This window comes from Devosia sp. (genome assembly GCF_039927955.1).
Taxonomy (GTDB): domain Bacteria; phylum Pseudomonadota; class Alphaproteobacteria; order Rhizobiales; family Devosiaceae; genus Devosia.
The window spans coordinates 1-91990 of sequence record NZ_JBDSUA010000032.1 but is presented as its reverse complement, the minus strand read 5'-3'; the positions used below and the strand labels follow the sequence as shown (position 1 = coordinate 91990).

Annotated in this window: 90 protein-coding genes, 4 tRNA genes and 3 pseudogenes; 50 read left to right on the top strand and 47 right to left on the bottom strand. The window is 60.1% G+C overall.

Features of this window, described 5'->3' with window-relative positions:
* Window positions 1–151 precede the first annotated feature (151 nt).
* The 6 genes from ABIT12_RS09790 to ABIT12_RS09765 form a co-directional block, all read right to left on the bottom strand.
* The gene (locus ABIT12_RS09790) at window positions 152–967 is read right to left on the bottom strand and encodes a tetratricopeptide repeat protein (RefSeq protein WP_348045183.1); all 816 of its coding nucleotides are present in this window, start codon (window positions 965–967) and stop codon (window positions 152–154) included.
* A gap of 410 nt (window positions 968–1377) precedes the next feature.
* Window positions 1378–2385, bottom strand: coding sequence for a CorA family divalent cation transporter (locus ABIT12_RS09785; protein ID WP_348045181.1), 1008 nt, complete (start codon window positions 2383–2385; stop codon window positions 1378–1380).
* Window positions 2386–2459: 74 nt separating this feature from the next.
* Window positions 2460–5213 (bottom strand): valine--tRNA ligase, encoded by a 2754-nt coding sequence (locus tag ABIT12_RS09780; protein WP_348045179.1) that lies wholly within the window; start codon window positions 5211–5213, stop codon window positions 2460–2462.
* A gap of 141 nt (window positions 5214–5354) precedes the next feature.
* Complete coding sequence (locus tag ABIT12_RS09775; RefSeq protein WP_348045177.1) at window positions 5355–6086, bottom strand: DUF2497 domain-containing protein; 732 nt, start codon at window positions 6084–6086, stop codon at window positions 5355–5357.
* Between the two features lie 199 nt (window positions 6087–6285).
* Window positions 6286–7647: a TolC family outer membrane protein gene (locus ABIT12_RS09770; protein WP_348045175.1), complete on the bottom strand. Its 1362-nt coding sequence runs from the start codon at window positions 7645–7647 to the stop codon at window positions 6286–6288.
* Window positions 7648–7773: 126 nt separating this feature from the next.
* A complete protein-coding gene (locus ABIT12_RS09765) occupies window positions 7774–8421 on the bottom strand; it encodes a protein-L-isoaspartate O-methyltransferase (RefSeq protein ID WP_348045173.1) in 648 nt (215 codons plus the stop codon).
* 301 nt (window positions 8422–8722) lie between these two features.
* Here ABIT12_RS09765 and ABIT12_RS09760 point away from each other — a divergent pair, with 301 nt between their 5' ends.
* Window positions 8723–9103: a hypothetical protein gene (locus tag ABIT12_RS09760; RefSeq protein WP_348045169.1), complete on the top strand. Its 381-nt coding sequence runs from the start codon at window positions 8723–8725 to the stop codon at window positions 9101–9103.
* Between the two features lie 585 nt (window positions 9104–9688).
* On the opposite strand, the gene ABIT12_RS09755 is transcribed toward ABIT12_RS09760, so the two are convergent.
* The 4 genes from ABIT12_RS09755 to ABIT12_RS09740 form a co-directional block, all read right to left on the bottom strand.
* Entirely contained in the window at window positions 9689–10882 is a 1194-nt protein-coding gene (locus ABIT12_RS09755; protein WP_348045163.1) for a site-specific integrase, read from the bottom strand.
* Window positions 10882–11364 carry a hypothetical protein gene (locus ABIT12_RS09750; protein WP_348045161.1) on the bottom strand — a complete coding sequence of 161 codons (483 nt, stop codon included), beginning with the start codon at window positions 11362–11364 and terminating at the stop codon, window positions 10882–10884. The genes ABIT12_RS09755 and ABIT12_RS09750 overlap by 1 nt, the downstream gene beginning before the upstream one ends.
* A gap of 177 nt (window positions 11365–11541) precedes the next feature.
* Window positions 11542–11829 carry a hypothetical protein gene (locus tag ABIT12_RS09745; RefSeq protein ID WP_348045159.1) on the bottom strand — a complete coding sequence of 96 codons (288 nt, stop codon included), beginning with the start codon at window positions 11827–11829 and terminating at the stop codon, window positions 11542–11544.
* Complete coding sequence (locus ABIT12_RS09740) at window positions 11826–12293, bottom strand: Arc family DNA-binding protein (protein ID WP_348045157.1); 468 nt, start codon at window positions 12291–12293, stop codon at window positions 11826–11828. The genes ABIT12_RS09745 and ABIT12_RS09740 overlap by 4 nt, the downstream gene beginning before the upstream one ends.
* A 109-nt stretch (window positions 12294–12402) precedes the next feature.
* On the opposite strand from ABIT12_RS09740, the gene ABIT12_RS09735 reads away from it, so the two are divergent.
* The 7 genes from ABIT12_RS09735 to ABIT12_RS09705 all read left to right on the top strand — a co-directional run bounded on the left by ABIT12_RS09735 (window position 12403) and on the right by ABIT12_RS09705 (window position 15250).
* Entirely contained in the window at window positions 12403–12579 is a 177-nt protein-coding gene (locus ABIT12_RS09735) for an Arc family DNA-binding protein (protein ID WP_348045155.1), read from the top strand.
* A gap of 53 nt (window positions 12580–12632) precedes the next feature.
* The gene (locus tag ABIT12_RS09730) at window positions 12633–13094 is read left to right on the top strand and encodes a hypothetical protein (protein ID WP_348045153.1); all 462 of its coding nucleotides are present in this window, start codon (window positions 12633–12635) and stop codon (window positions 13092–13094) included.
* Window positions 13091–13354, top strand: a complete 264-nt coding sequence (locus ABIT12_RS09725) for a hypothetical protein (protein WP_348045151.1) — start codon at window positions 13091–13093, stop codon at window positions 13352–13354. The genes ABIT12_RS09730 and ABIT12_RS09725 overlap by 4 nt, the downstream gene beginning before the upstream one ends.
* Window positions 13351–13548: a DNA-binding protein gene (locus ABIT12_RS09720; RefSeq protein ID WP_348045149.1), complete on the top strand. Its 198-nt coding sequence runs from the start codon at window positions 13351–13353 to the stop codon at window positions 13546–13548. The genes ABIT12_RS09725 and ABIT12_RS09720 overlap by 4 nt, the downstream gene beginning before the upstream one ends.
* Window positions 13545–13820: a hypothetical protein gene (locus tag ABIT12_RS09715; RefSeq protein WP_348045147.1), complete on the top strand. Its 276-nt coding sequence runs from the start codon at window positions 13545–13547 to the stop codon at window positions 13818–13820. Before ABIT12_RS09720 ends, ABIT12_RS09715 begins: the two co-directional genes overlap by 4 nt.
* Before the next feature lie 273 nt (window positions 13821–14093).
* The gene (locus tag ABIT12_RS09710) at window positions 14094–14948 is read left to right on the top strand and encodes a hypothetical protein (RefSeq protein WP_348045145.1); all 855 of its coding nucleotides are present in this window, start codon (window positions 14094–14096) and stop codon (window positions 14946–14948) included.
* A complete protein-coding gene (locus ABIT12_RS09705; protein ID WP_348045143.1) occupies window positions 14945–15250 on the top strand; it encodes a DUF6074 family protein in 306 nt (101 codons plus the stop codon). The genes ABIT12_RS09710 and ABIT12_RS09705 overlap by 4 nt, the downstream gene beginning before the upstream one ends.
* A 5-nt stretch (window positions 15251–15255) precedes the next feature.
* Here the strand turns inward: ABIT12_RS09705 and ABIT12_RS09700 are convergent, their stop codons facing one another.
* Window positions 15256–15618, bottom strand: a complete 363-nt coding sequence (locus tag ABIT12_RS09700; RefSeq protein WP_348063334.1) for a hypothetical protein — start codon at window positions 15616–15618, stop codon at window positions 15256–15258.
* A 134-nt stretch (window positions 15619–15752) separates the two neighbouring features.
* Between ABIT12_RS09700 and ABIT12_RS09695 the strand changes: the two genes are divergently transcribed.
* From ABIT12_RS09695 to ABIT12_RS09655, 9 genes are all read left to right on the top strand, one after another.
* Window positions 15753–15995, top strand: coding sequence for a hypothetical protein (locus tag ABIT12_RS09695; protein WP_348045141.1), 243 nt, complete (start codon window positions 15753–15755; stop codon window positions 15993–15995).
* Between the two features lie 15 nt (window positions 15996–16010).
* Complete coding sequence (locus ABIT12_RS09690; protein WP_348045139.1) at window positions 16011–16355, top strand: plasmid mobilization protein; 345 nt, start codon at window positions 16011–16013, stop codon at window positions 16353–16355.
* 591 nt (window positions 16356–16946) lie between these two features.
* Window positions 16947–17798: a hypothetical protein gene (locus ABIT12_RS09685; protein WP_348045135.1), complete on the top strand. Its 852-nt coding sequence runs from the start codon at window positions 16947–16949 to the stop codon at window positions 17796–17798.
* A 40-nt stretch (window positions 17799–17838) separates the two neighbouring features.
* Complete coding sequence (locus ABIT12_RS09680) at window positions 17839–21114, top strand: DUF4815 domain-containing protein (protein ID WP_348045133.1); 3276 nt, start codon at window positions 17839–17841, stop codon at window positions 21112–21114.
* A gap of 47 nt (window positions 21115–21161) precedes the next feature.
* Window positions 21162–21509, top strand: coding sequence for a phage tail assembly protein (locus ABIT12_RS09675; RefSeq protein ID WP_348045131.1), 348 nt, complete (start codon window positions 21162–21164; stop codon window positions 21507–21509).
* The gene (locus tag ABIT12_RS09670; RefSeq protein ID WP_348045129.1) at window positions 21506–21664 is read left to right on the top strand and encodes a hypothetical protein; all 159 of its coding nucleotides are present in this window, start codon (window positions 21506–21508) and stop codon (window positions 21662–21664) included. Before ABIT12_RS09675 ends, ABIT12_RS09670 begins: the two co-directional genes overlap by 4 nt.
* Before the next feature lie 3 nt (window positions 21665–21667).
* The gene (locus ABIT12_RS09665) at window positions 21668–23041 is read left to right on the top strand and encodes a hypothetical protein (RefSeq protein ID WP_348045127.1); all 1374 of its coding nucleotides are present in this window, start codon (window positions 21668–21670) and stop codon (window positions 23039–23041) included.
* A gap of 137 nt (window positions 23042–23178) precedes the next feature.
* A complete protein-coding gene (locus ABIT12_RS09660; RefSeq protein ID WP_348045125.1) occupies window positions 23179–23808 on the top strand; it encodes a hypothetical protein in 630 nt (209 codons plus the stop codon).
* The gene (locus ABIT12_RS09655; RefSeq protein ID WP_348045123.1) at window positions 23805–24830 is read left to right on the top strand and encodes a hypothetical protein; all 1026 of its coding nucleotides are present in this window, start codon (window positions 23805–23807) and stop codon (window positions 24828–24830) included. Before ABIT12_RS09660 ends, ABIT12_RS09655 begins: the two co-directional genes overlap by 4 nt.
* Window positions 24831–26131: 1301 nt before the next feature.
* Here the strand turns inward: ABIT12_RS09655 and ABIT12_RS09650 are convergent.
* A complete protein-coding gene (locus tag ABIT12_RS09650; protein ID WP_348045121.1) occupies window positions 26132–28126 on the bottom strand; it encodes an alginate lyase family protein in 1995 nt (664 codons plus the stop codon).
* Window positions 28127–28360: 234 nt separating this feature from the next.
* Between ABIT12_RS09650 and ABIT12_RS09645 the strand changes: the two genes are divergently transcribed.
* Window positions 28361–28492: a hypothetical protein gene (locus ABIT12_RS09645; RefSeq protein WP_348045119.1), complete on the top strand. Its 132-nt coding sequence runs from the start codon at window positions 28361–28363 to the stop codon at window positions 28490–28492.
* Here the strand turns inward: ABIT12_RS09645 and ABIT12_RS09640 are convergent.
* Both ABIT12_RS09640 and ABIT12_RS09635 read right to left on the bottom strand, forming a co-directional pair.
* Entirely contained in the window at window positions 28489–29901 is a 1413-nt protein-coding gene (locus ABIT12_RS09640) for a helicase HerA-like domain-containing protein (RefSeq protein WP_348045117.1), read from the bottom strand. The genes ABIT12_RS09645 and ABIT12_RS09640 overlap by 4 nt on opposite strands.
* 384 nt (window positions 29902–30285) lie before the next feature.
* Complete coding sequence (locus tag ABIT12_RS09635; RefSeq protein ID WP_348045112.1) at window positions 30286–30618, bottom strand: hypothetical protein; 333 nt, start codon at window positions 30616–30618, stop codon at window positions 30286–30288.
* Between the two features lie 548 nt (window positions 30619–31166).
* Here ABIT12_RS09635 and ABIT12_RS09630 point away from each other — a divergent pair.
* The 3 genes from ABIT12_RS09630 to ABIT12_RS09620 all read left to right on the top strand — a co-directional run bounded on the left by ABIT12_RS09630 (window position 31167) and on the right by ABIT12_RS09620 (window position 32429).
* Window positions 31167–31325 carry a hypothetical protein gene (locus ABIT12_RS09630; protein ID WP_348045110.1) on the top strand — a complete coding sequence of 53 codons (159 nt, stop codon included), beginning with the start codon at window positions 31167–31169 and terminating at the stop codon, window positions 31323–31325.
* A gap of 5 nt (window positions 31326–31330) precedes the next feature.
* The gene (locus ABIT12_RS09625; protein WP_348045108.1) at window positions 31331–31741 is read left to right on the top strand and encodes a hypothetical protein; all 411 of its coding nucleotides are present in this window, start codon (window positions 31331–31333) and stop codon (window positions 31739–31741) included.
* A gap of 175 nt (window positions 31742–31916) precedes the next feature.
* Complete coding sequence (locus tag ABIT12_RS09620) at window positions 31917–32429, top strand: hypothetical protein (RefSeq protein ID WP_348045106.1); 513 nt, start codon at window positions 31917–31919, stop codon at window positions 32427–32429.
* 827 nt (window positions 32430–33256) lie between these two features.
* Here the strand turns inward: ABIT12_RS09620 and ABIT12_RS09615 are convergent.
* Together ABIT12_RS09615 and ABIT12_RS09610 are read right to left on the bottom strand one after the other, a co-directional pair.
* Window positions 33257–33330, bottom strand: a tRNA-Cys gene (locus ABIT12_RS09615).
* Between the two features lie 137 nt (window positions 33331–33467).
* Complete coding sequence (locus ABIT12_RS09610) at window positions 33468–33899, bottom strand: VOC family protein (RefSeq protein WP_348045104.1); 432 nt, start codon at window positions 33897–33899, stop codon at window positions 33468–33470.
* A 38-nt stretch (window positions 33900–33937) separates the two neighbouring features.
* On the opposite strand from ABIT12_RS09610, the gene ABIT12_RS09605 reads away from it, so the two are divergent.
* Window positions 33938–34780: a helix-turn-helix transcriptional regulator gene (locus tag ABIT12_RS09605; protein WP_348045102.1), complete on the top strand. Its 843-nt coding sequence runs from the start codon at window positions 33938–33940 to the stop codon at window positions 34778–34780.
* Between the two features lie 76 nt (window positions 34781–34856).
* Here the strand turns inward: ABIT12_RS09605 and ABIT12_RS09600 are convergent, their stop codons facing one another.
* From ABIT12_RS09600 to ABIT12_RS09580, 5 genes are all read right to left on the bottom strand, one after another.
* Entirely contained in the window at window positions 34857–36179 is a 1323-nt protein-coding gene (locus tag ABIT12_RS09600) for an extracellular solute-binding protein (protein WP_348045100.1), read from the bottom strand.
* A gap of 52 nt (window positions 36180–36231) precedes the next feature.
* Complete coding sequence (locus tag ABIT12_RS09595; RefSeq protein WP_348045098.1) at window positions 36232–37083, bottom strand: carbohydrate ABC transporter permease; 852 nt, start codon at window positions 37081–37083, stop codon at window positions 36232–36234.
* Complete coding sequence (locus ABIT12_RS09590) at window positions 37083–37922, bottom strand: sugar ABC transporter permease (protein ID WP_348045187.1); 840 nt, start codon at window positions 37920–37922, stop codon at window positions 37083–37085. Before ABIT12_RS09590 ends, ABIT12_RS09595 begins: the two co-directional genes overlap by 1 nt.
* Before the next feature lie 103 nt (window positions 37923–38025).
* Window positions 38026–39111, bottom strand: a complete 1086-nt coding sequence (locus ABIT12_RS09585; RefSeq protein ID WP_348045096.1) for a sn-glycerol-3-phosphate ABC transporter ATP-binding protein UgpC — start codon at window positions 39109–39111, stop codon at window positions 38026–38028.
* A 200-nt stretch (window positions 39112–39311) separates the two neighbouring features.
* Window positions 39312–42086 (bottom strand): sugar-binding domain-containing protein, encoded by a 2775-nt coding sequence (locus ABIT12_RS09580; RefSeq protein ID WP_348045094.1) that lies wholly within the window; start codon window positions 42084–42086, stop codon window positions 39312–39314.
* 162 nt (window positions 42087–42248) lie between these two features.
* Between ABIT12_RS09580 and ABIT12_RS09575 the strand changes: the two genes are divergently transcribed.
* The 3 genes from ABIT12_RS09575 (at window position 42249) to ABIT12_RS09565 (ending at window position 45165) form a co-directional block, all read left to right on the top strand.
* Entirely contained in the window at window positions 42249–43274 is a 1026-nt protein-coding gene (locus ABIT12_RS09575; RefSeq protein WP_348045092.1) for a LacI family DNA-binding transcriptional regulator, read from the top strand.
* 83 nt (window positions 43275–43357) lie between these two features.
* The gene (locus tag ABIT12_RS09570) at window positions 43358–44572 is read left to right on the top strand and encodes a benzoate/H(+) symporter BenE family transporter (protein WP_348045090.1); all 1215 of its coding nucleotides are present in this window, start codon (window positions 43358–43360) and stop codon (window positions 44570–44572) included.
* Window positions 44569–45165 (top strand): NTP transferase domain-containing protein, encoded by a 597-nt coding sequence (locus ABIT12_RS09565; protein ID WP_348045088.1) that lies wholly within the window; start codon window positions 44569–44571, stop codon window positions 45163–45165. The genes ABIT12_RS09570 and ABIT12_RS09565 overlap by 4 nt, the downstream gene beginning before the upstream one ends.
* A 179-nt stretch (window positions 45166–45344) precedes the next feature.
* Here ABIT12_RS09565 and ABIT12_RS09560 read toward each other — a convergent pair.
* A tRNA-Asn gene (locus ABIT12_RS09560) sits at window positions 45345–45419 on the bottom strand.
* Window positions 45420–45546: 127 nt separating this feature from the next.
* On the bottom strand, window positions 45547–47220 hold the full coding sequence (locus ABIT12_RS09555; RefSeq protein WP_348045086.1) for a Na/Pi cotransporter family protein: 1674 nt from the start codon (window positions 47218–47220) through the stop codon (window positions 45547–45549).
* 148 nt (window positions 47221–47368) lie between these two features.
* On the opposite strand from ABIT12_RS09555, the gene ABIT12_RS09550 reads away from it, so the two are divergent.
* The 9 genes from ABIT12_RS09550 (at window position 47369) to cls (ending at window position 59360) form a co-directional block, all read left to right on the top strand.
* Window positions 47369–48181: a hypothetical protein gene (locus ABIT12_RS09550; RefSeq protein ID WP_348045084.1), complete on the top strand. Its 813-nt coding sequence runs from the start codon at window positions 47369–47371 to the stop codon at window positions 48179–48181.
* Window positions 48066–49754, top strand: coding sequence for a DNA polymerase Y family protein (locus ABIT12_RS09545; protein ID WP_348045082.1), 1689 nt, complete (start codon window positions 48066–48068; stop codon window positions 49752–49754). Before ABIT12_RS09550 ends, ABIT12_RS09545 begins: the two co-directional genes overlap by 116 nt.
* Window positions 49755–49801: 47 nt before the next feature.
* Complete coding sequence (locus tag ABIT12_RS09540; protein WP_407065611.1) at window positions 49802–53143, top strand: error-prone DNA polymerase; 3342 nt, start codon at window positions 49802–49804, stop codon at window positions 53141–53143.
* Between the two features lie 89 nt (window positions 53144–53232).
* Window positions 53233–54450, top strand: coding sequence for an MFS transporter (locus ABIT12_RS09535; RefSeq protein WP_348045078.1), 1218 nt, complete (start codon window positions 53233–53235; stop codon window positions 54448–54450).
* Window positions 54447–54899 carry an SRPBCC domain-containing protein gene (locus tag ABIT12_RS09530; protein ID WP_348045076.1) on the top strand — a complete coding sequence of 151 codons (453 nt, stop codon included), beginning with the start codon at window positions 54447–54449 and terminating at the stop codon, window positions 54897–54899. Before ABIT12_RS09535 ends, ABIT12_RS09530 begins: the two co-directional genes overlap by 4 nt.
* 51 nt (window positions 54900–54950) lie before the next feature.
* Window positions 54951–56360, top strand: a complete 1410-nt coding sequence (locus tag ABIT12_RS09525) for a deoxyribodipyrimidine photo-lyase (protein WP_348045074.1) — start codon at window positions 54951–54953, stop codon at window positions 56358–56360.
* 142 nt (window positions 56361–56502) lie between these two features.
* A complete protein-coding gene (locus ABIT12_RS09520; protein ID WP_348045072.1) occupies window positions 56503–57552 on the top strand; it encodes a cysteine synthase A in 1050 nt (349 codons plus the stop codon).
* Window positions 57553–57659: 107 nt separating this feature from the next.
* Window positions 57660–57809, top strand: coding sequence for a hypothetical protein (locus tag ABIT12_RS09515; RefSeq protein WP_348045070.1), 150 nt, complete (start codon window positions 57660–57662; stop codon window positions 57807–57809).
* A gap of 99 nt (window positions 57810–57908) precedes the next feature.
* Entirely contained in the window at window positions 57909–59360 is a 1452-nt protein-coding gene (cls, locus tag ABIT12_RS09510; protein ID WP_348045068.1) for a cardiolipin synthase, read from the top strand.
* Here cls and ABIT12_RS09505 read toward each other — a convergent pair whose 3' ends face one another.
* The 5 genes from ABIT12_RS09505 to ABIT12_RS09485 form a co-directional block, all read right to left on the bottom strand.
* Window positions 59361–60395: a transporter substrate-binding domain-containing protein gene (locus ABIT12_RS09505; RefSeq protein WP_348045066.1), complete on the bottom strand. Its 1035-nt coding sequence runs from the start codon at window positions 60393–60395 to the stop codon at window positions 59361–59363.
* A gap of 158 nt (window positions 60396–60553) precedes the next feature.
* Entirely contained in the window at window positions 60554–61354 is an 801-nt protein-coding gene (locus tag ABIT12_RS09500; RefSeq protein ID WP_348045064.1) for an amino acid ABC transporter ATP-binding protein, read from the bottom strand.
* 5 nt (window positions 61355–61359) lie between these two features.
* Entirely contained in the window at window positions 61360–62487 is a 1128-nt protein-coding gene (locus ABIT12_RS09495) for an amino acid ABC transporter permease (RefSeq protein WP_348045062.1), read from the bottom strand.
* A 7-nt stretch (window positions 62488–62494) separates the two neighbouring features.
* On the bottom strand, window positions 62495–63685 hold the full coding sequence (locus ABIT12_RS09490; protein ID WP_348045060.1) for an amino acid ABC transporter permease: 1191 nt from the start codon (window positions 63683–63685) through the stop codon (window positions 62495–62497).
* 101 nt (window positions 63686–63786) lie between these two features.
* Complete coding sequence (locus ABIT12_RS09485; RefSeq protein ID WP_348045058.1) at window positions 63787–64803, bottom strand: amino acid ABC transporter substrate-binding protein; 1017 nt, start codon at window positions 64801–64803, stop codon at window positions 63787–63789.
* 226 nt (window positions 64804–65029) lie between these two features.
* Between ABIT12_RS09485 and metC the strand changes: the two genes are divergently transcribed.
* Complete coding sequence (metC, locus tag ABIT12_RS09480; RefSeq protein ID WP_348045056.1) at window positions 65030–66214, top strand: cystathionine beta-lyase; 1185 nt, start codon at window positions 65030–65032, stop codon at window positions 66212–66214.
* Here the strand turns inward: metC and ABIT12_RS09475 are convergent.
* Window positions 66193–66930 (bottom strand): phosphatase PAP2 family protein, encoded by a 738-nt coding sequence (locus ABIT12_RS09475; RefSeq protein WP_348045054.1) that lies wholly within the window; start codon window positions 66928–66930, stop codon window positions 66193–66195. The genes metC and ABIT12_RS09475 overlap by 22 nt on opposite strands.
* Before the next feature lie 94 nt (window positions 66931–67024).
* Here ABIT12_RS09475 and ABIT12_RS09470 point away from each other — a divergent pair.
* The 4 genes from ABIT12_RS09470 (at window position 67025) to ABIT12_RS09455 (ending at window position 69182) form a co-directional block, all read left to right on the top strand.
* Window positions 67025–67101 (top strand) — tRNA-Pro (locus ABIT12_RS09470).
* A 122-nt stretch (window positions 67102–67223) separates the two neighbouring features.
* Window positions 67224–67529: an ETC complex I subunit gene (locus tag ABIT12_RS09465; RefSeq protein ID WP_348045052.1), complete on the top strand. Its 306-nt coding sequence runs from the start codon at window positions 67224–67226 to the stop codon at window positions 67527–67529.
* Between the two features lie 35 nt (window positions 67530–67564).
* The gene (locus ABIT12_RS09460) at window positions 67565–68497 is read left to right on the top strand and encodes a TraB/GumN family protein (protein WP_348045050.1); all 933 of its coding nucleotides are present in this window, start codon (window positions 67565–67567) and stop codon (window positions 68495–68497) included.
* A 64-nt stretch (window positions 68498–68561) separates the two neighbouring features.
* The gene (locus tag ABIT12_RS09455; RefSeq protein WP_348045048.1) at window positions 68562–69182 is read left to right on the top strand and encodes a YitT family protein; all 621 of its coding nucleotides are present in this window, start codon (window positions 68562–68564) and stop codon (window positions 69180–69182) included.
* Between the two features lies 1 nt (window position 69183).
* On the opposite strand, the gene ABIT12_RS09450 is transcribed toward ABIT12_RS09455, so the two are convergent.
* The 10 genes from ABIT12_RS09450 to ABIT12_RS09405 form a co-directional block, all read right to left on the bottom strand.
* Window positions 69184–69570, bottom strand: coding sequence for a tautomerase family protein (locus ABIT12_RS09450; RefSeq protein WP_348045046.1), 387 nt, complete (start codon window positions 69568–69570; stop codon window positions 69184–69186).
* A 70-nt stretch (window positions 69571–69640) separates the two neighbouring features.
* Complete coding sequence (locus ABIT12_RS09445; RefSeq protein ID WP_348045045.1) at window positions 69641–70792, bottom strand: Gfo/Idh/MocA family oxidoreductase; 1152 nt, start codon at window positions 70790–70792, stop codon at window positions 69641–69643.
* Between the two features lie 11 nt (window positions 70793–70803).
* The gene (locus ABIT12_RS09440; RefSeq protein ID WP_348045043.1) at window positions 70804–71856 is read right to left on the bottom strand and encodes a sugar phosphate isomerase/epimerase; all 1053 of its coding nucleotides are present in this window, start codon (window positions 71854–71856) and stop codon (window positions 70804–70806) included.
* Between the two features lie 201 nt (window positions 71857–72057).
* A complete protein-coding gene (locus tag ABIT12_RS09435; RefSeq protein WP_348045041.1) occupies window positions 72058–73197 on the bottom strand; it encodes a Gfo/Idh/MocA family oxidoreductase in 1140 nt (379 codons plus the stop codon).
* Between the two features lies 1 nt (window position 73198).
* Complete coding sequence (locus ABIT12_RS09430; protein WP_348045039.1) at window positions 73199–73978, bottom strand: sugar phosphate isomerase/epimerase; 780 nt, start codon at window positions 73976–73978, stop codon at window positions 73199–73201.
* 45 nt (window positions 73979–74023) lie between these two features.
* Complete coding sequence (locus ABIT12_RS09425; RefSeq protein ID WP_348045037.1) at window positions 74024–74773, bottom strand: sugar phosphate isomerase/epimerase; 750 nt, start codon at window positions 74771–74773, stop codon at window positions 74024–74026.
* A 174-nt stretch (window positions 74774–74947) separates the two neighbouring features.
* Window positions 74948–76042, bottom strand: coding sequence for an ABC transporter ATP-binding protein (locus ABIT12_RS09420; RefSeq protein ID WP_348045035.1), 1095 nt, complete (start codon window positions 76040–76042; stop codon window positions 74948–74950).
* 6 nt (window positions 76043–76048) lie between these two features.
* Window positions 76049–76960 carry a carbohydrate ABC transporter permease gene (locus tag ABIT12_RS09415; protein ID WP_348045033.1) on the bottom strand — a complete coding sequence of 304 codons (912 nt, stop codon included), beginning with the start codon at window positions 76958–76960 and terminating at the stop codon, window positions 76049–76051.
* Window positions 76957–77919, bottom strand: a complete 963-nt coding sequence (locus ABIT12_RS09410) for a sugar ABC transporter permease (protein ID WP_348045031.1) — start codon at window positions 77917–77919, stop codon at window positions 76957–76959. The genes ABIT12_RS09415 and ABIT12_RS09410 overlap by 4 nt, the downstream gene beginning before the upstream one ends.
* Before the next feature lie 92 nt (window positions 77920–78011).
* Entirely contained in the window at window positions 78012–79253 is a 1242-nt protein-coding gene (locus ABIT12_RS09405; RefSeq protein WP_348045029.1) for an ABC transporter substrate-binding protein, read from the bottom strand.
* 226 nt (window positions 79254–79479) lie between these two features.
* On the opposite strand from ABIT12_RS09405, the pseudogene ABIT12_RS18335 reads away from it, so the two are divergent.
* The 3 genes and pseudogenes from ABIT12_RS18335 to ABIT12_RS09395 form a co-directional block, all read left to right on the top strand.
* Window positions 79480–79623 (top strand): annotated as a pseudogene (locus ABIT12_RS18335) (LacI family DNA-binding transcriptional regulator); the annotation flags it as partial.
* Between the two features lie 12 nt (window positions 79624–79635).
* Complete coding sequence (locus ABIT12_RS09400; RefSeq protein ID WP_348045027.1) at window positions 79636–80517, top strand: substrate-binding domain-containing protein; 882 nt, start codon at window positions 79636–79638, stop codon at window positions 80515–80517.
* A 71-nt stretch (window positions 80518–80588) separates the two neighbouring features.
* Window positions 80589–80665 (top strand) — tRNA-Arg (locus ABIT12_RS09395).
* A 587-nt stretch (window positions 80666–81252) separates the two neighbouring features.
* On the opposite strand, the gene ABIT12_RS09390 is transcribed toward ABIT12_RS09395, so the two are convergent.
* Window positions 81253–82059 (bottom strand): universal stress protein, encoded by an 807-nt coding sequence (locus ABIT12_RS09390; RefSeq protein ID WP_348045025.1) that lies wholly within the window; start codon window positions 82057–82059, stop codon window positions 81253–81255.
* A 190-nt stretch (window positions 82060–82249) separates the two neighbouring features.
* Between ABIT12_RS09390 and ABIT12_RS09385 the strand changes: the two genes are divergently transcribed.
* The 4 genes and pseudogenes from ABIT12_RS09385 (at window position 82250) to ABIT12_RS09370 (ending at window position 83374) form a co-directional block, all read left to right on the top strand.
* Window positions 82250–82417, top strand: a complete 168-nt coding sequence (locus tag ABIT12_RS09385; protein ID WP_348045023.1) for a hypothetical protein — start codon at window positions 82250–82252, stop codon at window positions 82415–82417.
* A 1-nt stretch (window position 82418) separates the two neighbouring features.
* Window positions 82419–82541 (top strand): annotated as a pseudogene (locus ABIT12_RS09380) (SDR family oxidoreductase); the annotation flags it as partial.
* Between the two features lie 16 nt (window positions 82542–82557).
* Entirely contained in the window at window positions 82558–82935 is a 378-nt protein-coding gene (locus ABIT12_RS09375; protein WP_348045021.1) for a hypothetical protein, read from the top strand.
* Window positions 82886–83374 (top strand): OsmC family protein, encoded by a 489-nt coding sequence (locus ABIT12_RS09370; protein ID WP_348045019.1) that lies wholly within the window; start codon window positions 82886–82888, stop codon window positions 83372–83374. The genes ABIT12_RS09375 and ABIT12_RS09370 overlap by 50 nt, the downstream gene beginning before the upstream one ends.
* A gap of 38 nt (window positions 83375–83412) precedes the next feature.
* On the opposite strand, the pseudogene ABIT12_RS09365 reads toward ABIT12_RS09370, so the two are convergent.
* From ABIT12_RS09365 to ABIT12_RS09350, 4 genes and pseudogenes are all read right to left on the bottom strand, one after another.
* A pseudogene (locus ABIT12_RS09365) lies at window positions 83413–83985 on the bottom strand (acetyl-CoA hydrolase/transferase C-terminal domain-containing protein); the annotation flags it as partial.
* Between the two features lie 123 nt (window positions 83986–84108).
* Complete coding sequence (locus ABIT12_RS09360) at window positions 84109–84291, bottom strand: hypothetical protein (RefSeq protein ID WP_348045017.1); 183 nt, start codon at window positions 84289–84291, stop codon at window positions 84109–84111.
* 18 nt (window positions 84292–84309) lie between these two features.
* Window positions 84310–84690 carry a translational machinery protein gene (locus ABIT12_RS09355; protein ID WP_348045015.1) on the bottom strand — a complete coding sequence of 127 codons (381 nt, stop codon included), beginning with the start codon at window positions 84688–84690 and terminating at the stop codon, window positions 84310–84312.
* A gap of 113 nt (window positions 84691–84803) precedes the next feature.
* Window positions 84804–84947, bottom strand: a complete 144-nt coding sequence (locus ABIT12_RS09350) for a hypothetical protein (protein ID WP_407065610.1) — start codon at window positions 84945–84947, stop codon at window positions 84804–84806.
* Between the two features lie 113 nt (window positions 84948–85060).
* On the opposite strand from ABIT12_RS09350, the gene ABIT12_RS09345 reads away from it, so the two are divergent.
* Window positions 85061–85393 (top strand): DUF4342 domain-containing protein, encoded by a 333-nt coding sequence (locus tag ABIT12_RS09345; RefSeq protein ID WP_348045013.1) that lies wholly within the window; start codon window positions 85061–85063, stop codon window positions 85391–85393.
* A gap of 208 nt (window positions 85394–85601) precedes the next feature.
* Here ABIT12_RS09345 and ABIT12_RS09340 read toward each other — a convergent pair whose 3' ends face one another.
* Together ABIT12_RS09340 and ABIT12_RS09335 are read right to left on the bottom strand one after the other, a co-directional pair.
* Complete coding sequence (locus ABIT12_RS09340; protein ID WP_348045011.1) at window positions 85602–86264, bottom strand: CBS domain-containing protein; 663 nt, start codon at window positions 86262–86264, stop codon at window positions 85602–85604.
* Window positions 86265–86324: 60 nt separating this feature from the next.
* A complete protein-coding gene (locus ABIT12_RS09335) occupies window positions 86325–86795 on the bottom strand; it encodes a flavodoxin domain-containing protein (RefSeq protein WP_348045009.1) in 471 nt (156 codons plus the stop codon).
* Between the two features lie 304 nt (window positions 86796–87099).
* Here ABIT12_RS09335 and ABIT12_RS09330 point away from each other — a divergent pair, with 304 nt between their 5' ends.
* The 3 genes from ABIT12_RS09330 (at window position 87100) to ABIT12_RS09320 (ending at window position 91481) form a co-directional block, all read left to right on the top strand.
* Complete coding sequence (locus tag ABIT12_RS09330) at window positions 87100–88293, top strand: acetate/propionate family kinase (protein WP_348045007.1); 1194 nt, start codon at window positions 87100–87102, stop codon at window positions 88291–88293.
* Complete coding sequence (locus ABIT12_RS09325) at window positions 88290–90677, top strand: phosphoketolase family protein (protein WP_348045005.1); 2388 nt, start codon at window positions 88290–88292, stop codon at window positions 90675–90677. Before ABIT12_RS09330 ends, ABIT12_RS09325 begins: the two co-directional genes overlap by 4 nt.
* Window positions 90678–90830: 153 nt before the next feature.
* Complete coding sequence (locus ABIT12_RS09320; RefSeq protein WP_348045003.1) at window positions 90831–91481, top strand: BON domain-containing protein; 651 nt, start codon at window positions 90831–90833, stop codon at window positions 91479–91481.
* A 279-nt stretch (window positions 91482–91760) separates the two neighbouring features.
* Here the strand turns inward: ABIT12_RS09320 and ABIT12_RS09315 are convergent.
* Window positions 91761–91990: metalloregulator ArsR/SmtB family transcription factor (locus ABIT12_RS09315; RefSeq protein WP_348045002.1), on the bottom strand; the 230-nt coding region annotated here is incomplete at its 5' end.

Here is a 91990-nt window from a genome sequence, read left to right as displayed (position 1 = left end):
AGATGCGCACCACCACACCGGGGACAATCCATCCCATCCTCCTGAGCAAATCACTTGCACAGCACAAGAATCCAAAAAGGATCGTAGGTAAACAGTTCCCCCTTGTGGGGAGGGAAGGGAGGGGGTTCTGGTCGCTAGCGCTAAGCCAACCCTACTTCGGGATGCCGCCGAACTTGCTGCCCAGCGAGTCAGCCAGCGCCACCGCATCGGCGCGTTCCTTGGGCGTTGCTACCGAAACATCGCGGTTGAGCAGTTCTTCCACCCAGGCCTGATCGGCCGTGCCGACGGCGCGCTGATGCGACACCGTCAGCCACATCAGGCCTTCGGTCGGCTGGCGTTCGACGCCCTCCATGCCGTTGAACAGCAGATCGCCCAACTGGGCCTGGGCCTTGACGTGGCCCTTGCGCGCGGCCAGCGACAGCCAGCGGGCGCTTTGCAGCGGATTGACGCCGAAGCCGTCATCTTCCAGGTACAGCTCGCCAACGCGGTATTGCGCATCGGCGTCGCCAAAATACGACGCGGCGTGCAGCAAGAGCGCGTGGGAACGTTCGGCGTCCGCCTTGATACCGGCGCTGGGCAGGCCATCACGATAGTAATCGCCAACCTTGACGAAAGACTGGGCCACGATATCAGCCTCAAGCCCCTTGGGCGCGGCATCGGCGTGATCATTGGCGATCTGGGAAAAGTATTCAAAGGCCTTGGCAGGGTCCTTGTCGACGCCTTCGCCATTTTCATACATGGTGCCGAGCTGCCACATGGCCATGGGCTGGCCGGCATCGGCCGCGCCCTGCAGCGCCGAAATCAGATCGTCGCCGGAAATACCGCCGCCGGCGCCGTCCATCATATTGGCCATGTTGAGCGCTGCATCGGCAGCGGTCTGCGCTTGCACCGGCATGGAAGCGACCGAAAAAACGATCGCCGCCGCCGTCGCAACGGAGATCAGGGATGTATCCCTAAATATCCGCATAATACTCCTTTTGCCCGCACCAGCGCGGACATCCAAACACATCCCAGAACCGAACTGGGCCTCGTGCAGCCTGCGCCCCGCCGCTGCAACTTTTGTCCCGACGGGAAGCGCCGTCGACCGAAGCCCGAAATTCCAGTTCCAACCTTGCATCACGCCATGCTGACTCTGCTCTGTGGCCACAATGGTGGCGGCCACATCACATGCCTGCGAGCATGGCAAATCTGCTCGATATTGCGAGAATTCAATGGAAATTCGGCGCATCGCCAGATCCGCCTTCCATCATATGCTCGCCCAAACCAAGGTCTTCACCCCGGTTTTGGGTTACATTGTGGCGGCAAGTCTCGCCAAATCGTTGACGGAAAGGCTGGCAGCGTGAATCATAAATCGCTGTTGCGGATTCAACACAGAAACTAGAGCCAATGGCGCTTGCGCATCCACCAGACCAGCCCGCCGGCGATGATCAGCATTGTCAGACAGACCACCCAGAAGGCGTGGAAATTGTCTGAGAACGGAATGCCCGAGACGTTCATCCCCAAAACGCCGGTCAGCAGCGTCAGCGGCATGAACACGACCGTGACCGCCGCCAGCAGCAACATGGTCTGGTTCATCTCTTCGGAACGGCTGTCGATAATCTGTTCATGCACCAGCACGGCGCGTTCGGAAAGCGCCTGCAATTCGTCGCCCAGCCGCGCTGCCCGCCCGGATGCTTCGCGCAGTTTCAACCGGTCCCGCGCCGTCAGGAACGACAGTTCTTCGATTTCCAGCGTGTTGAGCACATCACGCAGCGGCCAGACCAGCCGGCGGAAATTGATCAGCGTGCGGCGCAAATGCGCCAGCCTATCCGAGGTCTTGTTGGCGCCCCGGACGATCAGCCCCTCTTCGATATCGTCCAGCCGATCCCCCAGCATCTCCACCAATGGCTCCAGGCGGTCTGCCGAGCGCAGCCCCAGCCGGGTCACCAGATCGGCTGGCGATACCGGGGCATGACGGGATTGCTCCCACTGGGTGATGCCCAGAAAATCGGGCACATTGAGTTCCGAAGCAATGATGACGCGGCCCTTTTCGATCCACATCGTCATCAGCTGGCGGCCGATGTCATCGGGCTCTGCACCGGGCCGCGCCACCCGCATCACCACCAAGGCCTTGTCATCGAGCACCGTGCAGCGCGAGCGGCTGCTGGGCACGGTCAGCAGGTCGGCATTGAAAATGCCCACTTCCTGCTTGAGCCAAACCTTGAATTCGGGCGCCCGTGAATTGCCGCTGACCACATAAAAGCCGCGCGCCGGAACATGCGGCTTTTCCTCGCCGGTGGCATGGCGGGTCACGCCGCCCTTGCCGTCGAACACCAGCACGATCCCTGCCCCAACGGTGCCGTTGCGCGCTGCCTTTTCCGATATCGATGCCGCACCGTCGTCCATGGCAACCCTTCTGGCTGGCCGCTGCCCTATACCGTTTTGATGTCATCCCCGCGAACGCGGGAATGACCTTTGCGTCAGCTCAGGCGCTGCAGAGCCTCGGCGATGCGGTCGCGGCGGTCGGCGGCAGCCTGGCGACGGGCCTTCTGTTCCTCGATCACCTCTTCAGGCGCCTTGGAGACGAATTGCTCATTGCCCAGTTTCTTGTCGATGCCCTCGACTTCACCAGCCAGCTTGGCGACTTCCTTGCCGAGACGCGCCTTTTCGACGTCGAGATCGATAAATCCGGCCAGCGGCAAGGCCCAGGTGGCCTCACCAACCACGAACTGCGCCGAGCCAGCCGGGATCGTCGCCTGCGGCGCAATCTCTTCCAGCCGGGCCAGACGGGTGATCAGCGAAGTATTGGCGACCAGACGCCGCATCGTGGTTTCATCGGCCCCAACCACCACCAGCGGCAACTTGGCCGAGGCCGGCACATTCATTTCGGTGCGCACGGAGCGAACCGAGGTAATGACGTCGAGCAGCCAGCCCAGATCGGCATCGGCGGCGGCATCTTCGAGGCCGTCGAGCTGCGGCCATTGTTCAAGGATCAGCAAACTGGTGCGGGCCGGACCGTGCTGGCCGGTTTCCGCCCACAGCTCTTCGGTGATGAAGGGCATGAACGGATGCAGCAGCTTGAGGATTTGGTCGAGCGCCCATGCGGCAGTGGCGCGGGTTTCGGCCTTGGCGGCCTCGTTCTCGCCCATGAACACCGGTTTGGCGAACTCGACATACCAGTCGCAAAAGCTGCCCCAGACGAAATCATAGGCGGCGTTAGCGGCTTCGTTGAACTTGTAGTCGGTAATGCCCTTGGTGATCGCCGTAGCGGCACGGGCGGTGGCGCCGACGATCCAGCGATTGAGCGGCAGCGTATTGGCCCTGGGATCATAGCCTGCGACGCGGCGGCACTCGTTCATTTCGAGGAAGCGCGCGGCATTCCACAGCTTGGTGACGAAGTTGCGATAGCCCTCGACGCGGTTGATGGCCAGACGGATATCGCGGCCCTGCGCCGCCATGGCGGCCAGCGTGAAGCGGGTGGCGTCGGCGCCGTACTGGTCGATGAGTTCGAGGGGATCGATAACGTTCCCCTTGGTTTTGCTCATCTTCTGGCCCTTTTCGTCGCGGACCAGCGCGTGCATGTAAACGGTATGGAACGGCTCTCCCTCAAGGAATTCGAGGCCCATCATCATCATCCGGGCCACCCAGAAGAAGATGATATCAAAGCCGGTGACCAGCACATCGGTGGGGTAATAGCGACGCAGTTCGGCGGTGTCGTCGGGCCAGCCCAGGGTCGAGAACGGCCACAGGGCGGACGAGAACCAGGTGTCGAGCACGTCTTCGTCACGGCGCAGCTCGACGGGCTTGCCATAGTGCGTAGCGGCCAGTTCCTTGGCCTCGGCTTCGTTGTAAGCAACGAAAGCCGCGTTATCCGGGCCGTACCACGCCGGAATCTGATGACCCCACCACAGCTGACGCGAAATGCACCATGGCTTGATGTCCTTCAGCCAGGCGAAATAGGTGTTTTCGTATTGCTGCGGCACGAACTTAGTGCGGCCTTCGCGCACCGACGCCATTGCAGGCTCGGCCAGCACATCGGCCTTGACCCACCACTGGTCGGTCAGGAATGGCTCGATCACCACCAGCTTGGACTTTTCATCATGGGGAACCATGATTTTCTTGTCTTCGATATGGTCGAGGCCGCGCGTCGGCTGCTCTTCGGCCAGCGCCGTCAGATCGGCAACGATCTTCTTGCGCGCAACGAAGCGGTCCAGGCCGCGATAGGCTTCCGGCGCGCTGTCGACGATCTCGCCGCGCGTGGTAAAGATGTTGATCTGTTCCAGATTATTGCGGACGCCGACCTCGAAGTCGTTGAAATCGTGGGCCGGGGTGATCTTGACCGCGCCTGTGCCCAGCGTCGGATCGGCATATTCGTCGCCGACGATCGGAATGCGGCGGCCCACCAGCGGCAGATCGACAAACTTGCCGATCAGGCTTTTATAGCGCTCGTCCTCGGGGTGAACGGCAACGCCGCTATCGCCCAGCATGGTTTCGGGGCGCGTGGTGGCCACCACGATATAGTCGCGGGTTTCCCATTCCGTCGGCTTGCCCGCTTCGTCATGGGCAATCGGGAATTGATAGGTGACGCCATCGGCCAGTGGATAGCGCAGGTGCCACATATGGCCCTTGATCTCGACATTCTCCACTTCGAGATCGGAGATCGCGGTTTCCAGGCCCGGGTGCCAGTTGACCAGCCGCTTGGCGCGATAGATCAGGCCGCGCTTGTGCAGCTCGACGAAAACCTTGGTGACGGCGCGCACCATCTGGTCGTCGGCAGCGCCGTTTTCACCCATGGTGAAACGTTCGCGTGAAAAATCAGCAGAAGCGCCCAATCGCTTCAATTGATTCATGATCACGCCGCCGCTCTCGCCTTTCCATTCCCACACGCGTTCGAGGAATTTCTCGCGGCCCATCTCGCGACGGCCTGGCTGCTGGCGCTCCATCAACTGCCGCTCGACAATCATCTGGGTGGCAATGCCGGCATGGTCCGTGCCCGGCTGCCACAGCACATCCTTTTTCAGCATGCGGTTGAACCGCACCAGAATGTCCTGAATGGTGTTGTTGAGCGCGTGCCCGATATGCAGCGAACCGGTGACGTTGGGCGGCGGAATGACGATGGTGAAGGTTTCCGCGCCTGGCGCCGCCCCTGCTCCGGCAGCGAAGGCATCGGCCTTGAGCCACTGCTCATAGATGCGGCCTTCAACAGCGGCAGACTCGTAGGTCTTTTCGATCATAACGTCACTCACAACAGCAACAGCCCGCCAAAATCCTTGTTCGGATCTGGACGGGCCGGATAGAAGAATTGCATGTCTTCAAGCAAATGCGGGCCGCAGGGTCAACTGCGATCGCCCGCAATGTGTCGGATGCGGCCGGGATTACTCCCCGCCGCGCGAAATCCGCGAGATTTCCTTTTCCACCATGCGTTCGACGACGCTTGGCAGGTTTTCGTCCAGCCACTCCTTGAGCATCGGACGCAGCATGTCGCGCATCATCGATTCGATGGTGATGCCATGCGTGCCCAGACCCAGATTGTTGAGCTTGGCAAAGGTGCTGCGCACTGCCGCATTGGTGGCCGGTTCGATCAACTGCTCGGCCATATCGCGGCTGAGCGTTGGATCAGGCAGCGGCGAAACCTGCTCTACACTGCGCTGCTGCTTGGGTGGCGGCGCAAACGCCGGCTCCGGCTCCGGTTCCGGCTCAGGCGGCGAAAACGCGCTGAGCAGGGATTCCGTATCGTCCTCGGCGTCAAAGGCAATGTCATCAGGAACAACGAGCTTGCTCATGTCCAAGGCCACATCGCCGGCCTCTTCTTCGTCGGCACCCGCCAGCAGCGCGTCAAAGCTCAGCGGCCCCGCATCATCGCTGTCGTCGCCCATGTCGGAAAGGATCTGCGAGGACGAGAGCGCCAGCGGCTCCATGTCCTCAAGCATATCGCTGAGACCGCCACCGATGGCCGTTGGGCGCGCCGGGGTCGCCTGCATCGGCGGGGGTGCGGCCTGCAATGCCGGCCTGCGAGGCACACCAGCCGCGTCGTCGTCGGCAATGATCTGCCGGATCGACGAGAGAATCTCGTCCATCGAGGGCTCTTTGGTCGCAGGCTTGTTCATCGGTGCCTCATACTCAAGCGTACTGTTCAGGAGCAGCGCCATCCGCCGAGGCGTGTGTCCTGATTCGTAAGACTACCTTAAACCTCGCCACATCGTTAAGGAATCATCACAAGGGCCCGGAATCCGGTCTTCCACTAAAACTTGTGGCCGGGAATGACCCGGCCACCACTTATTGCGTCGATTTGGCGTCAGAGGAGGCTCACTTGTCCTCGACCGAGCGCAATTCCTGCCACACGTCTTCGACGGTGGCGTTGTAGGCGGCGGCGCTTTTAACCTGAACCGGCAGCCCCAGCGAACCAGCCGTCAACTGCCCGGTCGCGGCCAGCAGCGAGAATGTCGCCACCACTTTCTGCGTCGAGGCATTGATCAGCCCTTCACGGGCCGTTTCCAGTTCGGCCTGGGAATTGAGCACGTCGAGAGTGGTTCTTGTGCCCAGATCACGTTCCTGGATGACGCCATCCAGCACTTCGCGGCCCGAGGCAACGGCAGCGTCAGCCGCCTGGATCTGTGCGTCGGCGCTCTGAATGCCCGACCAGGCTGAAATCACCGCCTGACGCACCTGATCGTAAGCCGACATCGCGTCAACTTCCGACTTGATCTGCTCCAGATTGGCCTTGCGGACACCAGCGCCGATAGCGCCACCCGCATAGATCGGCACCGAAAGACCCAGCTTGAACTGGCCGCTGATGCCCTGCGAACCGCCTGGTTCGGAAAGGCCGGTGCCCACGCTGCTGGTAAACGTCATCGTCGGGCCAAACGCTGCACCCGCGCCATCGGCGCCAGCTTGGGCAGCGCGGATCGCCGCCTTGGCCATGCGCAGGGCCGGATGATTGGCCTCGGCCGAGGCAATAGCCTTCTCCAGCGTATTGGGAAGCAGATGACCGAAATTGTGGCTCGCCGACAAGTTCTGCGGCGAAGCGCCAACATAGCGCTGGAACGTCGCCTTGCTGATTTCGAGGCTGCTCTGGGCGGCGCGGTAGGCGGCAAGGCCCTGGGCCTGGCGCGCCCGAGCCTGCGCCACGTCGATCTTGGTGCCTTCACCAACACCCAGGCGATCCCGCGCCGATTTCAACTGCGCATCGAAAAAGCTGACATTGTCCTGCCGCAAGGCAACGAGCTCACGGTCATTGAGCACATTCATGTAAGCCTGAACTACGGCCAGCAGCACGTTCTGCTCGGTGTTCTGAATTTGATATTCAGCCGCTTCAGCGCCGGCCCGGGCGGCTTCGATTTGCGCCTCGGTCTGGAAATTGTCGAACAAGGTCTGGTTGTAGGCCAGGCCCGCCGTCAGCGACTTGGAGTCGTTTAAATTGCCGTTATTGACCTGCCAGCTATCGGTCGCGGTAATCGAACCGCCGATGGTGGGCAACTTGCGTGACTTGGCCAGGGCCACATTTTCCGCCGAAACCTTGGCGTTCAGCAGGGCGGACTGCAAATCCGGTGCATACTGATATGCAGCGGCCAGCGCCTGGCTGATAGACTGCGCCTGAGCGCCCCCGACGGTCAGCGCGGCCAGGCTCAGCGCCACAATGCTTGCAGCCAAATTCACACGAAACGACATCGACGGTCTCCGATCCCCAAAACACTATGCCCGGCACATGGGGTACACAACCGGCCGCGGCAATCTCTGCAGGATATTAATGAAAGATTAATGCACGCCGTGATTCAGGAGCAACACTTGGTACGTTCAGAATACAAAATGCTCTTCGCGCTTGGCGAATTGCAACGGTGGCAGATTGGCATTGAACTCGGCGCGGCCCGCAGTGTCCTTGCCTGAACGCACATAAATGTGGGCTACGGCAGGGCCTTTGTCCTGCAACAGCGCCACCAGACGCCCGCCATCGGCCAACTGACCCAGCAGCGCCTGCGGCACGGCGGCGATGGCGCCTTCCACGACGATGACGCTGAACTGGCCTTTGACGCCGGCTTCCGGCGCACCCTGAACGACCTTGGCATTGGTGATGCCCAGCGCGCTCAGATTGACCGCAGCGGCAGCAGCCAGACCAGCATCGGATTCAACGCCGGTGACGCTGGCGGCAAGGCCTGCCAATACGGCAGTGGAATAGCCGCTACCGGCACCGATATCGAGCACGGTATCGGTTGGACCGATTTCGGCCAATTGGACCAGCTTGGCGAACGGCGCGGCGGCCGACAGATACCGGCTGGAACCGAGCGGCTGGTCGACGTCGCCATAGGCAACCGCACGGCGCGCTTCGGGCACGAACATCTCGCGCGGCACATCGCTCATTACCGCCAGAATGCGCCAGTCGGTGATGCCGCTGGTGCGGAGCTGATTATCGACCATGAATTTGCGCGCGCGCTCGAAATCGCTCATCGGACCCTGTCCCTAAAATCGCCTTCATATGCTGGACGTGCATATCCTCCCGCCCGTCTGCGCGCAAGCCGATGCACACAACCGCGACACCATGCGACGGACTGACGCGGGGAAATGGAGGACTTGCCCGGCCTTGCTGACCAGATATCCGACAATGGCCCGGCCGCAAAGCACGACATTTTCCCGATCAACCAAAACTGGCGCAGAAAACCAGCCTTAGCAGGGCTATCGAACCATGGCTTAACATGGACTCGGCATTTGGTTTCATGATTGACTGGGCGTTAACGCAGGGGGGCGCGTCGTGAAAAAACTGATCCAGCTTATTTGTCTGCTGACCATGGCCGTGGGCATGGCCTTTATGGTCGCGCCGGCGAAGGCCGACACGCTGACCTTCCCGATCAAGAGTAGCTACGACTACGAGATCCGGCTCGAATTCTATTCGCCCTCGCGAAACCTGTATTGGCCGGGCAACAACCGGTCGTGGCTGCTGGATGACTACCAGGCCCACAACTACAAACTGAATTGCCGGCGCGGCGAGAAAATCTGCTACGGCGCCTGGGAGGTCGAAGGCGACCTACAATGGGGCGTCGGCCACGGCTACTCGCAGACCTGCACCAACTGCTGCTACACCTGCAAGGCAGGCAACACCTCGACCAAGCTGATCAATCTGACAGGAAATTAGCGACGCGGAAGCTTCCGCAAACAGCGGAAATTCGAGCGCAAAACTGTCGGAAAAGCTGGAGGCCACGTCCGGAATTGAACCGGAGTACGCGGATTTGCAATCTGACGCCGAAGCTGGTTTTGCTGGAGTTTCCAGAGTTATGTCGCGTCTATGTCGCACACAGCGCGCGGTGTGGCGTTCAATACCTTCTAAATTGGTCCACTGCCATATGCACTAGGTCTACATCAGCCTCTAAGTTTGGCCCATAAAAAGACAATCCGCAGCCATTTCCCTCAAAGCCAAAGCCCTTCTGTTCACCGTGGCTGTCGACCGAAACTCCCCCGTTGAAAGACGGCCAATCCTCCTGATCATGCCGTTTGAAATCAAAAACTGCCGTTTTTGGGTCAGGAAGCTGCATCTTTTGGGAGATCAACACTCGAAAGGCCTTATCGACGAGTTCCACATTTAGATTTGTGGGGTCGCAGTCTAAACCTGGATACCAGTTCCTGCGGTATTGGAATTCACCCCAGGCAGTTACTCCTCCCCAGTACAAACCGCCGAGCAGAAGCAGGGAAAGCGAGCCTCTAATGAGGAATTTACCCACCCTCACAGCAGAAGGGCCCGCTCGGCGGCAGCCATCTCTTCACCGTCGTCCCCGCGCGGGAACAAGTGCCCATATGTGTCCATGGTCATTGTGATAGACGAGTGTCCAAGGCGCTCCTGCACGACCTTGCCCGGCAACTCGAGGCCACCATCTGCCCGGCGGTTGATGCACCAGGAGGCATAAAAGTGCCTAATGGAGTGCAGGCCAGTGTATTTAGCTAGGGTGAGTGGCTTGCCAGCGGCATCAAGCTTGCCTGAGGCCACCACAACGCCTCCCCGCATTTGCGCAGCCTGGTACCCATCCCGCACGATCGGCTGCAGGGCCTCCGGCTTGCCCTTCAAATTGGGGAACACTAGGCCCGTGTCGCTCTTCGTGCCTGCTAGCTTCCACTGCCGCAGCGTGTTGACGACCATCGGCGTTAGGGGAACCTCTCGATCGCCTGCGCCAGTCTTGGGACGGCCGATTTCCTTGTACCTGTCCGCTCGCTGCCGGACGTGCAGCACCTTCTTCGTCAGGTCGACGTCTGGCCAGGTCAACCCAGTCAACTCAGACGCCCGTAGGCCGGTGAAGATTGCAGTCAGCAGCAAGGGGCGCCAGCGGCCCTCAAGGGCGCCCACGATGGCTTTGATCTCGCTAGGTGCGGGTATGTCAACGCCAACGCGCAACTTCGCCTTTGCACGCAGTGCAGCGCGTCCGTCGCTTGCGCCGAGACGGCCGCGCATCTCGTGCACGACGTTCCTTGAAACAAGTCCGCGATCCTGCGCGTCGGCAATCAGAGATCCCAGACTGACCATCACCTTCTTGACCATCGCCTGAGAACGGCCTTCGTCCTGCAATCTCTCGCGGAAAGCGTGCAGCGTCGACGCGTTGAGCGTCGTCAGCTTGCTGCCACCAATGAACGGCACGATGTGCAGGTCCAGGTGTTGCCTGTATTGATCGATAGTCGTTCGTTCCCGCCCTGCCCGCTCCCGGGCCGCCAGCCATAGTTTGCCGGCGACCTCCACAGTAACGCTTGCGGAATCGGCCACATGGTTTCCATCGCGGACCTCGAGATGGGCGGTGGCGGCAAAGGTGTCGGCTTCCTTCTTGGTCTTGAAGGTCTTTAGGCGGCGGGTGTCGGATCCATCGACGTAATCGACGATCCACGCCGTCTTCTCGACGCCCTTGGTCGTCCATGTGCGCTTGCGAACGGACATCAGTCGCCACGCAAGTGTTTTTTGCCGTGTTCCAGCAACTTGTCGTTTATAATCGTCAGGGCTTTGTCAGTATCCTTCAATCGTGTGCTCCACTCTTTGCCTTCTGAGCGGAGCGCCGCGCTGAGTAAGATGATGTCGTTCTGCGCCCTCTTTGGCAGTATCATCGCTGCCAGGCTCGCGACTGCATCCAACTTGGCCTTGGCGATACGCCACCGAGTCTCTCTGGCGGCATCTGCAGCTTCGCCGCTGTGAACACCGGTTTCAAGCTCGCGCAGCCATTCCGAGTTGATTGCTCGAAGCTCTCCAATCGCGAGTAAAACGTCAGTTAGAGCGGTGACCTCCCGGTCCCACAGCTTCTCTTTTTTATATCGGTCAAGCGCCCAGCGTACGGCCAGTTTCGCGACCAAGAGAGCTCCGCCCACCGACGCTGCCAATTTTATGGCTTCGCCACCAACTTGAGGCGTCATCAGAGAATCTAACATAACGGTCTCATATGTAAGACTACGGCCCCGTCGAAGTGCTTCCTAGTGCCGCCTTCAATCCAACTGCGATACCCAGGGGACAGCTCCGCGCCAAAAACACCAGCCAGCACGGCGCTAGAAACCACCGGCGCCCAGAAGGCCCCCGAACTCAGCATCTCGGGGATCATGGCAGCACCCTCACAGCCGCGGCTCCTGCCGTACCAACGGCGACGGCATCCCGCCAGCGCCACCACCCCGATACTCAGCAATCGTCCGCAGATGCCCCTCAATGAGCGCCAGGTAGGCGATCGTGCCGCAGAAAAACGCCGCGACGATCAAGCCCACTGTTCCGCCAATCATCAGGCCGGTGCTCTCGCGTCCGGTGAAGACCTGTGAGCCGTACCCGACTAAGGCGCCGGCGGCGATTATCGCCGAGGCGACAACGATGTTGAGGAAGCCGAGCATGTCGGCAAGGAAGCGGTTCATTGGCCATCCTTTGGCATCTGGCGATGCAGAGCGGAGACCTCTTCCCGAAGGAACTTGTTTTCCTCAAGCAGAGTGCTCAGCGTTCCGGTGATTTCTTCGAGCTTTGCGGCAAGATCCGGAGACAATGGCCGGGGCTGCCAATTTGGTGAGCGCCCTATGGTGACCGTCGAACCATAGTTGTCCGGACTTTCAACATCAGGTGCGCCGGAGTTCTTCGACATGTCTGGGACCGCATCTGCACTCAATGTGCCGTCCGATACCTGCTCAAGCAGTCGATGGTGGGCTTGCGCCCTTTCGTTGGCCTGATCTTCATCGACAGACCACTGAAGACGCCAAATGATTTCAGCATTCATCGATCTGCCGCTCTTTTGTGCGGCGTCCCGAATGGTGTCGCGCATCCCCTCCGGGAGGCGGATCTGAAAACGCTCGGCTAGTTGACTCGGGTATTTCGGTTCAGTGCTCATCAGCTCATGAATGCTACTTGCACCCAAAAAGTCTATGGATGCTACTTGCACCCACGTCTTTACCGTGTCATTGCTATGGATGCAAGTCGCACCCAAAGGAGCATCCCGCTTGGACCAGAAAGACCCTCAGTTCAAACTTCGTATACCTAGAGAAATTCGCGACCGCCTGCAGATTTCGGCGTTGCGGGAGCGACGTTCGATGAACTCCCAGATCGTCAAAATGCTCGAACAGGCATTGTCTTCCGAAAACGAAAAGGCCGAAACGGCAGCAACCGCTTCGGCCTAAAAGCCCCGCCGGGCAAGGCGGAACCGATCAATCCCACATCAATGGAAATGAACATGACCACCAATACACCTTCGCCCGCTCTGGGCGCAACGGCGAAACACACCCTGCTGATCGCCGAAGATCGCTCCCGCTCGCTGAACCCCGGTGAGGCTCAAAAGTTCTCCACCACCCTGGACGGCCAACCCGTGGTCACTAGGTCGGCCGTGCCGATGTATGACTCGTGCCGGGTTCTGCAGACCTGGGGTTATTGCGGCAAGGTCGAGTTCGTTCGTGCCGATGGCGTTATCGGCATGACCATGAGTATCGCCGACGGAGCAAAGCTAACAGTCCAAGAAGGTCCTTCTGGCCCCAAAGTCCGGAAATATCGCGCAATGGACCGTGGTGGAGAGCCGATGGGCGGCAGCAACACGCCTGAGGCTACCCAAGTAGCCATTGCCGGTCTGGAAACCGTCATTCGTGACATTGACGCCATGTCCGATGCCGACCGCGCTCTATTCGACGAGGTGCTGGCATGACCGCCTCGCCCAAGCCCCAGGTTTCTCTGCTTGTCCATCTGCTCAACGAGGCCATGGCGATGGAGCGCATTGCCTCGATTGCCAGCAACCAACTCGAAGGCGACTTCAGCATTTCGCGCGCAGCGAAGGTGGACGGGTCAATGCTTACCTTTCATTTCCAGGAAGAAGGCGTACTCGACACGTTGTTTCTGATTGAGGAACTGCGCACCCGCTCGATCGCTATCCGCGAGCGGATCGCCGAACTGGAGAGTGCGCAATGAGCGTCTCCCCCGAACCGGAAAATCTCGATCTGCTATGGGGCTGCAAAATTATCGCCCAGGTCATCGGCTGCACCGAGCGCAAAACCTTCCATCTTCTCGAATCCGGCGCATTGCCGGCGCGTCGGGTCGGCGGTACCCGTTGGGTCGCTTCCCGAAAGGCGCTCGAGGCGTTCTTTGCTGAGGTGGCGGCATGACAATTCCAAATGAAGACCTTCGCGCGCAGGTGAAAGCGGCGATGATTGATGCTGCGCTCAAAGCCATCACCGAGGGGCTAGATGGCCAGCAGGCCATACTCAAGGCGTTCCCTGGCACTCCTCAAAGCCTTGCCTTGAGCTTGTCTTGGGAGGCGTCTTGGGCCGCTGACGAGCTCACCGAGGAAACTTGGTGGCAACAACTCGAGCGAACGATCGATGTGGAGCTGATCAAGACGTCGGCGAAACTTGTCGACGGAGGCTCATCCGATTGACCCACCCCCTAGAACACATCCTACGCGGCGCCCTCACGGGTGCCGCCCTGGCCGCGTCCCTGATGCTGTTGGTGGCGGGGTGGCCGCTATGAAACTCACACCGAGAACTGAAACAGTAACTTCTGGGACTGTTACCATCGGAACGATCCGCGTGACCGATCGCGGGTGCGAGACCTTTGGGCCGCGGGACGAATACCTAGCAACGCACCCAAAAATTGAGGACGCACGGCGGGCGTTATTCCAGCTACACAAAGCTGGCCAGGATGGGTTGAAATGACCCGGAACTTGCCCGCCGCTATCTACCGACACGACGATCCTCGGGCCGACGAAACGGTGGCCCGGGTTGTTCCCAAAAGTGCGGTGATAGTCGCCGTGGGAGACTGCGTCATTGGCTATGATTTGCCACCGGTTAGCGGCGGCTCGATCGATTACCGCACCCCGCAGCGCTTCACTCTCCTGGAAATGCTTGGCCGAGGTCGCCGCAAGGCACTCAGGGAGTTGGTTCGCTATCGACGCAGCGATGGCCTTGTAATCGAAGACATGGTCGCTTGGGCGACAATCGCGGCGGATATCGCCGGCGCGGTGTTCGGCCCGTCGATGACCGTTCGGAATGTTGAGGGGCAGTGCGAATACCTAGGCATCGGCATTGATAAATCAACTTTGGTACCGATTGCAGCGCGGGCAACGCAGTGGCGCCGCGCCGCCCAATATGCGCCGCTCAGCGGCGATGAGGTAGGCAGGCTTGTCAAACTGACATGGCAGGAGCGAGACGCCCTAATTGAGCTTGATGCCGCCAAAAAGATTGACGCTGGGGCAATCGACAAAATCGGCAGTTTTGACGAAACGGCAAGAGATCGTCGTAAGCGAAAGGACAGGGCACGCAAGGCGGGTCAGCGGGCCTTGGCCCGCAGCCCCCAACCACTTAGTCCATGGGAGGCGGCCGGGATGTCTCGATCTGTATACTACCGCAAAATGCATACTGGGACGATTCCTGTCCGCTGCTCCATAGAAGAGGGAGATGCGGACAGAAATCGTCCCATTCCAGACGGCAACTCGGTTGTCCACTCGATCCCCATGGGAGATGCGGACAAAAACCGTCCCAGTTCAGCGGCGGGAGGGAAGAGATGAGTCAGCTAGACCTTTTTTCAGAAGCCCAATCAGTTGTTTTGCCTTCCGCCCTAATCGTTCCGTTCCCGCTGGCAAAACGCTGCAGGACCATCAGGAAGACGGCGGCAACGCTGATCGCCAGGAAGACGATCCAGGGTCAGGAAGGATATTGGCGCAGAACCATAGAAGATCTGAAGAAAGAGCTTCGCCGACATGGGGTCAGCCCGAGCGAGATCGACCGTCAGCTGTCAGACTTCCACCTCGCGGTCGGACAACATATCGCCGCCGATGACGGCCGGCAGCGGCCGGGCGGTGCGGCATGACCTCTCTACAGTTGGGGCCGAAAGTACGTCCGGCTCCCGATTGGCTCTCCGTCCTTTTCGAAACGACCGGAGTACCAACGCTCAGGGCGATCCATGAATACCTCCCATACCATGAGCCCGAAGCATTTCGCGGCTGTGGTGGTGTTTTGGCGAGCGGCTTTCCTATAGATCGGTTCGTAGGCCGTCCCGATCCAGTTAGCGCCCGGCATCCATCCTGCGGTGTTAATTTCGGTGCCGTCTATCAGCTCGTTCAACGCCGCTCGGATGGCGGATATTTCTTCAGCATTCATTCGAGCGAGATACTGCCTGTACTGCGAAGCATAAGGCACCTCAGTAACCTGCTTGTCGGTCATCATCTCAAACAACACATCACGTCTCCACCTGAATTGCCGCTCCGAGCTATACCGCAATGATGACGGCCCGTACTGTCGATGCGGAGAGAATTTGCGTTACAGAACTCCCTGACAATGCTCCCATGGCATGGCTCCCGGGGGACATTGTTGTGACCCGCGGCCAAGCAGCATTCGCCGCCAATGTGACGCGCGACACCATATCGAATTGGTGCATTCGATATGCCATCGGACGCCAAATGGAAGCCGGTTCGCCCTGGCGCGTCGCGCTGGCCGCTGCGCTGATGGTGTCTGCGGCCAACCGGCCTGCGCTTGATGCATTCAAATCCGGCGATCGCACTAGCGAACTCGTGATGGAGTACATCGGTGCGGCAGCGTTTGAAGTCGCCGCATAGTTCGAACTGCGCCAAGTGCTTTTCGTACTTTTCGCCATCCCGCGCGTGGGCGATTTGCGTCAGATTCCAGTTATGAAAAATCGCCCAAAACCACCGGTGATGACTGACGACATTCGTGTTCGTCTTCTCGCCGACGACAAAGATCGGATCCGGGACCGCGCGGACGCCGTCGGCGTGTCAATGGCCGAATTCATCCGCCGCCGCGCCCTGTCGCCGGAGTGCCAGCAGTTGGCAACGCAGATCCGCCTGGAACTTGCCCAAGGCACACCCGAAATCGCCCTAGCCCGCATCCTGCGCGAAGTCGCTGACGAGCTTTCCGCTGATCCCGTCCGAGTTCGCATCGTCGGGTACGAAAATTGAATTCCCATCGCCCGTTGCACGTGTCGCGCCGGTGCGGGCGCGGGGTCGGAGGCGATTTCTCCGGCCCCACCTTTCCAAAGGAATTCAAATGTCCGGCCGTTTGACCAGTTTTCAGATCTCCCGAAAGAGAGCGGAGCTTTTCTCCAACTCGCTACGCGCATTGCTAAAAACCGAGCAGTTTGAAGATGACATTTACGGCGCCCATGCTGAGGCAAACCGACTAGCCGACTTGAAAATGGCGGAAGTAGCGACCGGCGCGCCGACGACAGATGACGCCGCCCGCAGTCCAGCCGCTCAAGCCGTAACTCGTCAGGTAGCGGTGCCTACCCCCCCAAGCGTGCCACCGCTTGCTTCTCGTCCGGCTTTGAGCGCCATCGGGCCAAGGGTGGTGCCGCCAGCTGTTGCAGGCAACGTCGACCGATACGGATGGGGCAAGGTTGTGGCCGCCCTCAATGATCGCCGCGGTGGATTGCCTTCAGGGGACCGTATTGAGGGTTTGCAGGCGGAAGCGGCAACGCCTCCGAGAGGCGGCTGGGCGGAAGCGCTTGCCAAAACTAACGCTGCCCGCCGTGGGCGCTGATGAGGTCAAAAATGAAGCCATCGCCTACCACCAACGCCGAGATCACCGCCGAACAGGCACTCATTGCTGCCTTCGCATCAGATCCCAAAATCGACACCGCCCTGACCGCGCTGCAAACAGCCACCGATCGATACAACGCGGTGAAAGCCAAGCTCAACGATGCAGGCATTGAGGCAGCTGCCGTCACTCGCGAAAGCGATGCCCGGCAGGCTCTGGTCCGCGCGCAGGCGCTCAGCGAAATTGACCAGGCCGCTCCCGCGGACGTCGAGGCCGCCCGCTCTGAACACATTGCTGCACGCAATGCGCTCGATTCATTCGGCGGCAGAAACGAAGTGCTTGCCGGCGAACTGCGAAAAATCCAGACGCAGGTCGCGGAGGCAAAAGACACGCTCACCGAAGCTCTCAGCACTTGGAAAAGTGAAGCGCTGGCTACAGTGAGAATGACAGCTACCGAAGGCGCCCGGCTGATCCAAACCGCTGCTGTTGCCATGCACGCCCTTGGCTTTGGCCATATCGGCGTACCTCGGCACGCTACAGAATTCGCTGATTGGCTCACGGTCAACGATGTGCGCGCGGGCGTCGATATTGTCGCTCCTTATGTTGCCCCCACGGTGTCGCAGGGGCTTCAACTGCTACGGCGTGCGAGCAATCTCGTTGATGAAGAAATTCAGACGCCAAAAGCGCCGTCGCCCTCTCTTGCGCCTGCCTCAGCGCCCCGCCCTGCGCCTAGTTTCTCCGCGCCCGGTATTCCCCACGGCCTCACCCATGACGCACTGGGCAACCCCCTGCCCGGCGCCCGGCCAAAGCTGGTCGCCGCGGCACCGTATGAGGATCCCCGTGGTGATGCGCAGGAAATCCACTGACCAAGACCGGCGTACCCGATGACCAGAATGGAGGCCTCTAATGGCTTTCGAAGTACCCGGCGTTCCTGCGGCCTATGACCGTGGGCCGTCCCGGCCCGGCACGTCCGCAGTGGTGTTCCGGGAAGGCGCGGAGTTCTATGCCCAGGCCGCCGACCTGAACGAAGCCCACACCATTGCCCGCCTGCGTGGCCAGCGGATCTCCGACCGGGTGATGAAGGACGGCGACCGCGCGGACGGCGCTGAAGCCAATGTCGATACCGAGGCCGGCACCGTTCATTGCTTTGCCGGCCGCATTTATATCGGTGGCGATATCTACCCGATCGAGGAAGCGGTTCTCGCCGACGTGCCTATGGATGGCGAGGTGAGTATCGGCGTGCGCGTCATTCGCACTATCGTCACCGAGATCGAGGATCCGACGCTCTATGGCCTGCACCCCGGAACGGCTGGGGAAGGTGAGCCAGGTGCTGCGCGTCAGGAGATTGCCCTTGCGTGGGGGTTTACCGGCGACGGGCAGGAAGGCGAGCTTCATTCGGTCTATCGCCTGCTGGGCGGGACTATCATCACTCAGCTGCCGCCACCGTCACTGTCGGGCGTACTCGAACAGATTTCGATCTATGACGACGATCTGAACGGCAACTACATCGTGGACGGCTGTGAAGTCACCGCCTTGGGCCTGACCGGCGAAAACCAGCGCTTTTCCATCGGCGCGGGCACTGCCAACATCAAGGGCTATAAGCGCATCCGCGAAGCCGCCTTCACGCTGCTTGCCGAGGAAGATCCTGCGCTGGAACTGGTGTCCGGTGAAACCCATACCTTCACGGGAAGCACTGGCGGCAGCACAACCATTCCGGTTTCCCGGGCACCAATCGACAGTCTGACAATTGCGATTGTCGTCAAGCGCGCCGTCGAATCGGTGGTGCGTGGCGGCGTGCCTGGCGGCACCGATGCGCTGACCTTTGCTGGCGCTTTCGAGATCGAATCCATCGTCCAGGGCGCGACCACCTTCGATCCGGCGACCTATGCCATGGCTGGCAATGCAGTGAACTGGGGTCCGGTCGGCGCCGAGCCGGTGGCGGCATCGACCTATGATGTCACCTACCTTTACAACGTGTCGGTGCTCGATACGGCGACCCACACCGAAACCACTGTGACGGTTCATGGCGGGGTCAACAGCAAGCCGGTCATCCTTGGCTATACCTCGAAAGTGCCGCGTATTGACCTGGTGTGTCTCGATATCACGGGGCGCCCGGTGTACGTGAAGGGCCTGTCAGCCCGCCGCGGCGCTCTGCCGCCGATTGCGCCGGATAATCTTTTGAAGCTGGCCGAAGTCCGAAATGACTGGCTCAATGTGCCGGTGGTGACGAACAACGGCACGCGCAACTATACGCAGGACAGCCTACGGCGGCTGTTCAATCGCCTGATCACCATGCTCGATCAGTTCGACCGGACCCGCCTTGAAAGCGACGTGCGCGTGCCCGGCACGCCCGTTTCCAAACGCGGGATCTTTACTGACACCTTCGTCGATGATTTCTACCGCGACCCGGGCGAGGCCCAGACCGCCGCCGTCAACCGCGGCGTGCTGCAGCTGGCGATCGACAATGTGCTGATGCAGGTGGTTCTGGGTGAGGTGCTGACCCTGCCGTTCACCGAAGAGGTGGTGGTCTCGCAGCCACAGCGGACGTCGTTCTCGGTCATTAATCCATTCGACAACTTCACGCCGTTCCCGGCTGGTATGCGGCTGGAACCCGCCGCCGACTTCTGGACGGAACAGCAGGTTACGTGGACATCGCCTGTCACGCAGGAATTTACCGCAGCGCCCAATGTGCCGCCGGGGCAGACCAGCTTTGACGAGGTGGCGGCCAATCAGCAGACCGCTGCACTGACGCTTCGCCAGATCCCAATCGACGTGACCCTTTCGGGCTTCGGGGTTGGCGAAACTCTCGCGGTGCTCACCTTCGACGGCATCGACGTGAAGCCGGCGGGCACGCAAACGGCGGACGCCGACGGCGAGATCGCGCTGACCTTCGACATTCCTGCCGGCGTGCCGGTGGGTCGCCGCCTGGTCTACGCCGAAGGCGCAGCAGACAGCTTTGCCGAAGCGATCTTCGTTGGCGCCGGACAGATCGATGTCGCCACCATGCGCCGCGTTACCTTGGTGACGCGGGCCGCTCCGCCGCCGGTGGTGATCGTCAACAACACGATTGTGCAGCAGACGTTCGTAACGCTGAACCAGTTGGCCAATCCGATCGCACCTCGTTTTGCCGATCCAAGTCTCCCCGATTGGGCACAAAAGAGCACCGACCCGCTGGCGCAATCCTTCCGCGTTCCGGCACCCCGCTTCGTGACGGGCGTCAATTTCTGGATGGAGGCCGTTGGCGACCCGCAAAACGGCATCCGCATCCAGCTTGCCGCGATGGAGAACGGTTTTCCCACAACCAACGTGCTGGCCGAGGCATTCGTCTCCATGGCCACGGTCGATGCCGGCGACAAGATCTTGGCCAGGTTCGATGCGCCGGTCTTCCTAGACCCGACCCGGCTCTACTGCTTCGTGATCCTGACGGCGGACGGCGAACATGCGGTGTCGACCTCCCGCCTGGGCGATGTGCTGGGCACCGGCTTGATGCAAGAGCGGGTCTCCGCCCAGCCTTACACGATTGGCGACATGTTCAGCTCGTCCAACCGGGTGAGCTGGCAGGTGCATCCCGACGAAGACATTTCCTTCGAAATCGTCGGGGCGGTTTTTACTTCGAACACGCGGACGCAGAACCTCTGGACTGGCGCGCTGTCATCGGTGAGCGACCTTCTGGTGCGCGGGGCAATCGAAATCCCGACGCAGGATGCCGGGTTCCGGTTCGAAATCGTCCGAGCCGATGCGTCCGTCATCAAACTGACCTCGGGCCAAACCCACGAGTTTTCTGAGTTCGTTTCGGAGACGGTGACCTTGCGTGCCGTGCTCACCGGCACGGAGTCGATCAGCCCCGTGCTCTATCCCGGAACGCTGCTCGCCGGCGGACGCATCCGCACCACAGGCACCTATGTGTCGCGCGTGTTCGAGATCGGCACCACCAAGGAAATCGATGCGCTGTTTGCCGCTTATCTGCCCTCCGGCTCGTCGGTGACGGCCGACGTCGACGACACCACCGACGCCTGGCAGGCGCTGACTTTGGACAGCACCTATACGCTGGGCGATGGCTGGGTTGAGCCAAAATATAAAAAAGCCAGCTACACGGCCAGCGAAGGCCGGTTGCGCATCACGTTGAACGGCGGGCCTGACAAGCGCCTGTCGATTGCCGCCCTGCGCGGCTATTCGATCTAACCCGGGCGGGGTCAGATCGACCCCTCGCCATCGCAATAGGAAAGAAAATGTCCGATCTCACCCCAGCGGCCACCGATGCACCCCGAGCCGTCCGCTATCTCAACCCGCAACCGCGTGAAGTCTCAATCGTGCTGCAGCACCCCTTCGCGATCGGCGACGTCGAATATCGCACAGTTACCGTTCGCCGCGTCACTGGGCTTGAAGTCCAGGCTTACACCGAAGAGCTCGTCACCTCCGGCAAGCGGCCCCAGTTCCCCGGCGTCGCCATTCCAGCAGAGGCATATGCGGCATTGGACGATGACGATCTGCTCAAACTCGACGAGGTAATTCTTGATTTTTTGCCCCAACGCTTCCGCAAGGCGGACGGGCCGACCCCCGGCGCTGGCGAGGAATGACCAGCAGGATCGGCGCGACACTTCATCAGCCGATCGACGCCGTGATGGCATGGGACTGGAACGAAATCTGCGACCGCTATGCGGACGCCATGGAAATCGAAACCGACCGAGCCCGCTTCGAAGCTCGCCTCGCCGGCGCCAAAATGAAAGTTTGATCAATGGCCCGCACTCTCGTCGGCATTCTGCAAATCTTGCTGCGGCAGGACGTGACCGAAAAGGCTCCGGCGATCAGCCGGGCGCTCCAAGGGATTGAGCGCAGCGCGGAACACCTGGGTCGGGCGCCGTGGGGCGCCGGCTTCCAGCGACAGCTCAATTCGCTCAAGGTGTCGCCTAGCGAGACCGCTGCTATTCTTGAAAGCTATTCCCGCCTCGCCAAAGGGATCACCGGGCGCGTGGAGCGCGCTGACCTCGCCACCTGGCGCCATGGCGTCCTTGGCCACCTCACCAGCGTCCGCGCCGGAATGGACGAAACCGCGCGCAGTGCAAAGGCGCTGGGTTCTACCCTTGGCAAACTGACACGGCTTGGCATGATCACAGTCGGCGGCGCTGCGGGGCTTTACCTGGGCGGTCAGGTGCTCCGCGGCGGAATCAACGCGGCGTTCGAACAGCAACGGGTAGAAGCTGAAGGTCATTTTGCGGGTCTGTCGCCGGATGAACAGGGCTCGTTGAAAACGGCAGCTGAGAAGCTGGCCGCGCAGTACGGCCTGGCCATGTCCAACGTTTTGCAGGCGCTGCAAGAAGCTAGTCTTTCAATGCCCGATACCGCCAGCGCCATTGCCGCCGGTGACGACATTGCGAAACTGCTGACCGGGCTGGAGAACCGGTATGGGCCGGATGGCGCCGTGAGCGGTACCTATTCCATCTTGAAGGCGCTCGACAACGCCGGCTGGAACCAGTCCCCAGAGGCGATCCATCAGGCGCTGGACGCTTTCATGCGGCTGCAGCAAGTACTTGGCGCCGACTTCTCACCCGATGCCTTCCGCCAGATGCTGCAGTATGCGCGGCTGGCCGGCAAAACACTTGATCCGAAATTCCTCCAGACCTGGCTGCCCATGATGGCCAGCGAGACCGCCGGTGCCGACGCCGGCACGAAGGTCCGGGCCGTTTTCGACCAGCTCATTGTCGGTCGGGCCAGCAAAAAGGCCGAAGCGGCGCAGGTGAAGTATGGCGTCCGGACTGATGACAGCGGCCTGATCGGCCAAGACCAGTTCGCCGAAAACCCGATATTGTGGGCCAACAACGTGCTGGTGCCTGCGCTTAAGGCGCACGGCGTGAACACCGATGACAAGATCGAGCTTGGCCGCGTGCTGGGGAGATCACCGGCAATCGGCAATCGTCCGATTTCCTCGCATCGAGCATCATCTCGTTTCAGCAATATGTCCGCACCGTCACGGAGCGCCTGCCGAACGCTGCGGGCCTCGATTCTGCAAAAGAGGTCCGCCAGCTTGACCCGTTTGCGTCGGTACAGGGCGTCAGCAACTCCTTCAGCAATCTGGCGGGCGCCATTGGCGAACACGTCGTTCCAACGATAATTCCCGGGCTCAACGCCATTGCCAGCACCATCGAGGCCATCTCGGCCAAGGTCCGCGAGTCATCCGATCTGCAACTCGGTCTTGGTGTCGCCGGGGTTGGCCTTGGCGGGGTTGGCGCGTGGTTCGCCGGCAAGAGCATGCTGGGCCTCGTAACAGCCGGTCCGTCGCTCCAGACCGCCGCAGTGATGCTTCAGGAGGCCGCCGTCGGCCTTGGCAGCGGTGCGGCTGGTGCTGGCGGCATAGGGGGCAAGAAGCCGCCAGGCGGCAGGATCGGTGGCATTGCCAATACTGTTTCCAGCTTGCTCGGTTTGGGTTTCCTAGCCCAGCTGGCGCAGGACCAGGGCGCGCTTAAAATGCCCGACCCATCTAAGTCGTGGGACCGCAATCTTGTCGATTTCCTCGACCCTGGACTCGGACGAACTATATACGGCGATGGTCAACCTGCCGCGCCTCACGCCCAGTTGTCGTCCCCCTACGACAACCTTCGTGCCGGCGGCGTTCAAAGCACACTGAACCCTGACATAACCACCGTAGATACGTCGCATATGCAGCAGGCCGGCACGGAAGCGGATGCGACCAAGGCGAAACTGGAAGCGCTGAACACCACTCTGAAGCCGCTGGTGGATATGACCAATTTGAGGGCGTTCATCGCCCTCCTTCAGCACGCCCTCGCGCTCCAAAGCAAATTGGCCGGCCCTGTTGGTAATGGGGGAAGCAAAACCATCGGCAGCCTGAACAGTTTTAGCGATGGAGCCTTCCAGCCATGATCGAAAGCGCCTTCAAAGTGGTGGTTGCGGGCCAAGACGTGACGAGCCGGTGGCAACCCACCCTGCTCAGCGTCTCGGTGTCTCGCCATGCGAGGCAGGAGGCCGACGAAGCGCAGATGACCCTGGCCGATCCAGATGGATCAACTTTGATGCCAGCGACTGGGGCGGTCGTCGTCATTGAACTTGGCCACACAGGCAACGGCATGGGGCAAGTCTTCGAGGGGTTCGTCGACACGGTTCGGTCTCAAGGCGAAAAGTCTTCCGGTCACACGCTAACGATCGCCGCCTCGTCCGTGGACAACAAATCCAAAGTGAAGGCCCCAGGGCTTCGCACTGCCCACGACAAGACGTTCGGCGACGTGGCGCAGGACTGGGGTCAGAAGGCTGGGCTCTCAGTCACTGTTGCCGGCGACGTCGGCGATCTGCATCGGCCATTCTGGATCATGCAGCACGAGAGCTTCATGTCGTGGGGTCAGAGAATGGCCCGGGAACTGGGCGCGTCGTTCAAGATCATTGGCAATCGGGGCTTCTTTGCGCCACTCAACGCCGGCATATCGGCCACCGGTCAGCAGCTTTCGCCGGTGTATGGGGCCTACGGAAGCAATCTGCTGAAGTGGGACATTTCACCGGTGCGCGGTCGGCCGCAATTCAGTGCGGTGCGTGGCCGTCACTACGACATAAATTCTGCCAAATGGCGGGAGGTCGAGCAATTGGTCGAAGGGGCCAACATCGATGTGGACTTCCGCTCTCTTCTCGGCAGCGCCAATCAGGCCAACGCCGAGCAACGATCAAATGCCGCTTCTCGTCACGTTCAGCGAGACCGGGGCGACGGCAGCGCCACGATCATCGGCGACTATGCGGCCGAGCCTGAGGCACAATTCATTCTCAGCGGCGCGCGGCCCGGCATTGATGGATCCTATGCGATCGACAGCGTGACCCACTCGCTGGGCAAGGGATCGGGTTTTACGACTGCGCTCGATCTTTCGCTTCCAGCAGCCGGCGCCGGCCGGGATGATCGGTAGCCTCGCTGGCAAAGTTGCGGTTGCTGGACACTGAGATCATCGACGGCGGTCCAAACTATTCCCTCACCGAAGCGGGTCGCGCTAAACCGCTTTGATGAAGATTCTCACAATTGACCGAAAAATTCCGGTAAGAGCTCTGCGCGATCAGAGTAAATTTCCAATTGTTTCAATCATTTTGTGAGCCAAACTATGAACCGGATAGTCGCCGTTCTGCCGCTTGTTACCCTACTGCTTACTGGTTGTGCGTCCACCAGTCAGTCTAGTTCTTCCGGCAGTTCAGCCGCTTTGAGCGGCCCAGCCATTTGCTCCCCCGCGGCAAGGAAAACGTCGGAGGACAAAGATTTTCAGGTGTTGTTGAGCGGATTGCGGAACGATCCGGACCCCTACAGACCTTGGCTCAACTATCGAACCGGAAATGTTCGAAAGATCGAAACTTCACTCCGAAACTGCTCAAAGTCGCCGTATAGCCAAACAGATCTGGTCGACCATCGCAAAGCCTTGGCAGACGTAAATAGTAAATACAAAGCCTGGAAACAAAAACAGGCGGAAGACAACCGTGACCGTAGCTCTGGGCCGAAGATAGACTCAGCAGACGCCATAAACATTTTGGCGAGTGTCGTTGGTGGCTTTGCAGCTGGCCAAGCGTCGTATCCCTCAACGGGCAGCTCATCGGGCTCCAATTCGGGCTCAGGCTCAGGCGCGAAGTGCTATCCGCACGAAGTGGTCAATCGTGTCCATAACTGGCCGGATTGCTGATCAGAAAATCGAAGCCCAAAAGCCTCCAACTTCGCAGGGACAAATGCTTCGACATTACCGTTGGACAACCGGCCATGGCGAGGTTGCGGCCGACGCGGTCACAGTTCGGATTGGCAGTGATTATCATATCCTCGAGGCGGCCGGTCTGTCCCGACAACCACCAACGGCCTCGGTCTGTTGGCCGGAGCGCATGTTTCAGGCCGGCAGGTTCCATGCACGCTCTGAAGGCCCATTCGACCCCGCCGTCGCTCTTGACCATGCTGCGGTCATCGCGGAGCGCTATGGCTTCAGTCGCGTTGTGGTCTCGTTGCAGCATCGATCTTTATGGAATGATGCGTGGGGTAAGCTGGCTTCCCAACCGGGGCTTGATTGAAGGAGCTGACACTCCACCAACCAACCGACTTGGGGGCCGAATCTACGTCCGCATGCCGACAGTCCGGTGGGGTTGCGTACGACGCCGGCTGCCGCGCGAGCCTCTGGGCGACGACGCCAAGCCTTCTGCTAGACGCCTGGGTCTATGGCAAGATGTGGCTTTGTCGCGTGGACTATCTTAGCACAATATCCCCGTCAGCGACTTTCTGCATCCACACTTGTAATCCAGTATGTCCAAGGAGACTGACGGACCCGTCGCCGATCATGCTAATAGCGATATCGCGGAAAGAACCCTTAAGAAACCTGGCCATGAACTTGACGTCTGGCGTTAAGTACGGTTCGACGCAGGATAGATCGGGAAAAACAAACTCCCCTTTATCCAGCGCAGGTTTAAGTTGCAGGTTGGGCTTGCCATCTTCATATCGCTTAATGTCGAACCCCGCGCCGCAAGCCACTATCGGCTTGGCTGAGGCTTCGGGCAGATTACCCCGAACTACGAACTGAAGCCCGTAGAACGTCTTTTTAAAGATGTTGAAAGGCCCTTTAAGGTTATAGCGGACGACGTTCTGTCCGTTGGGTGCGCCCTCAATACGAGTAGTGAACAATGAGTCCACCTGACCCGTCATCCCTTTTTCCTCGGCAATTTCTTCACGGGTCACCAGCGCAAGTTTCGGTGCCGGTGTCACTGCCACCGGTGCGATTTCAATAGATGGTCCGGAGAAGGCAACTTGCGTAGGCGTTGCGAATTGACAGGCAGGGGCGCCTCCGGCTCGTTCAGTGATACTGGCCGTTTTCATACTTTCAGCAAAGAATTGCCGGATCCATGGGGCGTTCTCGTCCTCTGGAAAGAGGTCCGCGTAGACAAGCAGGCCACTGACATGTTGGAAAAAGTCTGTAGACGGCGCTTCGATCGTTCCCCAACGGTCGCCGCTCTCCGGACAAGAAATTGCGTAAATCCTGTTGGTTTGACCAGGCTCTTGGATCGACCTGATCAAGAAATCTATGGCCGTGTGAACTGAGCGCCCATCGACTGAATAGTTGAAAAGATCGAGGCCAAAGGTCTTCTTCATCTCTATGGCAATCAACAACAAACTGTTTGCTGCCATACCGTTGTACTGAACGCCCATTCCTCCACGTTGGCTATCGATCGGGAAGCTCCCGTCAGGTCGCATGTCATGGATAGCGCGTTTGTAAACCTCAATACCATCGCGCACTGGTTTATCGTCACCGACGATTACACCCCATAGCATTCCTAAATAGGTCCGCATGTAATCTTTGTTGTCAGTTCGGTCTTTCCACCGACTGTCGGCTGCATTCTTGATCAATCCGTTTAGCCAAGTGCCGACAATGACCCGCTCCTGAGGTGACAAATCCTGGGCAACCTCTGAAGTCGCTGTCAACAGTCCGAGGACAGTCGCGAGCATTTGGTAGTCAATCGGTTTGCTACCCCAACTGACATTTATTCCCTTGGTCAGAGAGTTGGTTTCGGCCCATTTAATAATGGCGGCCTTGAGCGCCGTTCTTGCCACAGGATCGCCAGAATAACGGACATAGGTTGCCGCTCGCTCAAACCATACTAGCGCATTATCAACTGTTGCCTGTCGCTCGCCATAACGCTCGTCAAGCTTAACTACCGGGATTGGAGGCGGCGGATACGAGAAGTTGGGAACATCAATCTTGCAGGCCGGCGCCCCAATCACCTGGTTGGAAAAGGGGGTGTGCCAAGATGCTGAAATCAGCTCCTGCGGGCGAAGGACGGTCATCGGGAATGAAACGGCCTTCCCGCCCGGGACGGTATCGAAAATCAGGCACTCAGAAATATGCTTATACAGAGACCACAGCTTCTCGGTGGCTGCTGGGGAGAGCACACCAGACGGTTCTGATGTGACGTCAAAACGTTTGGAAATGCCATCGGCCGATTGTGCAGCGGTGTTAAGGGCGTCGCACCACGCCCCACTGCTGCTGGCGTCGAGGACGGGTAAATCTACCTTGAAATCTGCTAGAAAACTCGCCGCTGCGCTTAACGTTTTGCTGCCAATCGCGCCGTCAACTGTACCCGGCTGATACCCCAGATTGGCAAGTTGCCGCTGGACACAAAGCATATCTGCAAATGCAGGCGCGGCCATCAGCATAAAAACCAAAGATACGATTGCAAAAAGTAACTTCATTTTCGACCCCATCAATGACGCAGGCTGACCGGGCGGCGAACGCTAAGTCAATACACATTGTGCACTTGAGAGCACGCGACGATTTTAGCACGCTAGAAGTCCTGCTGAGCTGGCACTACTCGGACGGAGGGACGCCAGGGGCGTTGCGCAACCGACATAGTTGACGGCTAACTTCCCGCCTCCGGATGCACGCGCGAAGCCCTAGTCGCTTGGGTGATGTGCAAGCACCACGGCGTGACGGAGAAGGCCTTATGCCAGCGCACCGGATGGGCGCTTGCCACCTTCAAGCGTCACAAGGACTATGCCGCTGGCAAGGTCGCCGTTCGGCTGAACGAGATCGGTATTGAGCCGTGGTTCGTCAGCTAGCCGAGCGAAGTAGCGACCATCAGCATGACGCCGGCGGCGGCCATCAGGACCGTCCCGACAAACAACTCCCGCCCATAATTTCGCGCCGGCCGCTGGTGCATCCGCGTGAGCGGCGCCAGCACCTCGTCCATCGTCATTGCCTGCTGGGGCCGGTATTCCAGCGGCGGCAGGGCATCCAGCCCACGCGCTGCGCGCTGGCGCTGCTGGAACTCCCACACATGCCGGGCACCCTCCACCATTGCGGGATAGGTCACGCGCAGGGCTGACTTCTCGATGATCACCGAGCGCTCAAGATCCGATATCGGCCCGACCTGGCCGGCGGGCATTGTCACCCTGATCCGCTCCACCGGCATCGGCACGCCATCGTCCACCAATGTGGATATCAGCGCTTCGCCCACGCCCATTTCCAGAACGGCCTTTTCGACGTCCACATCCTTGTTGGGACGGAACGCGCGAGCTGCCGCTTTCACGAACCGCTGTTCCTTGGGCGTATAGGCGCGCAGGGCGTGCTGGATACGGTTGCCCAACTGGGCCAGCACGCCGTCCGGCACGTCGGACGGTGACTGGGTGACGAAGTAGACGCCGATCCCTTTGGACCGCACAAGCCGAACGATGCGCTCGATGGAGTCGACCAGGTGCTTGGGCGCATCCTTGAACAGCAAATGCGCCTCGTCGAAGAAGAACACCATGCGCGGCTTTTCCAGATCGCCCATTTCGGGCAGCTTGCGGAATAGCTCGGTCAGCATCCAGTAGAGCAGTGTGCCATAGAGCTGCGGGGCTTCCATCAGCTGATCAGCGTGCAGCAGGTTCACCACGCCCTTCGACTGGCCTTCACTACCGTTCACTACCCGCATCAGGTCGCGGATATCGAACGGCGGTTCGCCGAACAGGTGAGCGCCGCCCTGTTGCTCCAGCGTCAGGATATTGCGCTGGATGGTGGCAATGGATGCAGCGGTAATGTTCCCATAGACTTGGCAGACCGTCTCCCGGTCCTCGTACATGTCCTGCAGCTGCCAACGCAGGTCATCCAGCGTGAGCAGGAAGTCGGCCTGGTCCTCGGCGCGCTTAAGCGCGATGGCCAGCGTACCGGCTTGCGCCTCGTTCAAATTGAGCATCCGGGCCAGCAGCACCGGCCCCATGTCCTGAACTGAAGTCCGGATGGGATGGCCCTTGCGGCCAAACACATCCCAAAACGTCACCGGGGCCACAGTAGCAATGCCGGACAGGTCACCTTTGATATCGGCGGCGAACACCGGGACACCGGCCGCTGAGAATTCCTCGGCTAGGCGCTGGAGCGAACACGACTTCCCGGTTCCCGTGGCTCCCGTGATCAGCCCGTGCCGGTTCGCAAACTTAAGCGGGAGACCGATGGAACGACCGTCGCCTGTCTTGCCGATCTCGATGTTCATGAGGCTGTCCATATCGCTTGAAAGTACACACAAAAAGTGTAATTCATGCATGTCCATAGTCAACATAAAACGTGCAATTTTGGCGGAAAAGAACGCTATTTCACCGGCTCAATGTCGCGCTGCCAGAGGCCTTCTGGACTGGTCTCGAGACGAGCTATCAAAGGCGTCGAAAGTGGCGCTGCGCACCATCGTGGATTTCGAGCGAGAGGCCCGAGCGCCTCGGGCCGCCACGTTAAGCTCACTGCGGTCTGCTTTTGAAATTGCGGGGGTGGTCTTTATCGATGCTGGCCGACTGGGAGCCGGTGTTAGATCGATTGGGGTTGGCCGGTAAGCCTCACCTAGGCCTTGCTGGCTGTTAGAAGCCTAGGGGCAATGACCGCCCAACTACCGCTCGTCCTTTTGCTGGACGACGGGATCAACCGGCGGTGCATCCTTGGGTACCCAAACCCGGCGCGGGCGCAACCACGCGTCATAGGCAAGCCCAATAATGATCAGCAGCAGCAACAAGACAAAGGCTGTCGCGATCGTTGCAATGGCAATCCACCAGGCCACCGCCATGTTGAACAGGATCGGGTCCCCCGCGGCACTGACTATATTCCCATGCCTGGTCCGGATTTGCCCCGATGAAAGGGCCAGCCAGACTTCGAACCATGCCACTATGACGCCTGCCGACGACAGAACAACAACGAAAGGAAATCCGCTTAATCGTCGCCGCATGCTGCCCCCTTTAGTCCGAACGCCTGTGGCCGAACGAGCTTTACGTTCAGTTGCGGCATCAGCGGCTCCGCCGTGCACATGCGCTGCGTCACGCCTATGCTGTCGAGCCTCTGGCGCCATCCTATACCACTCCTCCTAGCTCAACGACGCGCTTCCCCCAACTGCGTGATGAAGAGGCCCATCTGCGTAATGCAAAGTTCCTGTCCATAGGCATATCCGCCGTAGACCAGCGCCGCCGGCGCGACGGGCCAGCAGCTTGAGCGGTAGAAGGCGGCACACCGATGCTCGACCCACTCGACCAAGCCACTGGCCAGCACTTCGGCACCTCATCTGCACAAGCCCCGTGCCCACAAGCGCGCCACGCCAGCCGTCGTCAAGCAAACGACAAGACACCAACGCCCGCCAGTGGCCTCCGCAGACCGCTTTGCGAGGGGTTTAGGGACCGTACGAGGGGCGGTGGGACAGGGGGCGGCACCCGACCCCCCTTTCGCGCTCAATTTTTGTTTCATAGGGGGTTCAGCCCCGAGGGTTCAGCGGAGGATGAAGCGATGGGCGTGAAACTGGTCTCAACGCTCGACAGAACCTCGGAATTCTCGGCCTTCGTGATGAAGCTGCAATCGCCAGCGATGTGCCTGCTCACTGCAACCGGGGATTCCAGACGGGTGCCAATCGCGCTATTTTCCGACATCGGCAGTTTGTTGGAGTAGCCCGGGTGAAAAGCATCAATGTCAGAGGCGTCGAGTTCCAAGTTGACGAACGCGGGAAATTTGCCCCTCGGCGACCAAATCTGTGGGCAATCCAGATTGGTTACTGGCTTGGCAGGGGCTACTCGGCCAAAGCCGTGGCGGCCATTGTGGGTGATGGCACGACCGAAGGAACTGTGAAGGGCCAGGCCCGTCGGGCGCAGGTTCTGCCCGCCAGGGCCCGGGAGACGATTGTTCCAGTTCATCTGCCCTCATGGCAACGGGACATGATCCAGCGCTGCGCAGATGAACGCGACCTCACGCTCGACCAGATCATTTGCCATGTGCTGGAAAGCGCACTCGTTTTCGACGACCTCTATGATGCCGTAACCGATGGTCGTTATGACCGTAAGGCACAGAAGTCCCAGCGAGCGGCATAGCCATGCTCTCACGACCCCGTGCCGAACGCCGAAAACGGCCCTATCGACGCCGCAGGTCGGAACAACACAGGATCATTCTGGATGGGGATTTCAACAAAACTAGCGCGCGCCGGCCGCGGTTACGCTGAATTGTATGTTACATGCTTGGGTTGTGGCTTGCGACTTGGGGAATCAATTGACCGCTTTTGAAGTAATTCGAGACCTAGTATTGCTTGCGCTTGGCGTGTTCGGAGCTGCGCTTTCCATTTTCAACTACGTTCAGGCAGACCGGCGCGAGCGGCGCACCATGCGGGTCGCAATGAATACGGTCATGCCAACCTACTTCGACGGAACCATCGGTAACCCATACGTGCAAATTGAGGCGACAAACACGGGACATCGTCCGATCGCCGTCACGACCATGTACATTTTGGTTCCGGGAGGCGGGAAACTGGTTTCGATGGCCGGAAGCACATTCCCCGGCGTGCCTGATACAGGGTTGCCAGTTACGTTAACTGACGGCCAATCTGCTACTAAAACCTACGCCTATATCGACGTCGCCAGAGCCTTGAGTAAGAGTGGGCGATCAACAATGGTTACCCTAACGCCCGTAGCAGAGGATTCATCGGGGGGCATGCACAAGGGTAAGCCTTGGACGACAAGCGCTGACGAGATTGAAAGACAAAGCGGACCCATCAGCTCTCGTTGAAATTTTTCCGCGTCTTCTTTGATCTCTGGGGTAGTTGGGCACCAGCGAGATCGACCCGAGGGCTCGACCTTGCTCAGATCCCAGTTGGTGTCCTTCGTTAAGTCCTGACCGGCCGGGATTCACGCGCTCTTACTTCAGATCGCAGAGGTAGCCTCTACCAGCCGTCAAGGTGTGAGCCAGACGGTGTAGGCTTGCAAAGCGCTGCCAACGATAACGCAGAGAAGCGAGAGCCAAGCCAGTATCGCAAACGCTAAGTCTATCTTTTGACCACGCGGCGAAGATCCTAAAACGACGATGTCGGCGCCCCCAAGAGGGATCCTAAAAGGCGCTCCGAACGCAAAAAGGCCGAGAACTCCGACAAGGTTTAGGGCAATGGCCCATAAAGCTAATTCTCTAACCATCCCCGTCCCCATGACTCAACTCTACTGCTCATACCCTAGAACGGCGCCATCCAGCATCTCGCGCTTCTTCCTCGGAACAGAACCAGCGTTCTCCGTGGGACGCGCTAATCTTGGTTTCGTTGTAATATTTTTGGCCAGGCAAATGGTAGATGCGCTCGCCCCGAGTGTTGATGTTGCCTTTAATGTTGCATTGGCCGTGCTGGGCGGAAGCCGCCGAGACGGTAAATGATAGAATCAACGCGATCGCAAAAAACCGACTGCCCATTGTAAGCCCCCATGTCGCACTTTATGTCGCATGGATTCGCCGAGGCTGTCGAGAAACCCCCGGAAATGCTGGAGAGCGCAATGCAACATCGATGCGACAAAGAAGGGCTACGCGGACTACCCGCAAGCACCACAAGTATTTGAATTTATTGGGAAATTTGTTGGAGGCCACGTCCGGAATTGAACCGGAGTACGCGGATTTGCAATCCGCTGCGTCACCACTCCGCCACGTGGCCTCTGGAGGCGGTTTCTAGGACAGGCCGGGGGTTGGCGCAAGAGCAAGGATGCGGTTTCTGCCAACGATGCCTAATCATTCCACCCGCATGCGGGTGGCATGCGGGTGGCCTGGAAATTCGCCGAACGTCCTGCCTGGTCAGACTTTGCGCGCGTCCCGCATCTGCACGTGATGTGGATTGTACATGATGCCCAGGACATTGCCGAAGGGGTCGAGCACCGAAGCGGTAACGAAGCCGGATTCGCCACGCTTGGTGATCGGGTCATATTCCTTGGCGCCCAGGGCGATCAGGCGGGCAAAGGCGCTTTCAACGTCATCGACATGCCAAAGCAGGATCGCGCCGCCGGGACCGGCCTGCATGGCTTCGGGGGCATAGCGGCGGTCGATGATGCCGAATTCGTCCTCGTCATCGCCGATCCGGAATTCCACATAGGCGGGATTTTCGACACTCGGCATCTGGAAGTAGGCGGCGACGCCGAACAGTTCGGCATACCAGTCGCGGGCCGCCTTCATATCGTTGGCGAAGTAGTTGACGGTGGCCATGCCGCGCAGGAAGTGCTTGTTGCTCATCGGTAGTTTCCTTTCCTCGTTAAGGTGATGCACGCACAATGACCGATGGATCAAAGGCGGTATTTCAAAAACCCGCAGAGGTTTACGAGCCACGCGGCCGGCTCGATCCGGCCGGGTTCGAACGGCATGTGCAGTTCCGCACGGTACAGCCGCCGGCGGACCTGGGCCCTTTCGTTGAGCATTTCTGGCTCATCCGGTGGGACAGCGCACTGGGCCACTACAATTCCGACGAGGTGATGCACCGGCCCTATGTCGACGTATTCCTGTCCGCGCAGGAATCAGGAATTCAGGGCACGTTTCGCGGCAAGCGGACCTATTCGGCTGCCGGCAGCGGCAGAATCCTGGGGGTACGCTTTCGTCCCGGCGCCTTTCACGCGTTCTGGACCGGCAAGATGGCCGATCTGCAGGACAAGGTGGTCAGCCTGACCAAAGTGTTCCCATGGGCGGACGCCGCCGGCATCGCCGCCATTCTGGCCAAGGACGATGATGCGGCGCTGGCCGAGATGACGCGGTGCCTGCAAGCCGCCCTGCCCGAGCCGGACGCCAATATCGCGCTGGTCAACACCATCATTGCCGCTATTGAAACGGACGAGGCGTTGCAGACGGTCGCGGCCGTGGCGGCGGCCTATGGCAAAAGCGAGCGCTGGCTGCAGCAGATCTTCCGCGACTATCTGGGCATCGGCCTGAAATGGCTGTTGCAGCGCCATCGGCTGCTGGCGGCGGCACAGCAAATCCGTGAGGGGGATACCCCCGATTGGGCCGATATGGCCTATGCCTTGGGCTATAGCAGCCAGCAGCATTTCATCACCGATTTCAAGACGGTGCTGGGCAGCACGCCACTGCAATACAAAAAGACGCTAACCGAAAAAACGGCATACTAAAAAACCGCGACATTACTGACGCGGTTTGGTTCGGTCGAAAACCCCACCGCGCCGAAGCGCGATGGGGCCGATTTTACTAGAGGTTGGCGAGCAGATCGTTGATGCGCGACTGAGCGTCGGCCAGGGCTGCGTCGATGTCCTTCTGGCCGGTAACGGCAGAAGCAACTTCTTCACCCAGGATGTCCTGAATGGCGAACTGACGCTGCACGGCGGACGGCAGAGCCTTGGCGATCGAAGCGATCGACAGGATGGTATCGCGGTGCGGCAGGGCTTTGAACTCGGCCGAGTCCAGAACCGCCTGGATGCCGGGGATGTGGCCGGTACGCGACCAATCATAGTCATCATCAGCCATGAACTTCAGGAACTTGCCGATAGCAGCAAGCTGTTCAGGCGAGCGGTCCTTCTTGGGCATGGCCCACGAATGGCCGTCCGAATAGTAGGACGGTTCGCCACCAAACAGCTGCGGCAGCGGGTACACGGTGTAACCACCGGAAAGCGGGTTGCCTTCCTGCTTGGACAGGGTGTCCAGGTCGCCGATAACCCAGGTGCCGTTCACTTCGACGCCGCCGTCGCCATTGGCGAAGCCGGCAACCATGGCCGGGTAATCCTGATCCTTGGTGGTCAGGTCCTGATCATAGATGTCTTTCATCATCTGAACGACCTTCTTGGCTTCGGGCGTGGTCAGATTGATCTTGGTTGGATCAGCAAAATAGTCGGACTTCTGCTGGTTCAGGTAGATGTACATCGCGCGGGTGAACATCGCCTTTTCGTTGGCAGTTGCCTGCACCAGGAACGGCTTGCCGGTCTTTTCCTTGAACTGCTTGGCTTCAGCGATCAGTTCGTCAACGGAGGTCGGCAGCTTTGGGGTGCCGTCGGCATTGATCAGATCGGCTTGCTTGAACAGGTTCAGGTTGATGTGCCAAAGAATGGCATGGGAATCGATCGGGAGGGCATAGATCTTGCCATCCTTGGTCACGCCATCGCGACCGGCAGCGGTGAACGCTGCTGGATCGATGCCGGCGGCCTTGAGCACGTCATCGATTGGCTCGAGCTGACCCTTGGACTGATAATCGGAAATCACCGATTCATGCATGGTGACCAGATCAGGTGGCTCGCCCGAAGCCATCTGCGCGGTCAGCTGGTCATAGCCAGGCCATTCGACCGAGTTGACGGTGACCTTGATGTCCGGATTGTCAGCGTTGAACTTATTGATCTGCGAGGTGATGATACCGCACTCGCCCGCCGACTTGGAAACGTCGGTGTTGGTGCCGAAATCGGCGTCGCAGGTGCCGAAGAAGCGCTGCACGGTGATTTCAGTCTGGGCATAAGCCGGGACCGCGGCCGCCAGGGTTGCGGCAGACACCGCAGCCAGGACCAGGCCCTTGATAAACTTCGTCATTATAGTCTCTCCTCCTAGTAGTCGTTTTTTTCCAGGGTTTTGTTTGGGGCAGTCATCGCACGGCGGAACCTGAAACCGCGGTGACGATGTATTTCTGGAAGAACAGGTAGACCAGCAGCGTCGGCAGGCCGGCAAAGACCGCCTGCGCCATCAGGAAACCCAATCCTTCGGTTTGTGCGAAGTTCATCTGCATCGAGGCGATGCCGGTGGTGATGGTGTACATTTCCTTCTTGGTGGCCGAGATCAGGGGCCACCAATAATCGTTGAAGGCACCGAGGAAGGTGAAAATCCCCAGCGTGGCCTGTGCCGGAATGGTCAGCGGCAACAGGACCTTCCAGAAAATCCGGAACCGCGACGCGTTGTCGAGCATCGCCGCTTCGTCGATCTCCTTGGGGATAGCCTTGAAATACTGGGTCATCAGGAACACCCCGAAGGATGCCGAAAGGCCCGGCAGGATCAGCCCCGGATAGGAATTGTGCAGCTTGAGGAAAGAAAAGATCTGGTGCCGCGCCACGATCACGGCCTGCTCGGGTACAGCCAGCCCGAACAGCACGATGATGAAGATGATGTTCTTGTAGGGGAAATTCAGCCGGGCAAATCCGTAGCCTGCCAGCGAGGACAGAATGAGGATGCAGATGGTTGAACCGATCGACACGATCAGGCTGTTGAGCAGCCAGCGGAACACGCTCGAACTGCTGATCACGTCGATATAGTTCTTGAGCGTATAAGGCAGGCGGAACACCGAATTAGGATCGATCTTGAGGTCGTTGTTCAGCTTGAACGACAGCCCCACCACCCACATGATCGGGATCAGCAGCACCAGAGCGGCAAGAATGGTAAGAGCCAGGATGATCCGGTCGCTGTTGGTGCGGCCGACGATATTTTGGACCCGCGTTTCAGCCATCAGTCTTCTCCACGCCGGCGGGCAACGAAATATTGAGCCATCGCCGCGATCAGGATGAGCGCGAACAGCACTTCGGAAGCAGCAGCCCCCATGCCCACGTCGAAGCGCTTGAAGGCCGCCTCATAAATGTACAGGACAATGGGTCGAGAGGCGTTGTTGGGCCCGCCTCCGGTCATCAACTGGGCCTGGCCGAACAACTGGAACTGGAAGACGATCTGGATGATGATAACCAGCACAAAGGTGCGCCGGATCGAAGGCAAGGTGATGTACCAGAGCGTGCGCCAGCGACTGGTATTGTCCAGCGCGGCCGCTTCATAGATTTCGCCTGGAATTTGCTGCAGAGCGGCCAGGAACAGTACCATTGGCAGACCAATGCCCCACCACACGGTGGCGATGGCGACGCCGATCATCGCCAGCTTCGGATCACTCAGAAACTTCGGCGAGTTAGCGCCGAACCAGCCGAAAATGACCGAAAGCAGGCCCATGTCGGGGATAAAAACGATGCGCCAGACCAACGTTACCACGGTCACGGACAGCACCGAGGTGGCAAAGAAAATAGCGCGCAGGACGGTTGCCGAGCGGGTTTGCTTGTTCAGCACCAGCGCCAGGGTCAGGCCAAGGATAGCCAGCGCCGGCACCGTCAGGAACACGAAATAGAAGGTGTTGAGAATGGCGCCGATGAATATCTTGTCGGTGAACAGGCGGGCGTAATTGTTCAAGCCCAGGAACTTGCCCGGCCCGAACAGGTCAGCCTTGGTCAGGCTCAGCCACATGCCCCAGAACATCGGGACCACCAGCAGCAGCACAAAGAAGAACAGGAACGGCGCCACGAAGAGCATATTGCTCCAGCGCGGACGATCGACCTTCAGCGTATTGCGGCTGGTGGCGACGTTCGGAGTGGAAAGAGAAATGGAAGCGTCGGTCTGTGCCATGCTCCCCTCCTCACAGGCCGTGATAGGCTTGACCGCGCGCGTCGAACAGATGTGTCCGGCTGCCGTCAAATTTCACCGAGACGGCGTCGCCGGTGACGACCTTGCTGTCGCCTTCTGCTTCGCCGACCACCAGGGCACCGGTCGACAGCCGCACATAAACCAGCGTTCGATCGCCCAGGCGCTCAATCACTTCGGCCTTGCCGCTGACATCGCCGGTGCCGGCAGGTACCACCTGCAGGGCCTCGGCGCGAATGCCCAGATCGTATGTTGCGCCGATTTCCAGGGCCTGCGAGGGCACCGTGGTCTGCACCACCATGCCGTCAGCCAGCGTAACGCTGGCGCCGGAGGCACCCTGCCCGACGGTCACCGGCACAAAGTTCATGGCTGGCGAACCGACGAATTCGGCGACAAAACGGGTCGCCGGCCTTGAGTAAATCTCCATCGGCGAGCCGACCTGCTCGATCTTGCGATTGTTCATCACCACGATGCGATGCGCCAGGGTCATGGCCTCGATCTGGTCGTGGGTGACAAAGATCATGGTGGAGAGTACGCGGTTATGCAGTTGCGCCAACTCGACGCGCGTGCGGACGCGCAGCGCCGCATCAAGGTTCGACAACGGTTCGTCGAACAGGAAGGCCTTGGGCTCTTTGACGATGGCACGGCCGATGGCCACGCGCTGGCGCTGACCACCCGACATCTGGCCGGGCTTGCGATCCAGCAACTGCGAAATTTCCAGCATTTCAGCAGCACGATTGACGCGCTTGGTGATTTCTTCTGGAGCAACGCCGATATTGCGCAGGCCGAACGACATGTTGTCGCGCACAGTCATGTGCGGATAGAGCGCGTAGTGCTGAAACACCATGGCAATGCCGCGTTCGCCCGGCGGCAGATGATCGACACGCTGCCCATCGATGCGAATCTCGCCGTCGTCGATGCTTTCCAGCCCTGCAATCATGCGCAGCAGCGTCGACTTCCCACAGCCCGATGGCCCCAGAAACACCATGAACTCGTTGGAGTTCACGGTCAGCGACAGGTTATCAATAACCTGGACCGGCCCAAAACGCTTGCTGACATTCGCTAATTCGATGCTCGCCATCGTGTCTCCCAGCAGGCCAAAGCCTGCTCCTTCCCTATGGATCGGCGCGCTGCGCCTGACCCGTGTTCCGCGTGTTTCCCCGCGCTTGCGAAGCTGCCCCCGGTTTCCGGCTGAACAGCATGTTTTTTACCCTATCTCAACGCCCGGAAAGGTCAACGACTTATACGATACAGACCCATAAATCAGATATGTAACGTTGTCTAAATCGGTAGTTTTGCTGTGGTCACCAAGGCATCAAATAACGCTGCTGCTACGGGGTCGGCTCCAGGGGAGTCATTGGTCAGCCGGAAGGTGGTTGCCACCAGATTACCATCCCCGATTCGGCGCTCCGCAATCGTCACCGCCGGCTTATGAATCCAGCCGATGACGACACCTGCATGAACCGGCCCTTCGTATTCAAACGTGCGGAACCCGGTCATCACATGATGGGGCACCACGCGGTCGAACGACAGATCAAGCATCGGTCCGCCCGGCAGCGCGGCAAACGCCCCTGCCCGTCGCAGCCAGCTGAAATTGGCAATCCAGTCCCCACGCCACATGCTGCCGTCGCGCGGCAGCAGGCCAATGCCAGGCAATTGCTGGTCGATGCCGACGGGCAGATTGCGTTCATCGACCACCATGTCCCGATAAGGCTTTTCGCCTTCAGGAATGTCGGCGCGCAGATTGCGATGGGTGTTGACGCTGCCATCAGCCAGCACCAGGTAGTTTGCACCGCCGCACATCGCCTCGATATCCGCGGCATTGAGAGCCCGCACCAGCACCACATCGGCATTGCCGACATCGGCGACGCGATAACCGAGATCCTTGGCAAAATCGATCAGACTGGAATCGCGCGAACCCACTGTGGGCAGGTTAACCGCAGCACGCCTGGCATAGAGCGCGATGTCGAGAACATTACTCGCCAGTTGATGCCCATCAGCTTCCAGAACGAAGGCGATCCGCAGCATCTGGTTGGTCTTGACTGATGGCATCGGGAAACCAAGTTTGCCCAGCGTGGCCAAACCATTGGCACCGGTCGCCGCAACGTCGGCACTGCCAGACAGACCACTGCCGCTCCAGCGCAATTTCGCGCCGGTCGGGATCGAAAGACCGCCGGTGGCGACCGAAAGATCGATGCCCAAGGTGTCGCCGGCATAGGCCGACCACATGGCCGGTTTGGTGATGATAACGATGTCGGTATTGATGCTGGCGAACTGATTATGGAACACCCGCGGATTGCGGTTTATATCCAAAAGTCCGTTGGCTTCCCAATGAACATCCGTAAATTCGGTTATGACATAGCCCACGATGGTCGGATGGGCGCGCATCACCTCGATCTCGTATTTGAGATTGGCGAACTGGTACCATTGAGCCGCTTCGACGAAAGCGGTGAAGTCCTTGAACACGGTGTCCAGGTGCAGCGCCGAGAAGCGCTGCCGAATGCCATGCGGCAAGGCCACACCATCGCCCCACGTGGCGCCGGTCTCCATCCAGAACGGTTCCGAACCGTCCTCGAGCAATAACTTGGCTGGATTGGGCAAGCCCCAGACGCCGAATTCGGAAACGATCAACGGCTCGTCGCCGCGCCATTCTGCATCGCCCAGGTTTGAATAGGTCCAGGCGGCATTGTTGGCGAACTGCGTGGTCAGATCGTCCCATTCCTCACGGCGCTCGGGCACCGAGCGGTAATAATGATAGTCGTTGAGATCCGACTTCATATGAAAGTTCGGGAAACACGCTGAGTTGTCCGAAATCAGCCGGGTCGGATCGAGCGCCTTCAGCCAATCATAGGTTTCCTTGAGCCAGCGGCGGTGGTCGGCATTTTCGACCAGCCGCGTACCCCAATCCTCGTTGATGATGGTCCAGGCAATGATCGAGGGATGATTGCCGTCGCGGCGGACGATCCCCGCCATGGTATCGCGCAGGCGCTGCGCGGATGCTGGCGAGAAGGTCTGAACATTGGGAATTTCAGTCCAGATCAGCAGGCCGATCCGATCGGCCACTTCGTGGTAGCGCGGGTCCGGCACCTTGATATGGCAACGCAGCATATTGAGCCCGAGCGCCTTGGCCTTGCGCGCCTGGTCTTCCAGAAAATACAGCGAGGGCGGCGTGCAGATGCCTTCCGGGTAATAATCCTGATCGAGCGCCGCACGCAGGTAGAGTGGCTGGCCGTTGAGCCAGAGCTTGCCGTCGCGGGTTTCGATGGTGCGAAAGCCAAAGCTGACCGAGGCCGCATCGACCGCCTTGCCCTTGACTGACAGGGTCAGTTCGGCCCGGTAAAGATTGGGCGCATCCGGTGACCATGGCGCCACGTCGGTCACAACAGCACTAACCGTGTCGCTTGCGCCGTCGCCGCTCGCCACCAATACGCCGGCGCTATCAAAAATGTTCACGGCAATGCTGGCGCCAACCGTTGAGCCGACCAGTTCCAAGACGAATGCGACCCGGCCGCTCGCCAGATCGGCATCGACCTTTACATGCTCGATATGAACCGGGTTGTGCGCCTCAAGCACCACCGACTGCCAGATGCCGCCAAGCGGGCCATACCAGCTCTGCTTGCCATGCGGGATTTCGGCGAACGGAAACTGCGGATAAAGCGTCTTGTCCGCCGTTGGCAGCGTGACGCGCACTTCCAACTCGTTTTCGGCCCTCAGCACGGATTTGGGCAAGACGAATGCGAACGGCAGATAGCCGCCTTCATGATCGCCGAGGCGTTTGCCGTTGAGAAATACCTCGGCGTAATAGTTGACCGCGCCGAACTTCGCGGAAACAGCGCGGTCTTGCCAACCCACTGGGAGGGTAAAGCTCCGTCGATAGACCGCCAGGCCGGAGGCTTCACGCAGGTCAGCAAATTCAGATTGCCAAGGAGACGGAACATGCGCGATGCGCCAGTCGCCACGCCCGTCGAGCTTGAATTTCCACGCGCCATCCAGCGACAAGGTCGACCGGAAGGCGTTCGTGGAAGTGTTGCCCGCAAGCGTTGCGTGGACCGTCATATTTCCCCCGAGATAATCTTATTAGTTATATTATTATCAGCATTGGTAGTCCGCACTCAGGGCATTGGCAAGCCGGATTTATGCCCTGCCAATAATTTTGGCCGGGCTTGTCCACAGTTCGGGCTTTCTATAATCCGGTCGGGAGGTTGAGTTGGAGACGAAGTGAGCAAGCGCGCCACCATGATCGACGTCGCGCAACGAGCAGGCGTCTCCCAGGCGACTGTGTCGCTGGTGCTCAACGGCGTTGCCAATGCGCGCGTCGCCGAACTGACCCGCGCCCGCATCTTTGAGGCGGCCGAGGCCCTGGGCTACCGCAAGGGCAGGCAACACCTTGTTCCCGAAAACCGCACGCGGGTGATCGGCCTGATTCTGGATGAAGTCAGCACCACGCCCTTTGCCGCCCAGTTCATTGAAGGCGCCCGCGACGAGGCCGCCCTGCAGGATGTGGTGATTGCCACGTTCTGCACCCGCGCCGATCCCAAGATCGAGGACGCCGGGCTCGATATGCTGCTCAAGAACCGCATCATCGGCGTGCTCTATGCCTCGCTGATTACGCGCGAATTGGTGGTTCCGGGCCGGCTCGACGATGTGCCCACCGTTCTGGTCAATTGCTACGAAAAAAAGCGCCGCCATCCCTCGGTGGTTCCCGGCGACGTGGCTGGCGCCCATGCCGCCACCGAAGCGCTGCTCAAGGCGGGCCATCGGCGTATTGCCCATCTCAAGGGTGAAGAATGGATCGACGCCGCCAGCGACCGCGAACTGGGCTACCGTCAGGCAATGACCACCTGGGATGTGCCGATCGATGACCAACTGGTATTAACGGGCGGCTGGACCGTCAACGGCGGCCGCGAACTGACGCTGCGCCTGCTCGACCTGCCGCAGCCGCCGACGGCAATTTTCTGCTTCAACGACCGTATGGCCATGGGCGCCTATGACGCTGTCAAAAGCCGGGGCCTCAGCATTCCCGGAGATATCTCCATCGTCGGCTTCGATGATGAAGATCTGGCGTCCTACATGCTGCCGCCACTATCGACCGTGGTGCTGCCGCATGACGAAATGGCGCGCTGGGCAGTGGGCGCCCTGCTCGACCATAATGAAGGCATTTCGGCGCATCAGAACGCCCAGAAGATCAAGATCGAATGCCGCTATATCGCGCGCGGCTCGGTGGCGCCGCCGCGCCGGAACTGACCGTCGCGAACGTACGGCAACTACACTTTGACAAAGCCGCGCATATCCTTAGCGTGCTGCCGCGTAACAAGAGGGAGTCTCTCATGGCAGCCCCAGCGGCAGCGCCGGACACCGGTCGCGGCACGTATATCCAACCGATCATTGCCGGGGCCCTGGCAGCCATCGTGGGCTATGCCAGCACCTTTACGCTGGTGCTGGCCGCCCTGACCGCTGCAGGCGCTTCGCCACAACAGGCAGGTTCGGGCCTGTTTTCGGTCTGCATTGCCATTGGCATCCTGAATATCGTCGTCAGCTGGCGCATGAAAATCCCGGTCAGCTTTGCCTGGTCGACGCCCGGCGTGGCCTTTCTGCTGACCGTGGGCGAACCGGTCGGCGGCTATCCGGCCGTCGCCGGAGCCTTTCTGGTCGCGGCGGCGCTGATCGTGCTGGCCGGCCTGATCAAGCCTTTCGCCCGCGCCATCGCCATGATCCCTGCCCCCATCGCCAATGCCATGCTGGCCGGCATGCTGCTGACGCTGTGCCTGGCACCCATCCATGCGGTGGGTGAAATGCCATGGCTGGCGCTGCCCGTGCTGCTGGCCTGGGCCATCGGCCTGCGCTTTGCCCGCCGCTATGCGGTGCCCATCGCCGTGCTGGTCACTGGGGTTCTGCTGGCCACCACCACCCACCTGCCACCCGGCGCGCTGAACGGCACCTGGTCCAGTGTCGTGCCGGTGCTGCCGGTGTTCACCTTCGATGCCATCGTGCGCATCGGCATACCCCTGTTCATCGTCACCATGGCCTCGCAGAACCTGCCGGGGCTGGCAGTGATGAAAGCCAATGGTTTTGATCTCAAACCCGCACCACTGTTCATCATGACCGGCATCGGCAGCGCGCTGACCGCGCTGTTTGGCGGCCACTCGATCAACCTTGCCGCCATCACCGCCGCCATCTGCGCCGGGCCGGAAGCGCACCCGGACAGCACCAGACGCTGGCCCGCACCAATGGCCGCCGGCGTGGTCTATCTGCTGCTGGCGCTGGCCGCGAACCTGGCAGCGGCGTTCATTGCCGCGTCGCCGCCGCTGCTGATCCAGGCGGTGGCCGGGCTGGCGCTGCTCTCCAGCCTCGCTTCGGCCCTGTCGGGCGCACTGGCGCAGGAAGAATCGCGCCTGCCGGCGATCCTGACCTTTGTGACCACCGCATCGGGCATCACCATTGTCGGCGTCGGCGCACCCTTCTGGGGATTGGTTGCCGGCATAGGGCTGATGCTGATCCTGCATTTTGGCGTCCGCCCCGCGCCGACGACCACCGCCAAATGACCATTGCCGGCGTCATCCTTGCCGGTGGGCAGGGCCAGCGGCTGGGTGGGGTGCGCAAGGCCCATCTCAAGCTCGGCGGGGTGATGCTGATTGATCGGGTGATCCGCGCGCTGGCGTTGCCGCCGGGCGCGATCATCGTCTCGATCGGCCACCTGAACCCGAACGCTTTTGCCGGCGGTCCGGTGCCCGTACCCGACCTGACCGCGGACATCGGCGGACCACTGGCGGGCCTTGCCGCTGCGGTGGATTATCTCCTGATGCAGCGCGAGCAACCCGAGTTTATTATCGGCTCTGCAGTGGATGTGCCATTCCTGCCCAGCGACTTCCTGGCGCGGCTTCAAACGAGATTGGGAGACGGCGCAGCGGCCTACGCGCAGGTCGGCGACACCTTCTATCCCACCAATGCGCTGTGGCGGTTTTCGGCCATTACCGACCTACCGCAACTGGTGCGTAGCGGAACCGCGCCCAAAAGTCTCAAGCACCTGCTGCAAAGCTTGGACGCCATAGCCGTGGATTGGCCGGACACGCCCAATCCCTTCGCCAATATCAACACCATGGCTGACCTGATCGCGCTGTCGCGGCGCCTGGAATAAGTACCCGTCCAACGCAGAATTGGTTCGAGAAACCCATGACCAAAGCAAGCGCGGGCCTGGGCAAACGCCTGGCGGCCAGCTCGAAGCCAACCTGTTCAAGTCTTTAATCTGCTTATGAAATTTGGTTGAGCTGCTTGTCCAATGCCAACTCGAATTGGGCTGCTTGCCCAACAGGAGAATGGCTCCGCGGGTAGGATTCGAACCTACGACCAATCGGTTAACAGCCGATTGCTCTACCACTGAGCTACCGCGGAATGCGCTCATTTGTCTTTGGTGAAGACGAGGGTCCGTTTAGCGAAGTTGTTTTGCTTTGCCAAGCCCCGAATGTGCCGCTCTGTGAATATCTCATGTCAGCACCAGTGCCCTGCCCCTGCGGCAAGCCTATTTGGGCGCTTGTTTGGGTTCTTCCAGACCGAGCGGACGCAGGCGGCTTTCGCCCAGTTCGCCGGCAGTTTCCAGGATAGGATAGGCAACCGAAGCCAGATGGGCGTTGATGCGCTTGAGATCGCGCAGCGTATCGAGATGCAGCGAGCTGGTTTGCATCGAATCGACCATGCCCAGCCGCACCCGATGCAGATGGGCCTTGGACGATTGCGCTTCCAGCCGTCGGACATCGACCTTGGCCGCCACCAGCCGCCGCGCCAGTTGCGGATCGCGCGTCAGGAACACCGATTGCGACAGCTGCATATTGGTGATGGTCTTTTCGTAGAGCTCGACAATTTCGCGCAGGCCGTCAGCCGAAAAGAACAGCTGGCGCTTGGTCTTCTTGACAGCGATTTCGGCCAGCCCGCCTTCGATGATGTCCCCGACATGTTCCAGGTTGATGGCATAGCTCATGATTTCGCTGGAGCGTCCGGCATCGTCCTCATCCAGTTCGGTCGCATCGAGCTTGGACAGATACAGCTTGATCGCCTGATGCAGCGAATCGACGTCGTCATCGAGCAGCGCCATCGTGGTCTTGGCGCCCGGAGCTGCCTTGTGCAGCGCCTCAAGGCTGGCCTGCAGCATCTTGAGCACCATGTCGCTGACCCGCAGCGTCTCGCGCGCCGCAGCCGCCAGGGCGATCGGCGGCGTATCGAGCACCGCTTCGTCCAGATAATTGGCGCCCTTTTCCGGCTCCGCTGGCATTGGAAGGGCTGCAGCAGAAATTTGGGCGATTGGCCCCAGCAGCGGCAGGAAAATCACCAGCAGCAACAGGTTGAAGCCGATATGGGCGGCAATCGCCAGATGGCTGACATCAGGCAGGATGCGCAGGAGTAATGCCGCAGCCTGCGGCGCCAGGGCGGTCAACGCCAGCGCACCGACGCCCCGCACGATCAGATTGCTCAGCGTCAGCCGTCGCGCTTCGGTGCCTTCAGCGAGTACGGCCAGATAAGGCGGCAGCGCCCCGCCCAGATTGGCACCTGCCACCAGGGTGACCGCCAGCGGCGGCGAAACAATCCCAGCCTGCGACAGCAGCGCCACGAACAGCACCACGGCAAGGCTCGAGGAAGCCATGAACGCCAAAGCTGCCGACAGCATCAGCGCAAACACCGGCGCATCGCCAATCCCCTTGAGCACGGCAATGACCACATCTGATTCCCGCAGCGGCCCGGTGACATTGCCCACCATTTGCAGCGCCAGCAGCATCAGGCCAAGCCCGAGCACGGCCCGGCCGATGCCCTTGCCGCGCGAATATTTGGAGAGGTTGAACCCGGCCACGCCAATCAGGATCATCACCGAGGCAAACCAATGCACATCCAGCGACAGGACCACCGCGGCAATCGAGGTACCGACATTGGCGCCCAGCATCACGGCCTGCGCCATTTTGGGATCGATCACGCCACGGCTGGCAAAGGATGCGGTGATCACCGCCGTGGCCGTGCTCGATTGCAGGGCAAGAGTCGCGGCGATCCCGGAGAGAACCGAGGTAAACCGGTTGCCGGTGCCCTTGGCAATCCACTGCCGCAGCGAGGCACCAAAGGCGCGCATCACGCCAGTCTTGATCAGCCGAAGTCCCCACAGCAGCAGGGCTCCGGCACCAAGAAGGTTGATCAGTTGGATAGTTGAGTTCATCGACTCCGGCGTGATTTGTTGAAGCCAGTATGCAGCAGATGACGGGCAGCGTCGACCGCCTTGGTCCACAGCCTACACAGAGTCGGCTTGACTCTCTTCCAGATTAAATGTTCTCTATTTGTTCTGATATTGAACAAGGAGGCTTGTCATGCAGGCCTTGGAAAAACAGCAGGCACTCGCTGCACTGCGCGACAAAATCGCCGGGATTGTCGACCTGCCACCGCTGCACGCCAGCGCCGTGCAACGGTCGATCCATTCCTCCCCCAGCCTGCTCTCCCTACCCGGCGGATTGCTGCATGAGATTTTCACCGACGAACGCCGCAACGGTGGCGCCGCGCTCGGCTTTGCCTTGGGCTCGGCGCGCGATCTGCTGACCTCCAGCCGTCCGGCGGTGATCTATCTGCAACTGGCGCGGGAAGCTCAGGAAATGGGCCTGCCCTATGGCGCGGGTTTGGCGGCCTTCGGCTTTGACCCCGAAGCGCTGCTGCTGATCCGCGCCGATACCATCACCGAACTGCTCTGGGCCGCCGAGGAGGCCATCGCCTGCCGCGCCGTAGCCGCCGTGATTGTCGATGTGGCTGGCCAGCCCAAGGCGTTGGATTTTACCGCCAGCCGCCGCTTGAGCCTGCGCGCCGCCAAAGACGGCGCCTCGTTTTTCCTGCTGCGCTACGGAACGTGGCGCGAGGCCAGCGCTGCCCAGTTCCGCTGGCATTTACGACCAGTGTTGAGCGCGGAAACCCCGTTCGATGCCCGCGCCCCGGGCGAGCCGCGCTGGCTGGCCCGGCTGGAAAAAGGGGCCATCAACACTTCCCAGCATGAAGAGTGGCTTTTGGGCTGGACGGATCATGGTTTTGAACGCATCGGCGACCCAGATAACAGCGCAAACCGGACTGCTGACCGAACGGCGCTACCTCGCTTTGTTCCTGCCGGATTGGCCGACGGATTATCTAAAACGGCGTGAGCCCGGTCTTGCCGGTCCGCTTGTGCTCTACGAACGGATCAAGGGCGGGTTGCGGCTGGCGGCGGTGGATCAAGAGGCTGCCAAGGGCAAGCTGATGACCGGGCAAAACCTGGCCGACGCCCGCGCCATGCTGCCCAACCTGACCGTGCGCGAAATCGACCGGCCGCTGCTCGAAACCGCTTTTGCCGACTTCGCCGATTGGCATTCCAATGCCAGCCCGCTGGTTTCGGTGCTGACCGATCGCGCTGCTTTTGGCGATCTGGTGCTCGACATCACCGGCGTGGCGCATCTGTTTGGCGGCGAACTGGACATGCTGCGCCTGTTGCTGACCCGGCTGCGCACACTCGGTTATGCGGTGGCGGGGGCCGTCGCCTCGACGGTTGGCGCCGCCTGGGCGGCCAGCCATTTTGCCCGCAGCCAGGTGGTATTAGGGGCTGATACTGCCGCCGTGCTCGACACCCTGCCCGTCGCTGCCCTGCGGCTCGATGATGAACAGGTCGCTGGTCTCTCCCAGATGGGCCTCAAGCGCATCGGGCAATTGCACGCACGCAACCGCAAAGCCCTGCAGGCGCGCTTCGGCATCTCGTTGCTCACCCGGCTGGATCAGGCATATGGACGGATCGAGGAGCGGCTGCCCAGCCGTATCCCGGTGGCTGAGCGCTATGCCGAGCGACGCTTTGCCGACCCGATCGGACTGATGGACGACGTGCTGATGACCGCACGGGACTTGGCGATCACACTGTCGATCCAGCTCGAAACCGAAGGGCTGGGTGCGCAGGCTTTCCACCTGTTCCTCTACCGGGTCGACCATAAGGTGATGACCCTGTCAGTTAATTCCGGCCGCGCCACCCGCGATCCGCAGCACATCGCCCGGCTGTTCAGCAATCGCTCGGAGCGGCTGGAGGGGGAATACGACCCCGGTTTCGGGGTGGATATGATCCGGTTGGCCGCCACCTCGGTTGACCAGCTCGATGCACTCCAACTCGGGGCGTTTGAAACCCATGACGGCACAGCAGATCTGGATCGGCTCTATGACCGGATGAGCAGCCGGCTCGGAGCGTTTTCGGTGTTGCGCACCAAATTCGTCAACACTCATATTCCCGAACAGGCCGTACGGTTTGAACCCGCCATCGCCCGCACCACGGACGATCCGCTGGCCCTGCCCGACCGCGACCTGCCCCGCCCCTTGCGGCTGCTGCCCACGCCCGAAGCAATTACGGTGTTCGCCGAAGTGCCCTATGGCCCGCCCACGGCGATGACATGGCGGCGGATCAGCTACAAATTCGTCAAGGCGTCGGGTCCCGAACGGCTGGGCGTGGAATGGTGGCGCAGCCCCGAACGGCTGCAATTGGCGCCGCCTGAACCGGACCAATCCAGCTCCAAACCCGCCGATGCGCTGACGTCGGAACCCGAGCCCGATGCACCCCGGCCATTGCCCTATATGGAGGGCGAACAGAGCCGCGATTATTACATCGCCGAGGATGATGCCGGTCATCGCTTCTGGCTGTTCCGGCAGGGGCTATATGGCTATGCGCCGCGCCCGGACTGGTTTTTGCAGGGATTTTTCTCGTGAACACTGTCCTTGATTTGCCCCAGCGCCTGCCACCAGCTGCCCCGCGCGTGCCAGCGCCGCCCTATGCCGAGCTGATGGCGACCTCCAATTTCTCGTTTCTGCGCGCCGGCTCGCACCCGGGCGAACTGGTCGCGGCAGCGGTCGGGCTGGGACTTTCGGGCCTTGGCCTGTGTGATCGCAACAGCTTTGCCGGCGTGGTGCGCGGCTATGTGGCACTGCGCGATCTGGAGCATAAGCCAGCCAATTTCCGTTATGTCGTCGGCACCCGCCTGTGCTTTACCGATGGCACACCGGACATTGTCGCTTATCCTGCAGACCGGCAGGCCTATGGCCGCCTCTGCCGCCTGCTGACTGCCGGCAATCTGCGTGGCGAAAAGGGTTTTTGCAGCCTGACCTTTGACGATCTGGCCGAATGGGTCGAAGGCCAGTTGTTCATCGTGCAGTTCGATGAAAAATCGCCCAAGCAATCGCTGGTTACCCTGCAAAAACTGACCGCATTGGCACAAGGCAATGTCTGGCTGGCAGCGGCCTGCACCTTCAAGGGCAATGATCGCGCCCGGCTGGCAAGGCTTTCAGCACTGGCCAACCAGTTCCGTATCCCGCTGATCGCGGTCAATGATGTGCTGTATCACACACCCGAGCGGCGCGCCGTGCAGGACGTGGTCACCTGCATCCGCGAGCACATGACCATCATGGATGCGGGGCGGCGCCTGCAGGCCAATGCCGAACGGCATCTAAAGCGTCCCGGCGAAATGGCGCGTATGTTCGCCGATTATCCCGATGCCATCGCTCAAACCCAGATCCTGCTGTCGCGCATCAGCTTTTCACTCGACCAGTTGCGCTACAACTACCCCGAGGAAACCACCGGCGACGGCGAAACCGCCCAACAGACGCTGGAGCGCCTGACGTGGCAGGGCGCGCATCAGCGTTATCCCGGGGATTTGCCCGAGCAGATCAAGCGCGATGTCTGGAAGGAACTTTGCCTGATCGGCTACAAGGGCTATGCCGCCTATTTCCTGACCGTGCACGATATCGTTCAATTCGCCCGCTACGACCGCAAAATCATGTGCCAGGGACGCGGTTCCGCGGCCAATTCGGCAGTATGTTTCTGCCTCGAAATCACCGAAGTCGATCCGCTCAAGAGCACATTGGTATTCGGTCGCTTCATCTCCACCGAACGCGACGAACCGCCCGATATCGACGTCGATTTCGAGCACGAGCGGCGCGAAGAGGTGATGCAATATGTTTATCAAAAATACGGCGGTAACCACACCGGATTGACCGCCAATGTCATCTCCTACCGCACCAAGAGCGCGGTGCGCGAAACCTGCAAGGTGTTCGGCATTTCCGACGACACCATTGCCGCGCTCAATCAATTGCACTGGGGCTGGTCGAGCGACATCAAAACCCAATCAATGCGCGAAGCCGGGCTCGATCCCGATGAGCCAACCCTCAAAATGGTGATGGAAGTCGCCCGCGCTTTGCGCGGTTTTCCGCGCCACCTGAGCCAGCATGTCGGCGGCTTCGTCATCACTCGCGATCCGCTGAACGAGCTGATCCCCATCGGCAAGACGGCGATGGAGAGCCGCACCATCATCGAATGGAACAAGGACGATATCGACGCGCTCGCCATTCTCAAGGTCGATGTGCTGGCGCTGGGCATGCTGAGTTGCCTGCGCCGTGCCTTCGAAATGATGCAGCGCCATTATGGCAAAGCGATCAGGCTGGTCGATCTGCTCGATGAAGAGGATCACAAGGACCAGACCATCAAGGAGCGGGTCTATAAAATGACCCACCGCGCCGACACTATTGGCGTGTTCCAGATCGAAAGTCGCGCGCAGATGTCGATGCTGCCGCGGCTCAAGCCGGTCAAATTCTATGACCTGATCATCGAAGTGGCCATCGTACGCCCCGGCCCGATCCAGGGCGGCATGGTGCATCCCTATCTCAAGCGGCGACTGGGACACGAAAAGGTCGACTATCCATCCGAGGCACTGAAAGGCGTTTTAGAGCGCACTTTTGGCGTACCGCTGTTTCAGGAACAGGCGATGCAGATCGCCATCGTTGGCGCCGGCTTTTCCGCTGGCAAAGCCGACCAGTTGCGTCGCGCCATGGCCACCTGGCGGCGCAATGGCAAGATTTATGAACTCAAGGACGAGTTCATCACCGGGATGATCCGGAACGGCTACACCCCCGACTATGCCGACCGCTGTTTCAAGCAGATCGAGGGTTTTGGCGACTACGGCTTCCCCGAAAGCCACGCCGCCTCGTTTGCACTGCTGGTCTATGCCTCATGCTGGCTCAAATGCCATTACCCGGACGTGTTCGCCTGCGCCCTGCTCAATAGCCAGCCGATGGGCTTTTATGCTCCCTCGCAGATCATCCGCGATGCCGTTGAGCACGGCGTCGAAATGCGGTCGGTCGATGTGAACCTGTCCGATCTGGAAAGCGTGCTGGAGGCCGACAGCCGCCCGGCGCGCGATCATTTATGGCCCCAGCACGCCGAGATGGCCGGCGATATTCATTCCGACAAAGCCATCCGGCTCGGCCTGTCATTCACGCAAGGGTTGGCCGAGGCGGACGCCAATATCATCGTCGCCCGGCGCGGCAACGGCTATGACAGCGTACGCGATCTCTGGCTGCGCACCGGCCTGTCGCCGGCCAAGCTGGAAAAGCTGTGCAATGCCGATGCCTTCGGCTCGCTCGGCCTGACGCGGCGCGATGCACTCTGGGCGGTCAAGGGCCTGATGGGCACCGAAGGGGCCGAAAACCTGCCGCTGTTCGCCATCGCCAAGGGCGCCCGCAGCGCAGCGGAGGCCGATGCCGATCTGCCGCCAATGCCGCCGGGTGAATCGGTGATCCATGATTACCGGCACCTGTCGTTTTCGCTCAAGGGTCATCCCGTCGGCTTCATCCGCGACCAGCTCGACCAGCGCCGCACCCTGCGGGCCAGCGGGTTGATGACAGCCAAACCCGGCAGCGTCGTCGAAGTGGCGGGACTGGTGCTGGTGCGCCAGCGCCCGGGCACGGCCAGCGGCGTGATCTTTGCGACGCTGGAAGACGAAACCGGCATTGGCAATATCGTTATCTGGCCCAAGGTGTTTGAAGCCAATCGCAAGGTGGTGCTGAGTTCGCGGTTGCTGGCCGTCAAAGGCCAGTTGCAGCGCGAAGGACTGGTGATCCACATCATCGCCAGGCAATTTACCGACTTCACCCCGCAATTGCTCAAAATTGCCGATGGGAACGATCTGGGTGACGCAGTGCTGGCCCGCGCCGACGAAGGCCGCACCGGCAGCCCTGATCCGCGCGACGAAGCCACCAAACGCCGCCGCGAAAACGCCCAGCGCCTCGCCCACGCCGCCTTGCCGGGGGGACGAAATTTCCATTAGTTCTGCAGTTTCCCGCAACACCCATTGCCAGCCTTGGCCCGCACGGCTAAGCAGTATGCCTATATTTTAAGCGCTTTGGATTTCCCAAAATGGATGTTGTGACCGGCAAGGCCATTCCGGCCGTGCAGAAAACTTCGCTGGTGATTTTGCTCGCGGCCAGCGGCTCGCACCTGCTCAACGACCTGATGCAGTTCACCCTGCCCGCGCTCTATCCGCTGCTCAAAGAGGCCTATGCGCTGGACTATGTGCAGATCGGCCTGCTGACGCTGGCGCAGCAGATGACGGCTTCAATCTTGCAGCCCGCCGTCGGGCTTTACACCGATATCAAGCCAAAACCCTATTTCCTCGCGGTTTCCATGCTGTTTGCACTGGCCGGAATGACGCTGATCGCTACGGCCAACAGCTTTGGACTACTGCTGGTGGCCGCCATGATCGGCGGCATCGGATCGGCAATCTTCCACCCTGAAGCCTCGCGCGTGGCGCGGCTGGCCTCGGGCGGCAAACTCGGTTTCGCCCAATCACTGTTCCAGGTCGGTGGCAATATCGGCACCGCCATCGGCCCGTTGGCCGCCGCCTTCCTGATCCTGCCGCGCGGCCAGTCTGCCGCCGGCTGGTTTACGCTGATCGCCATTTCCGGCTTCATCATCCTGACGGCAGTCGGCCGCTGGTATGCCGCGCATCTGGCCCTGCCCATGCCCAAGGCGCCGCCCAGGCCCGTGCGCGAAGTCGGCGACCGCCGCAAACTGCTGCTGGCCTTTGCGGTGATCGGCATGCTGCTGCTGTCGAAATACGTCTATATTTCCTCGCTGACGAGCTACTACACTTTCTTCCTGATCGAAAAGTTCGATCTCTCGGCGGGCACATCGCAGCTCTATCTGTTCCTGTTCCTCGCCGCTTCGGCTGCCGGCACCATCATCGGCGGACCGGTCGGCGACCGCTTCGGGCGGCTCACCGTGATCTGGTGCTCGATCCTGGGCTCGCTGCCTTTCACGCTGCTGCTGCCGCACCTCGACCTGACGGGCACAGCTATCGTCAGCATCTTCATCGGCCTGATCCTGTCCTCTGCCTTCTCGGCCATCGTGGTCTATACGCAGGAGTTGGTGCCCGGCAAAGTCGGGCTGGTGGCCGGTTTCGTGTTCGGCTTTGCCTTCGGTATTGGCGCCATCGGTGCTGCCGTGCTGGGCGCTTTGGCCGACGTCAAGGGCATCATCTTCGTGTTCAACATCTGCGCCTTCTTGCCAGCGCTGGGCGTTCTCACCATCTTCCTTCCCAAGACCCACAAAGTTTCCCAGGCACAGCCGTCATGACCACTCTCGATCCCGACAACCAGGCCCAGATCACCCTGACGCGTAAAATCGATGCGCCGCTGGAAGACGTGTTCGCCGCCTGGACCGATCCGGCCCTGCTCGAACAATGGCAGGCCGATTTCGCCGATGTGGAGCCTTTTGAAGGCGGCAGCTATCGCTTCGTCACCGAAGGCGATGATGACCATCCGGGCGAACATGTGGTTTCGGGCGAATATCTCGAATTCGTGGAAAACCGCCGACTGTCGCAATCGTGGATCTATCAAGGCCCCGACAGCCCCGACGATGATCTGATTTTCGTGCTTGAGGTGGATTTCCAAGCGCTTTCCCCAGGCCAGACCTCGATTACCATCACCGAGCGCGGGCTGTCGCATGCCGATCCGGAATCCCGGATTTTCTCGATCGAGGCATGGAGCGCCACTATCGAACAACTCTCCGAATTGCTGGAATAGATTGAACCGTTCGGCTACTCGGGGTGTATAGGCGGGTAGTCGGGAGCGCCTATGACCACCGCCAAATCCATCATCTGGCTGCGCAGTGATCTGCGACTAAGTGACAATCCGGCGCTGACCGCAGCGCTACAAGCCGGCAGCGCCACGGCGCTCTACATTCATGAAACCGATGCCACACTGCGACCGATTGGCGCCGCGGCGCGCTGGTGGCTACACCACAGCCTCAATGCGCTCGGCCAGGACCTTGCGGCCATCGGCGTGCCACTGCTGGTTGAAAGTGGCAAGGCATCGGCGGTGCTCGACGGAGCTATTACCGGCCAAGCCGCCTCCGCTGTATTCTGGAATCGTCGTTACGCCCCGGCGGAACGCGAGATCGACACCGGGATAAAAGCGGCATTGAGCGCCCGCGGCGTCGAGGCTCACTCCTTCGCCGCCAACCTTTTGGCGGAGCCCTGGGAAATCGAGACCCTCCAGCACAAGCCCTACTCGGTGTTCACGCCCTTCGCCAAAGCCCTGCGCCAGCGCGATATTCGCGCCCCTCTGCGCAAACCCGTGGGCAACGAGCCCGGCGGGCACACCGATGTGGACACGCACTATCGTGCGCCGCACTGGGCAAAAAAGCTGTCGCCACACTGGAAAATCGGTGAAGCGGCGGCGCGCGGAGCGCTGGAGGACTTTCTCGACCAAAAACTGGCCGTCTATGCTGAAGGCCGGGATTTCCCGGCGCGGGAAAGCACCTCCCGCCTGTCGCCGCATCTCCGCTTTGGCGAAATCAGCCCACGCCAGATTTGGCATGCGGCCACTGCAATGGCCCAGCACGATCACCACCTGCAAGGGGCAGTCGACAAATTTCTGAGCGAACTGGCCTGGCGCGATTTCAATTATCACCAGCTCTACCATCGCGAAAACATCGCCAAGGTGTCGATGCAGCCGAAATACGAGGGGCTGGAGTGGCGGCGATCCGGCGCCGATCTCAAACGCTGGCGGGCCGGACAGACCGGCATTCCGATTGTCGATGCCGGCATGCGCGAACTTTGGGCCAACGGCTTCATGCAGAACCGTGTCCGCATGATCACCGCCTCGCTACTGGCCAAAAACCTGTTGCTTGACTGGCGGCTGGGTGAAGCATGGTTCTGGGACTGCCTGCTCGATGCCGATGTGGCCAATAATCCCTGCAATTGGCAATGGGTGGCAGGATCGGGTCTGGATGCTTCGCCCTATTATCGGATTTTCAACCCGGTGACACAGGGCGAGCGGTTCGATGCCGATGGTGCCTATGTGCGGCACTGGGTTCCGGAACTGGCAAACCTGCCGGATGAATGGGTGCAGCAACCGTTCGCCGCGCCAGCATCGATGCTGGACGCAGCCGGCGTCGTGCTTGGAAAGACCTACCCCGAGCCAGTCGTCGATCTCAAATCATCGCGCGAGCGGGCGCTGGCGGCGGCGAAGGCGCTGGAATGAGCTTGCGGCTTTCAGTCGATGACCCAATCCCCATTGCGTATTTCCGCAAAGCCAGAAAAAGCCGTTCTGCCGCAGCGCTTAAGGCTTGTCCGGGCTCGCCCCTGCACCTAACATCAATGTCCGCAACAACCTTCGGCGCTCCATGACCAACCACCCCGACATGCTTTCCGCCATCGGCAATACGCCGCTGATCCGCCTCAAACACGCGTCGGAAATCACCGGCTGCGAAATCTGGGGCAAGGCGGAATTTCTCAATCCAGGCCAGTCGGTCAAGGATCGCGCGGCGCTGTTCATCATTCGCGCGGCCATCGCTTCGGGGGCGCTGAAGCCCGGCGGCACCATCGTTGAAGGCACCGCCGGCAATACCGGCATCGGCCTGACGCTGGTTGCCAATGCACTGGGGTTCAAATCGGTGATCGTGATCCCCAATACCCAGAGCCAGGAAAAAAAGGACGCTCTGCGCCTCTATGGCGCCGAGCTGATCGAAGTTCCGGCCAAGCCGTATCGCAACCCGAACAACTACATCAAGATTTCCGGTCGCCTGGCCGAAAAACTCAACCGCGAACTGCCCAATGGGGCCATCTGGGCCAACCAGTTCGACAACACTGCCAACAAGCAGGCCCATGTCGAAACCACGGGTCCCGAGATCTGGGAGCAGACTTCGGGCAAGATCGATGGTTTCATCTGCGCCGTCGGCTCCGGCGGCACATTGGCGGGCGTCGCCGACGCGCTGCGCGCGCGTAATCCCAACGTCAAAATCGGCCTTGCCGATCCAGAAGGCGCGGCGCTTTACAATTTTTACGCGCATGGCGAGCTGAAATCGTCCGGTGACAGCATTACCGAAGGCATTGGCCAGGGCCGGATCACCGCCAATCTGCAGGGACTGACCATCGACAACCCTTATCAGATTTCCGATGCCGAAGCCTTGCCCTATGTGTTCGACCTGCTCGAACACGAGGGTCTGTGCCTGGGCGGTTCCAGCGCCATCAACATCGCTGGCGCTGTCCGCATGGCCCGCGATCTCGGCCCCGGAAAAACCATCGTCACCATCCTGTGCGACTACGGCAACCGCTACCAGTCCAAACTGTTCAACCCGGACTTTTTGCGCGCCAAAAACCTGCCAGTGCCGGAGTGGCTGGAACGCCAGCCGAGCGTCGATGTGTCAACAGTGATCGAGGCCGATCCGGCCTAATCCGCAAAGCATCTTCCTGCATCACAGGAGTTCACGATGACCGCCACCGCACCCACTGCCACTCTGACCGGCCTAAACCACGACCTGAAAGCCAGCGGTCTTTCGTTGTGTTGGTATGGGACGACGAACCGGGCAAGCATCTGTCGCTGCCGGTGCCGTTTGGCTGCACGCTGGCAGACTTGCCTGTAGAGGCGCAAAAGGCGCTCGATGCGCTGACGGCGGAAACGGCCGCTTTGGTGCTGCACTCCGCCGAATAGAACATTCCGCCGGCGCCCGGTTGCTAATTGCCAAGTCGCGCGTTGTCAGCGCGGGCACTGCTGCTAAAGTGTCCCCAATAGCCATCCGGATCGGGCAAATTGTTCGCCATCGAAAGCATGATCGCCGCCATTTTCGCGGACCTGCATATTGTTGCCGCCCTGATCGGCGCTTTCTACGTGCTGGCAATCGCCTGCGGCGTCCACGAAATCATGAATTCGCGCACCTCGCAGGGTTCGATCGCCTGGCTGATCGCACTGGCACTACTGCCGTTTCCCACAGCATTCCTCTACTTGGTCTTCGGTTGGAAATTCTTTGATGGCTATGCCACCGACCCATCCAAGAACGGCCGCTCGCAGCGCCCGTTGCGCGCCAAGGATCTGGCACTGGTCGATGTAGAAACCAGCAAGCAATGGCCGGTGATTTCTGCGGTGTCCGAGGTGCCGTTCCTGTCCGGCAATAGCGTCGAAGTGCTGGTTGATGGGCAGGCTACGTTCGACTCGATCTTTGCCGGCATTTCGGCCGCTAAATCCTATCTACTGGTGCAGTTCTACATCGTGCGTGATGACCGGCTTGGGCGCGAACTGGCCGAACGGCTGATCGAGCGCGCCAAAGCCGGCGTGCGGGTATTTTTGCTCTATGACGATATCGGCAGCACCGGCATGCCCAAGGCGTATCGGCGCCAGCTGCGCGACGCAGGGATCAAGGTGGCCGGCTTCAACCATCGCCACAAGTTTTTCCGCTTCTATGGACCGACCCGCATCAACTATCGCAACCATCGCAAGATTGTGGTGGTCGATGGTCGCGCGGCCTGGGTTGGCGGGCATAATGTGGGTGTGGAATATCTTGGCGAAGACCCCAAGTTCGGCCATTGGCGCGATACCCATGTGCGAGTCGATGGCCCCGCGGCGCTGGCCTGCGCCCTGATGTTCCGCGAAGACTGGCATTGGGCCACCGGCGAATTGCTGCCGGCGGAATCGCCGGATGTCGTGCCGGCGCCGGGCGATAATTCCGTTCTGGTAATGGGCAGTGGCCCCGCCGACAAGCTCGAAGAGTGCGCCATTGCCTTTACTGATATCATCTCGCAGGCGCGCCAGCGGCTCTGGATCGTCAGCCCCTATTTCGTACCGGACACCGATGTGCGCACCGCGCTTTATGCGGCCAAGCTACGCGGCGTTGACGTTCGGATCATGCTGCCGGAAAAGCCGGACCACCTGCTGGTCTGGCTGGCCAGCACGGCCCACGCCGACTCCATGGTGGAACATGGCATCGCCATGTATCGCTACACCGCCGGCTTCCTGCACCAGAAAGTGGTGTTGATGGATGACCGCATCACCAGCATCGGCAGCGTCAATTTCGACAATCGATCCTTTGCCATCAACTTCGAGATCACGCTGTGGTTCGTGCAGCGGCAGATCATCGATGTCGTCGAGGAAATGCTGAACTTCGATTTCACCCAGTGCCGCAAGGTAAGCCTGGATGAAGCCAGGCACCGGCCGCTTTACATGCGCTTTGCCACGCAGGCTGCCAAGCTGCTGTCGCCAGTGCTTTAGCTATTCGACCGGCGGGGCGTAAAGCAGCCCGCCATTGCTCCACAGCGCATTCTGGCCACGCAGCAGCGATGCGCCGGTCTGTGGACCGAAATTGCGGTCATAGATTTCGCCGTAATTGCCGACTGTCCGAATGATGTCGCTCATGAACTTGGGAGACAGCCCGAGCGGCGTGCCGTAATCGCCATCCTCGCCCAGAATGCGCTTGATGGCGGCGGTGCGGGCAGCCGACAGCGAGTCGAGGTTGAGCGAGGTCAACCCGACCTCCTCCGCATTGATCAGGGTGAACAGCGTCCACTGCACAATGTTGAACCATTGATCATCGCCCTCGCGCACCACCGGCCCCAGCAGTTCCTTGGAAATGCGTTCCGGCAGAATACGATTGGCATTGGGTTCAGGCAGATCGCGGCGGATCGCTTGCAATTGCCGGGCCGGTGCCGATACCGCCTGACAGCGACCGGCGCGATAGGCTACGCCCAGATCGGCCACGTCCTCATACAGCTCTTCGGTGTAGGTGGCCTGATTGGCGAAGAAAAACTCCTGCAGACGCGCCAGTTCGTCGCCGCCATCGAGCACGCAGATAGAAATGTTGTCGAGTTCATAGGCGGAAACCGCGCCCAGCGATTGCGGCACCATGAACGCCTGGCCATCGAAAAACGCCGTCGCCACATAGGAGGTTTCAAAGGCGGTATCGCGCTTCTGGGTCCAGGGCGCGTCACGCGTCAACACATCGACCGCGCCGGTCTGCAATGGCGCAAAGCGCGACTCGCCGCGCAGTGGGCGGAATTCGATCTGGTCGGGATTGCCGAACACCGCTGCGGCGATGGCGCGGCACAGATCGACGTCAAAGCCCGACCAGCGCCCCTTGTCGTCCTGCTGCGCAAAGCCCGGCAATGCCGCCGTTGCCCCGCAGACCAGAAAGCCACGCTGGCGCACGGTTTCAAGCGTCGTCGCCGAGGCCATGACGGTGCCAACCAACACCGCAAGCACGCTCAGCAGCAGCAGACGTCCGCCAGATTTCAGCCGGAACCAATTCACTCGTTTACGACCTTCGCCTGTCAGGCTGCGCCTTTGGCGTCATATTGGCGAGGCGTCGCCAAGCGTCAAGCATGAAGCCAGATTTGGGCGAAAATCCAAAGCAAAAGGCCATCCCGACTGGATTCGGAATGGCCAGAATTGCCGACAGATAGCTGATTTTAATGCAGAATCTGGCTCAGGAACAATTTCGTGCGCTCATGCTGCGGATTGGAGAAGAACGCCTCTGGTTCGTTCTGTTCGATGATCTGCCCCTGATCCATGAAGATCACCCGGTTCGCCACCTGGCGGGCAAAGCCCATTTCGTGGGTCACGCAGATCATGGTCATGCCGTCTTCGGCCAGTTTGACCATCACTTCGAGCACTTCCTTGATCATTTCCGGATCGAGCGCCGAGGTGGGTTCATCGAACAGCATGATCTTGGGGTTCATGCACAGCGAACGGGCAATCGCCACACGCTGCTGCTGCCCACCCGACAACTGCCCGGGGAACTTGTTGGCCTGCTCGGGAATCTTGACGCGTTCAAGATAGTGCATCGCCGTCGCCTCGGCCTCGGCCTTGGGAATGCCGCGCACCCAGATGGGGGCCAGCGTCAGGTTCTGCAGAATGGTCAGATGCGGGAACAGGTTGAAGTGCTGGAACACCATGCCTACTTCACGGCGCACTTCGTCGATTTTCTTGATGTCGTTGGTCAGTTCGATGTCATCGACAAAAATCTGGCCCTTCTGATGCTCTTCCAACCGGTTAATGCAGCGGATCAGCGTCGATTTGCCCGAGCCGGACGGCCCGGCGATGACGATACGTTCGCCCTTCATCACCTTGAGGTTGATGTCGCGCAGCACATGGAAATCCGAGTACCACTTGTGCATGCCGATGATGTCGACCGCGACCTCATTGGCCGAAACCTTCATCTTGGAGCGATCGACCGAGTCGACGACGTTTTCGATGTTATCAATGGACATCGGTACTACCTCTTATGCCCGGTGTTGAGCCGGTTTTCCATGTAGACGGAATAACGTGAGAGCGAGAAACAGAGCACGAAGAATATGCCGATAGCGAAGGCATAACCCGTGATCGACTTGGTCGGCGTCGACCACGCCGAGTCCGAACCCGCTGACTGGATGGCGTTGAGAAGATCGAAGATGCCAATAATCGATACCAGCGACGTATCCTTGACCAGCGAAATCAAGGTGCCGACGATGCCCGGAATGACGTATTTCAAGGCCTGCGGCAGAATGATGAAGGTCATCGACTTCCAGTAGTTCAGTCCAAGCGCGGAGGCCGCCTCATATTGGCCCCGCGGCAGCGCCTGCAGCCCGCCACGCACCACTTCGGCCATGTAAGCGCCATAGAACACGGTGACACCAACCAGGGCACGCAGCAGTTTGTCGATGGTGACGCCTTCTGGCATGAACAGCGGCAGCATCACCGACACCATGAACAGCACGGTGATCAGCGGCACGGCACGCCAAAGCTCGATGAACAGGATGGAGAAGGTCTTGACGATCGGCAGATTGGACCGACGCCCCAGCGCCAGCACTACCCCGATCGGGAACGAGCCAACCACACCCACCACCGACAGGATCAGGGTGACCATCAGGCCACCCCACTTTTCGGTAGGGATCTGTTCCAGCCCGAACACGCCGCCGCTCAGCAACACAAAGGCGGCGATCGGATAGAGGATGAAGAACAGCGCCGCATTGGCGATCTTGAACGGCGCCTTGGACCAAACCAGCGGCACCACCAGCACCAGACCGACCCAGAACACCACGTTCGGACGCCAGTACTCGGTCTGCGGATAGAATCCGTAGGTGATGAAATTGATGCGGTTGGCGATGAAGATCCAGCAAGCGCCGACATCAGCGACACGGCAATCGTCAGCCGTGCCAGAGAACACCGCATGCCCGATCAGGAATTGATAGAGCAACGGAACGAGCCACAACAGGAACAGCCCGACGACGATGGTCAGGATGGTGTTGGACAACGACGAGAACAGGTTGTTGCGCAGCCAGAAGATCACGCCGGTCGTCCGCCCTGGAGGGGGCAGGCGTTCCGCTGTTTCAGTCTGCACAAAGGCATAGCTTGAATCGGTCATTGCACCCTCACCGTTCCACGAGCGCAACGCGCGAGTTGTAGATGTTCATGATCAGCGACGTGAGCAGCGAGAACGTCAGATAGACCGCCATAGTCATACCGACGATCTCGATGGCGCGACCGGCCTGGTTCAGCGCGGTCCCCTCAAAGATCGACACCAGTTCGGGGAACGCGATAGCTGCGCCCAGCGAGGAGTTCTTGGTCAGGCTCAGATATTCCGAGGTCAGCGGCGGAATGATCACGCGCATTGCCTGCGGAACAATCACCAGACGTAGCCGGTCATTTTCCTTGAGGCCAAGTGCTGCTGCTGCTTCCGTCTGGCCCTTGCTGACCGCCTGGATACCGGAGCGAACGATTTCCCCGATAAAGGTCGCAGTATAGATGGTCAGACCGAAAATCAGCGCCAGCAGTTCGGGTGGCAGATCGATGCCGCCCTTGAAATTGAAGCCGCCAAGTTTAGGAATATCGAGTCCGACATTGGTGCCGGAGAGCAGCCAAACCGCACCGGGCAGGATCACCAGGATCGCCACCGAGGTCAGAAACACCGGGAAGCGCTGCCCGGTGGCGGCGAGGCGACGACGCGCCCATACCACCAGCATGGCCACGGCAACAATCGCCAGAACCAGCGCCACCAGCACCCAGACGAATTTGTCGTCAAAGATCGGCGAAGGAATGAACACGCCACGCTGGTTGATAAAAATCACATCGCCCAGCGAATGGCTCTGCTTGACGGCCGGCATCACCTTGAGCACCGCGAAGTACCAGATGAACAATTGCAGCAGCAGCGGGATATTGCGGGTGACTTCGACATAGACCGCCGCCACCTTGGCGACGAGCCAGTTGGTGGAAAGCCGCGCGATGCCGAGGAAAAATCCGAGGATGGTGGCGAGAAAGATCGAGATCAGCGACACCAGCAGCGTATTGAGCAGGCCGACATAGAACACATCGAGATAGCTCGACGCACGATCATACGGGATGAGCGAAAAACTGACGTCAAAGCCAGCGGTATTTTTGAGAAACTCGAAGCCCAGGGATTTTCCCTGTGCCGTCAGGTTCTGGATGGCATTAGCGCCAAGCCAGAAGAATAGCCCAAGCACGATGGCGATCAGCAAACCCTGATAGAAATAGCCGCGTATGACCGGATCGTTCAGAAAGAAGGTGCGCGGCGGCGCAAGCCTGCCAGCGTTCTCCGCAGCCATGATAGTCTCCAATGATCTTTGCCCCCGGCCGCGAGAAATTTCGCGACACGTCGCTCGATGAGAAAACCCCGCCGACCAGTTGGTCGGCGGGGCTCACATCGTTAGCGGATCGGCGGAGAGTACTGCAGGCCGCCATCTTTCCAGAGGGCGTTCAGACCGCGGGCGATCCCGATCGGGCTGTCCTTGCCGACGTTACGGTCAAAGATTTCGCCGTAGTTACCAACACCCTTGATGATCTGGTAAGCCCAGTCCTTGGTCAGGCCCATTGGGGTGCCGAAGTCGCCTTCAAGACCCAGCAGACGCTTGATCGATGGGCTGTCAGAGCCAAGCATTTCATCGACATTGGCCTTGGTCACGCCTTGCTCTTCAGCTTCGAGCAGCGCGTAATAGGTCCAGCGCGTGATGTTGAACCAGCCATCGTCACCCTGGCGGACTACAACAGCGAGGGGTTCCTTGGAGATGATTTCCGGCAGGATGATGTGGTCATCCGGCACGGCGAAGTCGAGGCGGTTACCAGCCAGCGCCGAAGCGTCGGTGGTGTAAACGTCGCAACGGCCATCTTCATAAGCCTTCAGGGTTTCGTCCTGGCTGGTGAAGGTAACCGGGTTGTATTCCATCTTGTTGGCCGCGAAATAGTCAGCCGCGTTCAATTCGGTCGTGGTGCCCGATTCGATACAGATGGTAGCGCCGCCCAGTTCCTTGGCCGACTTGATGCCGGAAGCCTTGCGGACGATGAAGCCCTGGCCATCATAATAGGTGGTGCCGACGAACTTGATACCCAGTGTGGTGTCGCGGGTCATCGTCCATGTGCTGGTACGCGACAGCACCTGCACTTCGCCGGAGCTCAGCGTCTGCCAACGATTTTCAGAAGTGGTGGGGGTGAAGCGAACAGCCTTTGGGTCGTTGAAGATGGCCGATGCCAGCGCACGGCAGTAATCGACGTCCAGACCGCTCCATTCATTGTTCGCGTCGGGCAGCGAGAAGCCCGGCACGCCTTCAGTCACGCCGCATTTGACGAAGCCGTCTTTCTTGACGTCAGCGAGCGTGTCGGCAAAAGCCGCAGTCGCTGTAAGAGTGAAAGCGGCCGCCGCAACGAGAGTTACGAGCTGTTTTTGCATTGTTTATGCCTTTTGTTTCCTGACCCTGTGTGCCCGGTGCCGATAGCGGCTTCTGCCTGCCACCTGCCCCGGCGGCACCCGCCGTCTTTTGTGACGGTAGTGATGCTGCTAGCATCGAAGCCGCTTATGCTTGATGCGTCAAGGCCAATCGCCAAGTTGGGACAGGGAAACTGTCTCTTTTTTAGTCGAAATCCTGAAGTGATTTCATTTTGTGCAGGTATGGAAGATGACTGAAATACGCTACCCGGGCACATCCGGCCCGTCGGTGGAAACTTTACTCACCCACCTGGGGCGCGAGCCTGACAACCAGTTCGGCTTCGTCAACACGCCCGTCTACCGCGGCTCGACCGTGCTGTTCAAAACTCTGGCAGACCTCGACGCCCAGCAACAGCATTATCTTTATGGCCGCGCCGGCAACCCCACCACAGAAGGCGTTGAGGCCGTCGTCACAGCGCTCGAGGGCGCCTACCGCACCAAACTCGTCCCATCGGGCCTGGCGGCCATTACCATTGCGCTGCTGAGCTGCGTGAGCGCCGGCGACGACATTCTGGTCACCGACAGCGCCTATGAACCCGGTCGCAAATTTTCCGATGGGTTCCTGGCCCGAATGGGCGTCGGCGTGCGCTATTACGATCCCCGCATCGGGGCCGGCATTGCCGACCTGATCGGTCCCCACACCAGGGCCGTGCTGGCGGAAAGCCCAGGCTCGCTGACATTTGAGGTTCAGGACGTTCCCGCGATTGCGGCGGCCACAAAGGCCGCAGGAATCACACTGATTGTCGACAACAGTTGGGCCAGCCCGCTCTATTACCAGCCTTTGAAGCTGGGTGCCGATATCGTCATTCATGCCGGCACCAAGATGTTTGTCGGCCATTCCGACGCCTTTGCCGGCACGATCTCGACCACGGAAGCGGCGTGGAAGTCGGTGGAGGCAACCCGCGCGGCGCTCGGCTTTTTTACCTCCGGTGACGACGCCTATCTGGTGGCACGTGGGTTGCGAACTCTGTCCATCCGCATGAATGAACACCAGAATCGGGCGCTGGACATCGCGCGCTGGCTGGAATCACAGCCCGAGGTTGAAGCGGTGCTGCATCCGGCTCTCCCCAGCCATCCGGATCACGCCCTGTGGAAGCGCGACTTTACCGGCTCCGGCAGCCTGTTCGGCGTGGTGCTGCGCGACGCGCCGCGCTCTGCGGTCGCAGCGTTTGTGGACCACATGCAACTGTTCAGCATGGGCTACTCCTGGGGAGGCTATGAAAGCCTGTGCCTTCCCAGCATCATCCGCCGCACGGTCAATCCATGGCCGCAGAGCCACAATCTGTTCAGATTGCATATCGGCTTCGAAGGTGTGGACGACCTCAAGGCCGATTTGTCCGCGGCACTGGAGCGCTATCGGCGGGCGCGCGTGTAAAACCGGCGCAGCAGGCTGTCTGGCCGCCGCGTGATCGTGCCGTCAGGCTGCTTGCTGAACAACCAGCCTTTGCTGGCAAAGAACAGGCGCACGCCATAGGCACCCAGCGCGCCCATCACCGCGCCGCCCAACACGTCGGTGGGATAATGCATTCCCACCGGCACGCGCGAAATAGCCACAACGAGGCCAATCAGCACGAGCGGCTTGAACGAGCGTGGCCATAAAAACCCGCAGATAAAAGCCAGCGCGATGGCGGTGGTCGCATGCCCGGACGGAAAACTCTGATGCGTCCAGTCATTGGCAAACTGCTGAAAACTGAAAGCACCTTCGCTCCCAAAAACCTCGGGACGCCCCCGGCCAATGATTCGCTTGAGCAGGTTTGACAGCAGTCCCGGCAATCCGACGCCGATAAAAATGAACGCCGCAATCTGCGACACTTCCAGAGCCGCAATACGGGCCCAGCGCTGAAATACCAGCATGGCAAAGCGCGACAGCCCAAACACCAGCAGGCTTGGATATAACACCCAATCCGACAGCCCATAGTCGGTGATCACCTGGAAAGGCCAGCGCAAGGCATCGGGCCAGTGGATCGCGCCCTGCGACGCCCAGGCGTCCAATCCCGTAACAATTGCCAGCAGCATGCCAAAGCCGACAGCATAGCGCGGCCAGTTGCCGCGATTGAGGCCCAACGGCCATGGCGAGGTGAGATCAAACATGCCTTCCTTTTGGGTTTATCGCCTGTCCTCGTCAATAGCTGCGCGCGACCCTTGCCCTTTGCAAACGAACCCTGTATCGGGAGGGCGCGATGACCGGAGTGTAGCTCAGCCTGGTAGAGCACTGGTTTTGGGAACCAGGGGTCCAAAGTTCGAATCTTTGTACTCCGACCATCGCGTTAGCATCGTCCCCAACGATGCAAAGCCGAGAACCTAGGTGGTTCTCGCATTGACGGCGGCAAGCGAACCCGATCTTCTAGGGTCGAGCCATAGCGTTAGTTTGTTGAGGAACGCGCATGTCTGCACGTATCTACCGCCCCGCCCGCAACGCCATGCAATCAGGCAAGGGCAAATCCAATCAATGGGTTCTGGTCCACGATATTGCCCAGGCGCGCGAGATCGAACCGCTGATGGGATACACCTCCTCCGGCGACATGAATCAGCAGGTTCGCCTGTCGTTCGATACCCAGGAACTGGCCGAGGCCTACGCGCAAAAGAACGGCATTCCCTATTCGGTGCAGCCCGCGCACGACGCGACGCCCAAGCGCGTCAGCTATCCGGACAATTTCAAGTCTGATCGCAAGACGCCCTGGACCCACTGAGCCTGCATTCGAGACCGCTCAAAACGCCGCAATCTTTGCGGCGTTTTTTATTAGGCGGAAAGCTTGCGTCTGGCACTGTTCCGCCATCAAGGAGCTGCCAAATGAACCGCATCCGCAAACTGTCCCTCGCTCTGGCCCTGTTTTGCACGTTCCCGGCCACCGCTCACGCGGCTCCGGCGTTATGGCAGGTCAGCGACAACGATAGCAGCATCTGGCTGTTCGGCTCGGTCCACCTGCTCCCAGATGGCATTAAGTGGCGCTCGGAAACATTTGATAAGATTCTGCAATCGGCCGACGCGGTTTATTTTGAAACGGACATTACCCCCGAGGCTCAAATGGAGCTGCTTGGCGAAACCTTCAAACGCGGCATGAATGATATTGGCGAGCGGCTGAGCGATTCGCTTGATGCCAAGCAGACCAAAACTCTGACCAAGGCGGCGGCCAAGCTGGGCATGCCAATGGCCAGTGTCGAAGCGATGAGGCCCTGGATGGCCTCGTCCGCGATCACGGTCGCTGCTGTCGCCCAGAGCGGTTACGATCCCGCCAGCGGGGTCGATCTTTTGCTTGAGCAGGAAGTCGCCAAGAATCGTCAGCGCTACTTCGAAAGCGGCTCGCAACAGATCGGCTTTCTCGCCGACGCACCGGCGGCCGAGCAGATCGGACAGTTGATCGACGTGGCCGGCCGCGTCGACGAAATAGCGTCGTCAATCGAGGAAATGGTCAAAGCCTGGGCGGACGGCGATCCGGAACAATTGGCCACCCTGTTTCTCAAGGATCTGGCCGGTTACGACGCGCTCGCCCAACGGCTGATCTATGACCGCAACAAAAGCTGGATCGGCACCATCAAAAAACTGCTGGCCGACAATGAGCAGGACTTGATCGTCGTTGGCACCGGCCATCTGATTGGTGACGGCAGCGTCGTAGATCTGCTCGATGATGCCGGCTTCTCTGTAAAACGCTTGCAGTAGATCACTGCCAGCGGCGCATTAGGGCGCTATAGTCGTCGCGTGAACCTAGGCAGGAATAGACCAATTGCGCGTTGGACGATGGAATGCCACAGCGACCCGGCATAGTCCGCTCGAAGACGCGCAGGGCATCGCCAGCGGCGTGCTGCTCGTGGCGCTGGGAATTTCCATTCTGGCGCATCTGGGATTTTTTGTCGGCGGCATCGCCGGTATCTCGCTGCTGATCCGCTACGCCACCGGCTGGAATTTCGGACTGATCTACTTCGTCTGCAATCTGCCGTTCTTCGGCCTCGCGGTTCTGCGCATGGGCCGGGCGTTCACCATCAAGACCATCATCGTCGTCGCTGCGCTGTCCTTCGTCACTGCCTGGTTACCGCAGATGTTGGCGTTTGATCGCCTCAACCCGCTATTCGGCGTGGTGCTGGCAGGGATTCTGATTGGCTATGGCATGCTGGCCGTGTTCCGCCACGGCGCCAGCGTGGGTGGCATATCCATCCTGGCGTTCTATTTGCAGGACCGTTTCGGCTGGCGCGCCGGATTGATCCTGCTCGCCGGCGACGTACTGATCTTTGCCACGTCTTTTGCCTTCCTCACCGCGGGCGCCATAGGCTATTCGGCGATTGGCGCCCTGGTGCTGAACCTGTTTGTCGCCATCAACCATCGCCGCGACCGGTACGTGCCGTTGTAGGTCAAACCTCGATCTTGAAGCCAACGTCGATCTCGCTCGCGGGCAGCCCGCCCAGGCCCCAGTTTTCCCGCGACACTTCGATCAGGGTTACCTTGATGTCGTTGGCGATCAGTCCAAATGGCGCCAACTGCTCGACCAGCGCCGCATAGAGCCGCCGCTTGGCCTCGATGGTGAGCCCGATGAACAAGGTAATCTCAATGATCGTCCGGCGCGGGCTCGCGCTGGCCGATGTGATCATATTTGCCGGATCATGCTCGGTCAGCCGGATGTCGCGATCATCCTCCGGGATTTTGATCCCGATCACCAGCGCGCGTTGTACAGCCTCAAGCACTTCAGCGCGGCGGTCGCCAATCCAGCCAGAGCCGGTTTCAATACGGGTCGATGGCATTGTCTTCTCCCAACAAAAAGGGCGCAGATGCTGATCATCTGCGCCCCGGTTCATCACATGATCTCAAGCGTCAGACGTCGCTGAACTTGGTCCATTTGCCGTCGTTCTGGCTGGATTTCACCGAAGCGGTGATGAATTCCATGCCTTCGATACCGTCCCGTAGCGTTGGCAGCAGCCCATCATAGTCTGCACCGCCGCCCCGAATGACTTCGGCGAACTGGCTGTAAAGCGTCGCGAAGGCTTCCAGATACCCTTCCGGATGGCCCGAGGGGATGCGCACATTCATGGTCGACGCCGCATTGCCGGAAATGGCGCCACCACGGGTCAGCAACTGCTTGGGCTTCCCGAATTCGGTGAACCACATGTAGTTGGGATTGTCCTGCCGCCATTCCAGCCCGCCCTTTTCGCCATAGATGCGCAGTTGCAGCCCGTTTTCACTGCCGACGGCAACCTGGCTAGCCCACAGCATGCCGCGGGCACCGCCCTCGAACCGCAGCAGGATATGCACGTTGTCGTCGAGCTGGCGACCCGGCACGAAGCTGGTCAGATCGGCGGAAACTGCTTCGGTCGTCAGCCCGGTGACGAAGCGCAGCAGGTTATAGGCATGGGTGCCGATATCGCCGATCGCCCCACCAGCGCCCGAACGGGCCGGATCGGTCCGCCACGATGCCTGCTTGTTGTCGTCGCTGGTCGCTTCGGTCAGCCAATCCTGCGGATACTCCGCCTGGATGACACGGATCTTGCCCAGACGCCCGGACTCGATCATCTCGCGCGCCTGCCGGATCAGCGGATAGCCGGTGTAATTGTGTGTCAGCAGGAACTTGGCGCCGTTCTTCGGCTTGATCTCGGCCAGCGCCCGCGCATCAGCCAGTGTCGAGGTGATCGGCTTGTCGCAGATCACATGAATGCCGGCTTCGAGAAACGCTTTGGCCGGGCCAAAGTGCATATGGTTCGGCGTCACGATCGATACCGCCTGGATGCCATCAGGACGCGCTGCTTCGGCACGGGCCATTTCGGCATAGTCGGTATAGATGCGGTCTTCCGCCAAGCCGATATTCCGACCAGATTCCCTGGCCACATCCGGGCGGGACGACAGAGCGCCCGCAACCAGATCATAATCGCCATCGATGCGCGAGGCGACGCGGTGGACGTAACCGATAAATGCACCGGTGCCGCCACCAACCATGCCAAGACGAATTTTCTTGGAGCCGTTTTCAGCCATTTTATCGCTCCTTACAGCCCAAGAATCTTGCGGTTGGCAGCCGTGTCGGTGCCGGACGATGCAAAATCGTCAAACGCATGTTCGGTGACACGGATAATGTGGTTCTTGATGAACTCAGCACCCTCGCGCGCGCCATCTTCGGGATGCTTGATGGCGCATTCCCATTCGAGCACGGCCCAGCCTTTGAAGTCGTACTGCGCCATTTTCGAGAAGATCGACGCGAAATCGACTTGGCCATCGCCCAGCGAACGGAAGCGCCCTGCCCGGTTGATCCAGCTCTGGTAGCCGCCATAGACGCCCTGACGGCCGGTTGGATTGAACTCCGCGTCCTTGACGTGGAACATGCGGATACGCTCGTGATAGATGTCGATATAATCGAGATAGTCGAGTTGCTGCAGCACGAAGTGGCTGGGATCGTAGAGCAGATTGGCGCGCGGATGGTTCTTCACGCGGTCAAGGAACATCTCATAGGTGTCGCCATCGTGCAGGTCTTCGCCCGGATGGATTTCGTAGCAAAGATCGACGCCGTTCTCGTCCATGGCATTCAGGATCGGCGTCCAGCGGCGGGCCAACTCGTCAAAGGCTTCTTCAACCAGGCCTGCCGGGCGCTGCGGAAACGGGTACATGAATGGCCACGCCAGCGCGCCCGAGAAGGTCGCGTGCTCGGTGAGACCGAGATTTTTGGAGGCCTTGGCGGCCCAATGCAACTGCTGCACCGCCCATTCCTGACGGGCCTTGGGATTGCCATGCACCTTGGCCGGCGCAAAACCATCCATCATCACGTCATAGACTGGGTGAACCGCAACCAACTGCCCCTGCAGATGAGTTGAAAGCTCGGTGATCTGCACGCCATGCTTGGCGGCGGTGCCGGCCAGTTCGTCGCAATAGGTCTTGGACGTCGCAGCCTTTTCCAGATCGATCAGGCTACCGACCCAGGTCGGTATCTGCACACCCTTGTAGCCAAGGCTGCCGGCCCACTTGCAGATATTGTCGAAGCTGTCGAAGGGCGCCTTGTCCCCGGCGAACTGAGCCAAAAAGATCGCTGGCCCTTTAATGGTGCGCATGAATGCTCTCCTCCAAAGTGGCCCTGTTTATCCGCAGCGGGAACGGGCCTTGTGGTAATTTTGTAGACCGCGAGACGCCTGCCATCAATGGCTTACGTACGTCAGCCCATACGAATACAGGCGGCGAATGTCGCCGCCTGTGAACGCCGTAAACGTTTACAGCATTCTTGACCCAGCCCGGTGTGGTGTCAAGAACCCACGCTACTTCAGCAGCGCGCGCGCTGCATCTGGCCCGAGAGCCAGCGGACGTTCGCAGGTCGTGGTCAAGGTGCGCACTTCGCCGGTTTCGCCCGCGATCAGCAGCGAGGTCATCACATCGACCACGTGCAGCGCCACGTCGAGGCCGCAGCGCGCCTTGTAGCTACCATCGATCGAGGCGATCATGTCGGCCAGGCCCGCCGTGCGATAATTGGCACGGCTTACCGGCTTATCCAGATCCTGGTTGGCGACACCAAACGGGTGGTTCCACGGCGTTACCGGCGAACGCGCGCCAGCTTCGTCGGTGGTCACCAGATCGCCACCGAAGAAATTGGGATCGGGAACGAAGATCGAGCCGCCGGTGCCATAAAGTTCGATATTGTGGTGTCCATGGGCAGACACGTCCCAGCTTGCGCCGATGGTGATGATAGCGCCGTTATGGAATTCGAGAAGGCCATGGATGGTCGTGGGCGTTCCCACCTTGACGAAGGTTCCCTTGTTGGGGCCCTCGGCAGTGACTTCGCGTTCCTTGCGGGCCATGCCGGTAAAGGCCGAAACGCGCTTGACCGGCCCGAGCAGATGCACCAGATCGGTGATGTAGTATGGACCCAGATCAAGGATCGGGCCGCCGCCAACCTGGAAGAAGAAATCCGGGTTCGGATGCCACATTTCCATGCCACGGCTCATCACGTGCGTGGTGCCGCTCATGATCTTGCCGAGTTGGCCGCTATCGATGATATCGCGCGCCTGCTGGTGCGCGCCGCCGAGGAACGTATCGGGGGCCGAGCCAACGAGCAGACCACGGGTTTCGGCAGCACCCTTGAGCTTTTCGCCTTCTTCGAGCGACAGTACGAACGGCTTTTCCGAATAGGAATGCTTGCCGGCCGAGATGATGTCCATCGACACATTATAGTGCTGGGCCGGGATCGTCAGGTTGACGATCACATCCAGCTCGCTGTTTTTCAGCAGCTCATCGGGGGTCTGGGCCCGCACGCCGAACTCGTCGGCGCGCTTCTGCGCAGCGGCCGGCAGAATATCGGCAACCGCGCGCACTTCGAGGCCCTTGAACATCGGGGCAAGACGCAGGTAAGCGGCAGAAATGTTGCCGGCACCCATGATGCCGACGCCATAAGTTTTGGCCATGTTAGACTCCGAAGGATTTAACGGTCGCAATCGACCGAGTGGCAAAGCGGGTGAGATCGGACGGATTGTCGTGCTCGGCGACGAAATAGCGGGCAGTAGTCTTGGTCTTGACCAGGTCCAGCAGGTCCTTCCAGGCCATCTTGCCATGCCCAACGTCAGCCCAGCCATCTTCATCCAGGTTCTGGCCGGCGGGAGCGATATCCTTGACGTGGACGGCAACAATGCGCTGACCGAACTTCTCCAGCCAGGCGAACGGATCGGCATTGCCACGCACGATCCAGGCAATGTCAGCCTCGATAGAAATATTTGGCGCCGCTTCGAGCAGCACGTCCATCGGGAAACGGCCATCCGGCAGCTTGGTGAACTCGAAATCGTGGTTGTGGTAGCCAAAGGTCAGGCCGGCAGCGACCAGTGGTTCGGCGGCCTTCGCAAGGCGCTTGCCAAAAGCCGTCCAACCAGCGGCGTCGGTCGGGCGCATGTCGGGATGCAGCCATGGGCAGATCAGCACCTTGATCCCCAATGCGTTGGCCAGCTTGATGGCCTGATCCGGCGATTCAACCAAATCCAGGCCAATATGGGCGCTCGGCATCGACAGCCCATTGGCATCGAGCTGGGCCTTCAGCGTTTCGAGATCACCATAAAGACCACCAAGGCCGGACTTGGTCGACGCATCGAGCCCGCCATAGCCTTCGACATACTTGTAGCCGGCAGCAGCGGCGATTTTTAGCACTTCGGCGATCGGCGTATTGCGGCCGCTATACAGCTGGAATGACATATCCATAAGTTTATTCCTGAGTTATCTGCCGTTGTCGGCGAAAGTCGTGACTTATTTCCAGCTCTTCCACGCATCCATGGTGCGCGTCGCAAAGCGGTTTAGGTCCGAGGGATTGTCGTGTTCGGCGACGAAATACTGGGCGCGGGTTTTGGAGCGGATAGTCTGGATCAGGCTGGTCCAGCCCATCGTGCCCTGCCCCACATCGGCCCAGCCGTCTTCGTTGGTATTCTCACCGGCCGGTGCGATGTCTTTTACATGGACTGCGGTAATCCGCTGGCCATAGGCATCGAACCACTTTTGCGGGTCCTGCTCACCGCGCACGATCCAGGCGACGTCGGCTTCCCACTGAATATCCTTGGCCGTATCGAGCAGGATATTCATCGGCAGCGACCCGGTTTCGGTCGGCCAGAACTCAAAGTGATGATTGTGCCAGCCAAAGCCGACGCCGGCCTTTTTGTACGTCTCGGCTAGTTGCGCCAGCGTTTCGGCCAGCTTGACCCAGCCAGCTTCCGGCTGTTTGCGTTCGTCGGCGCCGATGGCGGGGCAGAACACTGTCTTGATGCCGAGCGTTTCGACCGTCTTGAGCGTGGTGGAAACGTCCTTGAGCATATCGAGGCCGAAATGGCCGGTGGGCATGGTCAGGCCATTGGCCTTGAGCGCCACAGCGAGATTGGCAGCATCGGCATAGAGCCCGCCATAACCTTCTACCTGGCCATAACCAAGCGCCTTGAGCTTGGCGAGGACATCGGCAGTCGGCGGGAAATTACGGGCGCTGTAAAGCTGGAATGACAGTTCGGTCATGATTGGCCTCATGATGTTCTTGGTGTCGGACGCGACGCCGGAACGAATAGCCGATCGGTCGTACGGGTTCGCGCCGGTTCGACAGGTCAGTTGCTTGAAAAGTAATATCGCCCGCCGCTTGCTGGGCATAAACGCTGCCGGCGCACCTCGCGCCGGCAGAATTGCATTCAGACGCTAGAGACGATTGGTGCTTTCAGCGTCGAACAGCGACCCGCGAGCCATGTCGAAACCGACCACCAGCTTCTGGCCAACCTTGAGGATAACGTCGCTGTCGCACCGGAAGGTCACCGGCGTACCGGCAATCTTGGTCCAGGCCAGCGTATCCGAACCCATCGGTTCAACGATTTCGATCTCGACCTCGGCCGAGAACGGCATCGCCTTGACGGCGTCGCCAATGACGATGTGCTCGGGACGAACGCCAAGAACCGCCTTGATCGGACCAGCCGCAGGCGCCACTTCGAACTGGTAGGTCTTGGCGCTGATCTTGGTGCCATCATCGGCAACAAAGACCGGCTCCGCACCGCCGGTCAGCGTGCCCTTGATGAAGTTCATCGAAGGCGAACCGATAAAACCAGCGACATAAAGATTGACTGGCTTGTTGTAGATGTCGTGCGGCGTTGCCAACTGCTGGATCGTGCCATTTTTCATGATGGCGATCCGATTGGCGAGCGTCAGCGCCTCGATCTGGTCGTGGGTCACGTAGATCATGGTGTTCTTCAGGCGCTGATGCAGCCGCTTGATTTCAACACGCAGATCGGCGCGCAGCTTGGCATCCAGGTTCGACAGTGGTTCGTCAAACAGGAACACGTCCACGTCACGCACGAGGGCGCGGCCGATGGCCACGCGCTGGCGCTGGCCGCCCGACAGTTCAACCGGCTTGCGCTGCAGCAGTGGCTGAATCTGCAGGATTTCGGCAGCACGCGCCACGCGGCTTTCGATTTCCGCCTTGGGCATGCGAGACACCCGCAGACCAAACGACAGGTTCCGTTCCACGGTCATCTGCGGATAGAGCGCATAGGACTGGAACACCATGCCGATGCCACGATCCTTGGGCTCTTCCCACGTGACGTTCTTGCCGCCGATAAAGATCTGCCCTTCGGACACATCCAGCAGGCCGGCGATGCAGTTCAGCAGGGTCGACTTGCCACAACCCGACGGGCCAAGCAGCACGATGAATTCGCCCTGTGCAACTTCCAGGTCCAGCGACTCCAGCACTTTGACAGTGCCGAAATTCAGGCTGAGATTCTTGATTGAAACGCTTGATTGCATCGCTGATTACCCCTTCACCGCACCGGCAGCGATGCCGCGTACGAACCATTTACCCGAGATGAAATAGACGACGAGCGGAACGAGCGCCGTCAGGATGGTCGCGGCCATGTTGACGTTGTATTCGCGCACACCCGTCGTGGTGGTGACGATATTGTTGAGCTGAACCGTCATCGGCATGTTTTCGCGGCCGGCAAACACGGTGCCGAACAGGAAGTCATTCCAGATACCAGTCACCTGCAGGATGACTGCCACGATGGCAATCGGCACTGACATCGGCATCATGATGCGGAAGAAGATGCCCCAGAATCCAGCGCCATCGACGCGTGCGGCCTTGAACAGCTCCACCGGCAGCGACGCAAAGAAGTTACGGAACAGCAGGGTCAGGATCGGCATGCCAAAGATGGTATGGACGACCACAATGCCCGGCAGTGTTGCAAACAGGCCAACCTTGGACAGCCCGATGATCAGCGGATAGATCACCACCTGGTACGGCACGAAAGCGCCGAACACCAGTACGCCGAACAGGAATTCGGAACCCTTGTACTTCCAGAAGCTCAGGGCATAGCCGTTGATCATGGCGATCATGATCGAGACCGGCACGGAAAGCGCGGTGATCTTCACCGAGTTCCAGAAGCCCGGCTTCAGGCCATTACAGTCACGACCGGTACAGGCGGTGTCCCATGCCTTGATCCAGGGATCGAAGGTCAGGATCGCGGGCCAGTTGAACAGGTGGCCTTCGCGGATTTCCGGAAGCGTCTTCAGCGAGGTGACGATCATCACCCACAACGGCAGCAGGAAAAACAACGCGGCAATGATCAGAAAGCCATAAACGCCAATACGAGCAGGCGTGATGCGGCGTGGCTTGGCGCCCTGGGGCCCGACGAGAGCGGTGGAGCCAGACATAGTTTCGGTACTCATATTGCCTTGCTCCGCTTACGCGCTGCGCGCCACTGCAGGAAGTATTGAAGAGCGATCAGGATCATCACCGGCATCAGCATCATCGTTGCTGCCGCCATGCCCTGCCCCACATTCACGCGATCGGTGATGTGCTGGATGACGTAGATGGCGGGCATTTGCGTTGAAATGCCGGGACCACCCTGGGTCATTGCCACCACGATATCGAACACGCGAACCACGCCAGTGCATTGCAGGATGAATGCGGTCGCAATTGCGCCGCGCATCATCGGCAGCACGATGAACAGATAGGTACGCCAAGTCGGAATGCCGTCGATCTTGGCGGCTTTCCAGATTTCGCCATCAACGCCACGCAGGCCGGCAAGCATGATTGCCATGGTCACGCCGACGCCATTCCAGATGCCACCGATCAGAATGCCGTAAATCGCCGTCTCGTTCTTCACCAGCGGCGCAAACTGGAAGCTGGTCCAGCCCCACTGGCGGACGGCGGCCTGGATGCCCAGATTGGGGTCCATCATCCACTGCCAGACCAGACCGGTCACGACGAGCGACATGGCGAATGGATAAAGGATAATCGAGCGAAACAGATCTTCCTGGCGGATACGCTGATCCATGAACACGGCCAGCAGATAGCCAAAGCCCATGTTGAAGATCATCGACATAATGCCGAAAAACCAGATGTTATTGACCGATATCAGCCACCGGTCGGTCGACCACAGGCGCTGATACTGCGCCATGCCGATGAAGTTGAAATTCGGGAACAGCTTGGAATTGGTAAACGACCAGATGATCGAAAAGATAATGCAGATCACGAACACCCCGACCGCAGCCAGGATCATTGGGGTCGTACCGATAACGGATTGATAGTTGAACTTGCGGCGTGTGCGCGCGGGGCCGATGGCCTTTGCCGCAGTGCCGGATCTGGTGCCGAGATTGTCCTCGACAGGCGCGACCTGAGCCACGGCTTCCTCCTGAATAACGACGGGACTGCCCCCGCCACGAACAAAGCGCCGGGCAGCGCAATCCTGCGCTACCCGGCCTGTTTCAGCTTCTATTAATCAGCAGCCTTCAGGATATCGACATACTTGGCCTGAGCGTCAGCAACGGTCATCGTGTCGTCCGACCAGAACTGAGCAATCAAGTCGTTCATCTGACCGGTGGTATCGTTCGACAGCCAACGGCCTGCGTCTTCAGCAATGTTCTTCGGGTCCTTGATGATCTCAAGGCCCTTCTTCATGCAATCGTCAGCGAGCGACATATCGACGTCGTCACGGACAGGCATCGAGCCCTTGGCATTGTTGAACAGAGCCTGCACGCGCGGGCTGATCATCATCGAAGCAAGCTTGAGCTGAGCAGCTTCAACAGCGGCGTCCTTGTTCTTGGGGAACAGGAAGATGTCGCCGCCGGTGCTTACGGTCGGGTGATCGACTGGCAGAGCCAGGCAAGCATAGTCAACGCCTGGCTTCTTGCCAGCAACGCCGAATTCACCGCGAGCCCAGTCACCCATGATCTGGATGCCGGCCTGATCGGTGACGATCAGGTTGGTGGTGTCGTTCCAGTTACGGTTGGCCGAACCATCATCGCTGAACTGCTTGAAAGCGCGGAATTCTTCGAACACCTTGGTCATATCCGGACCTTCAGCGATCGACATATCCTTGTCCTTGAGCAGCGCCTGGCGCTTGTCGAGGCCGAGCATTGCAGTCTGGATCACGCCGAACGCGCCGTTGATCTGCCAGCTTTCGCCGCCGATCGCGAATGGAATGATGCCGGCTTCCTTGAGCTTCGGTGCCTTGGCAAGGAAGTCGTCGAAGCTGGTTGGCAGTTCTACGCCGGCCTTTTTGAACGCTGGGATAGAAGCCCAGGCCCAGTTCCACGAATGGATATTGACCGGAACGCACCACCAGTGACCATCAACCAGGCAAGCAGCCGAGATCGAAGCCGGGCGGATGACAGTTGCCCAGTTTTCCTTGGTTGCCAGATCGGTCAGGTCGAGCAGCTGACCACCGGAGATCAGTTCTTCATACTGACGACCAGGGTTGAACTGCGCCGCACCCGGGGGATCGCCACCGAGAATGCGCTGAAGCGTTGCTGCACGGGCGTTTTCGCCGCCAGCAATGGCGGTATCAACCCACTTGTCGCCGCCCAGTGCGTCGAATTCACGTGCGAACACGGAAACTGCAGCCTGTTCGCCGCCGGACGTCCACCAGTGGATAACTTCAACGTCAGCGGCGCGAGCCACAGACGTGCTACCCATAGCCGCAGCCAGAATGGCTGCTGCCGTAATAAGCTTATTCATAATGTCTCCTCCCAACATCACTTGGAGCGATGCGCTCCTGCGAATGCGGCCAGCCGCTCCGGCATCCTCTTTCGGGATATCGGGAACTGGCGGCGTGTAATCGATTGCATAGCTCTATTCAAAACCTGTGCAATCGATTTCATTAGCATCAGACACTTCTTGCGCGCCTGTCAAGATCGATTTAGACAGAATGCATAACTGACAGCCAGAGGGGGCGCTGCCAGGCATGAGTTTGACCAAAAAACCACCGACGATTCAAGACGTTGCGCGTTTTGCAAGCGTCTCGACGGCAACTGTGAGCCGGGCCATTTCGAACCCTGAGAAGGTGAGCGAGGGCACCCGTGCGCGCGTTTCTGAAGCGGTTCGGGCTACCGGCTATACCTTGAACCAATCTGCCCGTTCGCTTCGACAGCGGACGGCACGCACAATTCTTGTCGCCCTGCCCGATATCCGCAATTCATTTTTCTCGCTGATTCTTGATGCGATAGAACGTGAGTCGGCGGTGCGGGGTTATGGCGTGCTGGTGACAAACCGGTTTTCCGGCCCCAATCCGGCGCGCCGCTTGCAGGAATATTTCCTCTCCAACCGCGCCGATGGCCTGCTGCTGCTCGACGGCTCGCTCGACATTGAGCAATTGCGCTTGCTGACCAGTGAGCCGATTTCGGTGCCATTGGTCGTCGCCTGCGAAGAAATCCCCGGCGATTTCTTTCATACGGTCAAGACCGACAATGCTGCAGCGGCAGCCCAGGCTACGCGTCATCTGATCGAGCTGGGCCACACCAGAATCGGCCACATTCTGGGTCCCATTGGCAACGTGCTGACCGGCGAGCGTCTGCAGGGCTACACCAGCGCCATGCACGCCGCCCGGCTCGATATCGCACCGGAATGGCTGCTACCCGGCGATTTCCGCATGGAAACCGGCTACGACATCGCGACCCACTTCATGGAATTGCAAAATCGCCCCACTGCGATCTTCGCCGCCAACGATGAAAGCGCCATCGGTTTCCTCTCAGGTCTGCGGCAATACGGCATGGAGTGCCCGCGAGACATTTCGATTGTCGGCTTCGACGATCTGCCGTTCGCACCACATTTCCTGCCGCCACTGACCACCATCCGCCAGCCCCGGGAAGCGCTGGGCCGGCTGGCGGCAGAGGCCCTGATCGACATCCTTGAAGGCACCGGCCTGCCCCGCGGCCCAGTCCATATCGTGCTCAATTCCGAAATGATCCTGCGCGGCAGCACGGCCCGCCTGCCTCTCCGCTGACCGCATGGAGGAATACCAAAATCTGGCATTCAATTTTCCCCGAAATCAGCTAAACAACCCAAACCATCGCTGATCCCGTAGCTCAGCTGGATAGAGCAGCAGCCTTCTAAGCTGTTGGTCGGGGGTTCAAGTCCCTCCGGGATCGCCATCAATTTTGCTTCGCATGCTTGATGTTGCGACGAAGACGGATTTTCCTGAATTCGTCTTCCGGTCTCCGCTGGGACCTTCATTTTCCGGGTTTTGACGAAGGCGGATCGGTTATGTCGAAATCAAAATTTCCGTCGTCGGTCGCTTCGTCTGGCAGCAGTCCTGCCCGGCGCGGGTTGGGCGCCGTCATCACGCATTCTCGAATAAGCTGTTGAGTGACCGAACCTGAGGGGAAATCGGGCGGCTTAGGAGCTTCGCAATAGCTGGTTGAGGCGGCGATACGACCTCGAGTGGGAAGGCAGGTTGATGCAGGAACTGCAGCACGGCCAGGTCCACGCCTGGCACCACCTCGATTTCTTCGGATCAAATCGTCTTGCGGCCATGCACGGTCTCCCGAAAGGATGCGCTTCGTCCAACAGCGAAGTCGTGGACCTAGTCCTGGAGAAAACGTCCTGCCCAAATGTCAGGCTGCCCGCGTCCTGATAGGCCACGCTAAGGACGCTCCATCCAACGCGGCTGTCACACTATCTCGAAGCGGTCCTGGAACTCAGTATTGACCGAAATCCACTGGCCCTTGGTCTCGACACTTCAGTTCGAGAGCAGGCGGGAGATGCCGGGCACCTCCAGCAGATCGTGAGTCATGCCGCCAAGCATCCATTCGCGGAGCCTGCTGTGACCATAGGCGCCGCTGATCACGAGTTCGGCTCCTGCCTCCGCTGCGGCGTGGACAATCGTGTTGACCGCTCCATCGACATTTGGGAGCACATCTCCGTGCGCTTTCACGTCATGAGATTGGAGCCATGCGACGACATCGAGCATGCTGGCGCGTTCCGTTGCCAGATTGCCTTCGTTGACCACCACAACGCTCACGTCTCCGGCGGCCTTGAGAAAGGGCAGCGCATCAACGACAGCTCGACGGGCCTCCTTGGTGTCTTTCCAGGCCACGACGATCTTGCTGGCCTTGAGCGTGCGCTGGCCGGCAGCGGCAACTAGGATCGGCCGACCAGACCCAAGCAGCACCGCGCCGATATCTACGCCGATCGCCCTGTCCCGGGAGCCCACAATAATCAGATCGACCCGGCGGGCCATGCCGATGACCGTCAGGTCGGGGCGCTGCACGGCGCCGACCCAGTGGTGCCTCACCCCTGACGGGACTAGGGCCGCAAAGTCTTGCTCGGCAGCAGCGAGCGCGGCTTCGATTTGCGAGCACTGCTCCGCGTATAGGCCGCCCGCGGCGTCGCCCCCATCGATGGTCGCAAGCACGATTGGCGGCTCGACCGCAGCGATGCCCGTCAGCGTGGCGTGGTGGTGGCGGGCCAGGCTGGATGCCAGCGCCACCAAATCTGCATCGACTGAATCGATGTTGAGCACGACGGCAATATTGCGGATTTCCATAATCTGACTCCCCGTTTCGTCTGGCCATCTTAGGCGTCCCCGGGGCGGCTGCGTTTGATCGGGATCAATTCGGTGCGGTGTCCCACGCACAAAATGCACCCTGCCATTTGCGCCAAATCAAGAAGCTCACGTCGCGGTCGTGCTTTGAAGAGGACACGAGACGCACGCGCTCGCACGATCGGAGAGAGTGATGATGGAACGGATCAAGATCACGCAGCACACCTCGCTTGGCGCATTCTGGCTTGCCGGCTGGCTGTTCAGCATTGGCTACCTGCACCTCGATTTCTGGATGGGCGTGCTGGGCCTGTTCGTTTGGCCCTACTTCATCGGCGCGCATCTGGCGCCGGTGCTGACCTGATCCCGTCGGCAGACTTGGGACGGCCGCCGAGGCGGCGGCGCTGACGGCGTTCCTGCTGTCCGAAGAAGCATCCTTCGTGACCGGCAGCTACCATCTGGTGGATGGCGGCTATACGGCCCAATAGTTGGAAAGAAGCCACCATGACCAAGGCAACCCTCTATCGCATCGAACTCGAGCTGGCGCGCGAGCCAGGACACCCGGAAGGTGATCGCGATCATAGCTACCGAATCTACCTGCCGCTGATGGACGACTGGCACATCGATGCGTCGGCCCACAAGGCCATGCCTGACTGGTGCCGGGTGGTGCGCAAACGACCGGGTGAAGAGCCGGCGCACGGCCGTATTCTGCGTGGCCCCGGGGGGCGTTGGATGTTCGACTATTCCGATGCGAGCAGCCGGGACGACGAAGTGGGCTTCCGGCTTTCCGAGGAACGGTTTGTGGCCGGCGAATACATCTCGATCCGCGAGGATGACGGCAAGATGCATGTCTTCCGTATCGTTTCCGTGCAGCCGGACTGATCGGACTACCGCGCACTCCAGCAAGGCAGAAGAAATGCTCGAATACTCGATCGACGCACATCGGGAGGATGCCAGCGGCAGCATCGCACTGGTGCGGCAGGCCAGCGTTCCGCTCGACACCTCACTGGCAGGCCGTGCTGACGCCTTCAACCCCACCGAAATGCTGCTGGCAGCCTTGGCGGCCTGTATGATCAAGGGCGCGGAGCGGGCCTGCCCGATGCTCAACTTCGACCTGCGCGGGATGAGTGTGCAGTTGCATGCGTGCCGCCAGGATGCTCCGCCCCAAATTACCTCCATCGACTACCTGCTGACGGTCGACACCGGCGAGAGTGACCGTCGGCTCGAACTGCTGCACACAAACATCAGGAAGTACGGCACGATCTCCAACACGTTGGCCCGAGCCGTTGTGCTGCAGGGCCGAATTGTCCGGAAGGCATGACGCCCGCGGATTAGGACGCAATCGGCGAGTTCAGCCAGCATAGAACCGGTGTCTCTTGCCCTGACACGCCATGACAGGCTTCTTCGAGCAAATGCGGCGTGTGTCCGCCCTTGGCCTGCCCGCTCGAAATAGTCGGTCAGCTGAGCGCGATATTGCGGATGCACGCAATTGGTGATGATCGACGCGGCCCGCTCGCGCGGGGCCAGCCCCCTCAGGTCGGCCAATCCGATCTCGGTGACCAGGATATCGACATCATGTTCGGTATGGTCGACATGGGAGACCATCGGCACCACCGAAGACACCGCGCCGTCCTTGGCCAGTGATCGCGCCACGAAGACCGAGAGAGCGGCATTGCGGGCGAAGTCGACGGAACCGCCGATGCCGTTCATCATGTGGGTCCCGTTGACATGGGTCGAATTGACGTTGCCGTAGATGTCGAACTCAAGCGCGGTGTTGATGGCAATAATGTCCAGCCGCCGGATGACCTCGGGATGATTGCCGATCTCCTGTGGGCGCAGCACCAGGCGCTTCTTGTAATGCTCAAGGTTCCGAAACGCCCGCGCGGCAGATTCCTCGCTCAGGGTAATCGATGAGGCTGATGCAAACGCGAGTGTGCGGCACCGGCCGCTAAGCCAAGCAGAGGGATGACAACCAGCGCATCGGGCGGCAGGCGAGGTATGTCATCCCCTGGTTGCTCTGGAGAGCTGTCCCACGGGCGCAGACAGCTCCTCAAACTACTTCAGACTGCGTGGAGCGGGAACGCTGAGGCCGCGGGCCAGCAGTTCTCGCTTGATGCTCGGCGGCATCTCCCGGCAATCACAGTTGGAGGCGTGTTTGATATGCCAGATTACGCGTTCATCGAGCGTCGCGTTTCGTGGCATCTTGTTGATGGCATGCCATTCCCGGTTGATCGCCATTGCGTTCCTTGCCTCACCCTATTGGTGCATGCGCGCTGCGGCGTGGAAATACTTCCGGGCCACCGCGACCAGTTCAGCATCGCTGGGATGATCCATCGGTTCGATGGCCCAGATCCGCTTGGCGATGGCCGGAAATCTGTCATTCAGGTAGCCGGCCAGTTCGGTCCTCGCCCTGCCAGGGCCGACGATCATGACGGCCTTGGCCGGCCCAAGTGCCTCTGCCACGTCATTGAGGAAGTCCGGGCTCATCGGCTCGGTGCCAATCCCGACGTGATCGGCTTTGCGGTGAATATGATGCTTTGGCCCCCCGTCCACGATTGCCTGTTTGTCGGCGTCATGGGTGGTAATGCCGAAGACCTTGGCTTCGTAGTGATCGATCCAGACGCAAAAATGATGCACGTGCAGGCTCCTTGAACACAGCTTTAGCCGACCCAACTTACGCCAGTTCGCCGCGGCCGATTTGATCTGGCGCAATTGGAATGCGCAGCGGCGGATGCGGCCCGGCGGCAAGGCTAATGGGACAGGAAGATGGGTAGACGCGGCGCGTGCAGGACAGTGTGGGTCGCGCCGCCCGGGATGAATTCCTGCAGCCGGTTTCTGCCATAAGCGCCCATGACCAGCAGATCAGCTTCCTGGCCGACTGCCATCGCTTGCAAGGTGTCGCCGACTGGCGAGGTTCCAAGTTCCCAGTGTGATCGGCCAAATTGAGCCAGGTCAATGCCAGCCTTACGGCAGTGCGATACTGGGCTGAGTAAATAGGAGACTGATCATGACCGAAGACCCCAAGACGGCGTGGAAAACTTTCACCGAGGAGATCGAGGTGACTGGCCACCAGCTCGTCGAGCAAGTCACGCGCCTGGTCGCCGAAGGCAATGTGCGACAACTGCAGATACGGTCTGAAAAGGGCGACGTTTACCTCACCGTGCCGTTGACCGCCGGCGCCATCGTTGGCAGCGTAGCGGCCATCGCCGCACCCTGGCTGGCAGTCATCGGCGCCATAGCGGGTCTGGTCGCCAAGGTCAGGATCGTGATCGTGCGGGAAACGCCGCCAGTGGAAAATGAAACCGCCCCCGACGGCGGCGAGGCTCCGTCAGGCGACTGACTGAACGGCAGAGGCAAGCTACCTTGCGATGAATGAGCACGATTTCCTCGGCCTGACACTGCCGGGCCTTATATTCTCGACCATCGACCCTGCCATGACGGCCATTGGCGATGCGCAGCGGCGCCTCTGCCGGAGTCAGATCGGATATTATCGAGACCCCCGTTCGCCGCCGTCTGGCGGCCGGGCCATATCTCCGTGCGAATGAAGCTCATCTGGGGTCTTCTGGCTTGCCAAGCTGCATTTGATCCAGAACTCGGCCTGCACCCGGGACTCCGTCGACGATGACCCGGATCACTCGGCGTTCATTTTCATCGCGGATTGTCCCTCTCAGCTGAATGGTTCCTTCAATCACCGTCACCGTGGGGCATATGGACGGGTGCAACATTTCGCGTAGGCGGGCCGCGATGCTGAGGCAAAGCGCTTCGTTGCCCCAAGCTATGAGAGATGGTTTTGAGCGAGCGATAATCCCAATCAAATCGGCCCTGCTGACGACGCCAACCAGGTGCCCCTCGCGGATGACGGGCACTCGCTTTATCTTGCGGCTGCTGAAGAGCGACGCGATCTCCTCGATCGTGGTCTCCTCGTTCACCGTGACGACGGGTCGGGACATCACATCCTGGACGCGCCAACTGTGCGACTTGATGAAGTCATCGCGGGCCTGCTGCGTTGACAGCTCCGGCGCGGGGCCATGGCCGAGTTCCATGCGATCGATGAGGTCCCCTTCAGTCACAATACCGACCATCGTTCCGTCATCGTCGATAACAGGCAGGCCGCTGACGGTGTTGTCGAGCATGATTTGCGCCGCATGGGCGATGCTGTTGCCCGGGCTCAGCGTTACGACATGTTGCGACATGACGTCCTTGGCTTTCATTACGGTCTCCTAAAGATACATGTCTCAAAACACCGAGTATTCGCCGGATCAAACGGCGGATCACCCAATCAACGTGCGAGCCCATTCGCGAGCGCGCTCAATCTCGCCCGCCTTGAGCGGGCCTTCGTTGCCTGTCACCAGGAAGGCACCCGGAGCGCCTCGTAGTTCGATACCGTGGCCACGTAGCGCAGCCGCCATGTGGTGGTTTGCGTACCCTCCCACGTCAATCACCCACCTGAGGGGCTCAGGCTGGACTGTTTCAAGATCTAGCCTGGTGTCGAAGACAGCCGCCACCATGCCGTTCGGAAACCCGTCCAACCCGGCGAGATACTCCTGAATTTGTGGCGTGGGCCGGAAGCCACGGGTGGGCGAGCCGATGATCAGCAGATCTGTGCTGGACAGATCGGTCTCTCCAGCGTCCTGCATCGTAGCAAGCCTTACTTGATTGTCGCGTCCTAGGGCGTCCGCCACGGCATGGGCCACCTTGGCGGTGTTACCGAAAATGCTGTCGAACAAGATTGTGACGTTCATGATCGCCTCCGCAGGATCACCGCTAGCAAGAATGGGGGCTGCCATCCTTGATTTGGCTCAATTCGCGCGCCACGCTCACTGAGCCCGGGGCCGGTGGTACTGCTGACCTTGCTAACCTGCTGCCAAGGAATCCGAGCGACGGATACACGAGCCGGCAAGAACGGAGATTTTGGCGTCATCGAGCCGGCAATTGAGCCAGATCAATCGACCGGGCAACTGACAATGACACGATGCCGGAGGGCAAAAGCCGACGGGCGCCGCCACACCGCCGATCAGGTTCAACGAAAGCAAGGCAGGGTATACTTTGCAGAGTCTCGCAAGCGGCCGTTTCGCCCTCAGCCTCAACAGGGGCTCGTCAAGCCTGAAATTCGCTCTGTTCGAAACGGAGGGGAATACTCGGCGCCTTGGCGGTCAATTCAGCAGACTAGGCGGCCCAGACCCCATTTTTGAGGCCGATGGTCACGGCGCTGAGCCGTTGGCCTTGGCGGGCCCGGCCGGGGTGCTGGAGTTTCTATTCAACTGGATCGCACGTCAGACCGACGCTACAGCAATTTCGGCGATCGGACACCGCATCGTCCATGGCGGGGCCCGCTATCGCCGCCACTGCCTGGTCGATGATGCGCTTTTGACTGAACTTGAGCGCATCGCGGCCTACGCACCTGAGCACCTGCCGGCGGAGATCGAGATGATGCGCTCGTGTCGGCAGCGGTTTCCCGCCCTGCCGCAAGTTGCTTGCTTCGATACCGCCTTCCACAGCGATATGCCATTGGTCGCCCGGCTGTTGCCACTTCCGCGCCGCTTCTTCGATCAGGGCGTCCAGAGGTACGGGTTTCACGGACTGTCCTACAGCTTTCTTCTGAAGGAGCTGCAAAACCTGGCTGGCGAGCAACTGGCAAATGGTCGGTTGATCCTGGCCCACCTCGGCAGCGGCGCCAGCCTCGCCGCGGTCCACAACGGGCAAAGCGTCGATACGACGATGGGGTTTACCCCGGCTTCCGGGATACCGATGGGTACGCGAAGCGGCGACCTCGACCCGGGCCTGATGCGCTACCTCGCACAGGCAGAAGGCATGGACGGCACGACCTTCGATCGCATGGTCAACCATCAATCGGGCTTGCTTGGCCTGTCCGAGACCAGCTCGGACGTCCGTGATCTGCTGGCAGCGGAGGCGAGCGACCCACGAGCGCGCGATGCGCTCAGCTTATTCTGCTATCGCATCGTACAGAATATCGGCGCCTTTTCCGCGACCCTGGGCGGCCTCGACGCGCTCGTTTTCAGTGGCGGTATTGGCGAGAACTCCCCCGCGATCCGTGAGCGAGTCTGTGACGGTCTGGCTTTCCTAGGCATCGAACTGGATGGGGACCTCAATCAAGCCGGCGCCCCGGTCATATCACGTCCAACGTCTCGCGTGCCGGTTCGCATCATCGCTACGAACGAGGAAGCGGTCATCGCCGCGGCCATCGTCACCCTGCTGCAGCAGAAGGATACTATGCCATGAAGGCTCCACTCTCACCCGACCAGTTGGCAGGCATCCATGCCTATTGGCGGGCCGCGAACTACCTCTCGGTCGGCCAGATCTACCTGCGGGACAATCCCCTACTCACCGAAAAGCTAGTGCTTGCCCATGTGAAGCCGCGTCTTCTCGGACATTGGGGAACCACGCCCGGTCTCAATTTCGTCTATGCCCACCTGAACCGGGTGATCAAGGCGATGGACCTCAATATGATCTATGTCACCGGCCCCGGGCATGGCGGCCCCGGATTGGTCGCCAACACCTATCTTGAGGGGACCTATAGCGAACTCTATCCCGCAGTCTCCCAGGATACCGCCGGCCTCAAGCGTCTGATGACCCAGTTCTCATGGCCGGGCGGCATTCCCAGCCATGTCGCCGCCGAGGTGCCAGGCTCGATCAATGAAGGAGGCGAACTGGGCTATTCGCTCATGCATGCCTACGGCGCCGCTTTCGACAATCCAGACTTGGTCGTGGCCTGCGTGGTTGGCGACGGCGAGGCAGAAACCGGCGCACTGGCAACGAGTTGGCACTCCAACAAGTTTCTCAATCCGGCACGCGATGGCGCAGTTTTGCCGATCTTGCACCTGAACGGCTACAAGATTGCCAGTCCCACCGTGCTATCGCGGATCAGCCATGACGAACTCGCTTCGCTGTTTCGCGGCTATGGCTACACGCCCTACTTCGTCGAGGGCAGTGAGCCGAAAGCCATGCACCAGTTGATGGCGGCAACGCTCAACACGGTCCTGGCCGAGATCAGGGCCATCCAGACGCGTGCGCGCAGCGGCGGGGATACGGACCGGCCGCTTTGGCCGATGATTGTCCTGCGGTCCCCCAAAGGATGGACGGGTCCGAAGGAAGTTGACGGCAACCCAACCGAGGGGACCTGGCGCTCCCATCAGGTGCCGCTAGCCAGACTGGCTGAGGATCCAAGCCATCTTGAAATCCTCGAGACTTGGCTTCGCAGCTACAAACCTGAGGAATTGTTCGACGCAGCGGGCCGGCTGAAGCAGACCTTGGTCGAGCTGGCCCCGACGGGCATCCGCCGCATGAGTGCCAACCCCCACGCCAATGGTGGACTGCTGCTGGTCGACCTGAAATTGCCGGACTTCCGCGACTATAGCGTGGATGTCGCTGTGCCTGGCGCGGCAATCGGCGAAGCCACGCGTGCGGCGGGCCAATACCTTCGCGACGTCCTCAAGCTCAATATGGATGCAAGCAACTTCCGTATCTTCGGCCCGGATGAAACCGAATCCAATCGTCTCGGAGCGGTGTTCGAAGCGACCAGCAGGGTGTTTATCGGCGATCAACTCGACACCGACAGGCAGTTGGCGGCCGATGGACGGGTTATGGAAGTGCTCAGCGAGCACCTCTGCCAAGGCTGGCTCGAGGGCTATCTTCTGACCGGCCGGCACGGCTTCTTCTCCTGTTATGAAGCCTTCATCCACATCGTGGATTCGATGTTCAACCAGCATGCAAAATGGCTGAACGTGGCCAAGGACGTGCCGTGGCGCAAGCCGATTGCCTCGCTCACCTATCTGCTGACCTCCCATGTCTGGCGCCAGGACCATAATGGTTTCAGTCATCAGGACCCGGGCTTCATCGACCATGTGATGAACAAGAAGGCGAGCGTCGTGCGGGTCTACCTGCCGCCAGACGCAAATACGCTCCTGTCTGTCGTCGATCATTGCCTGCGCAGCCGCGACTACATCAACGTCATCGTCGCCGGCAAACAGCCCGCTCCCCAATGGCTGGATCGGGAGGCCGCAGCGGCGCATTGCGCGGCTGGCCTGGGCGCCTGGGAATGGGCCTCGACCTGTGGTGCGGAGGAACCAGATGTGGTGATCGCCAGCGCCGGCGATGTGCCGACCCTGGAGGCCCTTGCCGCCGTCATGATCCTGCGCGAGCAGTTTCCCGATCTCAGGATGCGCTTCGTAAACGTGGTCGATCTGATGGCGCTGCAGGCACCGAGCCAACACCCGCACGGCATGGACGATGCCGCGTTCGACGCCATATTCACACCCGACAAGCCGGTGATCTTCGCTTATCACGGCTACCCGGCCTTGATCCATCGCCTGACGTATCGCCGCCGCAACCACGACAACTTCCACGTCCACGGATTTCAGGAGGAAGGCACCACGACCACGCCATTCGATATGGCGGTCCTCAATGAGCTTGATCGCTTCCACCTCGCAAAAGCCGCCATTGATCGGGTCGACAGGCTGTCAGATCGGCGTGGGGCCTTTGCTGAATATGTCGGGGCATGTCTGGCCAGGCACACCGCATATACGCGCGAGCATGGTGAGGACCTGCCTGAGATCCGCAACTGGGGCTGGACGGCGGCGGAACAACGGCGATCCGAATTGACCTAGATCAACACGTAGATAGAGACGCCCTGCCACCATGCGTCATGGCGCCTGCAACCGGAGGCACGCATGGAACGACCTCGCCGGCTATCCCCATCGATCCACAGTTTCCCGAACCAATTCGCAGCGTCCGCGACAACGGAGTGTGCCCGCATTGCCATGAGCAGCGCCCTTGCGGGGTTTGACCCGGGCGTCTCGGGAAGCGTTGCGCACGGCCGGGCCGTTCTGTCCGGCGAGGTTGCCACCGAGGGTGAACGGCAGCTCATCGAGCGGTCGGTCCTACGGCTGCATTGCGTGACAGATGTCATCGACGACATCGTCGTCCGCCCGCCCGCGCCGGCCGCTGACAAGTCGCGGGCTTCCCCGTGGACGACCGCCGAGGTCGTTCAGCCAATCATATTCCTTACCAGCTACTGCACGCTGCGGGAGGACATGCTGGCGGATGCCATAAATGATGGTCTCGGGGTTTTAAGCAAGGAACTCCATGGCAGTGCGGGAGCGGCCGAGGTCATCGTATTCTACTACGGCTGGCATAACGACGCAGCGCTGATCGACATTGCCATCCCCGCCGCCGATGCACTTGATCGACCTCGTGCCAACATTTTGCGAGCATCGATCCTACCCCACAGCAAGCGCAGCATTGTGCCAACCGGTGGGGTAACGGGCCTGCGGTCCGCCCGCCGTCAGCTCCGTTTGAAGGCTGGGGCGCTGATCACCGATCAAATCTTCCGCATATGGCAGCGCGTGCCACTTCGAAACGGAGCCCTGCCAGAGAACTGGCTTGGCGCCATCGTCTACTGCGCCGTCTGAGCGCGACGAGTGTCGCGAATATTCGGATCCGGGGCGTTGATCCTAGCAACGACTTGCGGCGTGGGAAGGGTGACCGGCTTTCCGATGATTGGACGGTCGACCGTCTATTTGGTGACTGCCGGACCGGGTTCGGCTCGATTCGGTCTGGCGAGCACTGGTCGAAGCACGGTCCGCGCCTGTTGCCGCCGCATCATATAATCCGGTGGCCGCGCGATGAGCTCGAAAGCCCACATTCAAGCAATGGTGGCGGCTGTGGGTGACATTCCACTCAAGGCACGCTCATTCGGCACAATAAATTCCATAAAGCGTTGTCAGCACTTGTTTCACCGCGTCCGAGGCGATGCTGTAGTGGATCTGCTGGCCGTCGCGGCGGGTTTTGACAAAGTCCCAGGCCCTGAGCTTTGAGAGGTGCTGCGAGAGGGGCGATTGTCCGAGCCCCACCCGCTCGCCGAGTTCGGTCACATTCATCTCGCGCTCCAGCAGGTTGCACAGGATCAGCAGCCGCTTGG

Excerpts from the sequence above, each read along its gene's own strand:
- metC (WP_348045056.1), top strand. The coding sequence starts at position 65,030 with ATGACTGAAATACGCTACCCGGGCACATCCGGCCCGTCGGTGGAAACT.
- ABIT12_RS09605 (WP_348045102.1), top strand. The coding sequence starts at position 33,938 with ATGACCGATGGATCAAAGGCGGTATTTCAAAAACCCGCAGAGGTTTAC.
- ABIT12_RS09420 (WP_348045035.1), bottom strand. The coding sequence starts at position 76,042 with ATGCAATCAAGCGTTTCAATCAAGAATCTCAGCCTGAATTTCGGCACT.
- ABIT12_RS09425 (WP_348045037.1), bottom strand. The coding sequence starts at position 74,773 with ATGACCGAACTGTCATTCCAGCTTTACAGCGCCCGTAATTTCCCGCCG.
- ABIT12_RS09335 (WP_348045009.1), bottom strand. The coding sequence starts at position 86,795 with ATGAACGTCACAATCTTGTTCGACAGCATTTTCGGTAACACCGCCAAG.
- ABIT12_RS09745 (WP_348045159.1), bottom strand. The coding sequence starts at position 11,829 with ATGAACCGCTTCCTTGCCGACATGCTCGGCTTCCTCAACATCGTTGTC.
- ABIT12_RS09655 (WP_348045123.1), top strand. The coding sequence starts at position 23,805 with ATGATCGAAAGCGCCTTCAAAGTGGTGGTTGCGGGCCAAGACGTGACG.
- ABIT12_RS09765 (WP_348045173.1), bottom strand. The coding sequence starts at position 8,421 with ATGAGCGATTTCGAGCGCGCGCGCAAATTCATGGTCGATAATCAGCTC.
- ABIT12_RS09500 (WP_348045064.1), bottom strand. The coding sequence starts at position 61,354 with ATGTCCATTGATAACATCGAAAACGTCGTCGACTCGGTCGATCGCTCC.
- ABIT12_RS09495 (WP_348045062.1), bottom strand. The coding sequence starts at position 62,487 with ATGACCGATTCAAGCTATGCCTTTGTGCAGACTGAAACAGCGGAACGC.
- ABIT12_RS09550 (WP_348045084.1), top strand. The coding sequence starts at position 47,369 with ATGCAGGCCTTGGAAAAACAGCAGGCACTCGCTGCACTGCGCGACAAA.
- ABIT12_RS09340 (WP_348045011.1), bottom strand. The coding sequence starts at position 86,264 with ATGAAAGCCAAGGACGTCATGTCGCAACATGTCGTAACGCTGAGCCCG.
- ABIT12_RS09385 (WP_348045023.1), top strand. The coding sequence starts at position 82,250 with ATGATGGAACGGATCAAGATCACGCAGCACACCTCGCTTGGCGCATTC.
- ABIT12_RS09635 (WP_348045112.1), bottom strand. The coding sequence starts at position 30,618 with ATGCGGCGACGATTAAGCGGATTTCCTTTCGTTGTTGTTCTGTCGTCG.
- ABIT12_RS09530 (WP_348045076.1), top strand. The coding sequence starts at position 54,447 with ATGACCACTCTCGATCCCGACAACCAGGCCCAGATCACCCTGACGCGT.
- ABIT12_RS09740 (WP_348045157.1), bottom strand. The coding sequence starts at position 12,293 with ATGAGCACTGAACCGAAATACCCGAGTCAACTAGCCGAGCGTTTTCAG.
- ABIT12_RS09715 (WP_348045147.1), top strand. The coding sequence starts at position 13,545 with ATGACAATTCCAAATGAAGACCTTCGCGCGCAGGTGAAAGCGGCGATG.
- ABIT12_RS09670 (WP_348045129.1), top strand. The coding sequence starts at position 21,506 with ATGACCAGCAGGATCGGCGCGACACTTCATCAGCCGATCGACGCCGTG.
- ABIT12_RS09720 (WP_348045149.1), top strand. The coding sequence starts at position 13,351 with ATGAGCGTCTCCCCCGAACCGGAAAATCTCGATCTGCTATGGGGCTGC.
- ABIT12_RS09445 (WP_348045045.1), bottom strand. The coding sequence starts at position 70,792 with ATGGCTGAAAACGGCTCCAAGAAAATTCGTCTTGGCATGGTTGGTGGC.
- ABIT12_RS09485 (WP_348045058.1), bottom strand. The coding sequence starts at position 64,803 with ATGCAAAAACAGCTCGTAACTCTCGTTGCGGCGGCCGCTTTCACTCTT.
- ABIT12_RS09710 (WP_348045145.1), top strand. The coding sequence starts at position 14,094 with ATGACCCGGAACTTGCCCGCCGCTATCTACCGACACGACGATCCTCGG.
- ABIT12_RS09565 (WP_348045088.1), top strand. The coding sequence starts at position 44,569 with ATGACCATTGCCGGCGTCATCCTTGCCGGTGGGCAGGGCCAGCGGCTG.
- ABIT12_RS09730 (WP_348045153.1), top strand. The coding sequence starts at position 12,633 with ATGACCACCAATACACCTTCGCCCGCTCTGGGCGCAACGGCGAAACAC.
- ABIT12_RS09650 (WP_348045121.1), bottom strand. The coding sequence starts at position 28,126 with ATGAAGTTACTTTTTGCAATCGTATCTTTGGTTTTTATGCTGATGGCC.
- ABIT12_RS09705 (WP_348045143.1), top strand. The coding sequence starts at position 14,945 with ATGAGTCAGCTAGACCTTTTTTCAGAAGCCCAATCAGTTGTTTTGCCT.
- ABIT12_RS09450 (WP_348045046.1), bottom strand. The coding sequence starts at position 69,570 with ATGCCATCGACCCGTATTGAAACCGGCTCTGGCTGGATTGGCGACCGC.
- ABIT12_RS09545 (WP_348045082.1), top strand. The coding sequence starts at position 48,066 with ATGGTTTTGAACGCATCGGCGACCCAGATAACAGCGCAAACCGGACTG.
- ABIT12_RS09490 (WP_348045060.1), bottom strand. The coding sequence starts at position 63,685 with ATGGCTGCGGAGAACGCTGGCAGGCTTGCGCCGCCGCGCACCTTCTTT.
- ABIT12_RS09755 (WP_348045163.1), bottom strand. The coding sequence starts at position 10,882 with ATGTCCGTTCGCAAGCGCACATGGACGACCAAGGGCGTCGAGAAGACG.
- ABIT12_RS09590 (WP_348045187.1), bottom strand. The coding sequence starts at position 37,922 with ATGCTCTTCGTGGCGCCGTTCCTGTTCTTCTTTGTGCTGCTGCTGGTG.
- ABIT12_RS09595 (WP_348045098.1), bottom strand. The coding sequence starts at position 37,083 with ATGGCTGAAACGCGGGTCCAAAATATCGTCGGCCGCACCAACAGCGAC.
- ABIT12_RS09600 (WP_348045100.1), bottom strand. The coding sequence starts at position 36,179 with ATGACGAAGTTTATCAAGGGCCTGGTCCTGGCTGCGGTGTCTGCCGCA.
- ABIT12_RS09790 (WP_348045183.1), bottom strand. The coding sequence starts at position 967 with ATGCGGATATTTAGGGATACATCCCTGATCTCCGTTGCGACGGCGGCG.
- ABIT12_RS09750 (WP_348045161.1), bottom strand. The coding sequence starts at position 11,364 with ATGTTAGATTCTCTGATGACGCCTCAAGTTGGTGGCGAAGCCATAAAA.
- ABIT12_RS09465 (WP_348045052.1), top strand. The coding sequence starts at position 67,224 with ATGTCTGCACGTATCTACCGCCCCGCCCGCAACGCCATGCAATCAGGC.
- ABIT12_RS09640 (WP_348045117.1), bottom strand. The coding sequence starts at position 29,901 with ATGAACATCGAGATCGGCAAGACAGGCGACGGTCGTTCCATCGGTCTC.
- ABIT12_RS09475 (WP_348045054.1), bottom strand. The coding sequence starts at position 66,930 with ATGTTTGATCTCACCTCGCCATGGCCGTTGGGCCTCAATCGCGGCAAC.
- ABIT12_RS09415 (WP_348045033.1), bottom strand. The coding sequence starts at position 76,960 with ATGAGTACCGAAACTATGTCTGGCTCCACCGCTCTCGTCGGGCCCCAG.
- ABIT12_RS09430 (WP_348045039.1), bottom strand. The coding sequence starts at position 73,978 with ATGGATATGTCATTCCAGCTGTATAGCGGCCGCAATACGCCGATCGCC.
- ABIT12_RS09685 (WP_348045135.1), top strand. The coding sequence starts at position 16,947 with ATGAAGCCATCGCCTACCACCAACGCCGAGATCACCGCCGAACAGGCA.
- ABIT12_RS09785 (WP_348045181.1), bottom strand. The coding sequence starts at position 2,385 with ATGGACGACGGTGCGGCATCGATATCGGAAAAGGCAGCGCGCAACGGC.
- ABIT12_RS09535 (WP_348045078.1), top strand. The coding sequence starts at position 53,233 with ATGGATGTTGTGACCGGCAAGGCCATTCCGGCCGTGCAGAAAACTTCG.
- ABIT12_RS09660 (WP_348045125.1), top strand. The coding sequence starts at position 23,179 with ATGCTGGGCCTCGTAACAGCCGGTCCGTCGCTCCAGACCGCCGCAGTG.
- ABIT12_RS09630 (WP_348045110.1), top strand. The coding sequence starts at position 31,167 with ATGGGCGTGAAACTGGTCTCAACGCTCGACAGAACCTCGGAATTCTCG.
- ABIT12_RS09665 (WP_348045127.1), top strand. The coding sequence starts at position 21,668 with ATGGCCCGCACTCTCGTCGGCATTCTGCAAATCTTGCTGCGGCAGGAC.
- ABIT12_RS09325 (WP_348045005.1), top strand. The coding sequence starts at position 88,290 with ATGAAGGCTCCACTCTCACCCGACCAGTTGGCAGGCATCCATGCCTAT.
- ABIT12_RS09360 (WP_348045017.1), bottom strand. The coding sequence starts at position 84,291 with ATGGCGATCAACCGGGAATGGCATGCCATCAACAAGATGCCACGAAAC.
- ABIT12_RS09440 (WP_348045043.1), bottom strand. The coding sequence starts at position 71,856 with ATGCGCACCATTAAAGGGCCAGCGATCTTTTTGGCTCAGTTCGCCGGG.
- ABIT12_RS09675 (WP_348045131.1), top strand. The coding sequence starts at position 21,162 with ATGTCCGATCTCACCCCAGCGGCCACCGATGCACCCCGAGCCGTCCGC.
- ABIT12_RS09780 (WP_348045179.1), bottom strand. The coding sequence starts at position 5,213 with ATGATCGAAAAGACCTACGAGTCTGCCGCTGTTGAAGGCCGCATCTAT.
- ABIT12_RS09435 (WP_348045041.1), bottom strand. The coding sequence starts at position 73,197 with ATGGCCAAAACTTATGGCGTCGGCATCATGGGTGCCGGCAACATTTCT.
- ABIT12_RS09680 (WP_348045133.1), top strand. The coding sequence starts at position 17,839 with ATGGCTTTCGAAGTACCCGGCGTTCCTGCGGCCTATGACCGTGGGCCG.
- ABIT12_RS09775 (WP_348045177.1), bottom strand. The coding sequence starts at position 6,086 with ATGAACAAGCCTGCGACCAAAGAGCCCTCGATGGACGAGATTCTCTCG.
- ABIT12_RS09520 (WP_348045072.1), top strand. The coding sequence starts at position 56,503 with ATGACCAACCACCCCGACATGCTTTCCGCCATCGGCAATACGCCGCTG.
- ABIT12_RS09725 (WP_348045151.1), top strand. The coding sequence starts at position 13,091 with ATGACCGCCTCGCCCAAGCCCCAGGTTTCTCTGCTTGTCCATCTGCTC.
- ABIT12_RS09525 (WP_348045074.1), top strand. The coding sequence starts at position 54,951 with ATGACCACCGCCAAATCCATCATCTGGCTGCGCAGTGATCTGCGACTA.
- ABIT12_RS09405 (WP_348045029.1), bottom strand. The coding sequence starts at position 79,253 with ATGAATAAGCTTATTACGGCAGCAGCCATTCTGGCTGCGGCTATGGGT.
- ABIT12_RS09585 (WP_348045096.1), bottom strand. The coding sequence starts at position 39,111 with ATGGCGAGCATCGAATTAGCGAATGTCAGCAAGCGTTTTGGGCCGGTC.
- ABIT12_RS09320 (WP_348045003.1), top strand. The coding sequence starts at position 90,831 with ATGAGCAGCGCCCTTGCGGGGTTTGACCCGGGCGTCTCGGGAAGCGTT.
- ABIT12_RS09555 (WP_348045086.1), bottom strand. The coding sequence starts at position 47,220 with ATGAACTCAACTATCCAACTGATCAACCTTCTTGGTGCCGGAGCCCTG.
- ABIT12_RS09570 (WP_348045090.1), top strand. The coding sequence starts at position 43,358 with ATGGCAGCCCCAGCGGCAGCGCCGGACACCGGTCGCGGCACGTATATC.
- ABIT12_RS09370 (WP_348045019.1), top strand. The coding sequence starts at position 82,886 with ATGACGGCAAGATGCATGTCTTCCGTATCGTTTCCGTGCAGCCGGACT.
- ABIT12_RS09390 (WP_348045025.1), bottom strand. The coding sequence starts at position 82,059 with ATGGAAATCCGCAATATTGCCGTCGTGCTCAACATCGATTCAGTCGAT.
- ABIT12_RS09345 (WP_348045013.1), top strand. The coding sequence starts at position 85,061 with ATGACCGAAGACCCCAAGACGGCGTGGAAAACTTTCACCGAGGAGATC.
- ABIT12_RS09375 (WP_348045021.1), top strand. The coding sequence starts at position 82,558 with ATGACCAAGGCAACCCTCTATCGCATCGAACTCGAGCTGGCGCGCGAG.
- ABIT12_RS09580 (WP_348045094.1), bottom strand. The coding sequence starts at position 42,086 with ATGACGGTCCACGCAACGCTTGCGGGCAACACTTCCACGAACGCCTTC.
- ABIT12_RS09610 (WP_348045104.1), bottom strand. The coding sequence starts at position 33,899 with ATGAGCAACAAGCACTTCCTGCGCGGCATGGCCACCGTCAACTACTTC.
- ABIT12_RS09770 (WP_348045175.1), bottom strand. The coding sequence starts at position 7,647 with ATGTCGTTTCGTGTGAATTTGGCTGCAAGCATTGTGGCGCTGAGCCTG.